The sequence below is a fragment of the Pedobacter sp. W3I1 genome (assembly GCF_030816015.1).
Classification (GTDB): domain Bacteria; phylum Bacteroidota; class Bacteroidia; order Sphingobacteriales; family Sphingobacteriaceae; genus Pedobacter.
The window spans coordinates 1095758-1211100 of sequence record NZ_JAUSXN010000001.1 but is presented as its reverse complement, the minus strand read 5'-3'; the positions used below and the strand labels follow the sequence as shown (position 1 = coordinate 1211100).

The 115343-nt window shown below is 38.3% G+C and carries 86 protein-coding genes and 3 tRNA genes (2 of these 89 running past the window's edge); 30 read left to right on the top strand and 59 right to left on the bottom strand.

What is annotated here, in order from left to right:
• A protein-coding gene (locus QF042_RS05205; RefSeq protein WP_307526025.1) for an Ig-like domain-containing protein crosses the window boundary here: on the top strand, window positions 1–2700 show its 3' portion. 27 nt of this gene lie to the left of the window's left edge; only the last 2700 of its 2727 coding nucleotides appear in the window; its start codon lies beyond the left edge, outside the window; it ends in the stop codon at window positions 2698–2700.
• A 272-nt stretch (window positions 2701–2972) separates the two neighbouring features.
• On the opposite strand, the gene QF042_RS05200 is transcribed toward QF042_RS05205, so the two are convergent.
• From QF042_RS05200 to QF042_RS05155, 10 genes are all read right to left on the bottom strand, one after another.
• Window positions 2973–3932: a D-glycerate dehydrogenase gene (locus QF042_RS05200; RefSeq protein ID WP_307526023.1), complete on the bottom strand. Its 960-nt coding sequence runs from the start codon at window positions 3930–3932 to the stop codon at window positions 2973–2975.
• A 60-nt stretch (window positions 3933–3992) separates the two neighbouring features.
• Window positions 3993–4802, bottom strand: a complete 810-nt coding sequence (locus tag QF042_RS05195) for a DUF4249 domain-containing protein (protein ID WP_307526021.1) — start codon at window positions 4800–4802, stop codon at window positions 3993–3995.
• Between the two features lie 4 nt (window positions 4803–4806).
• Window positions 4807–7131, bottom strand: coding sequence for a TonB-dependent receptor (locus QF042_RS05190; RefSeq protein WP_307526019.1), 2325 nt, complete (start codon window positions 7129–7131; stop codon window positions 4807–4809).
• A gap of 97 nt (window positions 7132–7228) precedes the next feature.
• A complete protein-coding gene (locus QF042_RS05185; protein WP_307526017.1) occupies window positions 7229–8425 on the bottom strand; it encodes a multiheme c-type cytochrome in 1197 nt (398 codons plus the stop codon).
• Between the two features lie 15 nt (window positions 8426–8440).
• The gene (locus tag QF042_RS05180) at window positions 8441–10192 is read right to left on the bottom strand and encodes a cellulase family glycosylhydrolase (protein ID WP_307526015.1); all 1752 of its coding nucleotides are present in this window, start codon (window positions 10190–10192) and stop codon (window positions 8441–8443) included.
• A gap of 25 nt (window positions 10193–10217) precedes the next feature.
• The gene (locus QF042_RS05175) at window positions 10218–11624 is read right to left on the bottom strand and encodes a glycoside hydrolase family 30 beta sandwich domain-containing protein (protein WP_307526013.1); all 1407 of its coding nucleotides are present in this window, start codon (window positions 11622–11624) and stop codon (window positions 10218–10220) included.
• A gap of 94 nt (window positions 11625–11718) precedes the next feature.
• Window positions 11719–13245, bottom strand: coding sequence for a RagB/SusD family nutrient uptake outer membrane protein (locus tag QF042_RS05170; RefSeq protein WP_307526011.1), 1527 nt, complete (start codon window positions 13243–13245; stop codon window positions 11719–11721).
• A gap of 11 nt (window positions 13246–13256) precedes the next feature.
• On the bottom strand, window positions 13257–16400 hold the full coding sequence (locus QF042_RS05165) for a TonB-dependent receptor (protein ID WP_307526009.1): 3144 nt from the start codon (window positions 16398–16400) through the stop codon (window positions 13257–13259).
• A gap of 260 nt (window positions 16401–16660) precedes the next feature.
• A complete protein-coding gene (locus tag QF042_RS05160; protein ID WP_307526008.1) occupies window positions 16661–19576 on the bottom strand; it encodes a triple tyrosine motif-containing protein in 2916 nt (971 codons plus the stop codon).
• Between the two features lie 406 nt (window positions 19577–19982).
• The gene (locus QF042_RS05155) at window positions 19983–20642 is read right to left on the bottom strand and encodes a GDSL-type esterase/lipase family protein (RefSeq protein ID WP_307526007.1); all 660 of its coding nucleotides are present in this window, start codon (window positions 20640–20642) and stop codon (window positions 19983–19985) included.
• A gap of 1013 nt (window positions 20643–21655) precedes the next feature.
• On the opposite strand from QF042_RS05155, the gene QF042_RS05150 reads away from it, so the two are divergent.
• Complete coding sequence (locus tag QF042_RS05150; RefSeq protein WP_307526004.1) at window positions 21656–22951, top strand: IS110 family transposase; 1296 nt, start codon at window positions 21656–21658, stop codon at window positions 22949–22951.
• Window positions 22952–23259: 308 nt separating this feature from the next.
• On the opposite strand, the gene QF042_RS05145 is transcribed toward QF042_RS05150, so the two are convergent.
• Window positions 23260–25344: an FUSC family membrane protein gene (locus QF042_RS05145; protein ID WP_307526002.1), complete on the bottom strand. Its 2085-nt coding sequence runs from the start codon at window positions 25342–25344 to the stop codon at window positions 23260–23262.
• 239 nt (window positions 25345–25583) lie between these two features.
• Between QF042_RS05145 and QF042_RS05140 the strand changes: the two genes are divergently transcribed.
• On the top strand, window positions 25584–26243 hold the full coding sequence (locus QF042_RS05140; RefSeq protein WP_307526000.1) for a DUF6610 family protein: 660 nt from the start codon (window positions 25584–25586) through the stop codon (window positions 26241–26243).
• Window positions 26233–26853, top strand: coding sequence for a hypothetical protein (locus QF042_RS05135; RefSeq protein WP_307525998.1), 621 nt, complete (start codon window positions 26233–26235; stop codon window positions 26851–26853). Before QF042_RS05140 ends, QF042_RS05135 begins: the two co-directional genes overlap by 11 nt.
• Before the next feature lie 404 nt (window positions 26854–27257).
• On the opposite strand, the gene QF042_RS05130 is transcribed toward QF042_RS05135, so the two are convergent.
• Window positions 27258–27461 (bottom strand): hypothetical protein, encoded by a 204-nt coding sequence (locus tag QF042_RS05130; protein ID WP_307525996.1) that lies wholly within the window; start codon window positions 27459–27461, stop codon window positions 27258–27260.
• 512 nt (window positions 27462–27973) lie between these two features.
• Here QF042_RS05130 and QF042_RS05125 point away from each other — a divergent pair.
• Window positions 27974–28165: a hypothetical protein gene (locus QF042_RS05125; protein ID WP_307525994.1), complete on the top strand. Its 192-nt coding sequence runs from the start codon at window positions 27974–27976 to the stop codon at window positions 28163–28165.
• Window positions 28166–28223: 58 nt separating this feature from the next.
• On the opposite strand, the gene QF042_RS05120 is transcribed toward QF042_RS05125, so the two are convergent.
• Window positions 28224–28299, bottom strand: a tRNA-Lys gene (locus QF042_RS05120).
• Window positions 28300–28562: 263 nt separating this feature from the next.
• On the bottom strand, window positions 28563–29036 hold the full coding sequence (locus QF042_RS05115) for a hypothetical protein (RefSeq protein ID WP_307525992.1): 474 nt from the start codon (window positions 29034–29036) through the stop codon (window positions 28563–28565).
• A 715-nt stretch (window positions 29037–29751) separates the two neighbouring features.
• Here QF042_RS05115 and QF042_RS05110 point away from each other — a divergent pair.
• Window positions 29752–30216, top strand: a complete 465-nt coding sequence (locus QF042_RS05110) for an SMI1/KNR4 family protein (RefSeq protein WP_307525991.1) — start codon at window positions 29752–29754, stop codon at window positions 30214–30216.
• Window positions 30217–30706: 490 nt separating this feature from the next.
• Here the strand turns inward: QF042_RS05110 and QF042_RS05105 are convergent, their stop codons facing one another.
• Window positions 30707–31285, bottom strand: coding sequence for a dihydrofolate reductase family protein (locus tag QF042_RS05105; protein ID WP_307525990.1), 579 nt, complete (start codon window positions 31283–31285; stop codon window positions 30707–30709).
• A 486-nt stretch (window positions 31286–31771) separates the two neighbouring features.
• Here QF042_RS05105 and QF042_RS05100 point away from each other — a divergent pair, with 486 nt between their 5' ends.
• Window positions 31772–32446 (top strand): hypothetical protein, encoded by a 675-nt coding sequence (locus tag QF042_RS05100; RefSeq protein WP_307525988.1) that lies wholly within the window; start codon window positions 31772–31774, stop codon window positions 32444–32446.
• Window positions 32447–33068: 622 nt separating this feature from the next.
• Here the strand turns inward: QF042_RS05100 and QF042_RS05095 are convergent.
• The 5 genes from QF042_RS05095 to QF042_RS05075 all read right to left on the bottom strand — a co-directional run bounded on the left by QF042_RS05095 (window position 33069) and on the right by QF042_RS05075 (window position 41070).
• Window positions 33069–33431, bottom strand: a complete 363-nt coding sequence (locus QF042_RS05095) for a hypothetical protein (protein ID WP_307525987.1) — start codon at window positions 33429–33431, stop codon at window positions 33069–33071.
• A gap of 388 nt (window positions 33432–33819) precedes the next feature.
• A complete protein-coding gene (locus QF042_RS05090) occupies window positions 33820–36267 on the bottom strand; it encodes an outer membrane beta-barrel family protein (RefSeq protein WP_307525985.1) in 2448 nt (815 codons plus the stop codon).
• Window positions 36268–36403: 136 nt separating this feature from the next.
• On the bottom strand, window positions 36404–38857 hold the full coding sequence (locus QF042_RS05085; protein WP_307525983.1) for an outer membrane beta-barrel family protein: 2454 nt from the start codon (window positions 38855–38857) through the stop codon (window positions 36404–36406).
• 120 nt (window positions 38858–38977) lie between these two features.
• The gene (locus QF042_RS05080) at window positions 38978–40717 is read right to left on the bottom strand and encodes a PspC domain-containing protein (protein WP_307525981.1); all 1740 of its coding nucleotides are present in this window, start codon (window positions 40715–40717) and stop codon (window positions 38978–38980) included.
• A gap of 17 nt (window positions 40718–40734) precedes the next feature.
• Window positions 40735–41070 carry a PadR family transcriptional regulator gene (locus QF042_RS05075; RefSeq protein WP_025145298.1) on the bottom strand — a complete coding sequence of 112 codons (336 nt, stop codon included), beginning with the start codon at window positions 41068–41070 and terminating at the stop codon, window positions 40735–40737.
• 594 nt (window positions 41071–41664) lie between these two features.
• Between QF042_RS05075 and QF042_RS05070 the strand changes: the two genes are divergently transcribed.
• Together QF042_RS05070 and QF042_RS05065 are read left to right on the top strand one after the other, a co-directional pair.
• On the top strand, window positions 41665–43116 hold the full coding sequence (locus QF042_RS05070; protein WP_307525978.1) for an amino acid permease: 1452 nt from the start codon (window positions 41665–41667) through the stop codon (window positions 43114–43116).
• 208 nt (window positions 43117–43324) lie between these two features.
• Complete coding sequence (locus tag QF042_RS05065) at window positions 43325–43489, top strand: hypothetical protein (RefSeq protein ID WP_307525977.1); 165 nt, start codon at window positions 43325–43327, stop codon at window positions 43487–43489.
• 15 nt (window positions 43490–43504) lie between these two features.
• On the opposite strand, the gene QF042_RS05060 is transcribed toward QF042_RS05065, so the two are convergent.
• The 4 genes from QF042_RS05060 to QF042_RS05045 form a co-directional block, all read right to left on the bottom strand.
• Window positions 43505–44401, bottom strand: coding sequence for an NAD(P)/FAD-dependent oxidoreductase (locus QF042_RS05060; protein WP_307525975.1), 897 nt, complete (start codon window positions 44399–44401; stop codon window positions 43505–43507).
• 74 nt (window positions 44402–44475) lie between these two features.
• Window positions 44476–45102 carry a class I SAM-dependent methyltransferase gene (locus QF042_RS05055; RefSeq protein ID WP_307525973.1) on the bottom strand — a complete coding sequence of 209 codons (627 nt, stop codon included), beginning with the start codon at window positions 45100–45102 and terminating at the stop codon, window positions 44476–44478.
• Between the two features lie 84 nt (window positions 45103–45186).
• On the bottom strand, window positions 45187–46098 hold the full coding sequence (locus QF042_RS05050) for a hypothetical protein (protein ID WP_307525971.1): 912 nt from the start codon (window positions 46096–46098) through the stop codon (window positions 45187–45189).
• Window positions 46099–46215: 117 nt separating this feature from the next.
• The gene (locus tag QF042_RS05045) at window positions 46216–47553 is read right to left on the bottom strand and encodes a DUF3472 domain-containing protein (RefSeq protein ID WP_307525969.1); all 1338 of its coding nucleotides are present in this window, start codon (window positions 47551–47553) and stop codon (window positions 46216–46218) included.
• A 440-nt stretch (window positions 47554–47993) separates the two neighbouring features.
• Between QF042_RS05045 and QF042_RS05040 the strand changes: the two genes are divergently transcribed.
• On the top strand, window positions 47994–48413 hold the full coding sequence (locus tag QF042_RS05040) for a VOC family protein (protein ID WP_307525968.1): 420 nt from the start codon (window positions 47994–47996) through the stop codon (window positions 48411–48413).
• A 248-nt stretch (window positions 48414–48661) separates the two neighbouring features.
• On the opposite strand, the gene QF042_RS05035 is transcribed toward QF042_RS05040, so the two are convergent.
• The 3 genes from QF042_RS05035 to recO form a co-directional block, all read right to left on the bottom strand.
• Window positions 48662–48736 (bottom strand) — tRNA-Val (locus QF042_RS05035).
• A 59-nt stretch (window positions 48737–48795) separates the two neighbouring features.
• Window positions 48796–48870 (bottom strand) — tRNA-Val (locus tag QF042_RS05030).
• Between the two features lie 95 nt (window positions 48871–48965).
• Window positions 48966–49691, bottom strand: coding sequence for a DNA repair protein RecO (recO, locus tag QF042_RS05025; protein WP_307525965.1), 726 nt, complete (start codon window positions 49689–49691; stop codon window positions 48966–48968).
• A gap of 121 nt (window positions 49692–49812) precedes the next feature.
• Here recO and QF042_RS05020 point away from each other — a divergent pair, with 121 nt between their 5' ends.
• Window positions 49813–52164: an RND family transporter gene (locus tag QF042_RS05020; protein ID WP_307525963.1), complete on the top strand. Its 2352-nt coding sequence runs from the start codon at window positions 49813–49815 to the stop codon at window positions 52162–52164.
• 343 nt (window positions 52165–52507) lie between these two features.
• Here the strand turns inward: QF042_RS05020 and QF042_RS05015 are convergent, their stop codons facing one another.
• The 8 genes from QF042_RS05015 to QF042_RS04980 all read right to left on the bottom strand — a co-directional run bounded on the left by QF042_RS05015 (window position 52508) and on the right by QF042_RS04980 (window position 59295).
• Entirely contained in the window at window positions 52508–54364 is a 1857-nt protein-coding gene (locus QF042_RS05015; protein ID WP_307525961.1) for an STN and carboxypeptidase regulatory-like domain-containing protein, read from the bottom strand.
• A gap of 5 nt (window positions 54365–54369) precedes the next feature.
• Window positions 54370–55320: a FecR family protein gene (locus QF042_RS05010; protein ID WP_307525959.1), complete on the bottom strand. Its 951-nt coding sequence runs from the start codon at window positions 55318–55320 to the stop codon at window positions 54370–54372.
• A 4-nt stretch (window positions 55321–55324) separates the two neighbouring features.
• Entirely contained in the window at window positions 55325–55891 is a 567-nt protein-coding gene (locus tag QF042_RS05005) for an RNA polymerase sigma-70 factor (protein WP_307525957.1), read from the bottom strand.
• 48 nt (window positions 55892–55939) lie between these two features.
• The gene (locus QF042_RS05000) at window positions 55940–56731 is read right to left on the bottom strand and encodes an SDR family oxidoreductase (protein WP_307525955.1); all 792 of its coding nucleotides are present in this window, start codon (window positions 56729–56731) and stop codon (window positions 55940–55942) included.
• Window positions 56732–56848: 117 nt separating this feature from the next.
• Entirely contained in the window at window positions 56849–57853 is a 1005-nt protein-coding gene (locus QF042_RS04995; RefSeq protein ID WP_307525953.1) for an NAD-dependent epimerase/dehydratase family protein, read from the bottom strand.
• 1 nt (window position 57854) lies between these two features.
• Entirely contained in the window at window positions 57855–58520 is a 666-nt protein-coding gene (locus QF042_RS04990) for a DUF6134 family protein (protein WP_307525951.1), read from the bottom strand.
• Between the two features lie 317 nt (window positions 58521–58837).
• Window positions 58838–59110, bottom strand: a complete 273-nt coding sequence (locus QF042_RS04985; RefSeq protein WP_307525949.1) for an isoleucyl-tRNA synthetase — start codon at window positions 59108–59110, stop codon at window positions 58838–58840.
• Window positions 59107–59295, bottom strand: coding sequence for a hypothetical protein (locus QF042_RS04980; protein ID WP_131031924.1), 189 nt, complete (start codon window positions 59293–59295; stop codon window positions 59107–59109). The genes QF042_RS04985 and QF042_RS04980 overlap by 4 nt, the downstream gene beginning before the upstream one ends.
• Before the next feature lie 83 nt (window positions 59296–59378).
• Between QF042_RS04980 and ileS the strand changes: the two genes are divergently transcribed.
• The 5 genes from ileS (at window position 59379) to QF042_RS04955 (ending at window position 66084) form a co-directional block, all read left to right on the top strand.
• The gene (gene ileS, locus QF042_RS04975) at window positions 59379–62996 is read left to right on the top strand and encodes an isoleucine--tRNA ligase (protein WP_307525946.1); all 3618 of its coding nucleotides are present in this window, start codon (window positions 59379–59381) and stop codon (window positions 62994–62996) included.
• Window positions 62997–63026: 30 nt separating this feature from the next.
• Complete coding sequence (locus QF042_RS04970) at window positions 63027–63410, top strand: TraR/DksA C4-type zinc finger protein (RefSeq protein ID WP_109930839.1); 384 nt, start codon at window positions 63027–63029, stop codon at window positions 63408–63410.
• Window positions 63410–64012, top strand: a complete 603-nt coding sequence (locus tag QF042_RS04965; RefSeq protein ID WP_307525943.1) for a lipoprotein signal peptidase — start codon at window positions 63410–63412, stop codon at window positions 64010–64012. The genes QF042_RS04970 and QF042_RS04965 overlap by 1 nt, the downstream gene beginning before the upstream one ends.
• A 516-nt stretch (window positions 64013–64528) precedes the next feature.
• Window positions 64529–65047 carry a DUF4269 domain-containing protein gene (locus QF042_RS04960; protein ID WP_307525941.1) on the top strand — a complete coding sequence of 173 codons (519 nt, stop codon included), beginning with the start codon at window positions 64529–64531 and terminating at the stop codon, window positions 65045–65047.
• 356 nt (window positions 65048–65403) lie between these two features.
• Window positions 65404–66084, top strand: coding sequence for a DUF1080 domain-containing protein (locus QF042_RS04955; RefSeq protein ID WP_307525939.1), 681 nt, complete (start codon window positions 65404–65406; stop codon window positions 66082–66084).
• 416 nt (window positions 66085–66500) lie between these two features.
• Here QF042_RS04955 and odhB read toward each other — a convergent pair whose 3' ends face one another.
• The 3 genes from odhB to QF042_RS04940 form a co-directional block, all read right to left on the bottom strand.
• The gene (odhB, locus tag QF042_RS04950) at window positions 66501–67739 is read right to left on the bottom strand and encodes a 2-oxoglutarate dehydrogenase complex dihydrolipoyllysine-residue succinyltransferase (protein ID WP_307525937.1); all 1239 of its coding nucleotides are present in this window, start codon (window positions 67737–67739) and stop codon (window positions 66501–66503) included.
• Window positions 67740–67949: 210 nt separating this feature from the next.
• Window positions 67950–70745, bottom strand: a complete 2796-nt coding sequence (locus QF042_RS04945; protein WP_307525935.1) for a 2-oxoglutarate dehydrogenase E1 component — start codon at window positions 70743–70745, stop codon at window positions 67950–67952.
• 208 nt (window positions 70746–70953) lie between these two features.
• Window positions 70954–72228 carry a DASH family cryptochrome gene (locus QF042_RS04940; RefSeq protein ID WP_307525933.1) on the bottom strand — a complete coding sequence of 425 codons (1275 nt, stop codon included), beginning with the start codon at window positions 72226–72228 and terminating at the stop codon, window positions 70954–70956.
• A gap of 170 nt (window positions 72229–72398) precedes the next feature.
• On the opposite strand from QF042_RS04940, the gene QF042_RS04935 reads away from it, so the two are divergent.
• Together QF042_RS04935 and QF042_RS04930 are read left to right on the top strand one after the other, a co-directional pair.
• Window positions 72399–73301: a TIGR01777 family oxidoreductase gene (locus tag QF042_RS04935; protein ID WP_307525930.1), complete on the top strand. Its 903-nt coding sequence runs from the start codon at window positions 72399–72401 to the stop codon at window positions 73299–73301.
• 103 nt (window positions 73302–73404) lie between these two features.
• Window positions 73405–74706 (top strand): deoxyribodipyrimidine photo-lyase, encoded by a 1302-nt coding sequence (locus tag QF042_RS04930; RefSeq protein ID WP_307525928.1) that lies wholly within the window; start codon window positions 73405–73407, stop codon window positions 74704–74706.
• Here the strand turns inward: QF042_RS04930 and QF042_RS04925 are convergent.
• The 3 genes from QF042_RS04925 to QF042_RS04915 all read right to left on the bottom strand — a co-directional run bounded on the left by QF042_RS04925 (window position 74696) and on the right by QF042_RS04915 (window position 76663).
• Window positions 74696–75565 carry an FKBP-type peptidyl-prolyl cis-trans isomerase gene (locus QF042_RS04925; protein ID WP_307525925.1) on the bottom strand — a complete coding sequence of 290 codons (870 nt, stop codon included), beginning with the start codon at window positions 75563–75565 and terminating at the stop codon, window positions 74696–74698. The genes QF042_RS04930 and QF042_RS04925 overlap by 11 nt on opposite strands.
• Before the next feature lie 3 nt (window positions 75566–75568).
• Window positions 75569–76057: an FKBP-type peptidyl-prolyl cis-trans isomerase gene (locus QF042_RS04920; protein ID WP_307525923.1), complete on the bottom strand. Its 489-nt coding sequence runs from the start codon at window positions 76055–76057 to the stop codon at window positions 75569–75571.
• A 159-nt stretch (window positions 76058–76216) separates the two neighbouring features.
• Window positions 76217–76663, bottom strand: coding sequence for an FKBP-type peptidyl-prolyl cis-trans isomerase (locus tag QF042_RS04915; protein ID WP_307525921.1), 447 nt, complete (start codon window positions 76661–76663; stop codon window positions 76217–76219).
• A gap of 326 nt (window positions 76664–76989) precedes the next feature.
• Between QF042_RS04915 and QF042_RS04910 the strand changes: the two genes are divergently transcribed.
• Window positions 76990–78066 (top strand): IS110 family transposase, encoded by a 1077-nt coding sequence (locus tag QF042_RS04910; RefSeq protein WP_307525919.1) that lies wholly within the window; start codon window positions 76990–76992, stop codon window positions 78064–78066.
• A 360-nt stretch (window positions 78067–78426) separates the two neighbouring features.
• Here QF042_RS04910 and QF042_RS04905 read toward each other — a convergent pair whose 3' ends face one another.
• The 5 genes from QF042_RS04905 to QF042_RS04885 form a co-directional block, all read right to left on the bottom strand.
• The gene (locus QF042_RS04905) at window positions 78427–80220 is read right to left on the bottom strand and encodes an acyl-CoA dehydrogenase family protein (protein ID WP_307525917.1); all 1794 of its coding nucleotides are present in this window, start codon (window positions 80218–80220) and stop codon (window positions 78427–78429) included.
• 157 nt (window positions 80221–80377) lie between these two features.
• Window positions 80378–80728 carry a four helix bundle protein gene (locus tag QF042_RS04900; RefSeq protein WP_307525915.1) on the bottom strand — a complete coding sequence of 117 codons (351 nt, stop codon included), beginning with the start codon at window positions 80726–80728 and terminating at the stop codon, window positions 80378–80380.
• 111 nt (window positions 80729–80839) lie between these two features.
• Window positions 80840–82015: an acetyl-CoA C-acyltransferase gene (locus QF042_RS04895; protein WP_307525913.1), complete on the bottom strand. Its 1176-nt coding sequence runs from the start codon at window positions 82013–82015 to the stop codon at window positions 80840–80842.
• Between the two features lie 141 nt (window positions 82016–82156).
• On the bottom strand, window positions 82157–84562 hold the full coding sequence (locus QF042_RS04890; protein WP_307525911.1) for a 3-hydroxyacyl-CoA dehydrogenase/enoyl-CoA hydratase family protein: 2406 nt from the start codon (window positions 84560–84562) through the stop codon (window positions 82157–82159).
• A gap of 78 nt (window positions 84563–84640) precedes the next feature.
• The gene (locus QF042_RS04885; protein ID WP_307525910.1) at window positions 84641–85075 is read right to left on the bottom strand and encodes a MarR family winged helix-turn-helix transcriptional regulator; all 435 of its coding nucleotides are present in this window, start codon (window positions 85073–85075) and stop codon (window positions 84641–84643) included.
• Window positions 85076–85183: 108 nt separating this feature from the next.
• Here QF042_RS04885 and QF042_RS04880 point away from each other — a divergent pair, with 108 nt between their 5' ends.
• Window positions 85184–86161, top strand: a complete 978-nt coding sequence (locus QF042_RS04880) for a hypothetical protein (RefSeq protein ID WP_307525907.1) — start codon at window positions 85184–85186, stop codon at window positions 86159–86161.
• A 271-nt stretch (window positions 86162–86432) separates the two neighbouring features.
• Here QF042_RS04880 and QF042_RS04875 read toward each other — a convergent pair whose 3' ends face one another.
• The gene (locus QF042_RS04875) at window positions 86433–87194 is read right to left on the bottom strand and encodes a LytTR family DNA-binding domain-containing protein (RefSeq protein WP_307525905.1); all 762 of its coding nucleotides are present in this window, start codon (window positions 87192–87194) and stop codon (window positions 86433–86435) included.
• Window positions 87187–89100: a histidine kinase gene (locus QF042_RS04870; protein ID WP_307525903.1), complete on the bottom strand. Its 1914-nt coding sequence runs from the start codon at window positions 89098–89100 to the stop codon at window positions 87187–87189. The genes QF042_RS04875 and QF042_RS04870 overlap by 8 nt, the downstream gene beginning before the upstream one ends.
• A gap of 166 nt (window positions 89101–89266) precedes the next feature.
• On the opposite strand from QF042_RS04870, the gene QF042_RS04865 reads away from it, so the two are divergent.
• Genes QF042_RS04865 through QF042_RS04845 form a run of 5 tightly spaced genes read left to right on the top strand, consistent with a single transcriptional unit; the run spans window position 89267 to window position 93699 of the window.
• Window positions 89267–89395, top strand: a complete 129-nt coding sequence (locus tag QF042_RS04865; RefSeq protein WP_307525901.1) for a hypothetical protein — start codon at window positions 89267–89269, stop codon at window positions 89393–89395.
• A gap of 14 nt (window positions 89396–89409) precedes the next feature.
• On the top strand, window positions 89410–89754 hold the full coding sequence (locus QF042_RS04860; RefSeq protein WP_307525899.1) for a hypothetical protein: 345 nt from the start codon (window positions 89410–89412) through the stop codon (window positions 89752–89754).
• Between the two features lie 37 nt (window positions 89755–89791).
• Window positions 89792–90127, top strand: coding sequence for a hypothetical protein (locus QF042_RS04855; protein WP_307525898.1), 336 nt, complete (start codon window positions 89792–89794; stop codon window positions 90125–90127).
• Window positions 90128–90177: 50 nt separating this feature from the next.
• A complete protein-coding gene (locus QF042_RS04850; RefSeq protein ID WP_307525896.1) occupies window positions 90178–91020 on the top strand; it encodes a GLPGLI family protein in 843 nt (280 codons plus the stop codon).
• Between the two features lie 9 nt (window positions 91021–91029).
• Window positions 91030–93699: a carboxypeptidase-like regulatory domain-containing protein gene (locus tag QF042_RS04845; protein WP_307525894.1), complete on the top strand. Its 2670-nt coding sequence runs from the start codon at window positions 91030–91032 to the stop codon at window positions 93697–93699.
• Between the two features lie 304 nt (window positions 93700–94003).
• Here QF042_RS04845 and QF042_RS04840 read toward each other — a convergent pair whose 3' ends face one another.
• From QF042_RS04840 to QF042_RS04800, 9 genes are all read right to left on the bottom strand, one after another.
• A complete protein-coding gene (locus QF042_RS04840) occupies window positions 94004–95326 on the bottom strand; it encodes a DUF6089 family protein (RefSeq protein ID WP_307525892.1) in 1323 nt (440 codons plus the stop codon).
• Between the two features lie 189 nt (window positions 95327–95515).
• Window positions 95516–95683, bottom strand: a complete 168-nt coding sequence (locus tag QF042_RS04835) for a hypothetical protein (protein WP_307525890.1) — start codon at window positions 95681–95683, stop codon at window positions 95516–95518.
• 42 nt (window positions 95684–95725) lie between these two features.
• Window positions 95726–97102, bottom strand: coding sequence for a DUF885 family protein (locus tag QF042_RS04830; protein ID WP_307525889.1), 1377 nt, complete (start codon window positions 97100–97102; stop codon window positions 95726–95728).
• Window positions 97089–97436 (bottom strand): hypothetical protein, encoded by a 348-nt coding sequence (locus tag QF042_RS04825; protein ID WP_307525886.1) that lies wholly within the window; start codon window positions 97434–97436, stop codon window positions 97089–97091. Before QF042_RS04825 ends, QF042_RS04830 begins: the two co-directional genes overlap by 14 nt.
• A gap of 518 nt (window positions 97437–97954) precedes the next feature.
• The gene (locus QF042_RS04820; protein ID WP_307525884.1) at window positions 97955–100291 is read right to left on the bottom strand and encodes a GAF domain-containing protein; all 2337 of its coding nucleotides are present in this window, start codon (window positions 100289–100291) and stop codon (window positions 97955–97957) included.
• Between the two features lie 82 nt (window positions 100292–100373).
• Window positions 100374–102095 carry a gamma-glutamyltransferase gene (gene ggt / locus QF042_RS04815; protein ID WP_307525882.1) on the bottom strand — a complete coding sequence of 574 codons (1722 nt, stop codon included), beginning with the start codon at window positions 102093–102095 and terminating at the stop codon, window positions 100374–100376.
• A gap of 96 nt (window positions 102096–102191) precedes the next feature.
• Window positions 102192–103064, bottom strand: coding sequence for a TlpA disulfide reductase family protein (locus tag QF042_RS04810; RefSeq protein ID WP_307525879.1), 873 nt, complete (start codon window positions 103062–103064; stop codon window positions 102192–102194).
• Window positions 103030–103614 carry a hypothetical protein gene (locus QF042_RS04805; RefSeq protein WP_307525878.1) on the bottom strand — a complete coding sequence of 195 codons (585 nt, stop codon included), beginning with the start codon at window positions 103612–103614 and terminating at the stop codon, window positions 103030–103032. Before QF042_RS04805 ends, QF042_RS04810 begins: the two co-directional genes overlap by 35 nt.
• Window positions 103615–103668: 54 nt before the next feature.
• Window positions 103669–105438, bottom strand: a complete 1770-nt coding sequence (locus tag QF042_RS04800) for a long-chain fatty acid--CoA ligase (RefSeq protein WP_307525876.1) — start codon at window positions 105436–105438, stop codon at window positions 103669–103671.
• A 253-nt stretch (window positions 105439–105691) separates the two neighbouring features.
• On the opposite strand from QF042_RS04800, the gene QF042_RS04795 reads away from it, so the two are divergent.
• Complete coding sequence (locus tag QF042_RS04795) at window positions 105692–106156, top strand: hypothetical protein (protein WP_215130558.1); 465 nt, start codon at window positions 105692–105694, stop codon at window positions 106154–106156.
• 159 nt (window positions 106157–106315) lie between these two features.
• Here the strand turns inward: QF042_RS04795 and QF042_RS04790 are convergent, their stop codons facing one another.
• Both QF042_RS04790 and QF042_RS04785 read right to left on the bottom strand, forming a co-directional pair.
• The gene (locus tag QF042_RS04790; RefSeq protein WP_307525871.1) at window positions 106316–106741 is read right to left on the bottom strand and encodes a hypothetical protein; all 426 of its coding nucleotides are present in this window, start codon (window positions 106739–106741) and stop codon (window positions 106316–106318) included.
• Window positions 106742–106873: 132 nt separating this feature from the next.
• The gene (locus tag QF042_RS04785; RefSeq protein WP_307525869.1) at window positions 106874–108808 is read right to left on the bottom strand and encodes a M61 family metallopeptidase; all 1935 of its coding nucleotides are present in this window, start codon (window positions 108806–108808) and stop codon (window positions 106874–106876) included.
• A gap of 269 nt (window positions 108809–109077) precedes the next feature.
• Here QF042_RS04785 and QF042_RS04780 point away from each other — a divergent pair, with 269 nt between their 5' ends.
• The 4 genes in view from QF042_RS04780 to QF042_RS04765 are tightly spaced (at most 17 nt apart) and all read left to right on the top strand, a layout consistent with a single transcriptional unit that may run on beyond the window.
• Window positions 109078–110175 carry an efflux RND transporter periplasmic adaptor subunit gene (locus QF042_RS04780; RefSeq protein ID WP_307525867.1) on the top strand — a complete coding sequence of 366 codons (1098 nt, stop codon included), beginning with the start codon at window positions 109078–109080 and terminating at the stop codon, window positions 110173–110175.
• Window positions 110176–110177: 2 nt separating this feature from the next.
• A complete protein-coding gene (locus tag QF042_RS04775) occupies window positions 110178–113288 on the top strand; it encodes an efflux RND transporter permease subunit (RefSeq protein WP_307525865.1) in 3111 nt (1036 codons plus the stop codon).
• A 1-nt stretch (window position 113289) separates the two neighbouring features.
• On the top strand, window positions 113290–114600 hold the full coding sequence (locus tag QF042_RS04770; RefSeq protein ID WP_307525863.1) for a TolC family protein: 1311 nt from the start codon (window positions 113290–113292) through the stop codon (window positions 114598–114600).
• A 17-nt stretch (window positions 114601–114617) separates the two neighbouring features.
• A protein-coding gene (locus QF042_RS04765; protein WP_307525861.1) for an N-acetylglucosamine kinase crosses the window boundary here: on the top strand, window positions 114618–115343 show its 5' portion. 159 nt of this gene lie beyond the right edge of the window; 726 of the gene's 885 nt are visible here — the first part of the coding sequence; it begins with the start codon at window positions 114618–114620; its stop codon lies off the right edge, out of view.

Below are 115343 nucleotides of genomic sequence, written 5' to 3'. Positions count from 1 at the left end.
ATACTGTCACTTTTATCAGCACTAAGTTTTTCTTCTTCGGCCCAAACCGACACCATTAGCATCAACAGCATCATTGCCAAAACGAATAAGGTATTGAGCGATTACCCTGCTGAAAAAATTTATCTTCATTTTGACAAACCATATTATGCAGTAGCCGATACGGTTTGGTTTAAAGCTTACGTTACCGAAAACCAAAATTTTTTATCCGCAATTAGTAAGATTATTTATGTGGATGTAATCAATCAGAAAGATTCGCTTATCCAAACCTTAAAATTGCCCATTACCGGTGGTTTTGCTTATGGCAGTTTCCCCTTAGACCAGATTAACTATAAACAAGGTAATTACCACATCAGGGCTTATACTTTATGGATGTTGAACAGTGAAGATCCTGCTTATTTTAACAAGACTTTTTATGTAGGCGAAGCGATTGACAAGGAAGTAAAAACCCATATCACTTATAAAAATACCTCTACTGATAAGTTAGAAAAAATTGATGCACGTGTACAATTTAAAGATGCCAATAATAAACCTTACGCCAATAAAAATGTAAGCTGGCAAGTGCTTACCAGTTATACGGTTATTGCCAAAGGAAGGGGCACAACAGATGCCAACGGGTATTTAACAATAACCATGAGCAATGCACAAAAGGCAGAATATCAGTTACAAAAAGGCATACTGATTACCAGCATTAATACTACTGATAAAGATGTGGCCAGCAGTAGCTTTCAACTCAAAAATGCTATTATAAGCAAAGATTTTCAGTTTTTCCCGGAAGGCGGAAGTTTAATTGCCGGCTTAAGCAACAAAGTAGCCTTTAAAGCCATTAAAAGTGATGGTTTAGGCATTAACTCAAAAGGTACGGTAAGCGATAACGACGGCAAAACTGTTGCTACTTTTACTGCTCAGCATTTAGGAATGGGCAGTTTCAACTTATTGGCCGAAGCTGGAAAAACCTACAAAGCAGCTGTTACTTATGCCGATGGTACCACTCAAAATTATAATTTGCCGGCAGTTGCCGCAAATGGTGTTGCAGTAAATATAGATAACAGCAGTGCAGATAATATAGCCATAAAAATTGCTGCCAACGATGCTTTCTTTGAGCAAAACCAGGGTAAAAAGCTTTATTTAATAGCGCAGAGCAAAGGCGTGATTTGCTATGGCGCGCAAACCGCATTATCAAACAAAGAATACAATACCACTGTACTGAAATCTAAATTCCCGAATGGAATTGCACAATTTACCTTGTTTAATGAATTTGGAAAACCACTAAGCGAGCGATTGGTTTTTGTTCAGCACAAAAATACCATGGCGGTAACTTTAACCAGTGCTGCAACTACTTACGGAATCAAGAAAAAGATTAAAATAAATGTGGCAGCCAAAAAAGATGGCGCTCCTGTAGAAGGTAGCTTCTCTGTAGCTGTTGTAGATGAGTCGAAGGTTCCATCAAACGAAGATGCAACCAGTACGATATTAACAGGACTATTATTAAGCAGCGATGTTAAAGGTTATATCGAAAAAGCAAATTATTACTTTAATGCACCAGATGCGAAGAAAAATGCAGATTTAGATATACTGTTACTTAGCCAGGGCTACCGCAGTTTCAAATACACTGATATTATTGCCAATAAATTACCTAAAATTGATTTCTTACCAGAACAAGGCATCGAAATTTCGGGTATTTTACGTCAGAATAACGGCATCCCGGTTAGAAAAGGAGCATTGTTATTAACCATTCCCGACAAACGTTTTAATTTAGAAACTACCACAGATCCTGTAGGGAATTTTAAGTTCCAAAACCTGGTGTTTAACGATTCATCTAAAGTGACCATTACAGCTAAGTACAATGTAAACTATAAAAACATGACTTTAAGCTTAAATGGCGCACCAGTTCCTACATTAACCAGAAATTTTAGTGCTGCCGAAGAAGTTTTAAATATAGACAGTGCTTTAACCAGTTATTTAGATAACAGCAAAAGACAATACGCTTATCTACATACTTTAAAAGATGTAACCATTAAAGCTGCAGTGGTTCCTAAAGTAAGTCATAAGGATTACCCGGCATTAAGCGGTCTTAGCCAAATGGCTGATCACGAGGTTAGCGGCGATAGATTAAAAGGTTGTGGTTTACTGATTAACTGTTTACAGGGCATGTTGGCTGGTGTTACTTTTGCAGATAACAATTTCTATGTAAGCAGAGATTATAACCAGGGCAAAAAAATCCCGATGGGTATTTTTATTAACGGGATGAATGTAGATGTAAACCAGATTAATACTTTAGACGCCAACCAGATCGAATCGGTTGAGGTATTTTTAAGAGACGAATTAGGCTTGGTAAACCGTGCAAATAATGTAAACGGGGTTATCGTATTCAACCAAAAGAAAGCACCTAAAGGCACTAAAATATCCAAAGCGCAGTTGATGGATATGCTGCCAAAATACTACGAGTTGACCTTTTCACCACAGGGTTATAACAAAGAAAAACAATTCTATTCTCCAAAATACGATGTACCTGCCAGCATGAACCGTAATGATTTAAGAACCACCATTTATTGGAATCCAAAAGTGGTAACTGATGCAACAGGTAATTCTTCGTTCGAATATTACAATGCAGATGGTAAAGGACAGTATAAAGTGATTATCGAAGGTATAGATGCCAACGGAAATTTAGGAAGATCGGTATTTAAATATCTTGTTAAATAGGGAATGAGATTGCAAGCTGGATGACAGGTTTACAATGAATCGTCATCTCGACCGTAGTGGAGAGATCTTTAGACTATATTAAAAGATCTCTACGCTTTGCTTCGGTCGAGATGACGACCTTCTTTTGGAACCTGCCAATGACTATTGCAATTCCAAAGCACACCCTAGTAGCGATCGTTGAAAGATTGCTTCCCCGAAAATCGGGGCAGGCTGTCGGCTGAAAAAGCCTTCTCGCAATGACGATTCCTCTCAATCTACCACTCTCATTCATCTTACCCCACCTCATACGGCAACTTCTCTCCTTTTAAACCAGCCAAAACATTTTTAACAATAATCTGGGCCATGGCTGCTCTGGTTTCTTCGGTAGCTGAGCCAATGTGTGGTAAAACAGCAACGTTTTCCATAGCTAACAAGGGATTATTTTTATCCATCGGTTCTGGGTTAGTTACATCCAAACCTGCTCCCCAAATGATCTTTTCTTCAAGCGCCTGGATCAAATCTTTTTCATTGTGAATACCACCCCTGGCCGTATTAATGAAAATCGAGTTGGGTTTCATCTGCTTAAAAACATCCAGCGTAAATTTATCCTTAGTTTCGGGTGTTAACGCGGTGTGTACGGATAATACATCACTTTGTGCCAAAAGTTCTTCAAACGAAACATATTTGGCGCCGATTTCTTTTTCAGCCTCCTCGTTCCGCGATCGGTTGTGATAAATTACCTCCATTTGGTAGGCACCAATACATTTTTTGGCCATCTCTAATCCGATTTTCCCCAGGCCAAAAACACCGAGGGTTTTGCCGTTTACCTCAATTCCAAGTTCGGGTGAGGGCTCATAGTTTTTCCACTCGCCTTTAATGATTTTTTTGTGTGAGAAAAAGGCTTTTCGAGATACAGCAAGCATCAATAAAAAAGCAGTATCGGCAGTTGCCCCACTCAAAACACCAGGTGTATTCCCGATAGGGATATTTAAGCCCTTAGCCGCAGCTACATCTACCTGATCATAGCCTACCGAATGCAGCGCAATTACTTTTAAATGGCTACATGCTTTTAAAAATGCGGCATTAATTTTATTTGGCCCAACACTGATCAAGCCGTCCTGACCCTGGCAAGCCTTAATCAGTTCTTCGGCTGTAATCTGTCGGTTTTCTTTCCATTGTGTGATGGATATATGGTTTTCTTCCAGTTTTTTTATTCCAACTGAAGCAATGTTGCCGCTTATAAATACTTTCATGTTTTATTTAACACTAAAAATTCTAAGGTGTTTTGGATAATACGAATTGACCTATGGATACTATTTCACAGTCGCTGATAGTACCTGATAAGTGTTGGCGCTGAAATAACCCAGTGCCTGATTAGAAATATTGGAAGTTGGGTTAGCTGGTGTAGTACCCTGATTTGGCCCACGGTTAGATTGCTGGCTTAAAGCATACCAGTAATCAAAAACGTTGGAATCGATACTCTCCATTTCTATTTTAATCTTATCGTTCGAGTTCAACTCATCACTGTCGTGGTCGTTAGTAGGAGGTTTAAAAAATAACTGGATCCTTAAGTCGTTTCCATTTGTTAAACGATCATTATTTACATAAAAACGCTCTGATAAAACATCATTAACATACAGGTTAAAATGATAAAAATTAGTTTCGTTGGCAGGATCTTTAAAAAATACAGCAGCAGTTTTACGCTCTCTCCCAAAGAAAAAGTTTTTAATCACGCCTATCGAATCCATTTTAACCACATTGGGCATTTTCGAACTGGCCGTATAAGTTTGCCCTTCGGCAGTAACATTTAAATTATAGGTAACGCCGGGTACGCCTTTCATTTTATTGATATAGGTTCCTGGTGTTGTACTTTCTTTAAAAACATAAGTATTCCCCTTATTATCGGTTACAGTTACGCTTGCTCCCGAAATTTTCGGAAAAACATTGGTTTCGGTGTAACCGATGGTTTTGCTGATCTTAATCTTCTGATCAATCAGTTGATCATTAATTCTACCTTCAATTACGAGCTGAGGATCGGCATTTTCAGTGTCAATTTGAATAATTTTCTTGCAACCTGTTAAACAGAAAGCGAACAGCGAAAAGTATATAATCAGTTTTTTCATCCTTTTAAAATTTAAAGTTCCAGGTAATTGATGGAATAAGACCGAATAGCGAAGTTTGCTGGGCAGCAGTTTTGCCTGGATGATCAGGATCGGTAATAAACTCAATTGCATAAGGATTTTTTCGGGCCAATAGATTATAAATACCAAAATTCCAGCTTGATTGGTATTTCTTCCCCACTTTCCCCTCTAAAGTTGCACTCACATCTAAACGCATGTTGTAAGGCATACGACCAGCATTTCTTTGCGTATAATAGTAAGCCATTTGTCCACCAACGCTATATTTTCCTGCCGGATAGGTTACCGCATTACCAGTGCTGTAAATAAAGCTTGAGGAGAAGGTCCACCGTTTGGTCATGTTGTAAATACCAACCACTGAAATATCGTGTGTACGGTCTTGCCTTGCCGGAAAATATTTACCATCATTAAGTTCTGTAAACTTACGCTCAGTACGCGATAAGGTATAACCTACCCAACCGTTCAGCTTACCAAATTTTTTCTTAAAAAACAGTTCCATTCCATAAGCCCTGCCTACTCCATATAAAAGTTCTGATTCTACATTCGAATTGGCTAATAATTCGGCTGCATTTTTATAATCAATCTGATTCTGAAGCCACTTATAATAAACCTCTCCTGAAAGTTCATAGTTGTTATCCTGGATGTTTTTAAAATAACCCAGGGCAATTTGGTCGGCAATTTCGGGTTTAATGTTATTGCTGCTCAACACATACTGATCGGTTGGTGAGCTAGAGGTAGCATTGGTTAAAATATGTACGTTCTGTGTATTGCGGTTGTAAGAAGCCTTGATCGAATTCTCTTCGTTAAACAGATAACTCACCGAAAAACGCGGCTCGAGGTTAAAGTAATTTTTATGAAATTTACCCTTAGCTACATTTTCAGTTGATACGATATTTCCATCAGCATCATAGGTGCTAAAATTACCAGGCCCCATTAAAGAAAAAGCCGCCAAACGCACGCCATATAAAAAGTTTAAATGTTCGTTTACCGCCCATTCATCAGAAATATAAGCAGCCGATTCAATCCCGTAACGTCTTTCTTGTGTAAGCGAATTTACCTGCGATGCTTCATCGCTATCGATATCAATTGGTGAGATACGGTGCTGTGTGGCATTTACCCCAAAACGGAGTGTATGTTTATTGCTGAAATACTGAAAATCTTCTTTAAAGTTAAAATCACGTACCAATGAGGTGGCTTTAAAGTTGGTCGCATCATTTAATAAGCGAACGGTATAATTATAGTTGTTGTAAATTAACGAGGTATTTGAAAACAAACGATCGCTAAAAATATGGTTTAAGCGGATGGTGGTGGTTACATTACCCCAGTTGTTCTCAAACAGGTCTTTAACACCTATATTATCCTTGCCGAAATAGCCGGAAATGTAAATGGTATTTTTATCATTGATTTTATAATTCGCCTTTGCATTAATATCATAAAAATTTAAGGTACTACCATTAACAGATGAATCTGGCGAAGCCCTTAAAAACAGATCGATATAGGTTCTACGGAAACTCACCATAAACGAGCCCCTGTCTTTTACAATCGGCCCTTCTGCTTTTAAACGCGAAGCGATTAAACCAATGCCACCCTGAAACTTAAACTCTTTATTGTTGCCGTCATCCATTTTAACATCTAAAACTGATGATAAACGGCCTCCATACTGTGCAGGCATGCCACCTTTGTATAAACTTACATCCTTAATTGCATCGGCATTAAAAGTAGAGAAAAAGCCAAGTAAGTGCGATGAGTTGTATACTACTGCCTCATCCAAAATAATTAAATTCTGATCGGCAGCACCACCACGAACATAAAAACCTGTATTCCCTTCACCACCAGATTTTACGCCTGGCAACAACTGAATGGTTTTTAAGATATCCTTTTCGCCAAGCAGCACCGGGATAGAATTAAGCGATTTCATATCGATCCTTTCCAGTCCCATTTGCGCACTTTTAACGTTTTCGTTTTTACGGTTATTGGCACTTACCGTTACTTCGTCCAAATCGTTTGCACTTTTTAATTCCTCATTTAACTTGGTATCTTTTGTTAAATTAATAGTTTTAACAATGGATACATAACCGGTATAACTCACCGCCACAGTGTAGGTTCCTTCGGCCTGTGTTAAAGCAAAATAACCATAATTATTGGTTAAGGTTGCAGCGGTAGATGCGCCGGTAATCCTTATCGTTGCACCAATTAAGGTTTCGCCTGTAGCTGCATCGCGAATGGTGCCGCTAAGGGTAAATTTCTTTTGAGCAAAAATAGAGGTGGAAAGAAAAAGGAGGGAGAATAAAGCTAAGTAGTGTTTTATGAGCATATTGGCTACTATCTAATTTTTTAAGGTCGAAACCAAATGTACGAATTCCAGGCCTTTTAACAGATAACTGCGAACTTGTTCGTACAACCTGGTTTATTTACTTAATAACGGGATAAACGGCAATATGGTGTGAGCGCAACATATAAGGGCTTAAATGATCTTTACCCGCCTGCTGAAAGGTGATCAATTTTGAAGATTCTTTAGGCATATGGCAGTCGATACAATTGGTGCTGAGCGATCCTTTCGCTAAAGTGGCTTTGCTATGATTGGTGCTTTTGTGGCAATTGATGCAGCGCTGCGAGTAAATCGCTAAGTTGCCTTTAATACTTTCGTGCGTATTGTGGCACGATTGGCAGGTCATGGTTTCGCTTTTCCGATAACAATTCGATCCGGTTAACATACTGGTTTGGTTACCATGAACATCTGGGTTGCCACCGCCAAAACCTACAAAATCCTGTGTATAGTAATCATCTAAGTTATCGCCAGGTTCGAAACCAAATACCGATTTTTGGGTAACTAAGGTATTTCCGGAGTGGCATACCCCGCAGGCATCCATCTTTTGTTTCCGGGTAAGTGTTTTATAAAGTGTTATAAATTTTGCAGTCTTTTCTTCAGGGTTTTCCATATGAAAAACAACATGCTGTTTACCAGGCCCATGGCAGCGCTCGCAATCGATTCCGTAAATAACAGAACCTTTCTCCATCTCTTCATCCTTTGAAAAAGTAGATTTTTGAGTGAGTTTAATATCTACATAAGAGGCATGGCACTCCAGGCAGCGGCTGGTTATCGCCCGGTCATAATAAAAACTTTCTTTCGGAAAACCAGGACTAATGGCCCAATTCTGAATGGTGGAAAAATATGACAAAGGCAATTCATACAGTTTCTTTCCCTTCCAGTAAGCATAAGTAAAAGCCTTTTCACCAGAGCCGAATTGGAAATCGAATTTCTGGGAACGAACTGCTTTGCCATCCTGATAAGCCACCTGAAAAATACCACTATCTCTTTTTTCAATCGTCACTTTCTGGTGTGCGTTGAACAAAAAACTGTTCGAATCGGGCGCAAAAATCTTTAACAATTGTGCATCTACCACAGGTTTAGAGGTAAGTCCGTGCGGGCTATGTGCATAAGACTGTGATAAATCTTTATGGCATTTAACACAGGTAGCCGCCCCTGTATAGGCCTCACCCCTAGCATCGGTGGGCAATTGATCGGTCGCATGCATACATCTCGAAAGGATAATGATTGCAACGATAATTGCCCCTAAAATAAACAGGATACGTTTTGCGCCTTTCAAGATGATGTTTTGTTTTTATTTCACGAATTGAATATAGCCAAAATTATAACCTCCAACGGCTGTTAAAATCTTAATTTTTTGTCTGCCTGCTTTTAAAGCAAGTTTTTTCACCTCAAAGGTTGCAAACTTTTTGCTGTCTCCAGTATTCGGAATAATAACATCCTGAGCGATCTGTTTACCATCAACAGCGATGTTAATCCTGCCTTCGGCATTATCGGCTGCCGCATTTATTTTTAAAGTATAAGTTCCTTTTTGCGACACATTGATGGTGTATTGCAACCACTCGCCTTTTTCGATATGATTTACATAATACTTTTCGTACTGTGCAGAATCTTTTGTAATATCTACACCATCATTTCTGTAAATATGGCCGCGGTTGCCTGCACTTCGTTTTCCTGTTGAGGTATGGTAATCGGCAGTATCGGTATCGAAATAAGCAAAACCGTTTTTACCGAGATCGTAATCTACCGCATACACCATACTTTTATCTTTAATTAAATTGGCCTTAAAAGGTTTGGTTTCTTTACTAAAGGGCTGACGAATCATGGCATCAATCACATCGCGGTGAATGATGGTATTTTCTAATCTCGAATAAATGGCCAGCTCCATTAAACCGCTGTATACATTACTGTCTTTGGGTTTATTGCCACCATTGTTAAGGTACTTTACAAAAGCATCATAATTGGGATTCGATTTAATTTCCATTGGATTATTGGCTCCTATCTTTTTCAATGGCCACCAGGCCCAGCCGATATTGTTTTTTTCTAAAAGGTGGATGGCATCAGTAAACCAAACATTCGAATTTTCGCCGGTTTCGCCGAGCCAAACCGGAACATTTTGTTCGTCTCTGGCTTTGATCATGTGTGCAATTGAAGCCTGATCGTTATAATTCCAATATTTGTGGTAACTCAATACCATATTTTTATCCCAAAGTGGAAAAATGCCATTGTAATTATTGCCCCAACCATTACCTTCGATAACAATAATGTGCTTTTGATCAACCTCGCGGATGGCTTTGGTAATTTCGATCATTAACTTACGCAAAGGCGCATTAACTTTTTCTTTCGTTCCGTTTTTATCCCCTTCAGGGTTTGTGAAACCATAATTGGGCTCGTTCAAAATATCGTATGCACCAATGTAAGGCTCATCTTTATAGCGCTCGGCCAGTTTTTTCCAAAGTGCTATGGTTTTCTCCTGGTTGGCCTCACTATCCCATAAATACGGTTTTGATGGATCGCGGTCGGCGATGTTTAAATCGTTCCCTTGTCCGCCAGGTGCAGCATGCAAATCTAAAATCAGGTACATTTTATTGGCCTTACACCAGGATAACAGGCTATCAGTTAAAGCAAAGCCCTTTTCCAGCCAGGTATTTTTGCCGGCAACAGGCTCTTTATCTACTGGTAAAGTGTATAAATTGTAGTGCATGGGCAGGCGGATGGAATTAAAACCCCAGCGTTTCATCGAATCGACATCGATTTTGCGCATGTGGTTGGCTAACCAGGCATTGTAAAACTCCTGGGTCTGTTTTGGCCCCATCAATTCTTCTATGCGCTCACGAATTCGGTATTGTTGTGCCTCTTTATTGATTTTAAGCATATAACCTTCCTGCAGCATCCAGCCACCTAAACCAAAACCACGAAGTAAAACATTCTCTCCTTTTTGGTTCACTATTTTTTTACCGTCGGCTTTTAGAAACCCCTGACTAAACCCTGTAAACGAAATGGTACTAAACAGAAAAATATATAATATCGATTTTGTGAAAGACATAAAAATAAGGTTAGGTTTTAGATAATTACCAGATATAAGTAGCTACAGATCCTTTATCGAGTATTGCTACGAGTGTTTTGCCATTAAAACCAATGTTAAATGTATTGGCGCTCTTCCCATTGTTGGCTACAATTAAAACATGTTTCCCATTGGGTGTTTTAAAGGCAACATTTGGCAGATCGGTCAAATCGTTCGTGGCAATGCGGATAGCACCCGGCCTAACAAACTTAGAAGCGTGCGCAATGGAATAGTAAGCCAGGTTTCTGCTATAAGTATCTTTATCAATAGTAACCGCACCCTGGCACATCGAACAGCCTCCTCTATCGGTATAAGGTTTATTTTCTGGATCGGCAGCCAAATTCCATTCCAGTACATTTTTGCTCCAGTTACGGGTAGCCCCGATAATTAAGCGCTTTACCGGATTCACAATGTTAATATCTGCCGCATCTGGCTGCTCAACTACCATTTGTTCCGAAAAGTAAATATTCTTATCAGGATGGGCATTGTGCACATCATTTAATGCTTCAATCTTTCCTCCATACAAGTGAAAAGCAGAGCCATCGATATATTTTTTGGCTTCAGGATCATCTAAAATGCTAATCGGGTAATCTGGCCGATCGGCATTATGATCGTAAATAATAATTTTGGTTTTGATATTGGCTTTGGCAAATGCAGGACCTAAGAATTTCTTTACAAAAAGTGCCTGATCTGGTGCAACCATGAGCAAACTAGGGTTATTACCTGGATGCAAAGGTTCATTTTGAACGGTAATCGCATCGATAGGAATCCCCTCTTTTTGCATTTCCTGTACATACCGCACAAAGTATTTGGCGTAAGCATCGTAATACTTGGGTTTTAACATCCCACCGCGGGCATCGTAAGTGGTTTTCATCCATAAGGGGGGAGACCATGGCGAACCCATAATTTTGAGCTTTGGGTTTATCGCAAGGATTTCCTTCATTACCGGAATTACATCCACTTTATCCGGGCCTAAATCAAATTTGGCCTGCGTTAAATCAGTTTGTCCTTCGGGAAGATCGTTGTATGAAAATACTTTTTCATTCAAATCAGAAGCGCCAATGCTTAGTCTGATGTAACTTACCCCAATGTTGTTTCCATCGGTAGCAAATAATTCTTTTAGTAAGGCAGCTCTGGCCGGTGCCGACATTTTAATAATATGTTGCGCACTTCCACCCGTTAAGGCATAACCGAAGCCATCAATAGTTTGATAAGTTTCTTTATCGTTTATGGTAATGGTTGGCCAATTATTTTTAGCTGCAGTAAAACTTAATTTACTTGCCTGTTTGGTAAATAAAACAGAGCGATCTGCTTTGGTAAGCCAAACTTCTGCCTGGTTTTGGGCAATAACAGCAAATGCGGAACAGGTAAAAACACCAGTGATAAAAAGGCGAAGGAATATGGTAGAAAGCATAGGTAAAAGATGAGCAGATTAAAAAAACAGGAAGAAAGATTTCGCTTTCTCCCTGCTAACAATTAAACTTTAAGCGTATTTAAAAGACGAGCAATTATTTTGAACCGCCCCATTCTTTGCTCTGGAGAATTTTGGTGTTGTTTAGCTCAGCTTGTGGTATCGGTAAGATTTCGTTTTTATTTGCCTGAAATCCTTTAAAAGCCAGTTTAGTTGGGGCAAGTCCCCATCTAACTAAATCAAACCATCTTTGTCCTTCAGCTACCAATTCCAAACGTCTTTCTTTCATTATATTATCCATTGTTACGGCAACAGGATTTAAACCTACACGGGCTCTTACGGCATTGAGGAAAATATAAGCCCTGGTACCTGCACCAACTGCAGCACCGCTTTTTAATAATGCTTCCGCTTCCATTAAATAGGTATCAGCTAAACGGATTTCGTACATATTCTGACCAAAGTTTAATTCCAACTGGCCGACAGCTGCTTTGGTAGAAACTCTTCCAGCATATTTCTCCACAAAATATCCGGTATTATCATTGGCATGTTTATAGGTTACAATTCCTGCCTTTTCCAAGCTATCTAAGTTGGCAACCGTAGGTTTATTACGCGGATCGTAGTGAATTAAGTCAAATAATTCTTTGGTTATTGGCATAACACTCCAGCCCGAAACGTAGTCTGGTGCTTGCGCAGCAATTACAGGGACATAATTACGAGGTCCTACCAAAATGCCCATTACGTTACCTTCACGGCTTCCAACGTTACCCCAGCCCATGTTAGAGGTAGTATTATAGCTGAGTTCCAAAATAGATTCTGAATTGAATTTGTTCTTAACATTCCATAAATCGGCAAAATTTGGAAGTAGTTTATAGCCATAGGTACTTGCACCAGGAGCCGTACCGTTAACCAATGCAAACTCTGCAGCTGCTGGCCCCCATTTTTCTTCCCACAGGTAAACCTTACCTAAAACTGCATGAACTGCACCCTGACTCAAACGCCCTGCATCAGCGGTAGGAATAGTTACAGGAAGAGCAGGCAATGCTTCTGCTAAATCTGTTTCTATTTGTTTATAAACATCTGCAGGGGCAACCTGTGTAACATCGAACATACCAGACGGCTCTATAGGCGCTAAGATTAATGGTATATTTTTGAAGATGCGCACTAAATCAAAATAAAATATAGCACGCAATGCTTTAGCCTCGGCAATGTACCTTGCCTTGGTTGAAGCATCCATTGTAATACCTTCTATTTTTTTTAATAAAACATTTGCACGGTAAACACCGGTAAAACCCTTACTCCATAAATAACTTGGGCCACCTGATAATGAGTTTACAGTATAATTATTCATTGCTTGCAAATCTCCTAAATCTGATGGAGAATCGGCACCGGCGTAATGATCATCTGATGCTGAGCTAAATAAATTAAGTTTTGTGAGGTACCCACTAGACTGATTACCCAGTTGATCGTAAACAGCTACTAAACCAGTAAAAGCCTGCTGCGGGGTTTGATAATAACTTGTCTCCAAAATACGTTCGCGTGGATTTACATCCAGTTGTTTTTGACAAGAAACTATTAGTTGAGAAGCGGTTAAAAGCGCTGCAATAGCTAAAATATTCTTTTTCATTTTAATTTTTTTTAGAATCCAACATTTAAACCTACCATAAACGAACGGGCTTGTGGATAAATCCCCCTATCTATACCCAATACAGTTCCACCGATTTCAGGATCGTAACCTGTGTATTTTGTAATGGTCCAAAGGTTTTCACTCATCAGGTATACCCGAACTTTTTGTGCTCCAATTTTTTTAATCACATTACCTGGAAGGTTGTAACCTACCTGAAGGGTTTTTAAACGGAAGTAATCTCCTTTTTCCAGATAATTTTTAGAGAACTTGGTATAGTTTCCGTTAAGATCCTTATCTGCAACACGGGGAACATTAGTTGATGTATTTGTAGGTGTCCATCTATCAAGAATTGATTGTTGCCAGTTACCATAAGTTACATCCAAACGTCTCAATCCCTGGAAGATCATATTCCCACCCACACCGTTTCCGAAGGCAACAAAATCAAAGTTTTTATATGCCAGATTGATGGTAATACCGTAGGTATATTTGGGAAGCGGGCTACCTAAATAAGTACGGTCACTACCATTTATAGTTTCATTTCCATCTAAGTTGGCAAATTTAATATCTCCGGGTTTCGCAGCAGGTTGTAATACCGTACCACCTGGTCCTTTGTAAGCATTAATTTCTGCTTGCGACTGGAAAATACCAGCCACTTCATATCCATAAAACTCATTAAATGCACGTCCAAGTGCGGTACGGGTAAAGTTACCCATGCCTTGAAAGCTCTGTGCATTATCTTCAATAAACTCTCTTCCAGGCAATAGCTTGGTTACTTTATTTTTCAGGGTTGAGACATTAGCGTTAATACCTAAATTAAGTTCTCCGATTTTTTTTCTGTAACCTATTTCGAACTCTATACCGGTGTTCTGCATATCACCAACATTTTCAGCGGCACCACCAGCTGCCCCTAAATAAAGTGGTATAGAAGGTGTTTGCAGTACGCCAACAGTTTTCTTTTTGAAATATGAAGCACTAAGCGTAAAATCCTTAAACAATGTAGCATCTAAACCAATATCGGTTTGGCGGGTTTCTTCCCATTTCAAATCAGGGTTTGATAAGGCGGCCGGACTCCATCCTATGGTACTTACATCTGTAGTGCCAAAAGTATAATTACGTCCGCTATTCACCAATGATACGTAACTGAAATCGCCAATGGCATCGTTTCCTGTAATTCCATAGCTACCGCGTAATTTTAAGAAATTAACGATATTGTTTTCTCTCCAAAAACCCTCTTTTGTAGGCACCCAGCCTATTGAGGCTGAAGGGAAATAACCAAATCGGTTGTTTGTACCAAAGCGCGAAGAACCATCACGACGAACAATACCCGTAAACAGGTACTTTTCATCATAATCATAAGTTACGCGGGTAAATAAAGAGTTAACAACATGCAAGGTAGCATCACTACCATCACCCTGAATATCGGCAGTTGCGGGTTTATAATTTAAATTACTCTGATAAAAGTCTTGTGCAATGATATTGTTAAACCTTACGTTTAAGCCACGGTTATTGTTGTCCATATAATAACCCTGACCAAAAATTGCATATGCATGATGTTTACCAAAACTTTTTGAATAACTAATGGTGTTTTCCCAGTTGTAATTTAAAGTCATATTCATCTCGCGATAGAAATTCGTCTTGGTATTGGTGTTTGAAGGACTTAACCAGTATAACGGGGTATAAGATTCCGAACCATAAAAAGCAAGTTTAGTTCCCAGTGATGATCTGAATTTTAAATTCTGAATGGGCTCAATTTCTAAAAATGCATTACCAACAATGTTGTGATCCCAACCATAATTACCCAACCTGGTTTGCGCATAAGCCAGCGGGTTACTCATTTCCTGACCAACAGGCCCTGAGATACCATAAGGAAATCCTGTTGCCGGGTCTCTTATAATATTTGCGATGGTATAAGGAGATTTCCCTATAGCAGTTGGGTCGGTTTGAATAACCGGGGTAATTGGGTCTAAATGGATTGCCGAACTTAAAGGACCACCGAACTCGCTATTGGTATTACCTAAAGAACTGTTAACCGAATGGCTATAGCCTAAATTCTCGCCAAAACTTATCCACTTGGCAGGCTTAAATGTAGAATTAATACGAATGTTAGCCCGATTAAAATTAGAAATCGGTGTGGCTACAATACCTTCCTGATCTATATAACCAAAAGAAGTATAAAAGGTAGATTTATCAGTTCCGCCTGAAACGCTAAACTCGTGCGTTTGTCTGCGGGCATCGTCATTAAAAACAACCGATTGCCAATCAGTACCTTCTCCATAAGATGATGGATTTGCATATGGAAGTGTAAAAGTTCCATCGGTTGCGGCATTAAAGCTATTTGCATATGCTTCGTTTCTAATCGTTGCATATTCACTTGCGTTTAGCAGTTTTAACTTTTTAGCAGGTGCTTGTGTACCGTAAAATCCATTGTAATTTATCGCTAACCTTCCTTCTTTACCTTTTTTGGTTGAGATAATAATTACGCCGTTTGCAGCTCTGGCACCATAAATGGCCTGTGAAGCTGCATCTTTTAAAACTTCAATAGATTCGATATCTGATTGATTTAAATAACCAATCCCACCATTATCTACAATTACACCATCAACAACCCAAAGCGGATCGTTATTACCTGAAGATGCAAAAGAGGTAAAGCCCCTCACCCTCACTGTTGATGCAGATCCTGGCTGTCCGTTACCACTGGCAATAGTTAAACCTGATGTTCTTCCCTGTAAGGCTTGCTCTACTCTGTTGATAGGCATCGATTCCAGATCTTTTGCCTTTACGCTCGAGATTGATCCCGTTACAAGGGCTTTTTTCTGTGTACCATAACCCACCACCACAACTTCTGTTAAATCTTTCGAATCGGCTGCAAGCGAAACATTTATACGGCCGCCTGCCGGAACAGTTATCGTTTGTGTGGCCATACCAATTAAACTGACGGTTAATTTGCCGCCAACAGGTGCCTGAATACTAAAAACACCATTGGCATCAGTAGATGCTGCTCTGGTCGTTCCATCAAGCTTAACTGTTGCGCCAGGTAAAGGGCTCCCATTTTGTTCTGTTACTTTTCCTGTAACCGGAATGTCTTGTGCCAATAAGGCCAGCGGAAATGCCATGATACAGTAAATGAAGAATACGAATGTAAATCTTCCTCTCATAGAAATTAGTTTTAAGTTAATATTTGGTTAGTTAATGACCGGGGCTCTTGGTAGCCCGTTTCATAAATCAAATCTATAGAGGTGCAATTCATTAGCACAATTTAGCGCTACTACACAAACCATACAGCAGCACTCAATTAACCAAAAAAAGGGATTTTTAGGCCTACATAAGCCCTACAAGGAAAATACAATTAAACTGAATACCAGACACTTAACTTGTTTTAACTAAAAATGTTCCTATTTGTAACGAAAACATTGTTTTAGGGTGTTTTTTGACGGGCAATGTCGATCAGGAACTCATATAAATTAGTCTCCGGCTTAAGTTGAAGTTTCTTTCTCAAGCGATACCGGCCCACTTCGATAGCTTTAATGGTTACATTCATCAACTGTGCCATTTCTTTTGATGAAAGGTTCATCGATAAATAGGCACAAAACTTTAAGTCGTTCTGGCTTAAATCAGGATAAAGGTCTTTGAGCTTATTAAAAAATTCGGTGTTTACATGATTAAAGTGAACGCTTAAATGATCGAGTTCCTGATCCTTCTTTTCCACATCCCTGATTAACCTGATGAGGTGCCTGAAACTTGGCGAGCTCTCATTAATATCGTGGTTTTTAATTACGGCCGATATCACCTCTTTAATCTTGGCCAGTACCTTACCACGTTGCACCAGGTGCATGGTCATCGTAGAAAGCTCTTTGTTCTTATAATTTACATCAGCCTCCAGCTTTTCGTTCTGCAGCCTGACAATTTCTTTTTCATTCCGATCCAGCTCCAGCTGGTGCAAGTAACTCATCCGATCCTGCTCTTTTAAATGTTTTCGTTTTTGCCATCTAATAATTAACCTGATTAACAGCACAATCAAAATCAGGTAAAAAATCCTCATCCAGATGGTATTGTACCAGGCAGGCAGCACGACAAACGTATAAGCGACTACTTCCGATTCATTACCTATATCTGTTCTTGCTTTAATATTGAAAGTATATTTCCCCGCAGGTAAGTTGGTATAATCCTTTTCGCTTTTTGTGGTCCATGCCGACCACTCTTTATCGAAACCAACCAGTTGGTAACTGAATTTAATGTTTTTATCGTGTTCGAATAGTATAGAAGAATATTCAAAATGTATCGAATTTAAATTATTGGTGTATTCTGGTATCTCGTGCTGATCCTGTTTGGCAGAAATGATGCCCTTGGTTACAAAATAGCCGCCAAAAACCAAACTATCTTTTTTACCCAGCAGTTTAATTTGCCCCAATGCTACAATTGGCTTGGTTATGTTTTCGATGTATTTTTCATAATTAATATGATAAGCGCCTTTATTCGCTCCAATAAAAATATTCTTACTATCTAAGGGGTAAATAGATTCGAAGCCTCCCACTACCTTCCCATCTAACTCGGGCAGATAAAAAATACTAAAAGGATTCGATCCCGATGGGCGGCTAAAATCAATTACACCAACTTTTTTGTTGCTTACAAACCAGATATTCCCGTCGTTATCCTCCTTCATATACTGCACCGAAATCCCTTTTATGGCATTGGCCAATAATTTTAGTCGGACAAATTTTTTCTTCGTGTTATCATATTCATAAACACCATCAACTGTTGCAATTACCACCCTGTTTTTAATATGGTACACATAATTGTACAATTTAGAAGGTAATCCATCACGGTCGGTGTACATGGTGGTACGCAACACGCGTTTATGATCGGGCTGTAACTCTATTTTATACACGCCATGGTAGGGGTGCGATGCCCAGATATGATCGGGGTTGTTATTATCCGCTACAATAAACCGCAGCGGCTCATTTATCCCGTCAATTCTTCCGCCATTACTAAATAGTCCATCCTTATAGTTTAAGCGTTGTAAACCCCAATAAGTGCCTGCAATAACTTCGCTGCTTGGGTAAACCCGATCTAAAGTTTGGTACAACCAGGTACCGGGCAAATTGTAAAGCGGCTTCGCTACATTATGCTGCACTAAAAGTGTGCCCTCCTCATGTGCCAGCAACAGTTGGTTGTTAATCTCATCAAGTCCCCAAACCTGCCCTTTGGTATTTTTCACCTCCTCGAAATTCGCAGTAGCATAACTTAAGTCTTTGGCAGCAGGATTGATTTTTGTCATATACAAACCGTTCGATGTTCCAATGTAAACCGATTGGTCAAATTTTCTGAAGGCATAACTCGTAATCTGTTTATTACGGTCAGGGAAAATACTTTTAATAGCACTATTTATAGCCACATAAGCAATCCCATCATCTAAAGCCAGCCACATGTTTTTATCCCTATCCTGCAGAATCCCCCTTACATTGTTGTTCTGCAAACCTTCCCTGTAATTGTATTTCTGAATCAGTTCTCCACTTTTGTTCATAATATATACCCCGCCAGAGGTAGTACCCACTGCATATAGATTTTGATTGATCTGATCGGCAAAATAAATCCGGTCGTTAAAAAACACATGATCGAGATTGGTTTTTAGCGGTTTAAGCTGATGGTTAATCAGTAGAAAAAAACCGCCTTTTAAGGTAGAAACCATTAAAGTATCGCCATTGTAAGGCAAAATCGCTGTAATAGATGATTTTTTGAAAACCGGATCAGCGCAAAAAGGCCTCCACATTTCCTGTTCATAAACCATTAAAACCGATTCTTCTGATTGGGCAAACACTTTATTATTGGCTATGCCCATAAAGAGCCAGGCGTTGCTGGGTTTATAGTTTTTAATCACTCCATCCTTATAATGCAGAATGGCATTGTTCGATCTGAAAAAAACTTCATCATGAATAATCGAAATGTCCCATATGTCAGCCAGTTTGCGCAGGTTTTCGGGCAACAGGCCTAAAAGCGAAGTATATTTTAAAATCCCTTTCTCATTGGGGTAATAAAAACCAAATTCATCCTGTCCGCCTACGTAAATCCGGTTTTTAGAATCAATCCCGATGGAGCGTACCGAAGTATAATTAGGTAAGCGAAACAGGTTCCAATAACGACCGTTAAAAGTTAGCAGCCCCTCATTGTTCCCAAAATAAAGAATCCCGTTTTTATCCTGCTTCACATCCCAGTTCTGCATGCCCGCATTATACTGCTCGTTATTGTAATTTACAATCTGCGGAATCCCCAAAAGGTCCTGAGCATATGCACGGTAACTGAAAAAAAATAGGATAACAAGTAGAAGTTTATTCATCTGGTTGGGGGAGGATGATTTGAACGCAATAATAAATATATAATTTTAATTCCGGTTAACCTTGCTTACAACTATAAGCCAATTTCCTTAGCTGTGCGAAAGCGAAAAAACTAATATTAGGTGCACTAAGGCGACTTAGGTGGTGAGAAAAAAAGAATGTGTGTCTATTCTAGGAGCGCAGTACCTGCGGTTCTTGGGCTTGTTCCAGTCCCGCTTTCACTTAAAGTCCTCACTCGTGCCTCGCTCCGGGCTTTCCGTTCAATCGGGGCTATGGTTTAAGGCTGCTGCTAAAATCTAAGATGTACTTAGGTGCCTAATATGAGGGTTCTGCCCCTGCATTAAGATTAGCTTTGCTGAGCATTCCATGGTTCCTGCCTACCCAGGAATGACGAAATGGAGCGTAAATTTACTTCAATAAATGTGGTTCAACTGCTTTGCGCCAAATGGCATAACCTGCAGCATTCATATGCAGCATATCATCTACAAAAAGTTCAGGCCTAAGCTGTCCATCTTTGGTTAACATCAGCCGATACACATTAACGAATTTCGTGTTGGCTTCACCAGCTAAAAACTTTTCAATCAACGCGTTCGAAGCTACTGCCTTTGCTTTAAATTTATCCCTGCTCGGACTTGGTTTAATCGAGATGTAAACAATAGGCACCGTTGGCAACTTTACCCTAATGGCCTGCACTAAACGGATGGTACGGTTTAAAACAGTATCAGGTGTAACCGTTTCGTTTGGTAAGTCGTTCTCCCCTATATACAATACAATTTGTTTTGGTTGGTAAGGAAAAACAACATCGTTTAAATAATAGGTAATATCGTTAATTACAGCACCACCTATTCCGCGGTTTAAAGCGTTGTATTTGGCGAAAATCTGTGTACAGTCGTCCCATTTCCTGATAGATGAACTTCCTACAAACAACACCGGGTGAACGGGCGGCTTGTATAGCTGATCGTACTTTTTTATGGTTTGCACATCATCCCAAAAATTAGGTTTCTTTTGGGCAAAAGCAGTTACAGTTAAAAAAGAAATCAAAAGGAAGCTTAAAAATGATTTTTTCATACGAATAAGGATGTAAGGCTCACAATATACCAATATCCTATTTTTCACAATCAATTCAATCAAATTTATTACGCTCCAATAACCGAGATTTTGCTTCAGGAGCTAAGTGACTATGTAATAAAAATTGAATTTTCTTTGTAGCGTAGTGCCTGATTCGCCTGCATTGAGTAATGCAGGCAAACAGGTCTTCTATCATCAACTAACCAAACATATAATGATGAACAAATATAGGTGTTTATTTAGAACTATTCTAAATAATTAACAAATTTTAACTAAAAGAATAGTAAATCATTAATTATCAGCTTCTTTATTTTAATCAGCATTATAGTTATTTTGCAAAAACCAACTTATCGCCTAATGGTCCCCCGCAGATCAGACAGATCATCGCAAAGCATTGATGATAGCATATCTCCACTCGTTTTGCCATCCTGAAGATTAATTTATTGTATAAAAATCAATATTAATGACATGGTTTTAAGGGAATGATTAGCCTCGGGGTATCGTCATTCCCAGAAATCAGTTTTTTAGCAAAAAACAAAGGAGTTGGGTGACAGGTAAGATAAATCGTCATCTCGACCGCAGTGGAGAGATCTTTTAACATAGTCCAAAGATCTCTCCACTCCGCATTTGCTTCGGTCGAGATGACGCCAATTTTAGAATCTGTCATTGGTAACTCGATTGGGAACCACGAAGTGCTCATCGAAGATAATCGTAATGCAAGCGCTTTAAGATTCCCGCCTGCGCGAGAATGACGACCACACTAACGGATTCTGTCAATGGTAGAGGTTAGAATTTTTCAAATACAATGGAGGGTTGATGACAGATTCGTAACTTTATTAAGCCTTATGCAGTTTGGCTGTTTGTCGGTATAGTGCTTTTTGCCTGCATGGTAGTATGGTTCCTTCGGAGATGGTATTGGAGTTTGGAGCACCATTATTGGTTGCCCGCATGATAGCCTGCCTTGTATTTTCATCCCGTTGGGCATAAGGTTTTATATACTTATCGTCATTGATATGGAAATTATCCACAACAACTCCGCGGGGATCGATATCGGTTCAAGGAACATCTACATCAGCCCCGGCTATTCTGAGGTAAAGGTTTTTGGCACCTTTACCGGTGATTTTAGAGCAGCAGCGTCCTACCTGATAGAAAAGGGTACCCAGACCATTGCCATGGAAGCCACCGGTTCCTATTGGGTCATCTTATATGATATCCTTGTAGAACATGGATTTGATGTATGGCTGGTTGATGGGCGCCAGACCCGCCAAGTTCCCGGCCGCAAGACCGATGTTAAGGACTGCCAGTGGATCCAGCAGCTGCATAGCTATGGTCTGCTGAACCGATGCTTTGTTGCCCAGGGCGAGCTGAAGGAAGTAAGAGGTTATCAGCGTCTACGCGAGGACCATCTGCGCAGTGCGTCCATGCATATCAACCATATGCAGAAAGCAATGATCGAAATGAACATCCGTTTGCCTGAAGTGCTCGATCAGATACAGGGTGCTAGCGGCATTTCCATTATCCATGCTATATTAGAAGGTGAACGTGATCCACACAGACTGCTTTCACTGTGCCATGGGAGTATCTTGAAAAAGAAGTCAGCCGAGATTCTGGCCGCTCTTGAAGGCTTCTATACTGAGCGCGGACTTTTTGCCCTTAGGCAGGCCTACCAGGCTTATCAGTTTTACCAGATGCAGATTAGAGAATGTGACGCTGCCCTTAACGATATACTGTGTAAGATCAATCAGGATAAAGACCATCGTGAAGCTGGGCCACGCAAACCGGTACGGCACCATAAGCCACAGATTGATGAACTCGGCAGACACATGCTGGATCTGTTCGGAGGCAGGGATGCAACGGTACTGCCAGGTATTACCGATTATTCATGGCTGCAGATCTACAGCGAAACAGGAACAGACCTTGAGCGTTGGCCTTCTGAAAAACATTTCACGAGCTGGCTCGGGCTTTCTCCTGGCCAGAACCATTCGGGAAAAGCCAATAAAAGGCCTAAGAAAAAAGGACGTCCCAACGCAGGCCAGATATTCAGGCTATTGGCCCAGAGCCTACTAAAGAGCAAGAAGATTTCATTTGGGGCCTTTGGACGAAGACTTAAGGGACGCAAGGGCCCAATGATTGCGATAAAGGCCGTAGCCCGAAAAATCGCTGTACAGTACTGGAGGTTGATGGTTAAAGGGCAGGAGTTTGTTGATCAGGGCGTAGCTAATTACGAAGCGGTAATGATCAAACAAAAAGAAAAATACCTAAAAAAGCTAGCGCTGGAACTGAATTTACAAGTAATAGATCCTAAATGATAAACACATAAAACACTTATTATCAGATATATATAATATCTGTCATTGATAGCGTAGTCGAAGGATCTTTTACGATAGATTACAATTCAAAGGTTGATGATTGGCAGGGCCTTCGACTCCGCTCAGACTGACAAACAATTAAATTTATCACCCTAAACCAGCACTAAACTTTGTGAATAAACCTGATTGGAATGGCAAGCCCGCAATCCCGATTTTTCATCGGGAGAGGACTTAAAATGGAAAGCAGGACTATAATCCGCCAAGACTTATTGCCCTTTCATTTCCAAAAAACTCGACATAAAGCTATGTTACCCGCTAAAACCTGTGTTAAACCTGCTAAAATCGAACGATAAAGTCGCAATATGCGCCAGCTTGTGTTTGGTGGAATGGTCACCATCATGAATCCTATAAACCTCATCAGCATGCCATTCGGTATTGCTTTGTATCACCGCCTCATCACTTAAATTGCTTACAATCCGGTCGACCAGCAAAGGATCTGCCTGCTCAGGTTGATGGTTAACAGACAGGTATATAGACGTTATAATCGCATTGATCTGGTAAATGGTCGACTGTATCCCATACAAGCCATTAAAATCGATATGTTTCCGCATCGGCTCCTGGCTGGCCGACTCAATTGCTTCGCTTAATGCAGATAAACTCAGGTTGGCATTTTTCCTGGCCATGCGCAAAATATTCTCCCCCAGGTTTTCCTTCCTTTCTATCGCTACCTGCAAATAATGTAAACTATCTTTCGTAGCCCTGCTTATTTTCGCTTTCAACTGGAGGCTGTCCCATATGGGAAAAAGATAGGTGGCAAAAATGGCAATTACACAGCCCAACACGGTGAAGATAATCCGGTCGTGTACAATATGGTCGAAATGGCCCTGGTAACTGCCCAGCGTTAAAATCACGGCAGGCGTAATAAACAGCACACTTACGGTATAATTTAAACGGTTAAAGGCATAAAATCCCAGTAGAAAAATAACCGAAAAAGAAAGCAGCACCGCCGGACTCTTCACAAAATAGATGATGATCAGTCCGATAACCACCCCACCAAGGCTTCCCTTTAAGCGCTGCAGGTTCCGTTTCCAGGTAATCGAAAATTTAGGTCGCGCTACAATGACCAGGGTGAGAAAAAGCCAGTAGCTGTATTTACTTGGTTCCAGCTGCCAAATGAGCAAGAAACCAAACAGGAAACAGATGGCCAGCCGCAACGAAAACCTGAAAATTGGCGATTTTAAAGTCAGGTGTTCTTTAATCGAAAAGCGATCGCCGGTAATAAATAAGGGATATGAAATCGATCCGCTCAGTTCTTGTAAGTGTTTCTCTGGCGTACACTTGTTACTCCTAATCATTTCGATAATACGCACAATATCGTTCATGTTCGAAACCACTTTGAGCACAATTTTACGTTGGCTTTCGTTTAAATGTTCCATTTCATGCAGCAACATGACGCGTTTCTGGTCATATTCGATATTGGTGGCTACCTCACCTTTATAAGCCTTTGCTGACCGAACGTGCCTGCCCAGTTGCTCCAGTTCTTTCGCCAGCAATTCAATTAGGCTGGCAATCAGTTTCAGGCTCGGGCCGGTTGCCAAAGTTTTTCGTACCAAAACATAATCATAATGCACGGCATTCAACTGCTCATACAAATCGATCAGTAACCTCGCCCTTTCCAACAAAAGCTGGCCTTTGGGGTTGTCAGGATTCATGGCATACTTATCGGTAAGCAACAGATTCCTGATCAGCTCATGTTTCTGGTTCACTTTGATGTGTAGTTTTATCGCTTCCTTTTGTTGCAGATCGAGCGGCACATCCACATCATAATTCTTAGCCTTGGCATTTAAAAACGTGGCGCTGCTCATCAGGCATTCGAAAATGGCATGGTGCAACGAACGGTAAGGGCGGATTAAAATCTGGATCAAACTGATCACATAATACCAAACCCCACCAAGCAGGATATAGCCGCTAAAATAAAGCGGTCGCGCCGGGTGAAGCCCCATTACAAAGGTACACACAATCAGCGCCATAGTACCAATCAGCGAGAGTTTCTGCCCATATACAGCAAACATGGAAAAACTGAAAGCGGCAATCACTACAACTACCGCAGTAAGGTAAACATCATTTAAAACCGACGATACTATCAATGTAGTGGCAAAAAACACAATGATACTCCACAGCGCTGTTTTCAGTTTGTTCAGGCGGTTATCTGGCAGGTCGGTCAGGCTGATTAACAAAGCCCCAACGCCTATTCCTTTTGCCGCTTCGGGATTGCCCAGGTAAAAGAATAAAATAATGGGCAATACGACGGTAATGGTGGTGCGCAGGGCATCGGAAAAGTACTCACCTAAAAAGAAATATGAAATGGTAGAGCCGATGCTGTTTTTGCTCATGAATATGTTAATGAATGCTGATAATTGATAAATGCTGCAAAGATAACAGATTTATAATGCATGCATAGCAAATAGCTACACAAAACCAGATACCAATCTGTTCTTTGGACTTTAGAAGAGTAATTGCGTGTTCATAACTTAATCTTATGTTACTCCGTAGTGACGCAGCACTGAACACTACGGAGAGGAAGGGTTAAATAAAGTTTAACTTGAGCATCATAAATTAATATGTTACTTTAATGAAAATTCCACTGATCCATATATTAATGATAGATAAAATAGTAACTCATAGTAAAACTGTTTTGGATATTGCAAAAAGCCATAATTGGTTAATTGGTGCAAAATACACTAACCTCAGAGATGTTGCAACATTTGAGAAGGTTCATTTTATAGATATAGACTGGAAAAATTATAATTTCGAAAGACACCTAGATGCAGTAAAAAAACTTATGCCAAAATATACGGTTGCGAAAGATTGGGAAGAAGCTAATGAATTAAGTAATTTATTAGGACAAGTAGATATACTTTCTAAATACTGTGAACATGTCATTATCGTACCAAAAGTTGATGCATTAAAAGAAAAAATGCTTAATTTGATACCTAAAGAATTTATGTTGGGTTATAGTGTACCAACTAAATATGGGGGAACTACTATTGAGCCTCAATATTTTGACGAGAGACCTGTACATTTACTTGGCGGTAGGCCAGAAAAACAGCGCGAATTAGGAAAAATACTAAATGTCAGAAGTATAGATGGGAACAGATTCACATTAGATGCTGGTTTTGGCGATTATTTTGATGGTGTAAAGTTTAGACCTCATCCAAGAGGTGGATATAAAGTTTGTATAGAAGATTCAATAAAAAATATTAATCAAATTTGGAAAAATTATGGACAATAATAGAAGTGAATTTTTAGCAAAAATTTATGATCAGATGTTTAATGATATTGATCGACATCATAAAATTGTTTGGCAAACAATGGGCGTCTTGATTGGTGCATTTGCAGTATTAGCTTTAATAGAAAAAAATGTAGTGTCAATAGATATTGCTTGTGCGCTAATTGTATTATTATCATCATGGGTATTATCACATGTCTATGATTCAAATTATTGGTACAATAGAAATCTTGTAATTATTGCTAATATTGAACGACAATTTTTATTACAAACAGATTTGAAAGAAATACATTATTATTTCGGAAAACACAGGAATAAAAACGCCATACAAACATCTCTTAAAATTCAAAATTATTTCTGTTCAGCAGTTATTTTCATATTTTTATTATACCACTTCACAAAGAGTATTTATCCTGGTTTTAAACTTACACTTACTTATGAGAATATTCGTTTAGAGAAATTGATTCCATATATTGCATTAATAATAGGCCTTCTTTTTGTTAATTGGTTGAGAAAAAAACGTATTAAAGATTATTCGGAATTTATCTTTAATTCTCCTGGAATAGTTGTTGATACAAATGGTATTAATTTTGGAACCGGTCACCCTATTTAGTCCTTACCCAATATAAATCTTCGAAGTAAAACAAATTATTATTGTACTCTAGCGCAAGTCTTAGCGCTTTGTCCAAAGTAAAGGACTGTCTTGTGCTTTTCAAAAACAAAGTTTATTAATGATTAAACTATTGGGCTGCTTTGAAAGCAGCCCAATAGTATCTTAATCCCTATACCCACTCCTAAAACTATAATGCGTTTGCGCATTACAGATTACATAATCAATAATTTCGATGTTTAGCTTTGCGCAGGTATTAAAACAGGTACTTACAAAAAGTTCATCAAGTGGGTTAACCTTAATGCTTTTAACATCGCAATAGTTTAACACCAGTACCCCATAAGCATTGCAGGCAACAGCTAAACCCGCCAGTTGCTGTATGCAGTTAATCGGTTTTGCCTGTTACTTTAGTTTGTACCAGCAAAAACCTCGTGGCTTTGGTTTACAAACAGCACATACCAATCGCAGGCCTTACCGGATGATGGTTTGCCACGGAGCTGTTTTAAAAATTGGGTTGAATTTTTAGCCCGGTTTACGTTTACCGGCCTTTTGAGTGTGTGATAACCGAACTTAAGTTCGGCTAAAGCAATTTCATTTTTTGTTAGTTGCATTTTAAAAAAATTAAATACATGCCTAACTGTGTTCGCGACATAAATATAGTAAAATATGATCAGATGCAGAAATAAATTGAGGGTGATGCTAAAGATTTTGGTTTTGAAAAATGAACCCAGACTTCCGACCTCGGTCACCCGCCTCCCGGCCAAAAAGATTGCTTCACACAACCACAACTGCCCTACCCTTCAGTTCGCAATGACGTATCTTTTTCAACTAATTTACCCCTACTGGTACTTCTCCGCGTCCTTTGCTCAACCTTTCTCTGTGATTTTTGCGATTAAAACACGACGAAAATACTAACCATTAAGATTCCCACCTGCGCAGGAATGACGAACGAACGGAAATTAATAGAAGATCAACCCAAATTGTATCCTCTGCGCCTTTCTCCTGGTGTGCTTTGCGGTTAAAAAGAAATTGCATTCTACTTTAGACTTCGGATTAATTTTATCCATTCCCAAAACAATTATCTACTAAAAAGAATTGTATTCATACACCAATAACATTTTATATGAAAACGAAAATAATAATCTTAGTGGCCGCCTTTGGCCTGGCTTTATCGGCCTGTAGTGGCAAAAAGGCTGATCAGGAAAATGCTGACAGTATGTATAAATACACGGATACGAACAAGGTAATTGACAGTGCCAGTACGGATTCTCTAGCAGATTCGACCCGGAATGCCCCTGCTGATGTAAGAAATTAAAGAAAATAAAACTAACCAAAGCGCCCATGCTGAAAGGTATGGGCGCTTTTTATTAACATGGTGACCCCTCAGGGGTTCGAACCCTGGACCCACAGATTAAGAGTCTGTTGCTCTACCAACTGAGCTAAGAAGTCTGGTGAAATAAATATAGGATAAAAAGGGGGAAATTAATAACTATGCACAACCTAGCGTCACTCATTTTAATAACCTACAGCGAGAAGGAAGATTTAGTCTTCACATCGCTTCTAACAACAATGAAATGTTAATAACAGTATGATATTTGCATTTCAAATAAGTTATTGACATATTGAGGCTTATCAAAAACAGGACGAAATAGGAGAACGTGAAATACTTATTATAAATTTATTCTTTAATAGGAATGAATATATCTTTCATACTATTCATAAACATCCTTCTTTTCCTTGCCTAAAATGAAATGCCCTAATAAAAAATCAAACAGATAATCACCGATCATATCTGTTTGAGATTCTATCAGTAACCCTGATATTCCTTTTTTTAAATCACTTCCATATGAAAGTATTGGGTTCTCATTTTCCATAATTGTCCATTGCCAGAGTCGGGCATCACTAAAAACCAGTTTAAATCTCCGGTTTTGATATTCAAAGCGGTAGTTCAATGAAAACGGGATACTTTTTAACTGTAATATGGATTCTCCCAATTCGTTTAATATTTTAGTGTTATAACCACTGAAAAGACCGTATGAGTATATAACGCTATATTTATTTCGAAGAATATTGAAGGTCGCTGGCTCTTTATGCCAGTCATCTCCCTTATAATATTTTCCAATTTCTTCACCATTTACTGAAAAGGCGAATCCACCTTCTCCTAATTCCTTCCATTGTTTTTTCATAATTCGTGTAGTATCGAGGCTAACTTGCGAACATATGCATGTGTTATCTGCATTAAAAAGGGTTAAAGGGTATTTGTTCGCTTACTAAATTACAAATATTCATATTATTTCATGCCATTTGATGCCTATCTTGCGCAAGTCTTTGCGCCTTAGCCTAAACAATGACCTGACTTGTGCTTTTAATAAATTGATACACTAATCTCACTAATGGCTTAACGAGTTGTGTACGGTAAATGCATATTAATCCATCCCATCGTTCTTAACTCAAATAAAATTTCCCTCATTCACTCAATCAAGAATTTGATAAAAATAACAATTATGTATATTTAAGTATTAGTAGCAAATGCGACCTACCTAACATGGACCAAGAGAAAGCAAACTATATTATAACATACTTTGGCAACTTAATGACTGACCATGAAAAGTTAGCATTGAAACACCATATGCATACTTATAAGACTTCTGATGATCCTAAGATGAGAAGGCTAATGATTAATAGAGGTTGGATTAGAACGGAGCCCGAAATACTTGACTTTCTAAAAAACGGCTATGATGAATTTGAGTTGAATGTAGCAAGACGAATAATGACGGAAAATCCGGAAAAAGTATTTTTTAACAATTGTTCAAAGTGTGATAAACTTGCTAGGACACCATATGCCAGGCAATGCCGACATTGTGGCCATAAGTGGCACGAAATAACGGTTACTCCGCAAATATGAACAAATTCAAACAACTTTTCAAAGATCACAAACGCGAAGTAAAGAAACTAGGTATTACCTTAAATGATCCTTGTAGCGATGAAGATCTAGCGGACCTGGAATCAAAGCTTAGCTTCCCACTTCCGCTAGATCTTATTGATTTCTATAAATTTTGCAACGGATTTGAAACAGATGATTATTTATTCAGGATAGTTCCAATAGCTGAGGCAGTTGATTATCGAAGTGAGTTAAAAAGCAATACCTTCTATTTTGCCGAATATATGATTTACAGCGATCAATGGTTAATTCAACTCAGGGAAGGAGGTCAGTATGAAATTATTAACGACAATCATGGATCTCAAGATATGACAGTTCAGACCACTTCAATTCTAAAATTTCTCGAAATATACCTCACTGAAGGTCTTTTTAGTAAATTAGATCACAATAGCTTTTGGGATAGATTAAATAAAAACCGCGAATAACAACTATTCAAACTTCGGTTTTGCAATGACATACCTTTTCCCTTTTATAAATCCAGACTTCGGACCCTGGACACCCGTCTTCGGACTAACCTATCAAACAGATTGCTTCACTCCTTGACACCACCCCTACCCTTCAGTTCGCAATGACGTAACGATTTGATATGATGAATCCTGGCTTCCAGCCTCCGACTCCCGACCAATCACAATAATGTACCAATACTCGTTTGTGTTTCGAGGTACAACCCATTGTTAAATAGCCCTGATGGAAGTGGATCCCGATTTAAGCACTAGTTTTTACTTTTTTATTGTGTGCTTGCGTGTTTCACAGGTTTCTTCGGGGAAACGGACAGCAGGACCGAAACCAGCCCAAGGATTACAGCCACTGCGCTCCAAAAAAACTTTCAACTCCAAACTGATCCTCTTCTAATTCTCATTTTAGAACTTCGGACTTCGGGCCCCGGACTTCCAACTCCAAACTCCTAGCTCCAAACTAACCTTCTCCCAACACTCCAACATACCGATAAGTGTTTATCTGCACTCCTGTAGGTGTAGTCTTTGTGCTTACGAAAGCCAGTACACGCGGATCGGCAGTTTCTGAAAAGAGGTGTTTGCCTGTCCCTAGCAATACCGGGTATACCATCAATACAACCTCGTCAACCAGTCGATGCTCTAATAGTGTAGCAACAACCGTCGAACTTCCATATACAATCAGATCAGGCCCCTCTGTTGCCTTGAGCTCTCGAATACGCGTAATAATGTCACTGCCTAAATCTTCAACAGGTCCCCATTCGAGGCTTTCCGGCCTGTGGGTAGCCACGTATTTTTTGCCATTATTCAAACTGTTCGCCATCGGGTTATCGCCTGCCTTTGGCCAGTACTGGGTCCAGCTATCGTAGGTTTTGCGGCCCAGCAGCAGATCGATGTTGGTACCCTGTGCTTCAAGTACGGCCGTTAAACCTTCCGCACTCCGGTAAGGTGTTGTCCATCCGCCATGTGCGAAATCCTCACTATTTTCATGCTGCATCACGCCATCAAGCGAGATATGCTCCATTATTTTGATCTTTTTCATTTTTATTTGCTATTTATTTGATGATGATAAAGTTACAACGGGAGGGCTACGGGTATGAGGGGCAATCGTGACAATAACAAGGCGTTTTTATGACCATTTGCATTGGACGTAAGATGGCTACTAGAGCGTCTTCTATATTATATCTTCCATTTTACCACTTACACGATCATTATTCGGGTGTTATAACTTATATGGTCTTATATTTCTTATATGGTTAATGGTTTAACTGGAAATGGTAAAGGATTTGGAAAAGAATGGTTCTGTGCTTTTCGGGTAGCGCAGCCCCGCCATTCGCTACAATCTTTTTGTTACTGTTATCCTGAATCTATTGAAGGGGCAACAAAAAGGATTTCCGCTGATGTCGGGTTTAGTTAGCAGGGTTTGTAGCTTTTTGCAAAGTTGAATAGCGATTGCCTTAACCTACATGTTTCTTAAATGGTTAATTGTTTAACTGCTTACCTAAAAAACCTACTAAATTTCTATCTTGTGGTAAGTAAATTAACAAGCATGCTCATAGATTTGATACCAGTAATTGAAATCGGATATAACAATCAGGAGCTAGCTACACCAGACAAATTTCCTTATTGGGAGCATCCTGAAATTTGGAACGCTTATCACCAAGAATGCTTTCGAAAAGCGGGCTTTAAAGATAAACTGACGCCTTATTTAAAAGGTTTTCCATTCTATAAACTCTCAGAAATTACTGATAACAACTTAACCAAACTCATCATTGACCATACGCAAGAAATGAGGGATGGAAAATATGAACGACAACAGGCCACAACATTTTTTGGCGGTTATGTTTTGAATATTGATGGGCAAGACAAATATTTTCCTCAATGTTGCGGAGGCCTGAGTGATATCACGTATTGGGATAAACTTTCAATGCTACAAAATACTCATTACGAAGGACACCCTGCCCCACAGATCAAATTTGATGGCGACAATATCGTATTTGATTTTTCGGTTGACGAATTTGATGAACCCTTTCAACCTATGCCACAAGAAATTACGCTGTTAATTAACCGACATGAACTCAGAAAAGCAGTTGAAAAAGTTAAAAAAGCACTTCAATATTTTGAAAAACGTCTTGATAAGATAAACGATGTCGAAAAAATAAACATTGAAAACATTGGTGGACTTTTAATTTGGAACGATTAAAACTACGGAATAAGATATTAATAACCTGAATTCGATTAATATTTGAATTATAGTGAGCGTTTTACAGCCGCTTATCCTCAGGCGATCGTCATGCTGTCCCGAACCTTCGGGATCAGCATCTCCTTCTATTAAGACCCTGAAATGAATTCAGGGTGACGACACTAATACTAAACACCTTAAGAATGGCCCTAAAAGCCACATTATTAATCGAACTCAAGTTAATAGACAGGGTACCCCGCAGATCACAGATATTCCCAAATTTTTCTTTATAAGTCGTCAGTCTGAGCATTGTCGAAGGCCTCCCAACTTTGCGTCCACTGCGCCTTCTCTTCGTGTACGTTGTCGTTAAAAAAGCCACGGAATCACAGAAAGCACGGAAACATTAAGATTAGCTTCGCTGAGCACTATGTGGTTCTCATCTGGGCTGGAATGAACGGTAGCTTTTCGTTTCTGCGCCCATCACCTTAAATCTGCGGGAAAATATTAAGAAAGGATTCTCCCGCAGATCACACAGATATTCGCTGATTTCCCCTTACTAATTGTTAGTATGAGCATAGTCCAAGACCACCCAACCTTGCGTCCTCTGCGCCTTATCTCCGTGAACTTGGCGGTTAAAGACCGATTATTCCGTTAATTTCTGTTTAATACCCTCAGTAAGTTTTTTCACTTTCATATAGCCAGACAAAGAGCTATTCCTTTTATCGAAGTTAATCTCGAGCCAGCCCTTTTTGGCTTTAAGGTTAAACTTATCACTGCCATTTAAATTCACGAACAGGTCGATATTTTGATCTAATGGAAGTTCATTGCTTAAAGCACTATCCAGGTATTTTTCCAGTTTACCTGTTTTATTTTCGGCGTACTTTGCTTCAAATTTAAAGTCTGTATTGTTATCCATTGTGCTTAGCGATAAATTACCGCCACTATTGTGGCATCCGTAACCTAAAGTGGTAACTAAAACTGCGATACTGTATATTATATTTTTCATGTTTTTGTTGGTTAACTGTTTTTTTCCATCCCCCTGCCCTCTTCAAAAGGGGACTGGGTTTTCCGCCCAGACTTTCCGACTCCAAACCTAGACTTCATGCCTCTACCCTCTTCAAAAGGGGACTGGGTTTTTCGCCCAGACTTTCGGATTCCAAACCTAGACTTCATCGCCCTACTCACTTTAAAGGGAACTGGGTTTTCCGCCCAGACTTTCCGACTCCAAACCTAGACTTCATCGCCCTACTCACTTTAAAGGGGACTGGGTTTTCCGCCCAGACTTCTGACTCCCGACCTCCAAACTCCAAACTCCAAATTCCAAACTCCAAACTCCAAACTCCAAACTCCAAACTCCAAACTCCAAACTTAGACTCCGGACTACAGACTCAGGACTAACCACCCGCTCTACCTTTCATATCATCTGTAGCCGTATCCCTGGAGCGGGCCGATTTTACATTCTGATTTCCGAAATTATAGCTGATGCTGAAATTTGCCCTTCGGCTGGTGTAGCGGTTCACTACGTTCATATTGATGTTCTGATAAACCAGTTTCCCTTCCCAGTGGTTGGTGAGTAAAATATCATCCATATTTAAACGTAATTTAAGCTTTTTATCCATCAAAGTTTTCTGGATTCCGGCATTTAAAGCACCCTGATAAATAGTGGTTTGCTCTACGCCCGAAACCCGTGGAGAGTTTAGCCATGCACTAATTTCGATACTAAAGTTTTGTGGCAAGGTAAAGGAATTGGAAGTAAAAATATTTACCGCAGCCTTACCGGCATTGTAAGCAGCCCCTTCGATATTTCCGTCATTAAATTTGCTGTAGTAAACGCTCGCATTGTTTTGAATATTCCACCATTTCGTAACCTTGACTGGAATAGATAAATCGGCAGAGTAATTCTGGAAGCGGCCTAAATTCTGGCGAATCACACTGATTACCCGGGTAGCATCATCCTGTTTACTAATCTGCGTAATCATATCGCGCGTATTAGAATAACTTAATGAAAAAGAAGCCTGTTTATAACTGTAGCTGATCTGGTAATTATCGGTAAACTGAGGTTTCAGATAAGGATTTCCCTGATCAACCGCCAAAGGATCCATATAAAACACAAAGGGATTCAGTTGCTGGTAATTCGGGCGGTCTACCCTTCTGCCATAAGAGTAACGGATGTTATGGTTTTCAGTGATCTTCTGATTAACAAAAACCGTTGGAAACAGAGAAAGATAATTCCGGTCTACCTCTTTCTGGTCGGTAACTGATGTGCCGTTCGAATGCGTGTGCTCAGCCCTTAAACCCAGCTGAATCTGCCATACCTTCCATTCTTTAGAGAAACTACCATAAACGGCGTTGATATTTTCTTTGTACACAAAGTTGTTCGATTTACCCAGATCATTTTGCCATACACCCGATACCAACTGCTCAGAAATAAAATCGTTATTGGTTACTACATAGCTGCTTTTTAAGCCAGCCTCCACCTTCATCGTTTTAGAAAGCGGCAAGGTGAAATCCGTTCTGGCGGCATACACGTTAATTTCTGCATCGGTATTATTCCTTAAACTGGTTTGGTTGGTTGGGTTGCCGTTTGCATTTAAATAATTGGCCAAAAAGTTTTCATCCTTTTTATTGCTGAAACCCGAATAATCTACATCGAAAGTAAGGCTCTTGCCTTTTTTATCGAAATCGTGTTTAATGTTAAAATTGGCCGTTAAATTACTCGCAGGAGAGCGCGAATTGGCATCCTGCAAAATATAACTCAGATTAGAAGCACCATTTTGCACCGCATTAATATTGGTATTGCTAAAGTTCGTCAGATTGGTATTTACCGTATTGGCATCTAACATCACCCCGAAAACGGTTTTCTCAGAAGCATAATAATCTGCACCTAATTTCCCCTGAAAACCAACACCTTTATTTCTGCGGTCGAAGTTTTGTGTTAACGAACTGGCCAAGCCCTGCGACAAAGTAGTACGGGTTAAAAAGGTATTGTTAAATTGGGCTTTGCGTGCCACGGCGCCATTCCCGAAAATGTTCCATTTGCCCTGCCTGTGGTTTAAGTTAAGGTTTACCCCAGCTCGGAATAGATCGCTGGGCGAATCGGGCATAATGCCCTGCCCGGTATTAACAGAAACCGTACCATTGGTACCATAAGCTTTATTCCGTTTTAGTTTGATGTTGATAATCCCTGCATTTCCGGCGGCATCATATTTAGCAGATGGATTGGTGATCAGCTCGATGGTAGCAATCTGATCACTGCTCATATTGCTTAATAACGTGGTAATATCAGCGCCAGAAAGAAAGTTCGATTTTCCATCAATCATCACTGTTACACCGCTTTTATTGTTCAGTTTAATCTGGTCGTTTTGACGGTCGATTTGCACCCCCGGGGCTTTTTCTAACACTTCTAAAGCCGTGCCTCCAGTTGCAATAATGCTATTTTCTACATTCAGCACCGTTTTATCGATCTGGTGTTCAATAAAAGGTTTTTTGCCCTGAACGCTTACTTCTTTTAATTGTTTGCTTAAACTTTCGATACCGATGGCTGACAATTTTAAATCACCATTGACTGAAAAGTGATCCGTCTTTTTACGCTTAAAACCAACGATGGAGATCGACAACATATACTCACCATTTTTTAACTGGTCGATTATAAAAGTGCCCTCGATATTGGTGGATACACTTTTAAACACCGTGGTATCAGGATAGTTTAAAATCCGAACAATGGCAAACGACACCGGAACAGTCTTTTCATCGACGATTTTTCCCGTCAAAGTATTTAATTTTTGGGCAAAAGAAGCCCCACACGCTATTAAGCATGCAACTAGCGTAAGTAATATTTTCATGGTTTCTTCTTTTTAGGGTTTTATTTTTAATGCTGAGACAAATCTGTTATTGCGAGGCACAGTCTTTTCGGAACTTTGGTCTCCAAGCTTAGACCCTGGGCTCTAGACTGATAACTTTAGACTAAGGACTAAAAAATTAACCTCCGGCTCTATTCTTAATATCGTCTGCCGCCGTTTTTCGGTCCTGGTTTGATTTTAAATTTTGGTTGCCAAAACTATAACTGATATTGAAAGATACCCTTCTACTGATGTAATTATTCTGCACCCTTAAATTCACATTTTGATAATCGAGCGTTCCTTTCCAGTAGTTGGTTTGAAAAATATCATCAACATTTAGCTTAAGTTTTAAAGCTTTGTTCAGGAAACTTTTCTGCACACCCATATTTAAAGCATACTGATAAATAGTGGTCCGTTCTAAACCCCTAACTTTTGGTGAGTTTAACCAGAAATTGGTTTCTAATGCCCAGTTATCGCCCAAGATAATCGAATTTACAGTATTAAAATTGTAGAAGACTTTACTTAAAACAAAGGGGGCACCTTCTAAATTATCATCATTAAATTTATTATAAGAAACCCTAAAATTGTTTTGCAAATTCCACCATTTAGCAATGGTTACCGGAACAGATAAGCCGGCCGAGTAATATTCCCCGCTGCCAATATTCCCTTGGCCTACAGTAACTATTCTGGTGCTATCGTTTTGTGCGGTTTTACTATCTAAAATTAAATCTTTTGTTTTAGCATAACTCAAAGAAAAAAATAATCCGCTTTTATAATTATAACTCACTTCAAAATTATTGGTAAACTGGGGTTTTAAGTATGGGTTTCCCTGTGCTATGGTATAAGGATCCATATAAAAATTAAACGGATTTAACTGCTGGTAATTTGGTCGATCTATCCGCCGGCCATAGGTGTAATGTAGATTACTGCTTTCAGAAATTTTCTGGTTAACAAAAACCGTTGGAAATAATGATAAATAATGTTGCTTTACCGATGTATTATTGGTTACAGATGTTCCGGTAGATTGGGTAAACTCTGCCCGTAAACCAGCCTGAACCTGCCACTTGCCCAGATCTTTTGATAAATTTGCATAAGCTGCATTTACGTTTTCTTTGTAAATAAAATTATTGCTTTGCCCTACAACATTTTGCCATTCATTATTTACCAATGCCAACGATAAAAAATCGTTATTGGTTTTAACATAAGCACTTTTTAAACCGGTTTCCAATTTTGTAGTTTTTGATAGCGGCCAGGTAAAATCTGTTTTTGCAGCGTAAATATCGATGGCTGTTTTACTATCGTTTTTAATGATCGTATTGCTGTAAACAGTCCCTTTTTCATCGTAAAAGTTAGTGTTAAAATTTTCCAGGCCCGAGTAATCAAACCCGGAGTAATCGGCATCAAAGTTTAAACTTGCGCCTTCTTTTTTAAAATCATGCCTGATATTAAAATTTGCGCTATAATTTTTGTTTGGGGTATTCGCATCAGAATATTGGATTAACGAATTATTGCCCGCAACTCCATTCTTAATTTCATTTATAAACGTTTGAGAGAAATTATCCAATTTACGTGTACTCGTACTGCCATCAAGCATAATACCGATGGTTGTTTTTTCACCTGCGTAATAATCTGCACCTAGTTTTGCGGCCAACCGCGATCCTGTATATATTTTCTGAAAATTCTGGTTAAAGTTACTCTGTAAACCATTGGCATTGGTGCTCCGCTCTAAAAATAAATTCGAAAAATTATTATTTTTTGAAGCATTTGCATTGGTGAAAAAATTCCACTTTTCTACACGGTGATTTAAATTGAAGTTAAGCTCCGATCCGTAAATATTGGTGGGTAGGTTAGCCCTTATTGCATTGCGATAGGTTGACGAGACACTTCCGTTGGTACCAAATGCTTTGTTCTTTTTAAGTTTAATGTTGATGATACCCGCATTGCCGGCAGCATCATATTTAGCCGATGGGTTAGTAATAATTTCGATGGTCGCAATCTGGCTGCTGCTTAAGCCATTTAGATAAACCGTTAAATCGGCACTCGATAAAAAGTTGTTCTTCCCATCAATCATCACCATTACACCCGATTTATTGTTCAATAAAATCTGATCATTTTGCCTGTCTAACTGTACGCCAGGCGCCTTCTCTAAAATTTCGAGCGCCGTGCCTCCAGTTGCAATAATGCTATTTTCTACATTCAGCACCGTTTTATCGATCTGATGTTCAATAAAAGGTTTTTTACCCTGAACGCTCACTTCTTTCAATTGTTTCGTTAAACTTTCGATCGTGATGGCAGGTAATTTCATGTCTTCGCTAAGCGCAAAGTGACCGGTTTTTTTACTTTTAAAACCCACTATCGAGATCGACAATACATATTCGCCACTTTTCAACTGATCGATTGCAAACTCACCTTCAATATTGGTCGATACGCTTTTCACTACGGTGGTATCAGGATAATTCAGCACCCTTACAATCGCAAACGACACTGGCACGGCCTTTTCATCAACTATTTTCCCGGTGAGTTTATTTAATTTTTGGGCAAAAGAAGCCCCACATGCAATAAAGCATGCAATTAGCGTAAATAATGTTTTCATGGTTTCTTCTTTTTAGGTATGATCGTCATTCCGTTTGCGTCCGATCGTCATCTCGACTAAAGCGCAGTGAAACGGAGAGATCTATTTTAGTAGGTTTCTCTTCTTTAAATAACGGAACTATTATTCAGGCGCTATCCCCAACTCTTCTTTAACTTCCTTAATTCGGTTTGATACAGAATCCTGGTAAAGGGTATCAGTAGGTTTATTGTTGCGCAAATGGTCTAAATCACTTAGCTCCTGCTTTAACTGTTCTTTTTTTAAGGCCTCTTCTTTTAATTTCGCAACGCATTTCAAGCCATCTTCGGTCATAATCCAAACACTGTAATCATTGTGGTCATTTTCGCTATCGTTGCATTCCCAGGTCCAATAATTATTAATATACCGGTAGGCATCTTGCTTTAAAATTAGTTTCGTACCCACCGGCACTTCTAGATTTAACCTTACTTCCTGGTTTCGCCAAATGGTTCCCTTTCTCAACTGAAATCTCGGACTAAAAATCAACTCCGAATCTTTCATTTCATAATTGTAGCTAATGTTCTGCGCATTCTGCAACGCACTTTGAAAGGTTTTACCCTGCGATTCGTATTTTTGGGTTAAACGCGTAACACCCGTTTCGCTTTTGTTAATGTCGATGCGGATGCGGTTCGGCGAAACAAATGGTCCATCTTCTAAATCATCAACCACAATCCGGTTTTTCTGATTGGCATCGATGTGATAAGCAATACTATCTTCTTTGCTGAAATATTTACTTTTATCGATATTTAGGGTATACGTTGAAAAAGATTTCAAGTCAACTGTTTGTGTTAACTCTGCATGTTGCTTAAATTCCGATGATATTTTAGCCGCCTGATAACCCGTTATTGCTACACCAGCCAGCCAGATAATTAATAGGGCAAAAGAAAGTGTTTTATTAATGGCCTGTTTGTTAAAAGCTACCCTGATCGAGAATAACACCAGGGCTAAAATCGGCACAAAACATACTATAAATGCACCAAATAAAATTGCCCCTCTATTGCCTTCATTAATAATAGAGAAGGGAAAATATTCGTAAATACTCGCATCCCAAAATCCCTGAAAAGCAGCTGTACCAATAATTAAAGTAAGTAAAAAGAGTACACCAAAAACAACGATAAAACCCGCAATGATCTTAAAAATTACCTTTCCCGCGCCTGATATAAAACGGCCCAGCCATTCGAAAAACTCACCGATAAAAATCCCCAGGCGGGCAAATATCGGTTGGGCATGTTTGTTTACCTCTCCTAAACGTTCTTTAACCGCTTGTAATTCTTCATCAAGATTCTTTTGAAACCCCTGGAGGTTCGCCGGTTCACCTTTCATCTCCATGCGTTCGATGCGAGATTTGGCTTTCGGCATGATGATCCAAAGTATGGCATACACCAATATTCCAAATCCACCGGCAATACTAATCAGCAACGTCGCCAACCTGATCCATTTAGGATCGGCGTTTACATAGTGTGCAATACCGGCGCAAACACCTGCTACCACACGATCGTCCATATCACGGTATAATTTTTTCTCTACATACTGATGTTGGTAGCTGCTGTTAATTACAGGTTCTTCCTCACCCTCCTCTACGGTATCAAAATCCTGTACCCTGCCCATCTGTGCAATAACCGAATTTACATTGGCCGAATCCACAACTTGTTTTTTCTGCTCTTCCAATTGCTCGGTTAGTAACTCTGCAATACGGTTTTCAATATCCGTTACAATTTCAAGGTCATCTGCATGGTTGGCAAAATATTGTTTTACTTCGTTCAGGTAGGCCTTTAAGAGTTCGTAAGCACTTTCTTCAATGTGAATAATTGTGTTCCCTATATTTATGATGATGGTCTTTTCCATTTCCTTTTTACTAATAATTATGAATTGGCTCCTTTTTGTGAAATACCTACAGCATAAGCCAGCTCCTGCCAGGTTTGATCTAATTGAGATAAAATGCCCCGACCATCTTCGGTTAAGGTATAATATTTACGCGGTGGGCCTGAGGTAGATTCTACCCAGTTGTAGCTTAACAAACCATTGTTTTTAAGCCTCGTTAATAATGGATATAATGTACCCTCAACCACCAATAGCTTTGCCGACCTTAATTCGGCAATAATATCCGAAGCATATATTTCGCCCCGGGAGATGATTGATAAAACACAGTACTCCAGAATTCCCTTCCGCATTTGTGTTTGCGTATTTTCTGCTATCATATAACAAAGATATATGTTTTATACACTACCATGCAATACATAGTACTAAAATAAATTAAAGTAAATACGTAAAACACTTATTATCAGACAATTAATTTTTTAATAAATTTCTATTTGAAGTTTAAATAGGTAAAATCTAGGTGTTTATAGCCTTTTTTTTGAAAATCAAGGTTCTGTAATTCTTCGGTTTCGGCAGTCCTGCTATCACCTATAGTCCCGATTTAGATACCCTTTAAATATAAAATATTCGATAAATCGGGAGCTATTTGGTTCTATCAGGTTTAAGGTGGAGAGGACTGGTGTTACTATTAATGGTTTTTGGGATAATGCCAGAACAGTCCTTGTAAATAAACCCGACAGAGTGGGTAGCCCGCATCCCGATTTTTCATCGGGAGAGGACTACAAGCGATGGCGGGACTGCAGCTCCCATGAAAAACAGGACGCAGATTTTCTAAAAGAAGAAATTCGCAGTGACTGTTTTAGATTTCCAAGATCCGCTTGCACACATGCCCGTCCAGGCTTCGAGGAATTAAATATATAAATACTATAGATTTAATATATTTTAATAATTTTGCAGCGTCTTAACTTATTTTCATGAAAAAATCTATTGCCAGCATTGTTGCTGAGGCAAACGAAAGCGGCGAAGGAACGCTCAAAAGAACCTTAGGTCCCATTAACCTGATTTTAATTGGTGTTGGCTTAACGCTGGGTGCAGGTTTATTTTCCATTACAGGTTTGGCAGCAGCCAATCACTCTGGTCCGGCAGTTACCCTATCTTTTGTAATTGCAGCATTGGGCTGTGGTTTTGCAGCCTTATGTTATGCTGAGTTTGCTTCCATGATTCCGGTTGCAGGTAGTGCCTATACCTATTCTTACGCCACCATGGGCGAACTTTTCGCCTGGATTATAGGCTGGGATTTAGTATTGGAATATTCTGTGGGTTGTGCTACTGTAGCCATCAGCTGGTCGCAGTATTTAACCAGGTTTTTAGCCAGCTTGCATATTTATCTCCCTCCACAGTTAACCTTATCCCCTTTCGAAACCGCTAAACTGGCCGATGGCACTACCGTTAATGGCATTATTAACATCCCCGCAGCATTGGTGGTGGTATTAATGACCGCCATATTAATCCGCGGCACTAAAGGCTCGGCCATTGTAAATGGGATAATTGTATTCCTTAAAGTTGGTGTGGTATTGGTTTTTATTGCGCTGGGCTGGCAATATATCGATCCGGCAAATTACCATCCCTACATTCCCGAAAATACAGGAACATTTGGCCAGTTTGGCTGGAGCGGTGTTTTACGTGGTGCGGGTTTAGTATTTTTTGTATTTATAGGCTTCGATGCCGTTGCCGCTTCTGCACAGGAAACAAAAAACCCTGCCCGGGATTTACCAATCGGTATCATTGGATCGCTGGTGGTTTGTACTGTTTTATTTGGCTTGTTTGGACACGTCATGACAGGCCTGGCCAATTATAAGGAATTTGCCAATAGCGGTGCCCCGGTAGCCATTGCCATCGAAAAAACACCTTATGCATGGTTAAGTCAGGCTATTATTCTGGCCATTTTAATCGGTTATACTTCAGTAATTTTAATCGATTTAATGGCGCAATCGCGGATGTTTTATTCCATTAGCAAGGATGGATTATTGCCAAAGATGTTTTCTGATGTACATACCAAATTTAAAACACCATACAAATCGAACATTATACTTTGTGTATTTATTGGACTTTTTGCGGCATTTGTCCCCATGAATGTGGTAGGTGAAATGACAAGCATTGGTACCTTACTGGCCTTTTTAATGGTTTGCGTGGGTATTTTGATCTTAAGAAAAACAGATCCTGAGGCGAAGCGTCCTTTTAGAGTTCCATTTGTACCACTAATCCCTATTTTAGGCATTTTAACCTGTATTGCCATGATGGTGTTTTTACCCTGGGAAACCTGGGTCAGACTAGCGGTGTGGTTAATTATTGGCTTAGCTATTTACTTTTGGTACGGTAAAAAGAACAGTAAATTAAAAGCACAGCAAGACAACACAGAACAATAGATAACAGCTCATTACTATACATACAACATGATTAAGCTGTTTTATTTTCTAAACAGCTTAATCATCCATTATATTCCTAATTGTGGTGATAACCACATAAATATCAGTTGAATAACAAAAAAATGTAAGTTATTAACAATTCCACATTTTTCTTGATTTTTGGCTTGGGATTTGCCTTAAGAAAATCAATACTTTTAAACTCATCCCTATGCTTATTAAATTAGACACATCTGTTTTCAGGCTTTCGAGGCACAAAGCAGAAACCGTAAAAAGAAGTGTTACACCACTTACAAGAGATCAATGGATCACCGCTGATAGAATCGTGATATCAGTGATATTTATTGCTACAATTGTTGGTGCGATCTTATTTTAAATTTCCGATGATTGATCAAAATTCTTCAGAAATCATTTCCTTGTTCATTGCCACTGCAGCCATTGTTCCTGCAGCCGTAATGATAGATAGCGACCTGAACAAGGTTGCACAATCTCCTGCGGCATAAACGCCTTTGGCAGTGCTTTGCTGCTGCTCATCAACCTTTATTGTTTTTAAATCTGTTAATTCAAAACCGAGCTGCTTGTCGAAATTAAAATGTTGCTCAACATCAGGTTTTACATATATGGCTTTCAAAGCCAATTTTTCACCGTTCTTAAAAACAACATCTTCCAGATGACCATTGTTGTGCAGCAACTCTATAATTTCATCTTCTCTAATCGTGATTGATTTAGATCGCAATTTTTCAGTCTGTTCGGCGCTTAACTGCGATTTACCATTGGTTAAAATAGTTAAATCTTTGTTCCAAAGGTGTAGGTTTTTGGCCATCTCGAACGCGTGATCACCATTCATTAACAGCCCAATTTTTTCGTTCCTGATCTCGTAGCCATGGCAATAAGGGCAGTGTACAGCAGAAATGGCCCAGCACTCAGCTAACCCGTTAATATCAGGCAGTACATCTTTTAAACCAGTAGCCAATAATAGTTTCCGGGCCGCAAAACTTCCGGCATTTTCTACGTCAATGTTAAAACCTCCATCTATTTGCCTGGCCGAAATAGCTTTCTCTTCCAAAAACCTGACTGTTGGGTATTTCAGTACTTCTGCCTTGGCAGCTTTAGTAATATCGGCGGGCTGATCACCATCGTGCGTTAAAAAATTATGTGAATGTGGGGTTTGCCTGTTACAGGGTTTGCCAGCATCGATAACCAGAACATTTCTGGTTGCCCTACCTAAGGTTAAAGCAGCAGATAAACCAGCATAACTTCCACCAATTATAATTACGTCAAAATCCATATCTAAATCTTTTAATACAAAGATCTGAAATCAATTAACAAACGCAACATTATTGCATTAAAATAATGTCATTTTTATTTTCTGAAGATTGTTGCTTTAATAAAACCTCCATAATATAATCGTTCCTCAACAATCAGATAATCGGCTTTGAAAAAGTAAGGGACCATATCGATAAGTTTATCTGCTTCTACTATGCCCATTAATTTAAAAAAGTTATACATTGATTTGAGCAGCAACCATTTCCACCAGTTTCCATTAATTTTATTGAGTGAAAAATCGACGAGAAACCATAATCCATCTTTCTTTAAATATTCATTTAACTGGCCAAACACCTTTGCAGCGCGTTGCTCAGCAAAGTTATCAAATAGAAAAGGCGTTAAAATTACATCAAATAATACATCAGTTTTAAAATCCTCGATGCCGACATCCATAAATTCGATCTGATTGTCTTTATAGTTTCGTTTTTGAGAAAGCACAGTCATTTTAGCAGATATTTCTACATAAACGATCTTTAATCCACCGGTATAAATCTTCGCGAGTTCTTCCAGGATCCACCCGGTTCCACCGCCAACAATCAGTACCGAACTATTCTCTGGAATATGTTGAAGCTGATTGATCTGTGCATTAACCTGCGATTTAAAAAACACCAAACGGCTTAAAGTATCGTAATGACCGGCAATTTTGTCGTAGTTGTTGTTCATAGTATCAAGTATTGAGAATCAAGTATCAAGATAGACCTCTCAATTGTAATATATGCTTTGGTCTTTACTCTTTTGTCTTTCAGCTTAATGAACAAACTGCATCCCGATTATCCCACAAATGGCCTTAAACAAAATGAGTCCATCAATTACCATTAAATAATAGAGAATGTTTTTTCTCCGGTGCATGGAATAGGCCACGTAAATAGTTAAGATAAATGGCAACACATTAAATAAAACCTGTGGCAACCCGAAACCTTTATAACTTGCAAATATGCCTAAAGAAATTAAACCTATAATAAGCAATGGGATAAGGATACTAAAAATTGTCCTGCGCAGGCCGTAGCTCACTACAAATGTTCTTAAATGTTTATTGGCATCGGTTGGGTAATCTTTAATGTCGAAAATGATTGCGTTTACCGTGCAGAACATCCAGTTTTTAATAAATAACCAGGTCCACAGTACAGAATCGTGGTAGCCAACTCCTGTTTCAATTTTAAGCATAATCAGCGGCAGCACATTGGCACAGCAGGCCCACACAAAACCGATTACAAAAGCTTTTAACCAGCCTGTGTTCCGCAGGTTAAATTTGAGGAAAGATCTGGGCAATAAACCATAGTATAAGCCTCCTGCAGTAATGATAATCAATATAGCCACCCAATAACTGATCGGCAGGGCCAGAATATGCTGAAAGTTTTGGTAGAGCAGGTTTATGGCCAACAGCATACAAATTATAAAAAGCACAGCCTGACTCCAGTTGATAAACCGCTTATGTTCGAAATACCACTGGTTGCGAGGATTAGTTGTAGATGGTTTGGTAGAAACCTTATTGTAAGCGTAGGTATAATAAATGGTTGGCGCCAGAAAAAGCAACAGGTAGTAATTTAATGAATTAAGTGGTAGCCTTAATTGGAAGGTAGCCTCGAGTGTTAGGGCAACAGCCAGAATGCCCACGAAATAGTTTCCAAAAAAAATGAACCTGATAATTTTACCGAACATTTGCCACTGTTTATCGACAGGCAATTTCGGATATATAATTGAATAAGGTAAATAATTATAATTAATAAGCGCAAAACAGTATACACCAACCTGCTTTGCGCTTAAAGTTATTAGAAGCTACGGAAGCGTGGTTAAGTTAACCGTTGGCGCTGTACCTGTAGCTGTTCTGGTGAATGACTGATTCGGAGTAACATAATTGGCAAAAAAACCACCGTTCCGCAAATAAAATTTACCGCCCGATACACCACCCGCAAAATCCATACGCTGTTGGTTAGTACCTGTTGCATCAACGGTAAAATTGGCTGTGGTAATCTCTGTCCAGGTACCAGTAGTATTGCGGATCCATTGATTATTATACTCGGCTTTTCTGCCTAAATAACCGTTCTTATCGTTAAAGTTTTCTAAGAAAGAATATAATCCTGTTAAGTAACTATTGGTATTCGGTTTTTTCCACGAAGCCATGAACGACCAGGCACCTAATTCTGGTGCATAAAACCACGAAGAATAAACGGTATTTCCCAATCCATCGGGCTTAGCCTGTGTTAAAAACTTATAAGTGTTTCCAGCAACCCAATTGTAAATGAGGTAAGACTGTCCGCCTTCACCCTCTCCTGTAAAATTAGTCGCAACAACATTAGTACCTTTTCTGGTCCAGGTTGTGGTTCCGCCAGTAGGGTTCCATACCGAAAAGAGTATCCTGCGCTCTGTTGCCGAGTTAACCTGCATTCCGAAATATCCACCACTAAAACCATTGGCCATGTAATAACTCCCGATTTTATCTTCTCCTGTTGGAACAGTAATTTCACTATAAAACCACTCTGTATTTGCCGGCGTTGAAAAACCTAAGTGAACCGAAGGGCCTCTTCTAGACCAGTAATAATTAGCTGGATCATTTGCATAATACACATTCGATGCCACGGCTGCTCCACTGATCACAAGGTCTGAAACATCAGCGAAATATGAACCTGTTTTGCTTACTCCTTGAAATTGAACGGTTACATAACCTGGGGTGGTAATGTTTACCGTACCTACGGTGTAGGTGGTATTAGCAGAACCTGTCGCCGTTACGTTAAACGGTGTTCCATTTATGGTAATTTTTAAAACACTTGTGCCACTAGGTACCGATGCTTTTACGGCTACAGTTAATGCACCTGTATTCCCGATCCTGAAATAAGAGCTAAAAATACTATTGGCATTGGTCCAGTTGGCCAGCTTTGTTGACGTTACCGTTTCTGCCCCTCCAGATGCTAAAGTGGTTACATAAGCATTGCCGCCCATCGAAACCGTTAATGATGTACCACCTAGCGACTGGGCACCTGCCAGGCCAAGCTTTCCATTTTGATTTAAAGATGCGCCATCTGCAGCGCTTAAGTTTTCTTGCTTTTTGCAAGAACTGGTAAATAATACGAAACCCAGTATAGCCAGGCCTGAAATTGATTTGATAAATTTTTTCATTGATTTGGTTGAGATTTATGGTTAGTAATGATGTATCAAACAGGGACTTACAGCATCAGCTTTCTTTCTCTAATTTAATGTGGCGATTGAGCATTTCAACCATAATTTATGACAAAACATTACGCAAACGTTTGTTTTTAAACCACTTACATTCTCTATGAACTCACCAGAATAACCAAAGCCGGGAAGTATTAATACTACAAGTAGCGCATAATCTGGATGGGATTATTTTCCACGGTTGATAGCTCGATTTAAACGTATCAATAAGCCGAAATAAAACATAAATTACATTCCACTTAAACTCATAATCAATCGTTTGTGTGGAGAAAAATATGCTTGAGGAGATGTGATTTTCTGCTATCTTGAAACCAATAAGAAAGACCAACAATCATGATTATCGATTGTAACAGTATTTGTAATCAACTAACCAGAATAATAATATGGAAGAACAAAAAGACAACTTAAATTCACCAGTAGATACCACGCCAAAGGTGACAGGAATCGGCGGCATTTTCTTTTTCTCCGATAATCCGCAGGAAACAAAAGACTGGTATGCTAAAAATTTAGGGTTTGAAATGAGCGCTTGGGGTACCTCGAGTTTTGACTCCAGAAACCTCATTAATCCTGATGAGATCGAATCACTTCAATGGAGTCCTTTCAAAAAAGGGGATGAATATTTTTCTCCATCCAAAAAAGATTTCATGATTAACTACCGCGTACAGAACATCGAAGGACTTGTGGCTAAACTCAAAGAAAACGGTGTAACCATACTCGATGAGATTGCAACTTATGATTACGGAAAATTTATCCATATTATGGACGCTGAGGGCAATAAGATTGAGTTATGGGAGCCTAGTTGATTATAGATTATTGTCATTCTGAACGCAGTGAAGAATCCCTAACAAGTAGAGCACTTACATGCATTGATCCTGAGTATCTTAAAAGATTCTTCACTGCGTTCAGAATGACAGAGCTCAATAAATGATCGTCTTTCGAGCGAAGCAAAGCGCAGTCGAGAAATTGTAGATTCAGGCGAACAGCAAATGCTTCAATACAGCAAAAAGGTTTTGAAACAAAAAAGTCCTTCAGTAGAACTGAAGGACTTAAGTGGGAAATGAGGGGTTCGAACCCCCGACCCCCTCGGTGTAAACGAGGTGCTCTGAACCAGCTGAGCTAATTTCCCTTTTTGGGAGTATTTCAAAATTTTATAAAAAAGCCTTCCAGTTGTACTGAAAGGCTTAGTGGGAAATGAGGGGTTCGAACCCCCGACCCCCTCGGTGTAAACGAGGTGCTCTGAACCAGCTGAGCTAATTTCCCTTTTTATATTTTGTCAAACTTAATGCCCCATCCTCCGTTTGGGAATGCAAATATAGCGCTATAAAACTGTTCTGCAAATCTTTTTTTCTTTTTTTTCAACTTAGCAAAGTTTCGAGGATTTTATGTGATTGTACCACCCCGAACGAGGCCGTATGTAAGGTATAGAAAACCAATATCTTATCCAACAAAAAACGGCGCTGTGTATTGCTCATTTTTATTTCAGAAATTTTTTCGAGTGGTGTATGGAAAAGTGAAATAAACCCAACTGCGTCTTCCAATTGGAGGTAATTGGAGTGAATAGGTAGTCTGGAGGTAAACTCTCCCTCCTGCAGATCGAAATAAATCTGGTCATTTCTTCTTTTCTCGTTGGGCGAAAAACCTAAAAAACGGGTGAGTTTTAATAAAAATGACAAATGGAAATTGGGATTAATTTCTTCAATTTCATCAAACCAGGCGATCGAATTAAAAATATAATCGAATAAACTATCATCGGCCGATTGTTGCCTGATACTTTTATACAGTACCTCATTTAAAAAAATAACGATACTGGTTTTAATCATATCGTAAGGGATACTTTTAAAAACAGGTGTTTGCCGCACTTCCGATACCCTTTGCATATTGGTATTTGTTTTATGATAAACCACCATATCCAGCAAATGGAGCGATTGCAGCATGTTCATTTTAATCTTCGCCTTTGGTTTTTTAACGCCGTTGATGAGGTAAGACTGCATACCAAATTTATCAGTAAGCACCTGTACCACCACACTGCTTTCGCTGTAGTTTGTAGTCTTTAAAACAATGCCTCTAACTTTGTGCAACATGCGATTAAAACAATTTTTTCAAAAGTATGTTATTTGTGCAAATTTAATTGTGCAAAAAGTAATCACGTTTTACAAATAAGATTAGTTTTGCCGTTAATATTATTATTAAACTAAGCTGCACATGTGGGTTAAGCTATCGAGATTCATTCTTCGGAACCGTATCGCAATCATCGTATTTTTTGTATTAGGAACAATTTTCATGGCTTATCAGGCCAAAAACGTAAAACTCTCCTACACCGGGAGTAAAATCCTGCCCGTTACCGATAGCGCATTCGTAAAATACAACACCTTTAAAAAGACTTTTGGCGAAGATGGAAGTGTAATGGTAGTAGGGATACAATCGCCTGATATTTTTAAAAAAGAAGTTTACAACCGATGGGTTCAGCTTTCGAACGACATCCAAAAGTTAAAAGGTATTAAACAGGTTTTATCATCAGGAAGGATTTTTCAGCTGGAAAAAGATACTGTAAACCAAAAATTTGTTTTAAAGCCGCTCCCTGGTGGTTTGGTTAAAACTGACGCTGCGATGGATTCGATTAAAAATACCATCTACAGTAATCCTTTTTTCGAAGGCCTGGTTTACAACCGTCAGAACGCCACACTAATGGCCATCACTTTTGATACTAAAATCTTAAATACTGCCGAACGGAATCCAATTTTAAAAGAAATTGAAGCTAAGGCGAAAGCTTTTCAAACGGCGACAAAAATTCAGGTGCATATTTCGGGCCTACCTTATATCCGCACTGCGGTAAGTAAACTGGTAAGTAACGAATTCGTACTGTTCTTAGGTTTATCGATTCTGGTTTCTGCCCTGATCTTATTGTTTTTCTTTAAGAAATTCTATGCGGTATTCTTCCCTATTTTAGTGGTAGTAATGGGTGTAATCTGGAGTATTGGCACATTGGTACTATTTGGCTTTGAATTGACCATTTTAACAGGATTGATTCCGCCGCTTATTGTAATTATTGGTATTCCAAACAGCATTTTGTTACTGAACAAATACCAGAATGAACTTAGAAAAGATGGCGATAAACAACGTGCTTTAAGTGTAACTATCGAAAGAATTGCCATTACAACCCTAATTGCGAACATTACCGCAGCTATCGGATTTGGTGTATTGTATTTTACCGGAAGCGAACTTTTGATGCAGTTTGGTAGTGTAGCCTCTATCAACGTAATGATTACCTGGCTAATGTGTTTATGTTTAATCCCGATTATCTTCAGTTACCTGCCTGCGCCAAAACTTAAAGCGCAAAATCACGTTGAGGAAGGATTTTTGCATAAGTTACTGGTTAAAACCGATACGCTGGTGCAGCACAAAAGTGGATTGATTTATACCGGGACGATTATCATATCCATCATTGCCTTTATCGGGGTAATGAAAATTAATGTGAATGGATATGTAGTTGATGATCTACCAAAAAACTCTGAGATTTTAACGGATTTAAAGTTCTTCGAGAAAAATTTTGAAGGTATTTTACCTTTAGAAGTAAGTGTAGATACAAAGAAAAAGAACGGCGTTTTCAATTTAACCAACCTGAAAAGAATGGAGAAACTGGAGAAGATGATTTCTTCCTATCCTGAGTTTTCGCGGTCTATTTCGGTAAATATGGGTTTAAAGTATGCTACCCAAGCCTTTTACAATAACGATTCTACTTTTTTCCGTTTGCCAGATAATTTAGAAAAGAATTTTATTCTGGCCTATATCGCCAATGGCGGTAAAGGAAATGCAAGTTTGTTAACCAACTTTATCAGCAAGGGAAATCAGAGTACAAGGATCAGCTTTCAAATGGCTGATGTGGGTTCGAAGCGTTTAGACGCTATTATGGCCGAATTAAAACCGCGTATCGATAGTATTTTGCCTCCATCTAAGTTTGATGTAGAGCTTACCGGATCGAGCATTATCTTTTCTAAAGGGACGGATTATATGTTAAGGCATTTGGTTGAAAGTATTGCCCTCGCTATTGTGTTAATTTCCATCCTGAGATTGGCACAGTTCAAAAGTTTGGGCATTATGTTTATCTCCTTATTACCAAACATTGTTCCTTTAATTATTACTGCAGGGATTATGGGTTATTTTGGAATTTCCCTAAAACCTTCTACCATATTAATTTTTACCATCGCCTTTGGTTTAGCTTCCGATCAGACCATTTATTTCTTAACACGTTATCAACAGGAGTTAAACCTGACCAATTTCAGCGTGCCTAAAGTAATTACTGATACCATTACAGAAACAGGTGTAAGCATGACGCACATTGCTTTAATCTTATTCTTCGGTTTTGGAATTTTTACGGCTTCTACTTTTGGAGGAACAGTAGTACTTGGTTTGCTCCTATCCATAACTTTATTGGTAGCTTTGATTTTCAATTTAACTTTATTACCAGCACTGGTATTATGGTTAGATAAAAAGAAAGTAAGAAAACAGGTATCTGATGAAGAATCAGTCAGGAATGCTGGTGAATTTGACCATTAATTGAGTTGGCAGTTTTGAGTTTAGGATGCCTAACCTGAAACAGAATAGATATCATTCATAGCCTTGGGTTTAAACCCAAGGCTATTTTATTTAAATAAAAAAGTCTCCCATGGTTCGTGTCCTCACGAACCATCAGTTATGTTTTCGGTCCGTGGAGACACGTACCGAGGCATGGGTTCAGGATGACGATCGCGTAAGAAAAAGTGGCAAATAACAGAAGAATGCTGGTGAGTTTGACCATTAATTGAGTTGGGAGATTTTAGTTAGCAGTTTGGAGTAGGGTGCCTAACCTGAAACAGAATAGATGCCATTCATAGCCTTGGGTTTAAACCCAAGGCTATTTTTACAAAATCACCAACCCTACATTCCAGCCTAACCATCCCGTATATCTCGGATCGTTAAAAGAGAAATCTTGATGTTTTTCCTGCAACAAACCAAATTCACCAATCTTGGTGCTTTGGTTGGTGTAATAAACATTAACCGATGGACCACCTTGAATGGCCAGCCATTTATTTATTCTGATGTTCACTGGCAGCTCAAATTTATTCAACAGGTTGAGATAATCCCAGCTCCCCTGGTAAACATATTGGCTACTTACTTCAGGATTTAGGGAAACGCTTTTAAAAAGATTAATTTCCTTGCCAAAACCCAAGCCGCCGGTATATATTTTTTCGACTGATTTTTTGGTTGTGCCAAACATTAACATATTATATAAACGTTTGCTTCCGCCTTTATAAGCCACATTAAAAGTAGTGCTTTCATTGGTGCTAAAACTAAATTTATGGTAACCCTTTAACGCAACATTGATTAGACCAATTGAATAGCCATCATTTTCATTTGAAACATTCAGAATCCCAACTTGAACGCCTTTTAAGGTTTTGGCGTAATTAATTGCACCAATCTGAAAACCACTAGCAGTCTGTCCAGTAAAATTTGTTAGCGCTGCAAGATTTATCCCACTACTTTCTTTGTTGATATTGGCAATACCACCAATTTGTATTCCGCTTGTTCTACCGCTTACAATGTTGCCACCAACTCCAATCTGAACACCCTTCGTATCTTTATTAACAAGATTTAAGGCACCTGTTTGCCAACCCTTTAAGGTTCCGCCTATGGTATTAAGGCCTAAAGAAAGTTGAATACCTTTCACATCCTGATTCACGTGGTTATAAATTCCACCTAGCTGAAAACCTTCGAAACTCTTACCTACACGGTTATAAGCCAAGGCAATCTCAGCCGCCCTAACATCGCCTATAACATAATTAAATAGGCCAGCAATCTGTGCTCCACGAACATCTCCCCCGACTAGATTAAAGGCCCCAGCAAATTGAAAATACTGCACGTTGCTTTTGTTGATATTAAAAACAAAACCAATTTCCCCTCCATCAACCCCGGCGCTATAAGCACCAATAACATTAAGTGAAAATTTGTTCACCACCTGACCACTTAAAGAGCCATGCGAGTTTAAACCAGGGATGAGCGAAAACTGAAACGGAGCTTTTGAGATAAAACCACCAATATTGATCGACTGGATTTTTTGTTGCGCGGTAACCAATGCATTACCGAGCCAGGTGTTTTCTACATCTCCCAAATTTCCGCTGATAAACCTTTCAACTGGATTTTCCTTTCTATTGGTAATGTTCACTTCTGCCAGAAAATGGGTAACCGTAGATTTATAATTCTCCTTGCTTACGGTTAATGATATGGGTTGTGTAATATTTTTTAACCGCATCGAAAAATAACCGTTTCCATCCGATATTTCGGAAACCAACAGGTTTCTTTCGTAAATACTGGCATCCTGAATAGGTTTATTGGTTCGTTTATCCACAACCTGCCCGGTAATGGTATAAAGTTCAGGATTACCTACCGATTCATTAACCAACAAAACCAGTTCAAGCGGTGCATACCTGATAATTACAAAATTTCCCGATTGGCGGTATTCAAACCTATGATTTAATATTTTATCCAGCGTTTCGGCAATATTCAGGTTGTTTTCATGAATACTGATCAAACTATCTGCAGGCAATATATTGCTGTTATATGAAAACCTGAAGCCACCTTTCTCTTCTATCATGGCCAATACTGAAATGAGTTTTTGCTGTTCGATATTTAGGGAAATGTTTCTGGATAAATTGGATTGTGCTTTTATTAAGGAATTGAAAAATAGGATAAAAATAACAGTGATTTGGAGCGTACGCATAGTTTTTATTTAAGTTTAATTATGTCCTGCCCATACTCAATTTTAATTTTAAAAGTTTCAGCAATTATAGTCAGGATTTCTTTAAGCGATTCGTTTTTAAAGGTTGTGCTAATTGGAAGCAACTTTAATGCAGGATTTACAATAACGATATTGGACTTAAATTTTTCATTAAGCACGGTAACCAAATCGCTAAGCGGTGTACCATCGCAAACCAATTCATTCGAATAATAGTAATTGTACAGCTTACCCTGATTTTCTCCCTTGAATAAATGGGGCTGATTTTGACTTACTTCTACTTTCTCTCCAGCAGTTAAACGCACGCTATCATTTCGGTTGTTCACCTTAACGATTCCACTTTCTACAACTACGACAACAGCTACGCCATCACTTTTCACATTAAACGCTGTGCCTACAACAGTTACGCGAACATCATTAACACTAATGATAAATGGTTTCGATTTATTGGCGCTGACTTTAAAAAAGGCTTCGCCCTTTAGTTTAACATCGCGGGTTTTATTAAAAAATCCTCCTACGAAAGAGAGTTCAGATTGTTTATTCAGGATCGCAGTAGAACCATCAGGTAGCGTTTGTGTTAAAGTGTTTTTGCCACTATTCACCTTTATTTTATTGCCAATTAAATTGCTGTAGAAGAATAGCCCTGTACTTAAAACAATAGCGACAATGGCTACCCAACGTAAAACAGATTTATAGTGGAACGTTTTTTTCTCGTGCTGCAAACGGATATTCAACCTTTTTAAAGCCTGGTGTTCATCAATTTCAGGATCAATCTGCAGTTTACTTTTCTCCAGTATCGTCCTGAAATCTTCTAACTGTTTAAGATGATCAGGATTTGATGCTGCCCAGACTTCAACCTGTTCACTTTCGGGCACAGTAGCCTCTCCAAGCAAGTATTTCGCCAGCAAATCATCGTTAATATATGTATAGTTTTTATCCATAAGCTTATTTCAATAAAATAAAAATGAGGATCAAAAAATCTACTACCCTAAGGCGTAAAATCTTTAATGCCTTCCCCATCTGGTTTTCTACCGTTTTGATCGAAATATTTAGTGCATCAGCAATTTCCTGATATTTCATCTGGTCGAACCTGCTCAACTGAAATACATTTCTGCATTTTTCGGGCAGCTCGTTTATTGCCAAATGGATATTTTTTTCCAGTTCTGTTGCCATGATCTCTGTATTTAAGTTTCCTGTATTGTTTTTCACAGCATCAGCATAGTGAATGTTAAAATTCGATCTTACTTTTTGATGTTTCAAATAATTTAGACTTTCGTTGTGTACCGAACGATAAAGAAATGGTTTTAAAAATCCATCTGTTTTAAGCTGTTCTCTTTTTGTCCAGATGCGCACAAACACATTCTGAACAATTTCTTCGGCATCATCTTTTTCTTTAATTATCGCAAAAGCATAGGCATGCAGACTTTTGAAATGCTTTAAAAACACTTCGTCGAAAGCCTGCTTATTGCCACTTTTAATTAATCCGATAAGATTGGTGTCATTACTTTCCATAAAGCTAAACCTGCAAGGTTTTTAAAACCTTACAGGTTTTAGGTTAATCTATGCTGTTAAAATCGATTTCAATTTACGCCTAATTATAATTTCTTTTAAAAAGCCCGGAATAATTTTATCCAACACAACCAAAAAGCGGTTGGCAAAACCTGGTATTATTTCTTTCTTCCCTTTTAGCATACCGTCCATTGCTGTTTTGGCGACATAATCAGCCTCTAAGATCGTGGCCTTGGCAAAACCTTTCAATCCGTTGTTCATTACCAATAATTCTGGTTTGGTATTAATTCCACCCGGGCTAAGCAAACTGATGTGCACATTAGTACCACTCAATTCAAGCTGCAAACAACGGGTAAAATAACCGATAAAAGATTTGGTTGCCCCATAAACCTGTTTTTTTGGAACGATAAAATGTCCGCCTAAACTGCCAACATTTAAAATATAACTTGCCTTACTTTTATCGATATGGTTTAAAAATAACCGCGTAAGCAAAACCGTATTGGTAATGTTAAGGTCGATCTGTGTTCTATAAAAATCGACATTTTTATCCTCAAACCAACTCCAGTTCCCTAAACCCGCGTTGTTGATCAAAACATTTACCTTGATATTGTGCGTTTTTAATTTTTCAAAAATTTCGCTTGCAGAGGTATTTTTGGTCAAATCTATTTCGATACAGAACACCTTACTGTTAAAGTTTACACGCAGGTAATTTGCTAAATGTTCCAGCCCACTATTGGGTAACGAAACCAACACCAAACCTAAACCACGTTTGGCCGATTCGATAGCGAAAGATTTCCCCAAGCCCTCGCTTGCACCTGTAATTAATACGCTTAGTTCTTTCATGTATATTAGTTGTTTTAGCCACAGATTTACACAGATGAAAACGGATTTGGGTACCAATCCTATCTGTGTGCATCCTCTTTATCTCCCGAAAATCGGGACAGGTTGTGGTTAATGCATTTAATTATGTTTAAAATGATTAATGGTTTTACCTAAGCCTATTGCAAAAGGCGTTATCCGGTAATTTAGTTCGGCAATGGCTTTATTGCTGGAATATTGTTGATTACATTTCAACCTATCGGCAAACTCGGGCAGAAAAAACGGCGTAAGGTTAAAGAGTTTCGATTTTAAATATTCCAGCAAACTGTAAGCCTTAATAATACCTACCGGAATTTTATACAAATTCCTTCTTTTACCAGTGATCTGTCTTAATGTACCGAAAAACCCGTTAAATGACATATCAACCCCACCCAATATGTATCGTTCGCCATTTCTACCGTTTTGCATCGCCGCAATATGCCCATCCACCACATCATCTATAAAAGCATAATTTGCGATTGCCTCTCCATCGCCTGGAATAAAATGCCAGGTGCCTTTTATATAACCGGAAACCATTTTGCTCACGGTATTGCTGTCAGTAATTGGCCCATCACCATACACCCTTGATGGGTTTACAATCACCACTTCCAATCCCTTTTGCACAAATTCTTTCACCTCTAGTTCGGCCAGGTATTTTGTGCGTTCGTAACTGATTGGAAAACCAACAGCTCTTGGATCATTCTCCGAAACCGGCAAATTTAAGGTTGGTCCCCAAACCCCACAGGTTGAAGTATGTACTACCTTTTCTACACCCAGTTTTAATGCACAGCTGAGCACATTTCTAGTCCCGATTACATTCACATCATAAAAATCCTGCTCGTTCCGGCACCACATTTTAGCCATTGCCGCAGTGTGATAAACCTGGTAACAATCTTTCATAGCATTTTCTATGCTTAATGGATCTAAAACATCACCTTTTACAAACTGGATATTTCGGTGCGGGATAAGAAAGGGATGGTTTACATCCCTGCAAAGTGCCACTACATCGTAGCCCATTTCTGCAAGGGTAAAACTTAACTTCCGGCCGATAAAGCCTGATGCACCCGTAACCAAAACCTTCAAATATTTATTTGCTACTGCTTCCATTCTAAATCCTCTCCATTCTAATGGTGTACAATGAATGATTTACAACCACCAGTTTACATATTCCGTTTTCGAAATGGTAGTCGTTATAATTCCCATCGGGAAGATTGATCCGGTACTGATGCTCGCCACTTTTTTTAATGGGGATAAAACACTGAAAATTATCAGAGTAAATTTCGGGGATATTAACAGGCTCTTTGGTATACAAAAGCATCATATTATAACTGATGGGCTGATTTATTGTACTGATTTTATCGCCTGTATTAAGTTGGTAAACTTTATTTACCCAACTTGTTTTCTTAGCCTCTTTGGCATTGCCATTTACAATTCTATTTACGTTTGAAGTAAGCAGTTTACCATTTTTGAAATGTGCTACATCTTCCGTTTCTACATCGATTTTGAAAACAAAACGGGTCTGCACCTTCGAAGTGATTTTGAGATAAATATTATCGCCTTCATCTTTTTGCTGAAAATACATCTGACCGATCACCTCACCGTTACGCTTGATGTTAAACTTACTCTGCTGCGCAAAAGCAGATGAGAATGAACAGATTAAAAAGAGCACTAAAGCAGCGCCTTTCGGATTGATTGGGCTTTTGGATGAAAATTTTTTGTAGGTTTTTGGAGCAAAGTATTTCTTGCAGAGCCAAATAATTATTGCAGGAATCATAGTTATCTCTATTTGTTAATTTAGAGCTAATACAACTCACAAGAGATTTACCCCTATGCAGATTTTATTTTTTTTATTGCCTTGGGTTTAAACCCAAGGCAATGCGTGGAATTTATTCAATTTCTTACTTAGGCCCAATTACCTAAACCTGATGGTAGCGATCCCGATTTTTCATCGGGACAAGCGTACAGCAGGACGAACATTAAAATGAAATACAGGCCTTGCTTTCCAAAAACCTTTTAAACCATATAGGACATTTGAGAACATATAAGCTCAAAGAGAAATAATCTCGCTGATTTAAGACGGTTGATGCAGATTTATTGGGCTGCAGGCTTCTGATCCTCTTCATCTACCGGAACCTCAACCGTTGGATCGGTAATGATTTCGGCATTGCCGTCATTATCTTTTTTGGCGAATAAAATTGGGTATAGCAGCCATAGTGCGCCAATAATGACAAGCACGCCTGCCAGCATTTGAAAATAGATGCTTCCTTTTACCTCGTATGCATCTAAAATTTTATAGGTAATAAAAGAAAGCACGCCCGCTATGAGGATGAAAACGGCTTTTTGCAATTTTAAGAGCTTAATCATGGGTTCTTTCTTTTTAGTGTTACAATATGGATTAAAACAAAAATTAGCCCGATTAGTTCGAGCAAGCCACAGAAATAAAAAGCATAAAGTACAAAATCCCGGTCTGACGGATTTATTACCGCAACAATTGGCAAGGCAATTACGGCAACAATCATCAGTGTAAGCCCGATATTAAATAATTTCACATTAAAAGTATTTACATCAAAACTACCAAAATTCAGTCAATTCTGTTAACTTTGCAACCTTAATTTTTTGAGGTACTTGATTGATGTATAGCGAATTTAAACAATTGGAACTTGCCAAAATAGGGCAAGAAATACTGGATTTTTGGAAAAAGGAAAATATTTTTGAAAAAAGTATTTCTTCCCGCCCGAAATCTAATCCGTTTACTTTTTACGAAGGACCACCGTCTGCTAATGGCATGCCGGGAATCCACCACGTAATGGCGCGTGCAATTAAGGATATTTTTTGCCGCTATAAAACTATCAAGGGCTATCAGGTTAAACGAAAAGCGGGTTGGGATACACATGGTTTACCTGTTGAGCTTGGAACTGAAAAGGAATTAGGGATTACTAAAGAAGATATAGGTAAAACTATTTCTATTGAAGACTATAACGAAGCTTGTAAAAAAACAGTAATGCGTTACACTGATGTGTGGAACGACCTGACTGAAAAAATGGGCTATTGGGTAGATATGGATGATCCATACATTACCTATAAGTCGAAATACATGGAATCGGTGTGGTGGCTTTTGAAGCAGATTTACGATAAAGGATTAATCTATAAAGGTTATACTATCCAACCATATTCTCCAAAAGCCGGAACAGGATTGAGTTCGCATGAGGTAAATCAGCCTGGAGCTTACCGGGATGTTACTGACACCACAATTGTTGCGCAGTTTAAAGCATTAGCCAATACGTTACCAAGCTTCTTACAGGGATTTGATGATATTTATTTATTGGCATGGACAACCACCCCATGGACTTTACCATCGAACACTGCTTTAACAGTTGGACCAAAAATCGACTATGTTTTACTTCACACAGTAAATCAATATACTAATTTACCAGTAAGTATTGTTTTAGCATATAATTTGATTTTTAAGCAAGCTCCAATAGCTGTTGAAAAAACGGTTATTGAGAATTTTCTTGGTGGCACTTATGTTGACCAAAAAGGTAACATGGGCTATGATGGTATATCAAAAGATAAAGAATCTTTAATTGAGGTAAAAAGAAGTATTAATTTTCCAGCAGTAAAAAAATTAATCGATTCCACAAAAAAACAAGGCTTATTAAAAGCTATTATAGTTTCTGATAACCTATTGGATGAACTGTTAATTGCAAACTATGCTTCCGACAATGGTGTTAAATTAGAATTCAAACCTTTAAAACAATTGTTTGAAAGTCGAAACCATATTTTTAAAGGCACTGAGTTGGTTGGAATAAGATATGAACAACTTTTAACTTACGCATTACCATACCAAAATCCTGAAAATGCCTTCAGGGTAATTTCAGGAGATTTCGTCACTACTGAAGATGGTACCGGTATTGTTCATACCGCCCCTACTTTTGGTGCCGATGATGCTAAAGTTGCCAAAGAAGCTATTCCTGAAATACCGCCAATGTTGGTTTTGGATGATAATGACATTCCTGTTCCGCTTGTAGATTTACAGGGTAGATTTACCAAACATGTTGGCCCTTTTGCAGGCAAATATGTAAAGAACGAATATTACAATGCAGGCGAAGCACCTGAAAAATCGGTCGATGTAGAAATCGCTATTCTATTAAAAGAAGAAAATAAAGCTTTTAAAGTAGAAAAATATGTTCACAGTTACCCACACAGCTGGAGAACTGATGAGCCACTTTTATATTATCCTTTAGATTCGTGGTTTATTAAAGTTACAGATGTTAAAGACAGAATGTTCGACCTTAATGAAACCATTAACTGGAAACCAAAATCAACTGGAGAGGGTCGTTTTGGAAACTGGCTAAAAAACGCTAATGACTGGAATTTATCACGTTCGAGATATTGGGGAATTCCTTTACCCATCTGGAGAACTGAAGATAAAAAAGAAGAAGTGTTAATTGGCTCTGTAGAGGAACTGTATCATGCCATTGAAAAATCTATAACAGCTGGTTTCCAGAAAGAAAATCCTTTTAAAGGATTCGAAATCGGAAACATGTCTGAAGAGAACTATGACTTGATCGACTTACATAAAAATGTAGTCGATAAGATTGTTTTAGTATCTCCATCAGGTAAACCAATGAGCCGCGAAAGTGATTTAATTGATGTTTGGTTTGACTCTGGCGCCATGCCTTATGCGCAATGGCACTACCCTTTTGAAAACAAAGAAACAATTGATGGAAATGAAGATTTCCCTGCAGATTTTATTGCCGAAGGTGTAGACCAAACCCGCGGCTGGTTTTATACCCTGCATGCGATTTCTACATTAGTTTTTGATAAAGTAGCGTACAAAAATGTGGTTTCGAATGGACTGGTACTCGACAAAAACGGACAAAAAATGTCTAAACGTTTAGGCAATGCCGCCGATCCGTTCCAAACCATTAACGAATATGGTGCTGATGCAACGCGTTGGTACATGATTTCTAATGCAAATCCCTGGGATAACCTAAAATTTGACATTGATGGAATTGCTGAAGTGCGCCGTAAATTCTTCGGAACGCTTTACAATACTTATGCTTTCTTTGCCTTATATGCCAATATCGATAAATTCGAGATCGACAAAAATAATTTAAGCAAAGTTGAAGACAGAACAGAATTAGACCGTTGGATTTTATCGTTATTGCAAACCCTAATCAACGAAGTTGATGAAAGTTACAACACGTACGAGCCAACAAAAGCAACCCGTGCTATTCAGGCTTTTGTTGATGAGCATTTGAGTAACTGGTACATCAGGTTAAGTCGTCGCCGTTTTTGGAAGGGCGAAATGACCGATGATAAACGCGCTGCTTACGAAACATTATATACTTGTTTAGAAACTCTAGCACAGTTGATGAGTCCGGTAGCACCTTTCTTTGCCGATTGGTTGTATAAAAACTTAACCATTAACGATCCAAAAGCAGAACAATCTGTTCACTTAACGTTGTGGAATGAGGCTGACCAAAGCTTAATTGATACTGATTTAAATGAGCGGATGGTTTATGCTCAGGATATTTCATCGATGGTTTTATCGCTGCGCAAAAAATCGGGCATTAATGTTCGCCAGCCGCTAGAGAAAATATTAATCCCATCATTAAATGGCGATTTCGAACAAAAAATATCGAAAGTAGCTGATTATATCCTTTCAGAAACGAATGTGAAACATATCGAATTCATTACCGATACGCATGGCATCGTGAAGAAAAAGCTTAAACCTAATTTCAAATCTTTAGGCAAAAAAGTGGGTAAAGATATGAGTCTGGTTAAACAGGCTTTAGAAAATTCCAATCAGGATGATATCCGACGTCTAGAAAATGATGGCTTCATCATCGTAGTTGGAAGTAATGGTGAAGAATTTACCATCAATTTAAATGACGATGTAGAAGTTTTCGCCGAAGATATCCCAGGATGGCAGGTTACAAATTTAGGAAGCTTAACCGTTGCTTTGGATGTTACCATTTCAGAAGAACTGAAACAAGAAGGTATCTCGCGTGAGCTGGTGAACCGTATCCAAAATTTACGAAAAGAATTAAACTTTGAAGTGACCGATAGGATTAAAGTTTCATTACAAAATGATAACTTGGTAGCCAATGCAGTTGCAAAAAACAAGGATTACATTTGCGCGGAAATATTGGCCGATGAATTTGAATTAACAGATACTGTAAATAATGCAAACAAAATCGTTATCGATGATGTTGAGTTAAGCATTTCAGTAAATAAAATATAAATCCATATATTAGAAAATTAGAAAAAGAACATGGAAAACAGCAATAAAACACGTTACTCAGACAGTGAATTACAAGAATTTAAAGAACTAATTCAAGATAAATTACGCAGTTCTAAAGAAGAACTTAACTCGTTAACAACTTCTTTAAGCAATCCGAATGCAAACGGAACCGAAGATACTTCAGGTGCATACAAAACACTCGAAGATGGTTCTGCAACAATGGAAAAAGAGCAGATCAATCAATTGGCTGCCCGTCAGAAAAAATTTATTGATAACCTGGAGAATGCTTTGGTGCGTATCGAGAACAAAACTTATGGTATTTGCCGCGAAACAGGCAAGTTAATTCCAAAAGAACGTTTACGCGCTGTACCTCATGCAACTTTAAGCATGGAAGCTAAATTAAAGCAGAGTTAATGAAAGGCTATACCAAACCTTTAATTGTTATCTTTTTAGTTTTACTGGCCGATCAGCTGGTTAAAACCTGGGTTAAAACGCACATGTACCTTGGTCAGGAGTTCCATATTATTGGAAAATGGTTTATTATCCATTTTACCGAAAATAATGGGATGGCTTTTGGGATGGAGTTTGGTGGTGAATTTGGCAAATTAGCCTTATCACTTTTTCGTATTGCCGCTGTTGCAGGAATTGGTTATGGCTTACATTACCTCATTAAACATAAATATCATCGTGGTTTAATCTTAAATGTTGCACTGATTTTTTCTGGCGCATTAGGAAACATTATTGATTCTGTATTTTACGGAAAGATTTATGGTTACGAAAGCTGGTTTCACGGTCGTGTGGTAGATATGTTCTACTTCCCAATTGCAGAAGGTCACTTCCCTAGCTGGGTTCCAATTTGGGGAGGCGAAGAGTTTGTTTTCTTCAGACCTGTTTTTAACCTTGCAGATGCAGCCATTTCAGTTGGGGTGATACTTATCCTGATTTTCCAGAAAAACTACTTTAAAGAAGATGTAAAGGACGAGGTGAGCATCAACAGTGAGATTGTAGAAGATTAATAAAGTAAATCGTCTTGCTGAACTTGTTTCAGCATCTATCTAGGAAGACCCTGAAATAAATTCAGGGTGACGAAAATACAAAAACAGCCCATTTCTTAGCTGAGGTGGGCTTTTTATTTAACATGGACCGTCATTGCGAGAAGGCTTCTCCAGCCGACGAAGCAATCTTTATTGCAGGACTCACAAATGCCGACAGTAATAAGGTTTTAGAAAGCAGGTACAGAAGCCCTATTAAAGTCTGTTCCCGCTATCCTTTCTGCCAATGAGGCCGCTGCTTTAGCTCCGTTTCATCATAAAAAAATTAAGACAGAATTAAAACGCATTGGCATTCATACTATCGGGTTTAGTAACTTGGGGTATTGCAAGAAACAAAAAAGCAAATTGCCTACTCGTCATCCTGAATTTATTTCAGGATCTTTTCTGGTTTAGTAAATTTGGAAAGTATAAAAAACAAAAGCCCAGAACCACAGCTCCGTGGTCGGTGGCTCACCGACCTTAACTTACTTTAAAGCAACAATGATCAACTTCCTCGACATATCTTACCTCCATTCTGGTAATGAAAAACAGATAAAAGCTTATCATGTCTTAACCGATAATAAGGTTTTAGAAAAACTTTCTCCCTATCATCCAATTTTAGTGGGCACCATTCCAATTAATATCGATATCGAAAACAGCGATCTGGATATTATTTGCGAAGTTTCTGATAATAATAAATTTATCGACAAATTAGATGCATTGTTTGGATCTGAAAAAGACTTCACCATTTCTGAAAGCACAGAATTCAATGCGATTAAAGCCACATTTTTGATGGGTGGGTTTGAGATAGAGCTGTTCGGACAAAATATTCCCACCACACAACAAAATGCTTATCGGCACATGCTTGTGGAATACAAAATACTTTTAGGAAAGGGAGAAAAATTTAGACAGGACATCATTGATCTCAAAAACCAAGGTTATAAAACGGAGCCAGCTTTCGCTAGGCTATTAGGTTTGAATGGCAATCCTTACGAGGAATTGCTGAAATTGGAGTCTTAGCGGGACGCTAAGGCCAGATCAGTTAAATAAGGCGGTTCGTCATTCCCAGAGGTCAGTTTTAGAAAAAAAACAAAGGAGTCTGATGACAGGTAAGATAAATCGTCATCTCGACCGCAGTGGAGAGATCTTTTAACATAGCCAAAGATCTCTCCACTCCGCATTTGCTTCGGTCGAGATGACGCCAATTTTGAATCTGTCATTGGTAACTTGATTGGGGGTTCTTAAAATTTATTGCATTAAGATTCCCGCCTACGCGAGAATGACGACCGACATATAATTGCCCTGTCTCATCTGAAATTCGTATTTCATCATCTCATACTTAAAATATTATATTTGGAATACAAAAACCAAATATCATGAAACTTTACTATACCTTTTTACTGCTATTTATCATTAGCAGCTCAACATTTGCTCAAAAAAGCCTTTTTAACGGAAAAAACCTAAATGGCTGGCACGTAGATGTACCCGCAATGGATAAAAAGCCCGATACCATTAATCCATTTATTGTCCGCAATGGGATGCTGGTAAGTTTAGGTACGCCGGGTGGGCATTTAATAACTGATAAAATTTATAAAAATTACCAGTTAACAGTACAATACCGCTTTGCAGGCAAACCTGGTAATTGTGGTGTTTTAGTCCACGCATCAACGCCAAGGGCTTTGTATGGTATGTTTCCAAAATCTTTAGAAGTTCAGATACAGCATAAAGATGCAGGTGATTTTTGGTGTATTGAAGAAGACATCACGGTACCCGATATGCTTTCCAGACGTGGGCCTAAAGAAAACTGGGGAGTAAATGGAGATAAACTGCGTAGGATTAAAAATTTAACAGACGACAGTGAGAAACCGCTTGGCGAATGGAATACTATGGTTATTCAATGTTTAAATGACGAAGTTAAAGTTTGGGTAAATGGTACACTGGTAAACTACGGCACAAATTGTACAGCAAGTAGCGGGCAAATTGCTTTACAAGCCGAAGGCAGTGAAGTAGAATTTAAACAATTAGATTTAAAACCAATTAAAGCGTTGTCTAAATAGCTTTATCTCTATTAATTTTACTACTTAGGCGAACGTAATCGTCATTTCGAGCGGAGTGCAGCGAAGTTGAGAACCACGAAGTGCTCAGTGAATAAATCTATCTAGATAGATCTCTCCATTCCACTACGTTCCAGTCGAGATGACGATACTTGTATATAAATCTCAATCGTTAGCCGTGATTTATTAACGTAACTGTTAAAGTAGATTGCAAATCTAAAGAACAATGGGAGTGGCGTCACCCTGAATTCATTTCAGGGTCTATTTTGATTAGAAAGATGCTAATCCCGAAGATCCGGACAGCATGACGAAAGCTCGGTATTAATTTCATTTTTTAGGTATAAAAAAGAAGTCAAGTTTTAAAAAACTTGACTTCTTTATAAACAGTATGAAGTCCCGATTTTATCGGGATTAGGGGTCTATATACCTAATAATAATCTAGCCGGATCTTCTAACAATTGTTTCACACGAACCAGGAAACCAACAGACTCACGTCCATCGATAATTCTGTGATCGTAAGATAAAGCCACGTACATCATCGGGCGGATGACCACCTCACCTTTTTCAGCTACCGGGCGCTCAACAATGTTGTGCATACCTAAAATAGCCGATTGTGGCGCATTAATAATTGGAGTAGACATCATTGAACCAAATACACCACCGTTGGTGATGGTAAATGTTCCACCAGTCATCTCTTCGATGGTTAATTTGCTATCACGTGCTTTTAAAGCCAATTCTAAAACCGATTTTTCAATCTGAGCTAAAGTCATGCTTTCTGCGTTACGGATTACCGGAACTACCAAACCTTTTGGAGCAGAAACCGCGATTGAAATATCAGCGAAATCGTTATAAACCAATTCTTCACCTTCAATACGACCGTTAACCGCAGGAAAATCTTTTAAAGCTTCGGTAACTGCTTTAGTGAAAAAGCTCATGAAACCTAAACCAACACCATATTTTTCTTTAAACTGATCTTTATATTTACCGCGTAAATCCATAATTGGCTTCATGTTAACCTCGTTAAAAGTAGTCAACATTGCGGTTTCATTTTTCACAGCAACTAAACGTTTTGCAACCGTTCTACGCAGTGGAGACATTTTCTCACGACGCTCGCCACGGCTACCTGCAGGAGCAGCAGCAACAACTGGTGCACTAGCTTTAGGTGCTTCTGGTTTTTTACCAGCCTCTGCCTTAACAGCATCATCTTTTGTAATACGGCCATCCACACCAGTACCTTTTACCGCACTAGCTTCAATTCCTTTTTCTGCAAGAATTTTACCAGCAGCAGGTGATGGAGTTCCGGTTGCGTAAGAGTCTTTAGAAGCTGTTGAATCTGGAGTCTTTGGGGCCTCAGCTACCGCAGCTGGAGCTTGTGCATCAGACTTAGGACTTTCAACTTCTGACTTTGGATTAGCAGCTGCACCACCATCTTCAATTTTACAAACTACTGCACCAATGGCAAGGGTATCGCCTTCGGCTGCTATGATTTTTAAAGTTCCAGCTTGTTCTGCAGTTAATTCGAATGTTGCTTTATCCGATTCTAATTCGGCAATCACTTCATCCATTTCAACAACATCGCCATCGTTTTTTATCCAACGTGATAAAACAACTTCGGTTATCGACTCACCAACAGGTGGAACTTTTATCTCTAAACTCATTTTTGTAATGTTATGTTTTTTATTGTTAATGTTGTAAAGTTGAAATATTCAGGATGTTAGCCCTATACTTTCAGTCTTCCAATCTTCTATATTTTTATTGTTAAATGTTGTAAAGTTGGAATGTTCAGGGAGCTTAAGCCCTACAACATAAGCCTTAAACCTATCTTTAAATTATCAAACGCTATGCGCCAAACGCATGGCCCTATGCTCTTAATCGATCTGAACTAATTTTTTTGTTGCTTTTTTGGCGATATCCTTTACATCTTCCGTTACCGGAATCTCTAAAGCTTTTGCTAAAATATAAGCCTGTTGGTTAGCATGTTGTTTTGCAAAACCTGTTGCAGTACTGCTACTCTCTCTTCTCGAAATTACATCAATACCTTTTAACGCTGTTTTGTACAACCTGCGGAACAAATATGGCCATGCACCCATGTTTTCTGGTTCTTCCTGTACCCAGAAAACTTCTTTAGCATTTTTATATTTCTTCTGGATGGCTTCCATCTGATCAACCGGAGTTGGGTACAACTGCTCTACACGAACCAGGGCGACATGTTTCAATTTATCAGCCTGTTGTTTCTCCAATAACTCATAGTAAATTTTACCGCTACAGAAAACAATACGCGTTACATCAGCAACTTTAACATTTACATCGTCAATTACTTCTTTAAAACCACCTTCAGTAAATTCTTCTAATTTAGAAACACAAGCCGGGTGGCGCAATAAACTTTTAGGTGTAAATACCACTAAAGGTTTACGGAAATCGCGTTTAAACTGACGGCGTAAAACGTGGAAGAAGTTTGCAGGAGTTGTACAGTTGGTTACCTGCATGTTATAATCGGCGCAAAGCTCCATAAAACGCTCAATACGTGCTGATGAGTGCTCTGGTCCCTGACCTTCGTAACCGTGAGGCAATAACATAACCAACCCGTTTTCGCGCTGCCATTTGGTTTCGGCACTTGCAATATATTGATCGACAACAATTTGTGCTCCGTTGAAGAAATCGCCAAATTGTGCTTCCCAGATGGTTAATGCATTTGGATTTGCCATAGCATAACCATATTCAAAACCTAAAACGCCATATTCTGATAAGTGCGAATTGTAAATATCGAAAGCAGCCTGTTGATCTGAAATGTTTGCCAACGGTACATATTCTTCCTCACTATCCTCAAGGGTTAACACCGCATGACGGTGAGAGAATGTTCCTCTTTCTACATCCTGACCGCTTAAACGAACGCGTTTACCTTCTGATAATAAAGTACCATAAGCCAGTTGTTCGCCCATTGCCCAGTCGAAAACATTGGTTTCGTTAACCATTTTGCTGCGTTCGGCAAAGAGTTTTTCGATTTTTTTGAAGAACTTTTTATTTGATGGCAATGCCGTAATGCGCTTACCAATTTCCAATAAGGTAGATTTTTTAACCGCGGTAACAGGTGAAGACTCGAAATCTTTAGGTGTAGCCATACGCAAATCTGCCCATGCACCACCAAATTTAACTTCGGCATTACCGGCAACAAACTCTTTAGCTTCATTTAAACGTTCCTGCAAAATACCACGGAAATCTTTTTCCATTTCTTTTGCTAAACCAGCTTCTAACTTACCTTCTTTGGTTAACTGATCGATATAAATTTCCCTTGGATTAGGGTGTTTTTCGATTGTTTTGTATAATAATGGCTGCGTGAATTTAGGTTCATCAGACTCATTATGACCGAAACGACGGTAGCAAAGGATATCAATAAAAACATCGTTTTTATATTTCTGACGGTATTCCATTGCCAGATTAATTGCGTAAACCAAAGCCTCAGGATCATCACCATTTACGTGGAAAACCGGAGATAAGGTTACTTTAGCAATATCGGTACAATAGGTACTGGTACGGGCATCTTTATAATTGGTGGTAAAACCAATCTGGTTATTAATCACTAAGTGGATTGTTCCACCAGTTTTATAACCTTCAAGGCCTGCCATCTGAATCACTTCGTAAACAATACCTTGTCCGGCAACTGATGCATCACCATGAATCAAAATTGGCGCTAAACGACTGTTATCGCCACCATATTTGAAATCAATTTTCGAGCGGCTCATTCCTTCTACTACCCCATCAACCGTTTCTAAGTGTGATGGGTTAGGGCATAAACTTAAGTGAACACTTTTGCCAGAAACCGTAGTAACATCTGTAGAATAACCTAAGTGGTATTTTACATCGCCACCAAAAGGGGTATCCGGGTTGTAGCTTTTACCTTCAAACTCAGCAAAAATATCTTTATAGGTTTTTTGCATGATATTGGCCAATACGTTCAAACGACCGCGGTGTGCCATACCAATTACAAATTCTTCAATTCCAAGTTCAGCACCTTTTTCGATTACCGAATCTAAAGCCGGAATTAAAGCTTCTGCACCTTCTAATGAGAAACGTTTTTGGCCCAGGAATTTAGTGCCTAAGAAATTCTCGAAACTTACCGCTTCGTTTAATTTCCGGAGAATCCGTTTTTTCTCATCAATAGAGAAATTAGGGGTATTACGTGCACTCTCCATTTTTTGCTGAATCCAGTTCAACACTTCAGGTGTACGTAAAAATTTATATTCTGCACCGATTGAGTGTGCGTATGTTTGTTTTAAAAAGGCTACAATATCTTTCAATTTTGCGGCACCAATACCAATCTCGACACCAGAGTTGAAAACGGTTTCTAAATCGGCATCCGATAATCCAAAATTTGCAAGATCTAATGTTGGCAAATGTTTACGTCTTTCGCGTACCGGATTGGTGTGCGTAAACAGGTGACCACGGCTTCGATAGCCATCGATCAGGTTTAAAACATTAACCTCTTTTAAAAATTGTTCAGGCGTTCCTGCGGTTACCGTAGGGGCTTCCGATCCTCTTCCAAAATCGAAACCTTCGAAAAATTTTTGCCAACCAAATTCAACCGATTCAGGATCTTGTTGATACGACTGATATAAAGACTCTATATATTCGGCGTTTGCGCCATTAAGATAAGATAATTTATCCATTATTAACTGTTTACTATAAGCATTACAAAATTAGAATTTTACCTTATATAAATGGCAAAAATCTCGATTAAAATAAGAATTATTGAAAGACTAAATTATTGAATGAAAGAATGATAAAACTACGACCTGTATTAATCAATAAAATTTCAAATTCAATCATTCAAAACCTACTCAATCATTCTATCATTTAATTATTCAATCACTACAATTACGATGCCCAAGTTAAGGAGTAATTGCCTTTTGGATCGAGGTTTTTGATATTTTTATCGAGGTCGAAAACACTTTTCGATTTCTGATCGTTACCTACACCGGCTACATTAGCCCAGTTACCCCAATTACTTGCCGGGTTGTAATCGATTAATTTTTCTTCAAAATATGCTGCGCCAAAAATCCAGCTTACTTCTAAATTATTGATCAGATATAGAGCTGCAGTTTGCCTGGCAATATTCGAGATGAACCCGGTTTGATTTAATTCTGTCATCACCGCATCTACCACAGCAAAACCTGTCTGCGCATTCTTCCATTTACTAAAATTATCCTGCTCATTCACAATATCAATAAGTCCCTGGCTACCAAACCCATTCGGACTAAAAAATGTATTACCGTATTTTTTAAACATGAAACGGAAATAATCTCGCCAAAGCAATCCTAACAAAATGTGATTAAACATGGCTTTGGTATTGGGCACACCTTCCATCTTTTTAATTTCCCAGTATACTTTCCGTGGCGATAAACTGCCTATGGCCAGCCAGGCCGATAGTTTTGAAGCCAAAATTAAATTCTTGGTTGTTGCAGCCTGCTGCATGGCCACAATCACCTTTTGGAGATGTGCCAAACCTTCAGCCTCGCCACCTACAAATTCAAAATCAGCACGCTGGTCTTTTCGTTGTGGCAAAAGATTAAGGTCTTTTAATGAAGATAATGTTCCCCAATCAATTACTTCGGCTACATTAATCCGATCGGGTGCCGAAAAACAGGGTTTGATAATCGAATCGCGTTCAATCTTCTTTTTAAACTGGTTAAAAGCATCAGGAATATCCTTAATGGGAAAAGGCAAATCTTCCTTATTGTATAGGGTGTGACCGATAAAATGTTTCAGGTTGATGCGTGATTTCCAAAGTGCATTTTCTACCAAAGTTGAAACATGCGTCTCTTCTCTTGCCACTTCGCGGTGATGGTAAACTTCGGTAATCTCATATTCCTGAGCGAGCTGAGGGATAATTTCTTCGGGATTACCTTCTGCGATAAGCAAGTTACCACCAATCTGTTTTAAAGAATTGCGTAAACCTAAAACACTTTCTAAAATAAACTGTGCTCTAATATTACCTGTTTTTAACGTACCGTATTTGGTTTCGCCAAAAGAACGATGATCGAGAATGTAAACAGGCAAAATCGAATCAGATTTAGCAATTGCCTCGACCAGCATTTCGTTATCATGCAAGCGAAGATCATTTCTAAACCAGACTAAAATTTTTTTGGACATGTTTTATTGAAAAGGGTGTAAGAACGCGATTACAAATTTATCTTATTTTTCTTCTTCATCCAACCCCTAAATAATTCTTTACAAACAGGTAACAAAAGAATTAGAACTGTATTAATATCGTTTTAAATGAAGCTATAAAAACCCTTTTGTATCTTTGGTGTTTAAAAAAGATGGCAAAGAAAATTCTGATTACCGGGGCTACGGGACTTGTGGGTACTGAGCTGAAAAAGCATTTGCTAAGCAAGGATTACGAGGTAAATACACTTTCGCGAAAGAAAGACAATAATCCGAATAATTTTGTGTGGGATGTTTACAAAGGAGCTATTGATGCCGATTGTTTGAATGGTGTAGATGCCATTATCCATTTAGCGGGAGAACCGGTTGCAGATAAAAAATGGACCAAAGAACGCAAAAAGCAGATTATCGATAGCCGCGTAAAATCAACAGCATTACTCTTTAAAACCATTAAATCTAAACCGGACCATCAGCTAAAATCATTCATTTCTGCTTCGGCAGTTGGTTTTTATGGTGATTGTGGCGATGAAATTTTAACAGAAGAAAGTCCAAACGGTTACGGATTTTTAGCCGAATGCTGTAAACTTTGGGAAGATGCCGTAGACCAGGGCAAAAAACTAAGCCTCCGGATTGTAAAACTCCGTACCGGAATCGTTTTAAGTAATCATGGAGGGGCTTTACCACAACTCGATAAACCGGTAAAGTTATTCACTGGAGCTGCTTTAGGTACAGGCAAACAATGGACGCCCTGGCTGCACATTGATGATATGGTGAAAATGTACATCGAGGCTCTTGAAAATTTAAAAATGGAAAATTGTTACAATGCTTGTGCGCCTTTTCCGGTCACCAATAAAGCGTTAACCAAAGCTATTGCCAAGCAACTGCATCGTCCTGTTTGGCCGATCAAAGTACCCAAAAAAGCATTGGAATTGTTATTGGGGGAACGTGTTGAAGCGGTTTTAATGAGCAATAATACTTCAGCACAAAAAATTCTTGATGCGGGATTCAAATTTAAATTCACACATTTGGAGGATGCTTTGAAGGACCTTTATAAATAGGCTTAATCGGTTAACAGTTAAATCGGTTAATCAACGCCAAACGCCTAGCTCCAAACGCTTAATCATAAAATCATCTAAATTCTATTAACAGCTTATTTTATACATGAATTCTGTATCCATTTTCTGGTTTCGCCGCGATTTACGTTTAGACGATAATGCAGCTTTGTATTACGCCCTTAAAGGTGACTATCCCGTTCTTCCTATTTTCATTTTTGATCAGCATATATTAGATAAACTTCCAAAAGACGATGCACGCGTAACTTTTATTCATCAAACCATTGAGGATTTAAAGAATGAACTTCAGCAACATGGATCAGATTTGTTGGTAAAGTATGGCAGGCCCGAAAAAATATGGCCAGAAATTTTAAAGGAACATGATGTTAAGGGAGTATATACCAATCATGATTATGAACCTTATGCACGCGAACGTGATGATAACATGGCCGAATTTTTAACCAGTGAGAAAATCGCTTTCAGAACATATAAGGATCAGGTTATATTTGAAAAGAACGAAATTTTAAAAGCCGACAAAACACCCTACACTGTTTTTACGCCTTTCTACAAACAATGGCATGCCAAACTGAACGATTTTTATGTGAAGGCTTACCCCTCTGAAAAATACTTCAAAAATTTATTGCAAAGCAAAGATCTGCCTTATCCAACTTTAAAAGAAATGGGCTTTGAAAAGAGTAAGCTGGATTTTCCGGAAATTAGTTATAAAAACAAACTCGATGATTATGCAAAAGAAAGGGATTTCCCCGCGCTTGATGGCACTACACATATCGGACTGCATTTACGTTTTGGAACATTAAGCATCAGAAAAGCTGTAAAGGATGCATTGGAAGCAAAATCGGATGTCTGGCTTTCTGAACTGGCATGGCGGGAGTTTTATATGACCATCCTTTGGCACTTCCCCTACTCGGCTTCAGATTCGTTTAAAAAACAATACGATAAAATTAAATGGCGCAATAACGAAGATGAATTTAAGGCGTGGTGCGAGGGCAATACTGGTTACCCGATTGTTGATGCAGGCATGAGGCAGCTTAACCAAACCGGCTGGATGCACAACCGCGTGCGCATGATTGTGGGCAGTTTTTTAACCAAACACTTACTGATAGACTGGCGCTGGGGAGAAGCCTATTTTGCAGAAAAGTTATTGGATTACGAAATGTCAAGCAATGTGGGAGGCTGGCAATGGGCCGCAGGATCGGGGAATGATGCCGCACCATACTTCAGGGTTTTTAATCCTGAACTTCAAACTAAAAAATTCGACCCTAAGTTCGAATATATCAAAAAATGGGTACCCGAATTTGGGACAAAAAAATATGCCCAACCAATAGTTGAGCATACCTTTGCAAGGGAAAGAGTTTTAAAAGTTTTTAAAGAAGCTTTATCTAATTCGTAACCTTTACAATTTCTATATCAAAATCTAAAGGAGATACTCCATTAGCTAAATCAGCAGGGATAATTAAACGAAGCTTTCCACCAGCGGTTACTTTTCCTGGTAATATTAACTGCCAGCCCTTATATAAATTACTCAAAACATCGGTAAAAGTTCCGTCGGTATTGCTTTGCAAAACTGTTCCATCTAAATAACGAACAGTGTAGTTTGCAACAATTGTAGAGTTCACATTAATTACATCCGTTCCGGTTCCAGGGGTGGTAATGCTATAACGCGCTCTGGAAGGATCTTTAATCAGTGTTAAATTATTATTGGTAACGAATTTATTGATCTCAAATTCATCTATTTCATGTCTTTTCGATTCAGCATAAATACCCAAATCAACAAGGATATTTTCATTTGATCCAATATTTAAAAAACTTACGCCGTTCCTGCCAAAAGCCATGCTAGAAGGCATAATTAAAGTTGCTTTGCCACCTCTTTTTAATTTGGTTAACACTTCTCTAATTGGCGTAAATACATACGATACGCTATTAATGGTAAATCGATCTGTATAACCCAAAAAGGTACCTGGAATCATTAAATCAGATGTTTGATTTAGCACCTGTCCAGACAAGGTTTTAAAAGTATAAGAATAATAAACCGAATCTGAGTTTTTAACAACATCACCAGTACCAGGTGTAGTAACTTTATAATAATAGCCTTTTGTATCCTTATCAAAGCTAAGGTTATTCTTTTTAAGGTACGCCTGGATAGCCGCATCATCTACAGTTTCAATAGACTCATATTCTTTTTTACATGAGCTGAAGATTGTAGTAGCCAGTAAAAGTGCGAATAGGCTAAGTTTAGTAAATTTGTTCATTTATTATTGTACGTCTGTAAGTGTTATAGTAAAATCGAGTATTGAATTTGCAGGAACCAAAGATGATGGTGATTGTGTTCCATAAGCGTAATAAGAAGGTATTATTAATCTAATCTTACCACCTTTTTGTATTTTTTGAATCCCAATTTGCCATCCTACAATAACATTTCCAAGTAAAAACGATATTGGGGTTCCTTTGGTACTATCGAAAATTGTTCCGTTTAATAACTTCCCTTCATAATCAGAAGTGATTTTTGTAGATGCCGTATAAACTACACTTCCTGCCCCAGGCGCTAAGATCTGATAAAATATACCACTGGCATCTTTTGTAGCCTGTATATTATTCGTCTTAACAAAAGCGCTTATTGCAGCAGTATCGGCCTTAAACTGTGGTGTAGGATCGTAATCATCAACCGGTTCATTTTTCTTACAGGCTGCTAAGCACCCTACAAGGCAGATCATGAGTATAAAATATTTAAACTTAACCATCATCCGCAAAAATAAGCTTTTAATACGGATGCTACAATTTTTAACCTATTTTAACAATTTTAAGGAGCTTAAAGTTAAAAGCAAAAAGACCAAAAAAGCATTTTCGAAAATTGATAACACAAATTTCTGTTGAATTTAGCATTTCACTTTTAGTCTTTGCTCTTATTGTGTATTAGACAACTGTATCGTAAAATCTAATACCGAGTTACCAGGAATAGGACCTACCGCATCACTTCCGTAACCCAAACCCGGCGGAACAATTAATCTGATTTCTCCGCCTTTTTGTATTTTAGGGATACCGATTCTCCAACCTGATACGAGCTCGGCAAGGTTAAAAGTCTGCTCTTTACCTCCACCATTATCAAATACATTCCCGTTTAATAACCTGCCTTCATATTTAATGGTTATTTTGGTATTATTTGGATAAGTGAATGAGCCCGAGCCAGGTTTAATCACCTGATAATACAAACCAGAGTCATCTTTAACTGCATTAATATTATGTTTTTTGATAAAATCTGTAATTTGTTTTTCAGCATCTTCATCTTTTTTGCAAGATGAAATAACAGCTACACATAAAAGAAGTATCGTAAGAAATCTAAATTTAAACATGCGCGAAAATAGGACTTTAATAGCAAAACCCTAAAAACTAAGCTAATTTTTCAAATGTGATGAAGCGCAAAGCAAGGCTTTCATCGGTTACAACAGTCCTGCTCATATCTTTACCTTTATAATAAAAATAATCAAAAGAGGGAGAAAAACTTGTAGTCCCGCTAGACACGAGAATTCATCGATGTCGATGTAAAAGGATAACCCTCCCTTTTTTATTTCTTAAAGTTTGAACAGTACCTATTGACCATTTCGCTGTATTTGGATCATCTATATCATGAGCAAAAACTAAGAGAGATTATTGATTATTCTATCTAAATAATAAAGGTATGATGAACTTAAAGTATTCCATCGGAATTGATGTATCAAAAAAAGATTTTCATTGCTGTTTGTCGGTCATAGACAGTAGCCAGAAAGTAACTGTAAAATCCAGCCGTAAGTTATCTAACAGCCCTGGCGGTTTTAAAGAGTTTTTGGCATGGATCAAACAGCACCAGAAAGAAGAGCTGCCCCTGCGCATCGTAATGGAAGCCACTGGCGTGTACCATGAACAACTTGCATGGTTTCTGCATTCCAAAGGCTTAGTGTTAAGTATTTTATTGCCAAACAAAGCTAAGAAGTACTTACAGGCAGACGGAGCAAACTCTAAAAATGACAGTATAGATGCCCGCGGCCTTGCTAAGATTGGTGCAGAAAAGAACCTGGAACCTTGGACACCAGGAAGTGAGAAATTGTATGAACTCAGACACTATACCCGTCAGCATCAAAACCTAAAAGAGACCATCAATGTTATCGGTAACCAGCTTGAGGCACTGACCCATGCCCAGTTCCAAAGCAGGGAAGTTATAAAGCAGCTGAACAAAACGATAAAACTGCTTGAGCAACAAGTAGCAGAAATGGAAAAGGCAATGGGAAAGCTTGTTAAAACAGACAAGGTCTTAAATCTTCACTATGAAAACATTACGGCAATAAAAGGAATTAACCTGTTATCTTTTTGCGTAATCGTAGCTGAAACTAATGGCTTTACATTGTTTAAAAATTCGGCATCCTTGGTAAAATACTCAGGTTACGATGTGATAGAAAACCAATCGGGCAAACATATAGGAAAAACAAAAATATCAAAAAAGGGGAATTCCCGGATCAGAAGAATTCTGTTTATGCCAGCATTTTGTGCGGTAAGGGATGACCAGCCGCAATTTAAAAGTCTTTATGAAAGAGTTGTTGAGCGAACAGGATTTAAAATGAAGGGCTATGTTGCCGTGCAAAAGAAACTATTGGTAATGATGTACCATCTTTGGAAAAATGAGCAGAGATACAATCCTCAATTCAATTATTTAGAAAAAATAATAGCTCCAGAAAAATCCAGAGCTACACATGATAAAATTCCAGATGGAAGTTTTCACTAAAACAAAGGTAAAGTTATTGTGCTGTTTTACAAATGGAAGGCATTTAAGTTAATGCTTCTCAGAAGCTAAATTTTTATCAACTTTTATTTGCTTTTAAAGACAGTACCTTTACACTATATCTTTTTCCACTTCTGTCATGCTGAGGCACGAAGCATCTGTTTCATCGGTTTCAGATGCTTCGTGCCTCAGCATGACAGCATATTATGGATTCTGCAAGAAAAAGGATAACGTTTCAATCAGGGCTAATATTCAGGGTTTGTGGTACTGTTAACCCGAATCTCCGAAGCCTAATTCAAAAAAAGGTTTAAAGCTTAAGGTATACACCCAAGCCTTAAACCCTCTGCCTTTCAGCCTTTTACCTTAAAAAATATATTTATTCGCCTCAATAAGCTGTTGTGCGACTCTTTGGCGGGCATCTTTAACATTAAACGGCTCCACTTTTGTAAAGCGGCGCAAACCAACCAACATCATACGTTGCTCATCGCCTTCGGCGAAAGCCCAAAGTGCTTCCTTACCTGCTTTGGCAATACCATCTACCGCTTCTACCAAATAGATTCTTAATAGATCTAATTGACCCGCAATTGCTTCCTCGCCGCGGGTACTTGCTAATTTTTCTGTCCTCAGTAAAGCCGATTCAAGTACATAAACATAACTGGCCATATCGGCAATGTTCATTAAAATTTCCTGCTCTTTACTTAAAGTCATCATCAACTTTTGAACCGCAGCACCAGCTACCATTAAAGTTGCTTTTTTCAAATTCGAGAGCACTTTTTTCTCTGCAGCAAATAAGGTGGTATCTTCTTCGCCAAAATCAGGGATGCTCATCAATTCAGCTGCAACTGCTGTAGCTGGTGTCATTAAATCCAATTCACCTTTCATGGCGCGTTTCAGCATCATATCAACCGTTAACAAGCGGTTAATTTCGTTTGTACCTTCAAAAATCCGGTTGATACGTGCATCACGATAAGCCCTATCCATTGGTGCATCGGCACTAAAGCCCATTCCACCATAAATCTGTACACCTTCATCTACGGTATAATCTAATGCCTCTGAGCCCCATACTTTTAAAATGGCACACTCTACCGCAAATTGCTCAACAGATTTCAGCCTTGCTTTTCCAGATTCCATTCCACCAGCAACCAGTTGATCGTAAGTATCATCAATATTCTGTCCGGCACGATAGTTCGCCGAATCAACAGCATAAAGTTTAGCGGCAATTTCTGCAATTTTAAAACGAATAGCACCGTATTTAGAAATTGGGCGACCAAATTGAATCCGTTCGTTTGAATAATTAATCGCTGTATTTAAAGTTGCTTTTGAAGCCCCAATGGCTGCCGCCGATAATTTGATACGGCCAATATTTAAAATGTTAACCGCGATTTTGAACCCGTTTTCTCTATCGCTCAACATATTCTCAACTGGCACCAGACAGTCGTTAAAGAAAACCTGACGGGTTGAAGAGCCTTTAATACCCATTTTATGCTCTTCGGGATTCATGGTGATGCCGCCGAAATTTTTCTCCACAATAAATGCAGTTAAATTTTTATCATCATCAATTTTCGCGAAGACAATAAAAATATCGGCAAAACCGCCATTGGTAATCCACATTTTCTGTCCTGTGATGATATAATGTTTACCATCTTCGCTTAACTTGGCCTTGGTTTTACCAGAGTTTGCATCTGAACCCGAGTTTGGCTCGGTTAAGCAATAAGCAGCCTTCCATTCGCCTGAGCCTAATTTTGGGATATATTTTGCTTTTTGCGCTTCATTACCATAATACAAAATCGGTAATGTACCAATTCCGGTATGTGCAGAAAGTGCAACAGCAAAAGAGTGTCCGGCACCTACCACATCTGCAACCAACATGGAAGTATTAAAGTTTTTGCCAAAACCTCCATATTCTTCAGGTACAGAAACGCCTAAAATACCCAGTTCGCCAGCCTTGGTTAACAGCGTTGGCATGAGCTCAGGATCTTCCTGTTTGTCAATTTTATCTAAATTGGGATAAACCTCAGCCGCCAAAAAATCGCGACAAGTTTGCGCAATCATTTGCTGCTCTTCATCAAATTCTTCAGGGATAAATACTTCCTGATAAGTGGTATCCTTAATTAAGAATTCACCGCCTTTAATTGTCTTTTTTTCAGTTGTTTCCATTGTTTTAGTATCTAGTAGCGAGTATCAAGTATCGAGACTAAGCTCAAACTGAAGATCGCCATTGTTTCTTTGTTAATATTAAGTATTAAGTATCGAGACGCGCTCAAACCGGAATCGCCATTGTCTCTCATTATGAAATTCAATCTTGATACTCAAATCAAATTAATCTTCTCTCAAGTGCATAAATCATTTTTTGAACTTCAGTAACTTTTTCGGTCAATCTCGTGGCAAGAATGTTATCCAATAATCCAAGCTGATTCGAAATAATTAGCTGCGTTTCCAGTTCGAAAGCTGAACCCTGACTAATAGTCAAAAAATACTTGAACTGGCCACTACTTCCTCTTCCAGAGCCTTCTGCAATATTTGAGGGGATTGAAACCGAACATCTTTTCATTTGCGAAATAAGCCCGAACCTTTCATCACTTGGCAAAAACGATGTTGCTTTGTAAACTTCAACGGCGAGTTCTATAGATTTCTGCCAAACCTTTAATTCTTTAAAATTATGCATATGTTTTAGTATTAAATTATGAATACAAATATGTTTGGGATGATTTTATAAACTGGCATACACCTATTATTCAATCTCGATACCTGATACTCATATCTTGATACTATATTCCTACAACAACTCAAAAATCCCCGCTGCACCTTGTCCGGTTCCTACGCACATGGTTACCATTCCATACTTTTTATTTTGTCTTTTTAATTCGTTCATGATCTGTACGGTAAGTTTTGCGCCGGTACAACCCAGCGGATGCCCTAATGCAATTGCACCACCGTTTACATTAATTATATCAGGATTTAAATCCAATGTTCTGATCACGGCTAGCGATTGTGAGGCAAAAGCTTCATTCAGTTCGATTAAATCAATATCTTCTTTTTTCAATCCAGCTTGTTTTAACGCTTTTGGAATGGCCTCAATTGGCCCGATACCCATAATGCGTGGCGGAACACCTGCAATACCATAACTTACCAACCTGGCAATAGGTTCTGCATTGAGTTCTTTCATTTTCTTTTCAGACACCACCAAAACAAAAGCTGCTCCATCAGATGTTTGCGATGAATTACCTGCGGTTACACTCCCAACCGCATCGAATACGGGTTTCAGTTTTGCCAGTTTATCTAAAGTCGTATCTGCTCGTGGACCTTCATCGGTATCTACCACGTAAGAACGTGTTTTCTTTTTAAGGTTGGCATCGAGGTAATTTTCGTTTACTGTGATTGGCAGAATACCATCTTTTAAATGACCGTTTTTAATCGCGTGAATAGCTTTCTCATGAGATTTTAATGAAAAGGCATCCTGATCTTCACGGCTCACATTATATTCTTTAGCTACAGCTTCAGCGGTTAAACCCATGCCCCAATACCAGTCTGGATTGTTTTTTGCAACTTCTGCATTAGGTACAAGCTTCCAACCTCCAAAAGGCATTCCACTCATAACTTCTACACCACCTGCAATAATACAATCGGCCATGCCTGCTTTAATTTTAGCAACTGCTGTGGCAATAGTATCTAAACCCGATGCACAATAGCGATTCACTGTTACACCCGGAACTTTATCGGTATTCAAACCCATCAGCGAAATCATGCGGCCAATATTTAAGCCTTGCTCTGCCTCGGGTGTAGCGTTACCTACTATTACATCATCAATCTGTTCGTTATCTAAATTCGGAACCGATGCCACTAAAGCCCTAATTACTTCTGCGGCTAAATCATCAGCTCTTGTAAAACGGAATACGCCACGGGGTGCTTTACCCACTGCTGTACGATATCCGGCTATAATATATGCTTCCATTGTTTTAGTATCTTGTAGCCAGAATCAAGTATCAAGACCTAATCCTGGCATTGTTTTATTTGTTATTAATGTAAGTAAACCTTTATTCGACATTCGTATCTTGATACTTGATACTCAAATCTAATGTCTCCTATCTCACATCTAGTTTCTCAACGGTTTCCCCTTCGTAATAATTGATTGAATCCGCTCTAACGATTTTCTTTCACCCGCAAGTGATAAAAATGCTTCTCTTTCCAGATCCAGTAAATATTGCTCTGTTACTTCTGTTGGAGCCGATAAATCGCCGCCACACATAACATAACCTAATTTTTCAGAGATTTTTTTATCGTGTTCGGAAATGAAATGTCCGGCATACATACTATTTGCACCTGCGTAAACAATTCCTAATCCCTGCTTTCCTAATACTTTAATATCGTTCCGTTGCACTGGTTTCGTATAACCTGCATCTGCCAGTTCTATTGCTTTGGCTTTTGCATCGGCCAATAAACGGTTCCGGTTCATCGAGATCGAGAATTTATCCTTTTGCAGATAACCCAGTTCGTAAGCCTCATAACCTGAAGTCGAAACTTTTGCCATTCCAATGGTTAAGAAACGATCTTTCAAAGCATTTTGCACAATCTGATCATCTTTATACTCATCAGAAGCGCGCAAAGCAAATTCTTTTGTGCCGCCTCCCCCAGGGATAACCCCTACACCAAACTCAACCAAACCCATATAGGTTTCAGCAGAAAGCTGAACGTGATCGGCATGCAAACTGAACTCGCAGCCACCGCCCAGGGTTAAATTATGTGGGGCAACCACCACCGGAATAGAAGAATAACGGATGCGCATTGAAGTATTCTGGAACATTCTGATCGCTATGTTCAATTCATCCCATTCCTGCTCTACCGCCATCATAAAAATCATCCCCACGTTTGCACCGGCAGAAAAATTTGCACCATCATTACCGATCACCAAACCACGGTAATCTTTTTCGGCCATATCAATCGCTTTGTTAATTCCTGATATCACATCGCCCCCGATGGTATTCATTTTGGTGTGAAATTCTACATTCAGAATGCCATCGCCCAGATCGATAATGGAAACACCTGAGTTTTTCCACAGCGTTTTATTTTCGCGAAGGTTATCTAAAATGATAAACTCATCTGTTCCTGGTAAGGCTTTATAACTTTTAGAAGGAATATCGTAATATTTTTTAACGCCGTTTTCTACTTTATAGAACGAAGTATTTCCGGCATCGAGCATTTCGTGCACCCAAGCCGCTGCTTTATTGCCATATTGCTCCATTCCTTCGATGGCTTCTTTAATACCTACGGCATCCCAAAGTTCGAACGGACCAAGTTCCCAACCGAAACCTGCCCGCATGGCGTCATCAATCCGGTACAGTTCATCAGAAATTTCTGGAATACGATCTGATACATATTCGAATAAACCAAAAGAAGAATGACGGAACAACTCGCCTGCCTTATCTTTTCCTTTGGCAAAAATCTTCATACGCTCACGAAGATTTTCAACCGGCTTAGTCATTTCTAAGGTAGCCGATTTTACTTTTTGCTGAGGTTTATATTCTAAAGTTTTTAAATCAAGCGCAAGGATTTCAGTTTTACCCTCAGCAGTTTTTGTCTTTTTATAGAAACCTTGCTGGGTTTTATCACCAAGCCATTTGTTCTCTTCCATTTTTTGCACGTATGCAGGAAGTTTGAACAGCTCATGCGCTTTATCATCCGGACAATTGTCATAAAGTCCTTTGGCCACTTTAATCATGGTATCTAAACCAACCACATCCGAAGTACGGAAAGTAGCAGATTTTGGCCTACCCAATGCTGGTCCGGTAAATTTATCAACTTCTTCTACTGTCAAATCCAATTTTTCAACTAAATGTAAAAGTGCCATGATGGAATAAACACCTACACGATTGGCGATAAAAGCTGGCGTATCTTTACATAAAACGGTTGTTTTTCCCAAAAATTTATCACCATAATGCATCAGGAAATCAACAATTTCTGGTTGTGTATGTGGCGTTGGTATAACCTCCAACAATTTCAAATAACGCGGAGGATTGAAAAAGTGTGTTCCACAGAAATGCGATTTAAAATCTTCGCTTCTTCCTTCAGCCATTAAATGAATGGGAATACCAGAAGTATTTGAAGTTATTAAAGTACCTGGCTTACGGAATTGCTCTACCTGTTCGAAAACTTTTTTCTTGATATCAAGATTTTCGACCACTACTTCAATTACCCAATCGTAACCGGCAATTTTCGACATATCATCATCGAAATTCCCAGTCTTAATCTTATTTAATGCTTTTTTGGAATAAACTGGCGATGGGTTTGTTTTTACAGCCGTTTGCAAAGCTGTATTTACAATCCGGTTTTTTACAGCTGGGTTATCCAGTGTTAATCCTTTTGCCTGCTCTTCGGGACTTAGCTCTTTGGGGGCAATATCTAACAACAAAACCTCGACACCAATATTGGCGAAGTGGCATGCAATACGCGATCCCATAATACCCGAACCTAAAACTGCAACTTTATTAATGCTTCGTTTCATTATCTATTTGCTTTTCATTAGTCTGATAGAACCATTTTATGTAGCAACCCTACCAAACAGATTTGATTATTATATTTGTTAATCAACAGTATAGGCTACTGTGATATCATTTAGTTTTATCAATAGATTAATAAAAGTCTCTTTCTCTTTTTTAGAGAAATGCTCATCGAGATATTCATTAAATTTTCGAACAACACCTTTGGCCAATTGTTTTTTCTCTTTACCAAAATCAGTCAGAAAGACTTTTACCGAACGTTTATCGCCCGCTGATGTTTCACGGTAAATGAGATTGGCCTCTTCCATATTATTTAGCATACGGGATAAACTGGTCGCTTTAACCCCAAGCAAGCCAGCTAAATTTGAAACTGCTGTGCCCTCTACATCATCTATATTAATAAGCATGTAACCAATGGCCTGGGTAATGCCAAAACCAGATGCCATTTGATTGTACTTATTAAACATATTTTGCCAGGCAAACTTAACATGGTAATCTATGGTTTGTTGTTGTTTCATTTTATTAATTTATTATGCTTGCATAACAAAGCTAATGAATGTATTTTGTTAATGCAATAGGAAAATTCAAATTAATTGTCAAAATTTTCTTATTATAGATGTACACAAATGAAAATACATAATATGTTAAAAGTAAAACGAATAATCTTGTTTAGTCTATTTATTTTATGGGGTACAATTTGCAAAAGTCAGGTATCTTATTTCGGAAAAAGCCTCTCAAACAATCAAAAATTAGATATTTTCAAAAAAACAACTACCCTATTTACGCTACAATATGCTGATTATGCCGAACTGGAAAAATTTGATCAGGCCATTAAAAAAAACTGGACGATTACCCCTTATAAAATAATCAAGCCTGAAGAGCTTTCCCGTTACGATACGCTTGCAAATTATTCTTTTTTCTATTTTGACGGCTATGCCGAAAAGCTGGATAGTGTAACTAACGTAAATGTAGTTTATGCACTAAAATTAATAACGCCATCTAAAAAACCCAAGGTAAAGGAAGAAAGTGTACTGGCAACAGTAACACTGTTTGCTGATCGGAACACAAATCTGTTGATTGAAACGCAGGATCAACAATACGGTTCAAAAAGAAGTATAAAAAATAATATTCTATCAAACTTCTATAACAAGTCTAGTTTCCTCAACTGGTCACCGGGACTTTTAACCGGTTATTTAAAACAGATTAATGATGGATTGCTTGCAAATGAGAACTGTACTTTAGATTACCAGTTTTATAATAAAGTACGCTTACCAGAATTGGCAAAGGAAACACTTTATGTGCCCGAATATATTAAGGAAGTATTTTCATCAAGATTGGCGCTTTTACCACCATCAGGCATAATTGCTGAACCTTATAATTACAAACTCAAATTTGTACCATACAAAGCGCTCGACAGTTTAATTTTGAATAAAGACACTAATGTTAAATATGTAGTTTACACGCAACGTTCTAACGATAAAATAATCAGTGTGTACGATAGCAAAGACGATAAAATTATTTATCAACGCTTCTACCCTCAATCGCCAAATTTTGAAATGAATGATTTAAGTGAGATTAAAAAGGTAATTGTTTCACTTAAATAAGTTGAATTCGAACAATATCTATTGCGCTGTTATTCTGAACGTAGTGAAGAATCCCTAACACAAGAACCACTGGTTTCGTAATTTCAAAAGACTATAGCGTTAAAATTAGTCTAACAAAGATCCTTCACTGCGTTCAGGATGACAATTCATATAATTGGCTAACTAAGTGCACTAGATTAAGAAAAACAGATGCCAATTTCGAAAAGGCTGACTTTTTTGAACCAAACGCTTGTGAAAAGCAAGATAGCTATCATTAAAAAACATTCAACCATTAAGAGATATTTTGTAAATATTTTAGCACTTCTTCGCGTTTACGGCTCGAAACCGGAATTTGGCTATTATTATACATTTGCAAAAAGCCTTCCCGAAAATATTTCTTTACATAGTTAAAGTTAATGAGGTAAGATTGATGGCATCGAACAAAACCCATTGGCAATAACATCAGTTCGTATTCCTTTAATCCTTTAGAAACCAGAATTTCGCGTTTATCTTTTAAATAGAAAGTGGTGTACCCTTTATCGCTTTGACAGTACATTATATCTTCTATTAAAACAATTTCTATATATTCTAAACTTTTTAAAGCTATACGCTTAATGTTATTTATACCATTTTCTAAATAGTGGTTGCGGGCTATTTGCAGCTGTTGCTTGTTAAATAGTTCTTGCTCTCGGTAATGGTAGCACTTTTTTAAAGTTTCAGCTAAAGCATCATCCTCAATAGGTTTTAACAGGTAGGCAAAAGCTCCCAAATTAAGCGCCTGTATGGCATATTGATCATAAGCTGTAAGAAATACAAGCTGAAAATCTTCAATAGCAATATTATTAAACAAGGTAAAGCTATCACCGTCTTTAAGCCTTATATCTGCCAAAATTATATCTGGCTTTAAAAGCGGAATTTCTTTTGATGCCTTTGCAACATAGGCCGAGTGGCCAACGACCTGAAGAAAACTGATTTTTTGCAACATTTGCAGCAAGTGCTGCAATATGAGCACCTCATCTTCAAGTATATAAAGTTTCATCTCGTTTCTAATCATATACCGCTGGAATAATTATTTGGATTTTTACACCTTTATCGTTATTTATTTTTTTATCTACAATTGCAAAATTAGCCTGCTGACAGTCTAGCTTAAACAACGCCTGTAATCTTTGTTTTAATATTACCTGTGCCAACGAGGTTTTACCTGACTGCAATTTGCCTTTGTTAGTAATGCCGCTTCCATTATCATCCACCGTAATCAATAATTGTCCATTGGCCAATTTAAACTGAATTTTCAGCATACCTTTATACTGGATATTCCTAAAACCGTGCTCAATGGCATTTTCTATAAAAGGTTGAACAAGCATAGGTGGAATAAGTGTTGATTCCGCATCCAGTTCATCAGCTACAATCTTGTAATCAAAAAGATGGTGATAACGCATTTGCTGTAGCTGCATATAATTGTGCAATGATGCAATTTCTTCATCTATGGGGATAAAATCTTTACGACTTTGCTCCAGCACATTGCGAAGCAATTTAGAGAAAAAAGAAAGGTAACGCACCGATTCGGAAGTATCGCCTGATGCGATAAGGCTTTGCAGATTGGCTATGGCATTGAAAACAAAATGCGGATTTAATTGTGCCTGCAACAGTTTTTGCTCTATGTTTAGCCTTTGATTTTCGCTGCGCAATAATTTGTTTTTCTCTTTTAAGCTACGCTGCCTATATATGGCGTAAATTAATGCAATTGTTCCTAAGAACACGATAAGAACTGAAAAAATCAGCCATCTCTGCTGGCGGATAATACTTTCGCTGAGTTGGTTTTTACTTTTTAAAACCGCAATATTTTGGTCTTTTTTTTCAGCTTCGTATTTTTCGTGCAATTCTTCGATTTTAACGGCATCGATAGCTTTTAAATTTTCTATTTCTATAGCGTGGGCGGTAATGGCAACGTCCAGTGCCTGTTCATAATCGGCCTTCATGGCATAGGCATCAATTAAGCCCTTGTATAAATAGCTTTTCTGTTTTGCTGGATTGTTACTTTTTGCCAACTCGATACCTTTTTTAAAATAAAATACGGCACTATCTGGCTGGTTAACATTTAAATAACTTTTCGCCAAATTATTGTAGGCAACATCGTGCAGCATGTTTATTTTGGCTAAATAGTTAAAGTAGATTTTACTACTGGCCAAACCGTTGCGATAATCTTTTTGTAGGGCATATATCTGCGATTCGTTATCATATGTACGAGCCAGGGCCATGCTATCGGGAATAGCTTTAGCCAAAAGGCGAGCTTTAGCATTGTAACTGCCCATTTTTTTGTAATCCTGAAGCCTGGAAGCCAACAAAAAACAAATATCGTAATAGCGTTGCATAACTACCCTGTGCCATTTATGCGGATGGTGTTGGTAGTAAAGTTCTGAATAATAAAGTGCTTGTTTGTTATTTTGGTTCTGGTAGTAAGCTTTTGCCAATAAATCGTAATACTTGTAAACCACTTTGCTCTTTTTGCGCTCGGCAATTTGCATGGCAGCAACAATCTGGTTCATCAATACAGCCTCTACCATTACGCCATTATCTATAGTGTGGTCAACTATGCTATAAGTTTTAAGCAAATCGATATCATCCCATTTTTTTTTACTTTTTATTTTTTGGTATGCAATTATAGCACTATCTGTTTTTTTTTCGATTTCATAAGCTCTTGCCTTAAAATAATGGTAAAATGGATTGGCGTTATGGTTGGCGTCGAGTTTAAAAACACTATCTTCTTTTAGTATAATGGCCATTCTACTCTTACCCGTCGGCAGCGTATCCAGGTCGAATATTTTCTGCAGGTAATCCTTTTCTGCAATAGCATTAATCTGTTGGTTTTTAACATCGCTTTGCGGTGTTTTTTTATAACCACAGGATGATACAATGCATAGAAAAATTACAGAAACAGCAATATTTATTTTTAAGCTCATTATTTTTTTAGCTAAGCGGAAAAAGCATTTAATATATTTTTTTTTTAAAAGTAACAATAGATAACGGATTAGAAACTACCGGTAAATATTCGTTGGACTTAGTTTGATATCCGTAATTAAACAATCAATATCATAAAATGATGAGTTTAATTATTTCGAATATGAGATGAAAAGCTACGAATATTTAAGCTTAACATTCGGATATGGATTGGCTGTTTGGGATTGGGATTTTTGTACTGAATTTTATATTAACAAAATGAATTTAGACCATCCTTTATCTTATGTAGATTATTAAAAATTTTAACGAAAATGAAAAAATTATTATTCGCACTCGCATTCGCGGTACTAGGTACTGGCGCTTACGCAAAAGATTTAAGATTACCTGTTGCAAAACCGAACCTGGCAAATATTGTTGCAAAAAATTTGCCGCAGGCCAATAAAGTTGAGACTGGAAAGATTGCAAATGACCAACTTGGTTTGTTGCGCAGGCAGATGAGCTTTGTATTTACCGACGCTTGTGGGAAACAATGGCGTGTTTATGTATCAGGATCTGATAATGCTTCAAATGCGTCACTATGGCATACCGCTTGGAACTATTTTAATAATGAAGTAGTAGTTGGATCCCTTGACAACCCACAATACGGATGCTTGTAGGCGTCTTAACTTTTGTAATATTTAAAAAACAACAATTATGAAACAAATATTTATTGCACTAATCTGCACCGTAATCGGTTTTAATGCTTCGGCAAACAATTTAAAAATAAAAAAAGAAGTGCATTTTACCTCAGTTGATGCGGCTGCAAAAATCAAAAACCATGACATAAAAGTTGCCTATGTAGGCAATTTACAGGCAGGCCTTTTACGACGAGAAAAAGTTTTCAGGTTTACCGACGCCTGCGGTGTTAAATGGGACATCCATGTTTTCGCACCCAATAACACTTCCAACTGGGCCATGTGGGTAGAGGCTTCATCCTTTTTTGAGCAAGGCACTTGGGGCAACGATGGCTGTTACCATAACCAGCCATAAGTTTTAAGAAGTATAGAGGATGGTTCTTAATTCATTAATAAAATATAAAAATGAACAAACATATAAAGTTATTTCCACTGGTATTGTTGTTATGCCTATTATACGCATTTAACAACAAAGAAAATCCAACACCAGAGCAACCCACAACTATTGCCTATTACCAATTTTACCATATAAAAGATACTACACAAAAAGCAAAAGTTTTTAGCGAGGATTTTATTTTGGCATTTAATACCGAGAAAAGCCTTTACACCAGCCAAACGCGGTTAAAGCAAGACTCTACCATTCAGGCGGCGTTAAAACAGGCCGAAACCAAAAACAACGATGTAATTGACATGGGCGTTATTTTGCCTGCTACAGAAGATGATATTTATGTTGATAAGGGAAAGCTATCGGTGGTAAAAAACCATTACCAGCAAAGCTATTTAATTAACGAGAGCACAGCAAAAACCAATTGGACAATTGAAAAAGACACCAAACAATTGTTAGGTTATACCGCACAAATGGCTACTGCAACGGTTAAGGGTCGTAAATATACAGCATGGTTTACTACCGATATAGCCGCAAATTTTGGCCCGTGGAAATTAAATGGTTTGCCCGGGCTTATTTTAGAAGCCTATGACGATAATTATTTTATAAAATTTACATGCACCAAAGTGGTAACCACTGGGAGTTTTCAAAATATTACATCAGTAAATATCCCAACAAAAATAATTTCAACCTCGTTAAAAGAATACGAACGTATGAAAAAGGCAGAGGCTGAAGGCTTGGGTACTGATGATTTTGGAAGTGGCATTACAATAGATAAAGTTACAAGCAGCGGCGGAGGTAATAACGGTACAGCCTCAAAAAAGAAGTTTACCATGAACTATCCCTTAGAATTAACAAATTAATTAGAAAGTTTGTATTTAAAACATTTGTTAGCAACCTGGGCTTTGTTGTTATCGATTATCTTAGCATCGGCCCAGCAAACATTTACGATAAATGGTGTGGTAAAAGATAGCTCAGCTGTACCGCTTGATGTTGCTACCATTGCAATAGTTACTAAAAATGGTTCGGGTTTAGCCTTTACTAATACCAATCAACAGGGCATTTTTAGCTGTAAACTCCAAACAAATGACAACAGCCTTTCTATAAAAGTAACAGCAATAGGATATGAACAAAAGATAGTACCTATTAGCAGTTATACAAGCCAGCCTTACACTATCATCCTTAAAAAAAAAGTAAATCTTTTAAAAGAAGTTAAGGTTACTTCACTAAAAAAAGTATCGCTTGTTAGCGATACTTTAATTTATAATGTGAAAGCTTTTAAAGAACAAAATGATAGGGTTATTGCCGATTTGATTGGCAGGTTGCCTGGCATAAAAATAGACGATAAAGGCGCTATCAGCTATAACGGAAAACCAATATCAAAGGTTTATTTAGATGGCGACAATCTGTTGGATGGCAGATATAAACTGGCCACCAACAATGTACCGGTAAATGCTGTAGAACAAGTACAGGTTATAGAACGGGACCAGCCTATAAAAGCCCTGAATGGATATACGGTTACCAATAACGTTGCCCTAAACCTTAAACTTACCGATAGCGCCAGAGCAATAACCATTAATACCGGTCATGCTGGTATCGGAAATAGTGCTTATAGTGGCGAGTTTAACAACATGTTCTTTAAATCAAAAAATAAGAGCATCAACAACCTAAAAGCTAATAATATTGGCGAAAATTTAGAACATGAAAATGCAGACGTTGGCGTATCCTTAAACAACGAAACCATTTTAAAAAAAGCTGCACCATTCCTGTCGATTACAAGTAGCGAACTCCCATCACTAGATGAAAAATATTACTTGATGAACAATGATTTTGCGGGAAACATCAATACGCTTCTAAAACTAAAATCTGATTGGACCTTAAGAATGAATGTGGCTACGCTACAGTTAAAAAGGAGATATAATTTTAACAACTCAGTTAATTATTTCCTTAACCGCGATACAGTTAGGTACACGGAAATACAGAACCATTTACACAGGCTTAACCAGTGGCAAATACAATCTCAAATAGAAAAAAACAGTAATGCCATTTATGTAAAATCTCTTACCAAGCTAGATTTGCCAACATGGAAAAAAAATGGAAGCACCATACAGAACGATCAAGAATTAACACAAAATCTGCCAACACAATATTTATCAGTTAGTAATGAAACGGTGATAATAAAAGCGCTGGGAATAAACAATATACTTCAGTACAATGGTTTGACGCAGTATTACAAATTAGATGAGCGTTTAGAAACCTCTCCTGGATTGCATGAAAATATTATCAATAACAATAAAAGTTATTTCTTTTTAGCGCAACAGACGCAAACCAAAAATACATTCATTCACCAAACTATATCCTTTAAAACAAAATTCAACAAATTTATACTTTCTACCGCAATAGGTTTATCGTACAATAGTAATCTACTAACCAGCAATTTATACAAAACCGACAGCTTACACGTTACTTCTGTGGTGGGCGATAGATTTAAAAATGATATAATATTTAATAATTTAGGACTATTAGGCAAGGCATCTGCAACTTACCTTCTTAAAAAAGGTGTTATTACTGCGGAGGTAACACCAACCTTCAACTTTATAGATTACAACAGTAAAACAAATTTTATCGATAAAAAAAACAGATATTTTTCGCTGAATCCTTCTATAGATTTTCGTAAAAATTTAGGCAGGTACAGTGAAATTAACTTTAGATATCTTAAACAAACTACCTTTGGAGAAGTGGAAGACATATACCCGGGAAGCATTTTGGTAAATTACAGGCAGTTTAATTTTAACGAAACGCCATTACCCATAACAAAAAACAACTCGGCAAACGTTAGGTTTAGCTATCGTAAACCTTTAGCAATGTTGTTTTACAATTTAAACCTTGGTTATGATAAAACGCAACAGAACTTTATCAACTCTTTTGAAATCGATAATGGCCTAACAAAATCTACTGCTATTAATTTTAACAATACCGCAAAAAAATACTCTTTGGGTGGCAATATTTCTAAATATTTATATTTTGCTTCATTAAATATCTCGGCAAATGCCAATACTAGCCTACAAAGGGGTTTTAATTTTTATAACGACGAGATTCTGCCTTTCAACATTAAAAGTATAGCTGCCACGTTAACTGCCAGAAAAAAAATATTTAATAAAATTACAGTTTCGGTGAGTGGAGAGCTTTCAAGATTTATAAACGAGCAAAGTACAGTAAATGGTAAAACTGTAAACACTACCAATATCGAGAAGTTAAAATCTACCTGGCAACATCAGTTAAACCAAAAACTATCGTACAATGTGACTTATAATTTCACTTTGTACAAACAGCAATTACAACAACCCATGCACAATATTTTTTTGGATATGAATGTAAAATATGCTCCTACAAAGTGGAAAAGCTTTTTTGAACTTCAGTGCCTCAATTTAATAACCCAGAAGGTTTATAAGCAGATAAATTCTACTTCTAACCAGTTATTCATATTTGATATACCTTTGAGAGCCCGTACATTTCTCTTAAAATATTCGTTTACTTTTTAAAAAAATCGTCACAGATGATGTCCTCAAACATTCGATTTGCTACAGGAGGCACTATGCGACAAAAGCTAATGATGATAATCTATCGCCCTCGTTTAAACAACATTACTGAAAATAGCGCTTGCGCTGCTACAGCCCTACATCTCTTTCTTCAAAAACTTGTCAGTTAATCTTAGTTACTTTAATCACATTTAATTAATGTTCTATCACTAAAATCTGATAGTGCTACAAGAGATGTGAGAAAAATTTGTCACAAAAAAAGCGCCCCGATAAATCGGAGCGCTTTAATATGTGTGTTAAAAACAGACTAGTAAAGTGTAAACTCTACACGACGGTTTTGCTGACGGCCTTTTGCTGTTTTATTGGTGGCAATTGGTTGGCCCATGCCATAACCTGTAGCCTCAATACGCGATGCATTTGCTCCCTGAGAAACTAAATAAGCTTTTACAGATTCTGCTCTATCTTTTGATAAACGTAAGTTTAATTCTTTTGAACCAGTATTATCTGTATGACCAGCTAATTTTAAACTGAAGTTTTTCTGAATTAACAATGCTGCAACTCTGTTTAATGAAGTATAAGATTTAGAACGAATAGTTGCTTTACCTAAATCGAACTCTAAGTTTTTAATCGCTTCGTTAACCACTTTACGATCTTCTTCTGTTACGATTACCTTTTCTACAACTTTTTCAGGAGTTTTTAACGGACAACCAGAACCATCAACCACTGTACCTGCTGGTGTATCAGGACATTTATCTAATTTATCTGCAACACCATCACCATCTGTATCTTTCAAGATGTCATTCATTTCTGAACGTAGTTTTGCATTTTCAGCTTTTTGAGCATTTAAATCAGATTTCAAACCTTCTGCTATTTCTTTTGCTTTTAAAGCTTCATCATAAGTTAAAGCTACCGGATTGTGGAAAGCCAATTGTTTTCCGCTACCTAAAGCAAACTCTAAACCAGCGTAAGCGTAGTTATATTTATCGTTTCCGTTTCTGTAATAACCATCTACGTTATCGCCATCAACAAAGTTGATTGTCCAACCTAAATCTAAATTAACCGCATCAGAAATTTTAAATTTAGCACCCACACCTACAGGAATGATTAATTCTTGAATGTTTTTATCACCTGCATATAAAGAAGTTCCAGACGCAGTGGTAATGGTTGGCTTATAACCTGCAATACCCGCACCTGCAGAAGCATAAAGCTGTAAAGTGTTCTCTTTTTTAAACATATCGATATTGAACATGTTTACTACAGCATTTAAACTTCCTGAATAAGATAACTCCGTATCGAAAGCTTTTACCGGAGAATTGTTAACCAAACCACTTTCATAAGGCTCGGTATTATCACCTTTCAATTTACCACGAACTCCATCTAAACGTAGAGAGAAATAAGGTGTAAATTGTTTTTTAATGTAAAGGCCGTAACCTAAACTCGATTTGTTATTACTGAAGTCATTTTTTCCACCCAATGGTGATAATGGCGTAAGTACACCAGCATTTACACCGATAGACCAAGTTCTGAACGTGGTTGTCGAAGTTGCAGGGCTTTCTTGAGCTGAGGCAACCGATCCGATGAATAAACCAGCAAGTGCAACCGGTAATGTTTTAAATAGTTGTAATTTCATAAATTTTCTATTAACGTTGGATAAGCGTTGGCACTTGTATTACAATAGCCATACCAAAAATACAGGCATGTAAAAATACTTATCAACTTTTTAACATTAATAACCTGTGTTATATACCAGGCAAAACTAAAAAATGCGTTATAGAATAAGAGGCGCAATGTTTCAATCTGCTTAAACCTTGTCGGTCTTCTAAAATAAATCTTCGCTTTCGGGCTTTAATGCCCCTGTTTTCTTATAGATAATTCCCAAATGGCAGTTAATTGTCAGTTCTCTTTGTTTAAATAGATCAATGCCAGTATCGGATTGATTAAGTTGCTGCTGCAAATTGTGGATAATTATCAATGGTTTTTCAATCATCGGATATCTGATTTTGTAAACGTATTCTGACATAACATTGTACTATTTAATATCGCCGGCAAACTTCCATCGGGTACTGAAATTTTCAGGCAATTGCTGATTGGTTAATAAGGCTCTTACCATTTCTACAGGCATATTATTCTCGTACAATATGCGATTGTGAAACTGAATATTGGTCATTTTGCCACTTTGTACCAGCTCTTTATGTAATGCCCTGAACTGCAATCCACCCAACATATACCCTATTTGGTATAACGGTCCGTAGCCTCCGGTAAATGATCTACGCACCTCGGCTTCTGCATTGGCACGCTCAAAACCCACACGATCTACCAAAAAGTCAATACACTGCTGAGGTGTCCATTTGCCTAAATGGTAGTTCATAGAAAAAATAATCCTTGCACAACGGTGCATGCGCCAAAAAAGCATTCCAATTTTATCTTCCGGAGATTTTGCGAAATTCTGGTCCCACAGCAACATCTCCCAATAGAGCGACCAGCCTTCCGTCCAGAAAGGCGTGCCAAATACTTTACGGTAAGGCTTGTAGCGGCTTTGCATAAAATATTGAAGGTTATGCCCCGGAATAAGCTCATGAAAAACTACAGCTCTGGAAAAATGCCTGTTGTTGCCTCGCAAGGTCATCATTTTAGCATCCTCGCTCATATCTGCTGTTGGATAGGCAATTAATACAGATTCGCCACCTAAGAAAAACGGAGCAAACAATTGTTCCTGTGGGCTTAACATCCGCATGCGCCAACCTTCTTTGGCCAGGGCTGGAATGGCGATGAGTTTATTTTTCTCTACAAAATCTATGGCTTCATTAGCCAGTTTATAAACCAGTTCAGGCTGTTTCCCCAATTCAGGATAATCGGTTTTTACTTTTTCCAGTGCTTTTTTCCAATCGTTACCAAAGCCCATTTGTTGCGAAGCTTTGAGCATTTCGGCATCACACCAGGCAAATTCCTTCATGGCGATGGCCTCAATCTGCTCAGGCGTATAGGCGATCATCTCATCCTTTAAGCTGCTTAACAAAGCAGTTCTCCCTATCGGATTACCAATAATGCCACTTCCATCGTCTTTGGCATTGGAGGGTTTGGCTATTTTGCCCAATACAGCAGCGTAATCTTTTAATACGTCTACCACTTCGGGATAAACAGCTTTGGTGGCTTTGGTAAATTGCGGATCATACCCATCGTAAAATCTATAAGCTTCGGTAAATACGGTTAGGTATTGATTAATAGTTTGTTGTGCCCAGGATGCCTGTACTGGTGTAACAGCCAGGTTTTTGTTTTCTACTGCTTTTGTGGTTTTCTGAATAGCCTCTTTCAGCTGCTCGAATTGCTCTTGTGTGGTTTTACCGTCTTGTTGCTGGCCAATCCTTCGCTTTGCTTCAAAATCCAATAATGCCTTAGCAAAAGGCAAAAGTAAAAATGCTGGTTTTAAACGCTGTGTATTGCTGTTGCAAATTTGCTGAATCTGACCGGATATCGCGTTTGAGCAAAATATAATCTACCCTTTCGTTTACAGTTAACTTGTTAAAAGGCAATGCCTTTAATTGTTTTCGCCAGTCTGTATAAAAGCGCTCCATCCGCATAAAATATTCCTCAGATTGCTTCAGCGTATATTTGCGGTTAAGCATGGTCTCGTCTGATTGGTATTGATTAATCAGCGGACTTACCAGGCTGGCTTCATTAGTTTGAGCGTGTAATTGTAGGTTAACTGTTAGCAACAAAAACAGCGAAAATAGTTTACGCATAGTGATTTAGCATTTTGGATTAGTTGATGCAATATAGCTAAACCGCTAAGTATTTGCTGTAGGGTGCCTGTGTAACTTATTGAAGAGATTAAGCCGTTGATCTCTACGCTAACAAAGGCGAACCAGAAAAAATAGTGGATTAATATGATTATGCTTCTTTTGAAGCGCAATGCCTTTGAGATAATTAAAGGCAGTCCAACTTTCCGCTATATCTTTTTTGCCTTAACGGCAAAAAAGGATGCCGCTTCAATTTGGGCTATTTATTTGGGTCAATGCAAAAGAACATAATAACCTGAGTTCGATTAGTAATATATTAAAAGGATTTTTACGGGGTATTTTTTATGAGTGCCGTCACCCTGAATTTATTTCAGGGTCTTAATGCTAAGAAGATGCTGAAACAAGTTCAGCAGGACGATCACCTGAGGAAAAAGAGCTCTTAAAGCACTCATTATGATCCCAATATTAATCAAACTCAGGTTAATAGTAATTATTCTCGGAGAACGCCAACAATTGAATGTTTAAAAAATAGTTAAGCGCAATGCCTTTAATCCGCTTAACCCCTGCAAATCTTCTAAATCAAGATCTTCAGTTTCGGGCTTCAACACCCCTGTTTCCTGCAGGTATTTCACAAAGGGCAGGTAATCTTCAATATCTCTCTTGTTGAAATAGATCAATGCCAGTTTATCGGGTTGGGTAAGGCGCTCCTGCGAATTGCGAATGAGTATTTTATCAATCCTTTTTTTGATCATCTGATACCTGATGTTGTAAGCTCCTTCTACATCGAACTTTCGCTCATCTATCCTAAAACTAATGTCTATTGGATGGTTGTGAATAAAGATAAGTTGTGTAGTGGCCAATTTAACGGCCAAATCGGGCTGGAGCAACTGCACCATTCGGGCAATCTCGGCCATTGACGATAGCTGCCATAACCTTAGGTTTTTAAGATGGTAGTGATTAAAAATCCGATCGGGCGCAATAGACTGCCCAATATAGATATCATATTCAACACCATCTGTTCTGAATTTCTCAAAATAGCAGGGAAAAGAATCCTGCAGTTTTTCGCGTTCAGCTTCAAAATAATTGTTAATGGCTGTATTAATCTGCTGCATGGATACTTCCAAAGCCTGGCGATGCTTATATACCTCGCCATGAGGCACAGAAATACAATCAAGATATTTATCGATTATCTTTTGAGTATTAGGATGCGATTGGGAAATGAGCTTTAAGTAATCGCTGGTTTCTTCTTTAAGGAAAATATTGAGGCTGTTCTCATCGGTTGTATTCAGTTCATCGCCCTTCAAAATATCACTCCATTTATTGCAGTTAAAGATAATTTCTACCAGCAAAGCATCGCTATAAATTTTGCCCAGCTCTTCCAGCGTTTCACGAAACAGACTCAAGTGCAAACTTAGATCGGCCTTACTGGCTGCATTACGTTCGGTAGTAGAATTTCTAATATCTATTGCACCATAAAAAGGGTAAACATCTGCAAAACTAATATCCTCATTACTTTGTGGCAAATTCTTTTTCTTATTGTAAAGATGATGCCAGGCAGCTTCATTAAACTTCCACTGTACAGCTGGCTGGATAGAGGTATATTTTTCTTTGATAATATTTTCAATCTCGAGATTAAACTCGTCTATATAGACCTGTAAGAGCTGAGCAATAGGCGCTAAAACGGGCTCCAATAAGGTAATTTTCTTTTCATCGAAAGTTTTTCCAACCCAGGTGTGCATGCCCAATACGCCTACCAAAATCTGGTTGTGAAATACTGGTATAAGCGCCATCGATTTTACATTTAACTCCCTAAATCGGTCTAACCATGGAAACATCTCTTTGCTTTCTGCCCAAATATCGGGAGAGTAAAAAGAATTAGGATGCGCAGCATAACCTTCGGCAATCTGCTGAAAAGCTTCGGGACTTAAGGTTTCTTCGCCCCACACTGAAAACAGCAGGCCACTGCCTCCTTTTACGTACCCATAAACCATTTTGTTATTTACCCTTACAAAAGGGAAAAGATCGAATTGAATATTGGCATTTTGCACCAGCACTTTAAGCGATTGTATTACTTCTTCATAAGCCGCACTCTCGCTGCCGGGCACACGGCTCAACCTTACACTTTTAATATTTTCTACGGCCTGCTTCGCCGTAACATCGGTAATGGTAAGCACCAAAATACCCCTAAGCTCAAAAAGCGACAATGGCAGCACCTGCCGCAGTTTATCCAATCCAGACTCTTCACTCAGATATTGTTGCAATTCGCGGTAGCTAAGATCGGGCAATGGCTGCCTGGCCTTTACTTCGACAAAACTGGCATTAACACCAATATGGAAATAACCAGGCAAACCAGTATCGGAATTGATGCCTGAATGGTATTTTTCTTTTAAAGGTGCATGGAATGCATATAGTTCGTTAAGAATGAAGGAGTAGATAAAATAAAGGTGATCATGCTCATGTTGCTCCAGCGTTTTTGAACCGGCAAAACTGTTCTGATCTTTCTCTTCATGTTCGAGCAATTCATACATCAGCGCTGTTCCATAAAAAGTAATGGGTTGCATTGGTGCACAGAGACCCCAGGCCTGATGTTCTTCTGTTAAAAGTGCTGGCGAAAGACAAGCATATATGTGCTCCAGCAGTAATTCGTACTGATAAATATCTTCGATAGCGATAACCTGTTCATCAATTCCTTGTTTTTTAAATGCTTTTAAGGCATTGTTATAAAGGATAGATTTTACAGTCTGTTCTTCTTTAATTTTTCGCTGCAGGTATTTAATAAAAGGGCCAAAAGAGATGGCTGAATCTACCACGGGTAAATCTGGATAATTCCGGGCATGATTAAATATACGCTTCTCCATCTCTTTAAATTTTAAATCAGGGCAACTAACTGAATGGTAAAAGATTGACTACTGCTAAGATAAAAAATAGATTGAGAAATTGCTACCAGCCAATGGCCTTATCATCTCCCCTTGGGTCGGCACCACCCTGGTAATTGCCCCACTTGGTTCTTAAGATGGCATCGACTCTGCCAATTGGGCCTCTAGGCACAATTTTATAGCCCTTTGCTTTTAATTTTTCTATTGATAAGCTATCGATAGCATCTTTTTCTACATACACTTCATCTGGTAACCATTGGTGATGAAACTTTTTAGCAGCTACAGCCGATTGCATCGACATATCAAAATCGATTACATTTATAATGGTTTGAAATACCGATGTGATGATGGTTGAACCGCCTGGTGTACCAACCACCATAAATAATTTTCCGTCTTTCTCTACAATGCTCGGGGTCATAGAGCTTAACATTCTTTTATTCGGTGCAATTGCATTGGCTTCGCCACCAACTAAACCATACATATTGGGTGCTCCGGGTTTAACAGAAAAATCATCCATTTCGTTATTCAACAGAAATCCAGCTCCTTTTACCGCAACTAACGATCCGTAAGAACCATTTAAAGTAGTGGTAATTGAAACGGCATTTCCATCGCGGTCTACAATAGAGAAATGTGTGGTTTCTTCGTGCTCTGCCCCTTTTATTTCGCCAGCCAAAACAGTACTACTTGGTGTTGCTGCTGTCCAGTTAAAGTTTGCCATGCGGTTTTTGTTATAATCTGCACTCAACATTTGTTGTTGTGGAACAGCATAAAAATCAGGGTCGCCTAAATGTGTTGCCCGGTCCGCATACACTCTTCTTTCGGCTTCTACAATTACCTGAACTGTAGAATCTGCATTGTGGCCCCATTTTTTTAGGGGGAAACTTTCTACACTTTGCAGCAATTGGATGAGGGCGATACCACCGCTCGAAGTTGGTGGCATGGTAATAATTTTGTAGCCCCTATAGTTACCCGTTATTGGCTTACGCCAGGTTGCGTGATAATTTTTTAAATCTTCTCTGGTAATGAGTCCTTTGCCTCGTTGCATTTCTGCTACAAGCGAATCGGCCACAGCGCCTTCGTAAAAACCTGCCCTACCTTTTTCCTGAATTAGTTTTAGGGTATTGCCAAGCTCTTTTTGAACCAAAAGATCATTTTCCTGCCAGGTACTTTCTAAATTTACGAAGGCCGTTCCATTTGGATTAAAATCCATAAATTTTCTATGCAAACCATTCAATTCACCAGCTTGCCGTTTAGTAATTTTAAAACCATTTTGCGCCAAATTTATCGCTGGCTGCAGTACCTGTTCCCAGGAAAGCTTTCCATATTTTTTGTGCGCTTCTACCATACCATCTACTGACCCTGGTACACCCACAGCTAAATGGCCATAAAGGCTTTTATCAACAATTGGATTACCGGATGAATTGAGATACATATCCCTACTGGCTGCCGCAGCTGCTTTTTCTCTAAAATCTAAGGCATTTATTTCGCCGTTTGTACCACGATATACCATAAAACCTCCCCCACCAATGTTCCCCGCGTTTGGGTAAACCACAGCAAGAGCAAACTGAACCGCAACGGCAGCATCAACGGCATTTCCTCCCTTTTTTAAAATATCTATACCCACTTGCGATGCTTCCGGATGAGCAGAAACCACCATTCCATTTTTATATTCGCCACTGTTATTTTTACCCAATTGCCCGGTTACGCAACCAGCCAATAACAGCACAACACTTACATATATTAACGACTTTTTTAAGTTATTGAGGGGCTTTATAGTTTTCTGCATCTTTATAATATTTTTTCGATCACCTCATTATTTTTTTCAGTAATCGATTTCTTTTTAACCTTAATTTTCAGATAGAAAAATACTTCTTTCTAGCAGTTATAAATATTTACCAATCTGCGTATATAATTTTTCCTTATCACTTGGCCTTAAAGCATTATTAACTACTACCTTTCCATCTTTAATAATCAAATATCGCGGAATGGCATAGCCTTTTCCTCCCCATAACTTATTAATCAAGTCTTTCTGTAAAGCATTATTTGTTCGGATATGACTACCTGAAAGTTTATAATATTTTATCATTTCTCTCCACGTTTGGTCTGCCAAATCTTTATCCATGGAAATAAACAACATTTCAACTCCCTTAGCTTTGAGAAATTTTTCCAAATCTTTACTATATTCAAATTCTTGTTTACATGGCCCGCACCAGGTTGCCCAAATATCAACAAATACGGTTTTGTCTTTAAATTGGCCAATTAAACTATCCAGGCTATTAACTTTATCATAATTGGCTAATATTTTTTGCTCAGTTGCAAAATCCTTTTTTACCTCATTATGGTAAACTATAATTTCATTGACCATTGGTTGCAAATATGGCGTAAAATTACTTTTAGGATAACTGGTTTTAAATGAATTAAACAAATCGACCAATACTTTCTGATATTCAGCCTGTAACATCTCCTCATATAAAAAAGTTGCCAGCAAAAACTCTTTCATTTTGCCTGTAAAATTATCTTCGAAGGTTTTATATATAATTTTAAGCCTAATATTCTCATCTTTTTTGGGCAATTCAGTTCCTTTTTTTAGAGGAATGTAGTAATTGAGATAAGTATTTACGTAGTATTTGGCATGGTAATAAAAATCCGGGTAAAAAGCATCTTGAAGATTGTTCATTGAATGCTTTTCATAAGCATCTGCCCACATTTTATCCAAATCGTTATTTATTTTTTGCTTTGTACTTAAAACTATCATTGGGATAGCGGCTTGCAAAATTATCTGTTCGGTTGAAAAAATATCTTTTTATTTCGTTATAAAAGTTTACCGAAATCTTTTGTTTCGAAAATAGCTCAGCATAAGGCTTTAGTGTTTCATTCTTATCATTTTCGAGCAATTGATACAAACCAGCTGTAGTGCTATCTTTCTTATAATAATCTCTGGCTCTGTATTGATAAAACTCGGCATTCCTCTTGCTAAAAAGCAACATTCCTTCCTTATTTTTATCGCTCTGTACCAAAATACCTTTATCGAAAACTAAATGCGTAGTACCTGGCTCTATTAATACTGTATTATTGTTAATTCTTAACCAAGCAAGTTTATTAATTTTTAAAGAATAGTTTACTGCACTATCATCGCCAAATTTAACCTCTTTTTTTGCGGGGTAAAACCATGTATCATCCACAGGAGTTTGGATAATTACCGTATTATTTTTAGCATTTAAACTTTTGATATTAAGTTTTGCTTCTTGTGCAAAAGAATTTATTGCACCTGTAATTAGTAAAATAGATAAAATTATCCTTTTCATAATTTTGGCTGTTATCAGGGCTATTTTTTCACCAATCCTTAATTGGAAATCTTTCTATGGTTTATAACCTTCTGCATCTTTATATATTTTTTCGATCACCTCATTGTTTTTTTCGGTAATCACTTTTCTTTTAAAACTTAATTTTGGGGTTAGCTCTCCTCCATCAATACTCCACTCTTTAGGTAACAGGGCAAATCTTTTTACCTGTTCCCATTTGCCAAAACCCACATTTGCAGCTTCGATAACTTCGTTATATTTAGTGAGCACCTGTTCATTTTTAATAATCTCTTCGTTCGAGGTAAAAGTAATGCCTTTTCTGCCTGCCCAGGTTTTTAAGGTTTCGAAATTCGGAACGATCAACGCAGAAGGGAATTTTCTGTTCTCGCCCAAAACCATAATTTGTTCGATGAAAATCGATTCTTTATATTTATTCTCCAGCATTTGTGGGGCAACATATTTACCGCCTGCTGTTTTAAACATTTCTTTTTTACGGTCGGTAATTTTTAAAAAGCGACCATCAACCAATTCACCAATATCTCCGGTATGGAACCATCCCTCTTTATCTACCGCCTCTTCGGTTAAATCAGGTCGGTTGTAATAACCTTTCATTACCTGATGCCCACGGGTTAAAACTTCGCCATCTGGTGCAATTTTAACTTCCACACCTTTAATTACTTCACCAACGGTACCGAACATCGTTCCGCCGAAATGATTAACCGTAATTACAGGCGAGGTTTCGGTTAATCCATATCCTTCAAAAACAGGCATACCAGCTGCCCAGAAAATTCTGGCCAAACGTGGATTTAGCGCCGCTCCGCCCGATACAATCACTACAATTTCACCGCCCAAAGCTTCCTGCCATTTTTTGAAAACCAGTTTACGGGCAATTCCCAGTTTAAAGTTATACCAGGCACCCGCATCAATGGTATATTTTTCGGCTAAAGCTACCGACCAGAAGAAAATTCCTTTTTTAATACCTGTTAATGCTTTCCCTTTCTCCATTATCTTATCGTACACTTTTTCGAGAAGCCTTGGAACGGTAGAGAATACATTGGGTTTTACATGCTGAATATCGGCAACAATGGTATCCATACTTTCGGCATAATAAATGCCTGTATAATTAAACAGGTATAAATAAATGATCATCCGCTCGAAAATGTGCGAAAGGGGCAAAAAGCTTAATCCTTTTTTAACGCCTTCGGGGATCACCACAGCCGAGTTAACAAAATTTGCAACCAGGTTATCATGCGTTAGCATTACACCTTTTGGCGTACCGGTTGTGCCAGATGTATAAATTAAGGTCAATATATCTTCGGGTACAACTTTGGCGCGATATTCTTCCAAATCAATATCTGGACTCGCATTACCAAGTTCAATTAACGTATTCCAGTTTTTGGTTTCTGTAATTTCATTAAAACTATAAATCTTGATAGCCGGGTTTATCGCATCGGCACAAGGCTTAATTTTTTTATACAAATCTTCATCGGCTACAAAAATAATGGCAATTTCTGCATCTTTTAAAATAAACTGGATGTCGTGCTCGGCTAAGGTTGGATATAAGGGAATCTGATAGGCCCCGATCTGGTTGGCTGCAAAATCGGCAATATTCCACTCAGGTCTGTTATGCGACATTACAGCAACCCTGCCGCCTTTGCCTATCCCTTGTTTAATTAATCCCCGGCTTAGGTTATCTACAGCAGTACAAAAATCGGCTGTACTATAATTTATCCATTTTCCATTAATTTTTCCACTGATAAATTCTTGCTTAGGATTTTCGAGGCTATATTTCAAAAGATCAAAAACCCGTTTAATTTCTGCCGCCATATGAATTGTATATTATTTGGTTAAGTTAAAAAATCAAACATAAAGATTAACATCTATATGCCTTTTTAATGAAAATAATACCTCGTAGTTAATAAAACGCTGTATTTACTTTCCGTAAAAAATATTTAAATAAACTTAGCGATTACAAAATTACTATGCAAGCATTGTTTTTTATCCTTATAGATTTTTACCGAAAAAACAGAAACGGCATTAAAGTTGTTAGGCTGATAATTATTTACAAAACATATAAATTATGAAAAAGTTATTTACAATTTTAGGATGCATTGCATTGTTTGCCCTTACTACAACAAACGTTAAAGCCCAAAATTATAAAACCGGACTAGGTTTAGGTATCGATTTTGGAGATGGTGCTACGTTGGTTGGTCCATCAATCAGGCATCACTTTAGCCCTAAAGCTGCACTTCAGGGCGAAGTTTTATTTGGTGGAAACTCTACTATTATCCAGGGATTTCTTCAATACAATTCATCTATCCCTGGTGCAAAAGGTTTAGACTGGTATTTAGGTGGTGGTCCTTCAATTCAATTGTATGATGGTGGTTCTAGTTTTTACCTGGTTCCGATGGTTGGTTTAGATTATAAATTCTCTGGCGCACCACTGGCATTGGCTTTAGACTGGAGACCAAGACTTTATATTGGCGACAACGATAGCGATTTTAACGCTGGAAGATTCGGCTTAGGTTTTAGATATACCTTCTAGGCAAAGCGCATGGCGCTGACAGAAGCTGAAAGTCCAAAGACTAAAGCTGAAAGACTAAAGCCTAATCAAAAGTATAAAGGCATAAAAAAATCCCGTAAGAAATTCATCTTACGGGATTTTTTATTTGTTAAGCTAGTTATAAATTAGGCTTTCATATTTTTAGTTATTGAAACAAATAGTAAGCCGTGTTCGATAGCTCATTGCTACTTTTCTATCTTCACACTGTGCGGGTTCCCAATTCGGACAGCCCTTTAATAGTTTTATCATGTTACGATCCAATTGTGTATAATCTTTAGGTACTTTCTGGTAAATGCCTACGCTTTTAACATGGCCAGAAGCATCGATTACAAAAGTTGGAAAAACAGTTGATTGTAAGCGTTCGTTATCAGTTCCATTTAGCGACACATTTGAAATAAATTTATAAAATTTACTAATTCCTCCAGGATATTCGGGCATTTTCTCAACTTCTGTATACACAAATTGGTGCAACTCTTTATCGTAATAGCCCTTGCAAGAAGTTTGCTGTGCTAAACTTTCATTATCCTTTAAAGAAGAAAAGCTTAATAGACATAATATAAATCCCAAATGTTTTATCATATGTTGGTTCGTAACAGAACAAATATCTGAAATAAAAAACCCCGTAAGAAATTCATCTTACGGGATTTTTTATGGAGTTTTAAAATTAACTGCAAATTGAAAAATTTAACTGCGAACTGACTAAACGCCTGTCCATTTTTTTAACACTGCTTTTTGCGCTGGCGTTGCATTTTCGTTTACGGTTGCTTTTAAGCGTACACTTGGATTTTCTTTTAAGGTTAAAGAAATTTCTTTTTCTAAGCCATCGCGTTTAACTTTTAGTTTCAATACGTCGCCGATATTCTTTTTAGCTACCAAAGGCAATACATCCAACGATAATAATGGGCTTTTTAATCTTATTGTTGATAATGCATCGCTTAGGGAAGTATCATCTAAACTCAGCACTACATCGTTCACATTTAATCCGCTTACCCAGGCAGCGGAGTTTCTTACCGTTGCTGTAATTACCAATCCATCATTGGTTAACTGGCCTGAAGCGCCTGTAACGGGTTTACCAGGAGTTGCATTTTCTGTAGAAACGTCAACACCTGCATACGCGAAATATTTTACATAATCCACATCATCAACACCGTTAACATATTTTGCCCAAAAGTTGGTAAAGCTAATTCCTGATATCTTTTCAACCATCGCTTTAAATTCTGCATCAGTATAACCACGTTTTAAGGTTTTGCATTGTAGATACATCGCTTTCATTACATCATCTAAACTTTTAGCACCTTTAGTGGCATTGATGATTTCGAGATCCATTAAAATACCAATCACTTCTCCTTTATTATAATAAGAGATCGAATTGTTTTTTGAGTTTTCATTCGGACGGTAACCAATAATCCATGCATCATAACTAGATGAAGCAGCCGACTGATATTTAGCGCCAGGAGTATTTAATACTGTTGCCACACCACCAGCCAGATCTTTTAAAAATTCATTTACATCAGTAAAACCTGCTCTATGCAAATATTTATTTTCGTAATACGAGGTAAATCCTTCAGCTACCCAAAGGTTGGTGGTGTAATTTTCGTTGTCATAATCAAAAGGGCCTAATGCTACCGGACGCAAACGCTTAACATTCCAAAGGTGGTGATACTCATGCGCAACCAAACCTAAAAAGCCTTTATAACCTTCGGCAGTATTGTAAGCATTTCTGGTAGCGCCTAAAGTGGTAGAGTTTAAGTGCTCTAAGCCACCTCCACCTTTTAAGAAATTATGAACAATAAAGAGGTAATATTTATTAGGATTTTCGCCATAAACTGCAGTTTCTTTTTCTACAATTTTAGCCATATCTACTTTTAGTTTCTCTTTATCGTAATTACCACCGCCATACATGGCCACTTCGTGGCGAACGCCAGCAGCTGTAAATTCGAAAATGTCCTGATTACCTACTTCAATTGGGCTATCGTAAAGAATATCAAAATCGGTAGCCTTGTAGGTAAACTGCGTACCGCTAACTGGTGTTAAACCGGTAGAAACTTTGCTCCAGGTATTAAAAGGAATAATTTTTACAGTGCTTGGAGATTTAATCATGCCATCAGGATGCATAAAAATCCCTGTTGGAGACAAGAAAGCATGAGATTCATCAATAAAAGGGGTACGTACAGAAATTTCAAATGCATAAACACGGTAAGTGATCTGGATATTGGCAGCCTTTGCTGAGAAAATTCTCCAGGTGTTTTTTCTTACTTTTTCAACTTTTACGGCTTTACCTGCTGCGGTAGCCTTAAATTCTTCTACACTTTTTTCAAACTCTCGCACCAAGTAAGAACCTGGTGTCCAAACGGGCATTTTTACATCTACATAATCTTTTGCCAAGCCAGAAATATTCATCTGAACTTCAGCATAGTGTGCCTGCGGCTCTTTAAAAGAAACCTCAAAACCTATTTTTACCTGCGCCTTCGCTGCCATAATACACGTTAGTAGTAAAACTAAACTTAAAATTGATTTTTTGTTAAACATATTGATATTGACTGTGTTTGGTGCAAATTTAGATTTATTGATGGGGTTTTGGAACAAAATAGCTAAATGTGGTGTAAAATAGTTGTTTCCGTCAGATTGGTTCATGGTCAATGGTCGATGGTTTTTTAGCCAACCAAACCCAACAAATCAATTGGCTTTCGCATCTTTAACTTAGTTATAAGGATATAAAGGCAGATTATATTGTATTCTCAGGAGATTCACTCCAAACTGAAAACTGCCAACTCCAAACTGAAAATCGGTAACATCCTTAATACAACAAATTTAGGACTAAACTATTTGAATATTTTTACGCTCTAATTCTAGAATATTAATCTTATTTTAATGTTCGGAATACGCACGACACAAAAAGAAACATGAAGAAAAGGTATATTATCTATGCTGTTTTAGCTATAGGCCTGGCTTATTTGGTCTATTACAGAATTAACGCGAACAAAAAAATCGAAGGGAAAGACGGTGCATCTGCCGGTGCAGGAAAGGGCAAAGGAGGTAGTAAGGGAGGCGCTTCTGCACCTTTGGTAGTTGACGGTATTGTAGTAAAACCAGTATCGTTTGATAATGATCTGGAGGTAACTGGTGCTATTGATGCAAACGAATCGGTTGTATTGAAAAGTGAAGTGTCTGGCCTGGTTACCGGAATTTATTTTCAGGAAGGTACAACAGTATCAAAAGGAAGTGTACTGGTAAAAGTAAACGACAGAGATATACAGGCACAATTACAGGATGCACTCACCAAGCAAAAACTTTCATCAACAAACGAAAACCGTGCAAAACAGCTTTTAGCCAAAGGAGCTATTAGTCAGGAAGAATACGATACTGCTTTAGCAGATTTAAAATCGCTACAGGCGCAGGCACAATTAATCAGAGCCCAACTGGCAAAAACGACTATCCGCGCACCTTTTACAGGCAGAGTGGGTTTACGTAGCATTTCGGCAGGAACCTATTTAACACCCGCAACTGTAATTGCCAACCTGGTAAGTACTAATCCGGTTAAAGTTACTTTTTCTGTTCCAGAGAAATATGCAGGGCAAATTAGAATGAATTCAGAAATTATATTCACCACCGATGGCTCTGCTAAAGAAAATAAAGGTAAAGTTTATGCAATAGAGCCGGGGATTAATGCCGCTACCAGAACCTTACAGATCAGGGCTTTGGCACCTAATGCAAACAATGCCTTATTACCAGGTTCTTTTGCCAAAATTAAACTGGCGTTAAATACGGTACAAAATGCTATACTAATTCCTAACGAGGCGGTGATACCTGTGTTAAAAGGTAAAATTGTTTATATACAAAAAGACGGCAAAGCGCAGGAAGTTAAAGTGGAAGCGGGTACCCGTACCGATGAAAACATTGTGATTACTTCGGGATTAAAAGCTGGCGATACGGTGTTAACTACCGGATCGATGGCTTTAAAGAAAGATGCTCCAGTAAAAGTTCATTTGGTTAAACAATAATTATGAGTATCTCCACCACGAGTATCAAACGGCCGGTTCTGGCCATTGTGATGAACTTATTGATTGTCCTGTTCGGGATAATCGGTTATACCTTTTTGGGTGTGCGCGAGTATCCATCTATCGACCCAACAGTGGTTTCGGTAAGGACTTCCTATCCTGGTGCCAACTCCGATATTATCGAATCGCAGATTACCGAACCTTTAGAAAAATCGATCAACTCTATTGATGGCATCCGAAACATTTCTTCATCAAGCAACCAGGGAACAAGCAATATCACCATAGAGTTTAACCTCGATAAAAATATAGAAGAGGCCGCAAACGATGTGCGTGATAAAGTATCGCAGGCTGCCCGTACCTTACCTAAAGATATTGACGGTTTACCGGTAGTAAGTAAGGCTGATGCCAACTCTGATCCGATTTTATCAATGACCATCCAGAGTGATAAACGTAATACCCTAGAATTAAGCGATTTCGCTGAAAACGTAATTGCCGATCGTATCCAAACCATTCCGGGGGTAAGTAGCGTACAAATCCAGGGTCAAAGGAAATACGCCATGCGTATCTGGATGGATCCGAATAAGCTAAGTGCTTACGGTTTAACCTCCCAAGATATTGTTACCGCATTAGATAATGAAAACGTAGAGCTTCCATCAGGAAAAATTACCGGTGCTACCACTGAATTAACGGTTAAAACCTTAGGAAAGCTAACCAACGAAAGCGAGTTTAACAACCTGATCTTAAAAACAGATAGCAACCAGGTAATCAAATTAAAAGATGTAGGTTATGCGGTTTTAGGACCAGAAAACGAAGAAACTATTCTTCGTGAATCGGGCAGACCGATGGTGGCTATTGCCATTATCCCTCAGCCAGGAGCGAATTATCTCGACATCAGTAAAGAGTTTTACAAGCGTTTTGATAAGTTAAAAGCCGATATCCCCCAAGATATTAAACTGAAGGTTGCATTAGATAATACCCTTTTCATCAAACGTTCGGTAACGGAAGTAGCAGAAACCATTGGTTTATCGCTGGTACTGGTAATTTTGATCATTTACCTTTTCTTTAGGGATTGGGCCATTGCCTTCAGACCATTGATTGATATTCCGGTATCATTAATTTTCACTTTCTTCATTATGTACGCCTTTGGCTTTTCAATCAACGTATTGAGCTTATTGGCTATTGTGCTGGCTACAGGATTGGTGGTAGATGATGGTATTGTGGTTACCGAAAATATCTTTAAAAAGGTTGAAGAAGGTATGTCGCCTTTCGAGGCTGCCATTAAAGGATCAAATGAAATCTTTTTTGCTGTAATTTCGATTTCCATTACCCTTGCCGCCGTATTTTTACCAGTAATTTTCTTACAAGGCTTTGTTGGCCGCTTATTTAGAGAGTTCGGGGTAGTAATCGGTGCAGCAGTACTGGTCTCGGCCTTTGTATCGCTTACTTTAACACCAATGTTAAACGCCTACCTAATGAAAAAGGGTGGACATAAACCATCCAGGTTTTACAATTGGACAGAGCCTTATTTTGTGAAGTTAAATAATGCTTACGAATCGAACCTGGATAAATTTTTGGATAAAAGATGGCTTTCCGTTCCGATCATCTTGGTGTGTATGGGCTTGATTTTCTTGTTCTGGAAGATATTACCAAAAGAAACCGCCCCTTATGATGACCGTAGCGCCATCAACATCAGTGCAACCACCCCCGAAGGTGCATCGTTTGCCTATACTGATAAGTTTATTATGAAACTAAACCAGCTGGTGCTCGATTCGGTTCCGGAAAAAGATGTAAGCATTACTATTACCTCACCAAGTTTTGGTGGCTCTGGTGCAGTAAATTCCGGTTTTGTGCGTATGGGATTAACAAACCCTGAAGAGCGCGAGCGTTCGCAAAAAGACATTGCCGCTTACCTGACCAAAATAACCAAAAAATATACTGAGGGCAAAACCATTGTAAACCAGCAGCCTACCATCTCGGTTGGCCGTCGTGGTGGATTACCGATCAGTTATATCATCCAGGCACAAAATTTCGAAAAATTAAGGGAGAAAATTCCTTTGTTTATGGATGCGGTATCGAAAGATCCAACATTCACCGTTTCGGATGTGAACCTGAAATTTAACAAACCTGAAATTAATTTAACCATCGACAGGGATAAAGCTAAAAATTTAGGCGTTTCTATATCTGCCATTGCCCAAACCTTAAATTTAGGTTTAAGTGGTCAAAGGTTTTCATATTTCTTCATGAATGGAAAACAATATCAGGTAATTGGCCAGTTCGATCGTGGAGATCGGAAAGATCCTTTAGATTTGAGCTCGGTTTACGTACGTAATGATAAGGGCGAACTGGTTCAACTCGACAATGTGGTTACTGCTAAAGAAGAGAGTAGCCCACCACAACTGTACAGGAACAACCGTTTTATCGCAGCAACTGTTTCAGCAGGGCTAGCACCTGGAAAAAGTATTGGTGAAGGTATTGATGCCATGGACGCCATTTCTAAAAAAGTATTAGATGAAACTTTCTCTACTGATTTAAGTGGAGAATCGCGGGATTTTCAAGAAAGTTCTTCAAATACCTTTTTTGCATTCGGTTTGGCCCTCCTACTCGTTTATTTAATTCTTTCAGCGCAGTTTGAGAGCTTTAAAGATCCGATTATTATCATTTTAACCGTACCCATGGCTGTTGCCGGTGCATTCTTATCGCTATGGTTATGTGGCCAAAGCTGGAATATCTTCAGCCAGATCGGTACCATTATGCTTATTGGCCTGGTAACTAAAAATGGTATTTTAATTGTTGAGTTTGCCAACCAGTTAAAAGAAAAAGGCATTCCGATCCCCGAAGCCATACGTGAGGCTGCTGTTTCGCGTTTGCGTCCAATTTTAATGACCAGTTTGGCCATTGCCATTGGTGCACTACCTATTGCCTTGGCTTTAGGAGCTGCTGCAAAAAGCAGAATGAGTATGGGAACCGTAATTGTAGGTGGTACATTATTCTCTTTGGTTTTAACCTTATTTGTAATCCCAGCCATTTACTCTTACTGGGCTAAACCATACAAACCGAATAAAGAATTAAAAGAAGCCCATCGTTTTGAACAGGAAGCTTTACATACAGAAGAATAAGATGAGCAAGAAATTAAAAATATTTATCCTACTGCTAAGCTTATCCCTTTCGGGCTTTGCACAAGAACAGCTGAGCCTGCAGGAAGCCATTACCATTGCTTTACAGAATAATTACGACATCAAAATCAGTAAAAACCAGGTCGATATCACAAAGAACAATGCCAATATTGGCAATGCGGGAATGTTACCTAACTTAACTGGAAGTTATGCCAATGGCGGAAGTATCCAGAACACCCGGCAAACCCCTGCCACTGGTCCTGACCGGGTAATTACAGGGGCAAAAAGTACCAATAACAGTTACGGTGCCGATTTAAACTGGACCATTTTTGATGGTTTTAGCATGTTCGCCAATTACGATCGCTTAAAAGAGCTGCAAAAACAGGGTGAATTAAACTCCCGCTTAACCATTTTAACCACTGTAGCCGATGTAATTACAGCCTATTATGATATTGTAAGACAACAACAATTGGTTATAGCGGCTGATAGTGCTATGGATGTTTCGGTATTGCGTACCAATATTGCCAAAACAAAATTGCAGCTTGGCCGTGGTTCTAAACTGGATGTATTAACCGCACAGGTTGATTACAATACCGATACTTCAAATTACCTGCAAACCAAAAATGCTTTACAGGTAGCTAAAGTTCGGTTAAACCAATTAATGGTTAGAGATATTGGCACTTCCTTTTCTGTTTCAGATAGCATAGATGTAGATAAAGGCATCTTATTTAGCAAAATGGCCGAAATGGCCGAGCAGCAGAATCCTAATGTGCAGAATGCTTTTATTAATCAACGCATTGCTTCGTTAAATCTAAAATCTATCCGTGGGGCACGCTATCCATCTGTTAGCCTAAACTCTGGCTACAGCAGGGCAAACAGTACCAGCCCTACTGGCTTTAATCAAAAATTTGCAGCGAATGGGTTTACCTACGGCGTTACGGCGAGTATAAATTTATTTAATGGTTTTTTACAGCGTCAGCAAGAACGCAATGCAAAAATAGAGATCGATAATTCGGCCTTAAACCTAAACAAAACCAAACTCGATGTAAATTCGCAATTGCTTACCGCATATCAAAACTACAGCACTTATCTGGATCTGATTAAGTTAGAACAACGGAATGTAGATATTGCAAAAGAAAACTTAGATATTACTTTAGCAAAATACCGTTTGGGCAGCATAGCCCCTTTAGAGTTAAGAGAAGCCCAACGTAATGCTATTGATGCAAAAAACCGTTTCATAGAAATGCAATATCAGGCCAAAATAGCCGAAACTACACTGAAAGAAATCAGTGGGAATATAAATTTACCTAATTAATTTTTATATTTAGTCCCATGATACTTGTTGCAGATAGTGGCTCATCAAAAACCGATTGGATGGGCTATCATAATGGCGAAACCATTAAATTTAGCACTCCTGGAATAAATCCTTATTTCTTAAGTGAGCAAGAAATTACCAAGCTGATTTCTAAAAATGAATCCTTATTGCAATACGCTGATGAGGTAAAAGAAATCTACTTTTTTGGAGCCGGTTGTTCTTCTCCCGACAAACATGAAGTAGTCTCAAATGGTCTGTCAGCCGTTTTTGATCATGCTTTTATTTCAGTAGATCACGATCTTCTGGGTTCGGTATATGCTACCTGTGGAAATGCCGAAGGCTTAAACTGTATTTTGGGCACCGGATCGAATATCTGTTATTTCGATGGAAAGAAAATCCACGATGGCCACCATGGCTTAGGGTATGTCCTAGGCGATGAAGGTTCTGGTACTTTCTTTGGAAAAAAAGTACTATTAAGCTATATGTACAACAAAATGCCCTCAAACTTAGCGGCAGAATTTAAAAAATCTTTCCCGGCAGAAAAAGAACAAATTATTACCAATGTTTATCAAAAACCTTTCCCTAATATCTATTTAGCAGGCTTTAGCCGTTTTATGGCCAATCATCAAGACCATCCGTTTATTCAGGATATTTTAAGAACTGGTTTTCAGGAGTTTGTAGATACAAATGTTAAAGATTATCCTAAACACAAAAATGTTCCATGCCACTTTGTTGGCTCCATA

Excerpts from the sequence above, each read along its gene's own strand:
- QF042_RS05200 (WP_307526023.1), bottom strand. The coding sequence starts at position 3,932 with ATGAAAGTATTTATAAGCGGCAACATTGCTTCAGTTGGAATAAAAAAA.
- QF042_RS05195 (WP_307526021.1), bottom strand. The coding sequence starts at position 4,802 with ATGAAAAAACTGATTATATACTTTTCGCTGTTCGCTTTCTGTTTAACA.
- QF042_RS05190 (WP_307526019.1), bottom strand. The coding sequence starts at position 7,131 with ATGCTCATAAAACACTACTTAGCTTTATTCTCCCTCCTTTTTCTTTCC.
- QF042_RS05180 (WP_307526015.1), bottom strand. The coding sequence starts at position 10,192 with ATGTCTTTCACAAAATCGATATTATATATTTTTCTGTTTAGTACCATT.
- QF042_RS05175 (WP_307526013.1), bottom strand. The coding sequence starts at position 11,624 with ATGCTTTCTACCATATTCCTTCGCCTTTTTATCACTGGTGTTTTTACC.
- QF042_RS05170 (WP_307526011.1), bottom strand. The coding sequence starts at position 13,245 with ATGAAAAAGAATATTTTAGCTATTGCAGCGCTTTTAACCGCTTCTCAA.
- QF042_RS05165 (WP_307526009.1), bottom strand. The coding sequence starts at position 16,400 with ATGAGAGGAAGATTTACATTCGTATTCTTCATTTACTGTATCATGGCA.
- QF042_RS05160 (WP_307526008.1), bottom strand. The coding sequence starts at position 19,576 with ATGAATAAACTTCTACTTGTTATCCTATTTTTTTTCAGTTACCGTGCA.
- QF042_RS05155 (WP_307526007.1), bottom strand. The coding sequence starts at position 20,642 with ATGAAAAAATCATTTTTAAGCTTCCTTTTGATTTCTTTTTTAACTGTA.
- QF042_RS05150 (WP_307526004.1), top strand. The coding sequence starts at position 21,656 with ATGGAAATTATCCACAACAACTCCGCGGGGATCGATATCGGTTCAAGG.
- QF042_RS05145 (WP_307526002.1), bottom strand. The coding sequence starts at position 25,344 with ATGAGCAAAAACAGCATCGGCTCTACCATTTCATATTTCTTTTTAGGT.
- QF042_RS05140 (WP_307526000.1), top strand. The coding sequence starts at position 25,584 with ATGAAAATTCCACTGATCCATATATTAATGATAGATAAAATAGTAACT.
- QF042_RS05135 (WP_307525998.1), top strand. The coding sequence starts at position 26,233 with ATGGACAATAATAGAAGTGAATTTTTAGCAAAAATTTATGATCAGATG.
- QF042_RS05130 (WP_307525996.1), bottom strand. The coding sequence starts at position 27,461 with ATGCAACTAACAAAAAATGAAATTGCTTTAGCCGAACTTAAGTTCGGT.
- QF042_RS05125 (WP_307525994.1), top strand. The coding sequence starts at position 27,974 with ATGAAAACGAAAATAATAATCTTAGTGGCCGCCTTTGGCCTGGCTTTA.
- QF042_RS05115 (WP_307525992.1), bottom strand. The coding sequence starts at position 29,036 with ATGAAAAAACAATGGAAGGAATTAGGAGAAGGTGGATTCGCCTTTTCA.
- QF042_RS05110 (WP_307525991.1), top strand. The coding sequence starts at position 29,752 with ATGAACAAATTCAAACAACTTTTCAAAGATCACAAACGCGAAGTAAAG.
- QF042_RS05105 (WP_307525990.1), bottom strand. The coding sequence starts at position 31,285 with ATGAAAAAGATCAAAATAATGGAGCATATCTCGCTTGATGGCGTGATG.
- QF042_RS05095 (WP_307525987.1), bottom strand. The coding sequence starts at position 33,431 with ATGAAAAATATAATATACAGTATCGCAGTTTTAGTTACCACTTTAGGT.
- QF042_RS05090 (WP_307525985.1), bottom strand. The coding sequence starts at position 36,267 with ATGAAAATATTACTTACGCTAGTTGCATGCTTAATAGCGTGTGGGGCT.
- QF042_RS05085 (WP_307525983.1), bottom strand. The coding sequence starts at position 38,857 with ATGAAAACATTATTTACGCTAATTGCATGCTTTATTGCATGTGGGGCT.
- QF042_RS05080 (WP_307525981.1), bottom strand. The coding sequence starts at position 40,717 with ATGGAAAAGACCATCATCATAAATATAGGGAACACAATTATTCACATT.
- QF042_RS05075 (WP_025145298.1), bottom strand. The coding sequence starts at position 41,070 with ATGATAGCAGAAAATACGCAAACACAAATGCGGAAGGGAATTCTGGAG.
- QF042_RS05070 (WP_307525978.1), top strand. The coding sequence starts at position 41,665 with ATGAAAAAATCTATTGCCAGCATTGTTGCTGAGGCAAACGAAAGCGGC.
- QF042_RS05065 (WP_307525977.1), top strand. The coding sequence starts at position 43,325 with ATGCTTATTAAATTAGACACATCTGTTTTCAGGCTTTCGAGGCACAAA.
- QF042_RS05060 (WP_307525975.1), bottom strand. The coding sequence starts at position 44,401 with ATGGATTTTGACGTAATTATAATTGGTGGAAGTTATGCTGGTTTATCT.
- QF042_RS05055 (WP_307525973.1), bottom strand. The coding sequence starts at position 45,102 with ATGAACAACAACTACGACAAAATTGCCGGTCATTACGATACTTTAAGC.
- QF042_RS05050 (WP_307525971.1), bottom strand. The coding sequence starts at position 46,098 with ATGTTCGGTAAAATTATCAGGTTCATTTTTTTTGGAAACTATTTCGTG.
- QF042_RS05045 (WP_307525969.1), bottom strand. The coding sequence starts at position 47,553 with ATGAAAAAATTTATCAAATCAATTTCAGGCCTGGCTATACTGGGTTTC.
- QF042_RS05040 (WP_307525968.1), top strand. The coding sequence starts at position 47,994 with ATGGAAGAACAAAAAGACAACTTAAATTCACCAGTAGATACCACGCCA.
- recO (WP_307525965.1), bottom strand. The coding sequence starts at position 49,691 with ATGTTGCACAAAGTTAGAGGCATTGTTTTAAAGACTACAAACTACAGC.
- QF042_RS05020 (WP_307525963.1), top strand. The coding sequence starts at position 49,813 with ATGTGGGTTAAGCTATCGAGATTCATTCTTCGGAACCGTATCGCAATC.
- QF042_RS05015 (WP_307525961.1), bottom strand. The coding sequence starts at position 54,364 with ATGCGTACGCTCCAAATCACTGTTATTTTTATCCTATTTTTCAATTCC.
- QF042_RS05010 (WP_307525959.1), bottom strand. The coding sequence starts at position 55,320 with ATGGATAAAAACTATACATATATTAACGATGATTTGCTGGCGAAATAC.
- QF042_RS05005 (WP_307525957.1), bottom strand. The coding sequence starts at position 55,891 with ATGGAAAGTAATGACACCAATCTTATCGGATTAATTAAAAGTGGCAAT.
- QF042_RS05000 (WP_307525955.1), bottom strand. The coding sequence starts at position 56,731 with ATGAAAGAACTAAGCGTATTAATTACAGGTGCAAGCGAGGGCTTGGGG.
- QF042_RS04995 (WP_307525953.1), bottom strand. The coding sequence starts at position 57,853 with ATGGAAGCAGTAGCAAATAAATATTTGAAGGTTTTGGTTACGGGTGCA.
- QF042_RS04990 (WP_307525951.1), bottom strand. The coding sequence starts at position 58,520 with ATGATTCCTGCAATAATTATTTGGCTCTGCAAGAAATACTTTGCTCCA.
- QF042_RS04985 (WP_307525949.1), bottom strand. The coding sequence starts at position 59,110 with ATGATTAAGCTCTTAAAATTGCAAAAAGCCGTTTTCATCCTCATAGCG.
- ileS (WP_307525946.1), top strand. The coding sequence starts at position 59,379 with ATGTATAGCGAATTTAAACAATTGGAACTTGCCAAAATAGGGCAAGAA.
- QF042_RS04970 (WP_109930839.1), top strand. The coding sequence starts at position 63,027 with ATGGAAAACAGCAATAAAACACGTTACTCAGACAGTGAATTACAAGAA.
- QF042_RS04965 (WP_307525943.1), top strand. The coding sequence starts at position 63,410 with ATGAAAGGCTATACCAAACCTTTAATTGTTATCTTTTTAGTTTTACTG.
- QF042_RS04960 (WP_307525941.1), top strand. The coding sequence starts at position 64,529 with ATGATCAACTTCCTCGACATATCTTACCTCCATTCTGGTAATGAAAAA.
- QF042_RS04955 (WP_307525939.1), top strand. The coding sequence starts at position 65,404 with ATGAAACTTTACTATACCTTTTTACTGCTATTTATCATTAGCAGCTCA.
- odhB (WP_307525937.1), bottom strand. The coding sequence starts at position 67,739 with ATGAGTTTAGAGATAAAAGTTCCACCTGTTGGTGAGTCGATAACCGAA.
- QF042_RS04945 (WP_307525935.1), bottom strand. The coding sequence starts at position 70,745 with ATGGATAAATTATCTTATCTTAATGGCGCAAACGCCGAATATATAGAG.
- QF042_RS04940 (WP_307525933.1), bottom strand. The coding sequence starts at position 72,228 with ATGTCCAAAAAAATTTTAGTCTGGTTTAGAAATGATCTTCGCTTGCAT.
- QF042_RS04935 (WP_307525930.1), top strand. The coding sequence starts at position 72,399 with ATGGCAAAGAAAATTCTGATTACCGGGGCTACGGGACTTGTGGGTACT.
- QF042_RS04930 (WP_307525928.1), top strand. The coding sequence starts at position 73,405 with ATGAATTCTGTATCCATTTTCTGGTTTCGCCGCGATTTACGTTTAGAC.
- QF042_RS04925 (WP_307525925.1), bottom strand. The coding sequence starts at position 75,565 with ATGAACAAATTTACTAAACTTAGCCTATTCGCACTTTTACTGGCTACT.
- QF042_RS04920 (WP_307525923.1), bottom strand. The coding sequence starts at position 76,057 with ATGATGGTTAAGTTTAAATATTTTATACTCATGATCTGCCTTGTAGGG.
- QF042_RS04915 (WP_307525921.1), bottom strand. The coding sequence starts at position 76,663 with ATGTTTAAATTTAGATTTCTTACGATACTTCTTTTATGTGTAGCTGTT.
- QF042_RS04910 (WP_307525919.1), top strand. The coding sequence starts at position 76,990 with ATGATGAACTTAAAGTATTCCATCGGAATTGATGTATCAAAAAAAGAT.
- QF042_RS04905 (WP_307525917.1), bottom strand. The coding sequence starts at position 80,220 with ATGGAAACAACTGAAAAAAAGACAATTAAAGGCGGTGAATTCTTAATT.
- QF042_RS04900 (WP_307525915.1), bottom strand. The coding sequence starts at position 80,728 with ATGCATAATTTTAAAGAATTAAAGGTTTGGCAGAAATCTATAGAACTC.
- QF042_RS04895 (WP_307525913.1), bottom strand. The coding sequence starts at position 82,015 with ATGGAAGCATATATTATAGCCGGATATCGTACAGCAGTGGGTAAAGCA.
- QF042_RS04890 (WP_307525911.1), bottom strand. The coding sequence starts at position 84,562 with ATGAAACGAAGCATTAATAAAGTTGCAGTTTTAGGTTCGGGTATTATG.
- QF042_RS04885 (WP_307525910.1), bottom strand. The coding sequence starts at position 85,075 with ATGAAACAACAACAAACCATAGATTACCATGTTAAGTTTGCCTGGCAA.
- QF042_RS04880 (WP_307525907.1), top strand. The coding sequence starts at position 85,184 with ATGAAAATACATAATATGTTAAAAGTAAAACGAATAATCTTGTTTAGT.
- QF042_RS04875 (WP_307525905.1), bottom strand. The coding sequence starts at position 87,194 with ATGATTAGAAACGAGATGAAACTTTATATACTTGAAGATGAGGTGCTC.
- QF042_RS04870 (WP_307525903.1), bottom strand. The coding sequence starts at position 89,100 with ATGAGCTTAAAAATAAATATTGCTGTTTCTGTAATTTTTCTATGCATT.
- QF042_RS04865 (WP_307525901.1), top strand. The coding sequence starts at position 89,267 with ATGAAAAGCTACGAATATTTAAGCTTAACATTCGGATATGGATTGGCT.
- QF042_RS04860 (WP_307525899.1), top strand. The coding sequence starts at position 89,410 with ATGAAAAAATTATTATTCGCACTCGCATTCGCGGTACTAGGTACTGGC.
- QF042_RS04855 (WP_307525898.1), top strand. The coding sequence starts at position 89,792 with ATGAAACAAATATTTATTGCACTAATCTGCACCGTAATCGGTTTTAAT.
- QF042_RS04850 (WP_307525896.1), top strand. The coding sequence starts at position 90,178 with ATGAACAAACATATAAAGTTATTTCCACTGGTATTGTTGTTATGCCTA.
- QF042_RS04840 (WP_307525892.1), bottom strand. The coding sequence starts at position 95,326 with ATGAAATTACAACTATTTAAAACATTACCGGTTGCACTTGCTGGTTTA.
- QF042_RS04835 (WP_307525890.1), bottom strand. The coding sequence starts at position 95,683 with ATGATTGAAAAACCATTGATAATTATCCACAATTTGCAGCAGCAACTT.
- QF042_RS04825 (WP_307525886.1), bottom strand. The coding sequence starts at position 97,436 with ATGCGTAAACTATTTTCGCTGTTTTTGTTGCTAACAGTTAACCTACAA.
- QF042_RS04820 (WP_307525884.1), bottom strand. The coding sequence starts at position 100,291 with ATGGAGAAGCGTATATTTAATCATGCCCGGAATTATCCAGATTTACCC.
- ggt (WP_307525882.1), bottom strand. The coding sequence starts at position 102,095 with ATGCAGAAAACTATAAAGCCCCTCAATAACTTAAAAAAGTCGTTAATA.
- QF042_RS04810 (WP_307525879.1), bottom strand. The coding sequence starts at position 103,064 with ATGATAGTTTTAAGTACAAAGCAAAAAATAAATAACGATTTGGATAAA.
- QF042_RS04805 (WP_307525878.1), bottom strand. The coding sequence starts at position 103,614 with ATGAAAAGGATAATTTTATCTATTTTACTAATTACAGGTGCAATAAAT.
- QF042_RS04800 (WP_307525876.1), bottom strand. The coding sequence starts at position 105,438 with ATGGCGGCAGAAATTAAACGGGTTTTTGATCTTTTGAAATATAGCCTC.
- QF042_RS04795 (WP_215130558.1), top strand. The coding sequence starts at position 105,692 with ATGAAAAAGTTATTTACAATTTTAGGATGCATTGCATTGTTTGCCCTT.
- QF042_RS04785 (WP_307525869.1), bottom strand. The coding sequence starts at position 108,808 with ATGAACCAATCTGACGGAAACAACTATTTTACACCACATTTAGCTATT.
- QF042_RS04780 (WP_307525867.1), top strand. The coding sequence starts at position 109,078 with ATGAAGAAAAGGTATATTATCTATGCTGTTTTAGCTATAGGCCTGGCT.
- QF042_RS04775 (WP_307525865.1), top strand. The coding sequence starts at position 110,178 with ATGAGTATCTCCACCACGAGTATCAAACGGCCGGTTCTGGCCATTGTG.
- QF042_RS04770 (WP_307525863.1), top strand. The coding sequence starts at position 113,290 with ATGAGCAAGAAATTAAAAATATTTATCCTACTGCTAAGCTTATCCCTT.